The organism is Saccharopolyspora karakumensis, from assembly GCF_004349225.1.
GTDB lineage: Bacteria > Actinomycetota > Actinomycetes > Mycobacteriales > Pseudonocardiaceae > Saccharopolyspora > Saccharopolyspora endophytica.
The window spans coordinates 1-111,933 of sequence record NZ_SMLA01000014.1 but is presented as its reverse complement, the minus strand read 5'-3'; the positions used below and the strand labels follow the sequence as shown (position 1 = coordinate 111,933).

Here is a 111,933-nt window from a genome sequence, read left to right as displayed (position 1 = left end):
AGCATCGCGACCACCCCGGCCACGTGCTCCGGCGGTGCGAATCCGCTGCCGAGGGCGGGGGAGAGCTTGGTGAACAGGTCCCAGTCGGTGTCGGCGGGCAGCCCGTCCGCGGTGGTCTCGGTGATGCCGCTGCGAATCGCGCCGGGCACCAGCGAGACGGCGCGCAGGCCCTGCTTGGCGTACTCCAGGGCGATGCTGTGGGTGAACGACTGGATGCCGCCCTTGCTCGCGGCGTAGGCGGCCATGTACGGGTGGGCGAAGTTGGCCGAGGTCGAGCTGAAGTTGATCACCACCCCGCCTCCGGCCTCCAGCAGCGCGGGCAACGCGGCGCGGGTGACCAGGAAGGTGCCCGTGAGGTTGACCGCGAGGATCCGGTTCCACAGCTCCAGCGAGCACTCGTGCGTGTGCGCGCTGCGCAGCATTCCCGCCGCGTTGACCAGCACGTCCAACCCGCCCAGCTGCTCGGCCGCGGCCGGCACCGTCGCGTCGACGGCGTCCTCCTGGGAGATGTCCAGGGGCAGGGTGCCCAGTCGGTCGCAGGTGCCGGCGTCGGCCGCGCGCCGCGAGGTCTCCTTCAGTCCGGCCTCGTCGATGTCGGTGGTCAGCACCCTGGCCCCCTCGTCGAGCAGGCGCAGCACGCTGGCCTGCCCGATCCCCGACGCTCCACCTGTCACGAGCACGCGCTTGCCGTTGAGCCTGTCCATCGCGATCGCGTCCTTCCGCACCCTCGAACGCCCCGACCGGGCCTTCGTGAGGCTCAACGCACGACCGGGCCGGAAGTTGCTCATGAACCGAGGGTGAGCAGTCGATCGTCCGGTGTGGACGAATGTGACGAACGTCGGTCACAGCGGGTAGATCTCGGGCTGGACTCCACACGGAGCGTTAGTTAGGTTAGGCGCACTTAACTCACTGCGAGGTGTGGAAATGCGCTGGATGCGGACCCTGGGGCTGATCATGGCAGTCCTGCTGGGAATCGCCCTGGCCGGCTGCGGCGCGGCCGGTCCCGAGAACGACGCGCCTGCCGCCGGATCGGCGGACGGCCAGTTCCCGGTCACCATCGAGACCGCGTTCGGTGACGTCACCGTTCCGGAGCGTCCCCAGCGGGTCGTCGCGCTGGGCTGGGGCGACGCCGAAACCGCGCTGAGCCTCGGGGTGCAGCCCGTCGGCGCCGCCGACTGGCTGCCGGTGGGCGGCGACGGCGTCCCGCCGTGGATCCCCGCCGACAAGCGCTACGCCACGCCGCCGAAGATGCTCGGCACCATGGAGGTCGACATGGAGGCCGTCGCGGCGCTCCAGCCCGACCTGGTCCTCGACACCCGCGCCAGCGGCGACAAGGAGCGCTACAACCTGCTCAACCGGCTCGGCGTTCCGGTGGTGAGCATCCCGCCGGGCGGCGAGAGCTACCTGACCACCTGGGACCAGCAGCTGGACATGGTCGGCAAGGCGCTGGGCAAGTCCGCCGAAGCCGCGCAGCAGAAGGCCGACCTGGAGGCGAAGTTCCAGCAGGCCGCCGCCGCGCACCCGCAGTTCGCGGGCAAGACCGTGGCCGTCGGCGCGAAGATGGTCGGCTCCTACGGCGCCTACGTCAACGGCGGTTCGCGCCTGGAGTTCATGGAACGGCTGGGATTCCGCCAGTCGCCGGCCGTGCAGGCGATGGCCGGGGACAACTTCTTCGTCAGCGTCTCGCCCGAGCGCATGGACCTGTTCAACGCCGATCTGACCGTGATGTTCCCGATCGGCCTGTCCGCCGCGGAGGTCGACGAGGACCAGATGTTCCAGTCGCTGCAGTCGGTCCGCGAGCACCGCGCCGTCGTGCTGCACGACGACCAGGCCGTGCAGGCGTTCTCGGCGGGCACCGCCGCGGGCATGTCCTACGCGGTGGACGAGGTCGTGCCGTTGATCGCGGAGGCCCAGGCGGGCTGAGCCCGCGCCGACGCGCACCACTGATCAGGAGAACGATTCCGTGCCCTCGTGGGACCCGAGTGAGGCCGAGCAGGTCACCTCCGCAGCACAACTCCGCGAGGTCGTCGCACCGCCGCACCCGGAGATCGCCGAGAAGGTGGTCTCCGGGATCGACGGCGTCAGCCGCCGGTTCATCGAGCGGTCGCGGTTGTTCTTCGTGGCCACCGCGGGCGAGGACGCGAGGATCGACGTCTCGCCGCGCGGCCCGCAGCGTCGTGGTCTTCGACGACGGCAAGACGCTGGCCTACGCCGAACGGCCCGGCAACCGGCGCATGGACGGGTTGCACAACCTGCTGCGGAACCCGCAGGTGGGGATGCTGTTCCTGATCCCCGGCGCCAACCACGTGCTGCGGGTCAACGGCACCGCCACCATCGTGCGGTCTGCGCCGTTCATGGCCGACCTCGCGCTCAACGGAGTGCCCCCGGCGCTGGCGGTGGTGGTCGAGGTCGGGGAGCTGTTCGTGCACTGCGGCCGGGCGCTGCTCAAATCCGGTGTCTGGCGACCCGGCACCTGGCCGGACGACGAGCAGCCCGGCGTGATGGCGCTCTTCGAATCCCAGCAGGCGCTCAAGCTTCGGGCGTGACACCGCGAGCGGGAACCACCGGGACCGCCAGCAGGGCGAAGCACCCGGCCACGGCGAAGGCGATCGGGTAGCCGGCCACCGCGATGAGGGCTCCCATCACGGGCGGGACCGCGGTGGCCGTGAGCGACTGACCGGTGTTCTGCGCTCCCATGGCCCGCCCGCTCCAGTGCGGGCCCGCGATCTCGGCCACGGCGGTGAACGCCAGGCCGTTGTGGGCCACCGCGATGACCGAGGCGACGATCATGAAGGCCAGCGCCAGGGGAGTGCCGGAGAACGCCGCCAGCCCGCCCATCGCGATCGCCGAACCGAAGGCGAAGTAGCGGATCGGGCGCACCCGGCTGCCGATCCGGTCCGACCAGATCCCCGCCCCGACCCGGCTCAGGGCGCTGAGCAGCTGCGTCGTGCCGACCAGGGCGCTGGCGGCGGCGGTGGTCCAGTGCTGGGTCGCGATCAGCCAGACCAGCATGTAGGTCCAGACGGTCTGCTGCGGCACGGTGAGCGCGATCGAGACGCCGTGGATGCGCAGCAGCCTCCGGTCCCCGCGGTAGGGGTTCGCGCCGTGGCCGGAGCGCCGTGACTCGGCCATCGACGGCCGCGGCGGGTCCACGATCACCAACGCCACCAGCGCCGCCGCCAACGCGCACACCGCTGCCACGGTCAGCATGGTCACCGCGAGTCCGCTCGCCTCGACGAGGTTGGGCACCAGCACCGCGGTCAGGCCCACTCCGAGCGGTTGCGCGGTCTGCCGGATGCCCATCGCCATTCCCCGGCGCTGCGGCGGGAACCAGCCCGAGACGACCCGGCCGCTGGCCGAGTTCGAGCTGGCTCCTGCCGCGCCGCCCAAGAAGAGCAGCACCGCCAGCAGCACCAGCGAGTCGGCCAGCGCCGCCGCGACGGCGCTGATGGCGAGCATGCTCAACCCGATCAGCAGCGACACGCGCTCGCCGATGCGGTCGACGATCGCCCCCCAGATGATCAGCGTGCACATGGTTCCGGCCAGCGGTGCCGCCGCGATCAGGCCCGCTTGGGACAACGACAGCCCGCGCTCGAAGTGCAGGTTCGGGATCAGCGCGGGGGCGGCGTTGGTGAACACCGTCGCTGCCAGCTGCGCGAACATCGAGATCGCCAGCATCAGCCAGCGGTTCGGCGCGCGCGTGATCGGCGGAGCGGTCATGATCCGAACGGTAGACCATTAGCGAAGGCAACGATTCGGCGTCGAGGGGGTGCGCAGGGGCGCACCCCCTCCGGTCCGTCAGTCCACGGACATCTCGCCCAGCTCCGACCAGCCGGTCTGGTCGAGCTCGGCGTTGATGATGCGCGGGGTCTCCGCCAGGTAGGGCGGGAGCTGCGCGCGGGCGTCGTGGAAGTGCTGCGACGTGACGTGGGCCGAACCGGCCTCGCCGTCGCGGAACGCCTCCACCAGCACGTACTCGGTGTCGTCCTCCAGGCTGCGGGACCAGTCGAACCACAGGCACCCCGGCTCGGCGCGGGTGTCCTCGGTGAAGGACCGGGAGATCTCCGGCCAGCTGTCCGCGTGCTCCGGCTTGATCCGCCACTTCGCGGTGATGAAGATCATCGTCGTCGCCTCCGGGTCAGGGGGTGAGGATCGCGCGACCGCGGATGCGACCGGCGTCGAGGTCGTCGAGGGCGTCCTGGAAGCGCTCCAGCGGGTACTTGCTGGTGTGCAGGCGGACCTTGTCCTGGGCGGCCAGGACCATGAGCTCGCACAGGTCGTTGTACGAACCGACCAGGTTCCCGATGAAGTTGATCTCCGTGGAGATGATGTCGATCGTCGGCACGTCGATGTTCTCGCCGTAGCCGACCACGTGGTAGTCACCGGCGCGGCGCAGCATCCGCACCCCCTCGGAGGTCGCACCGCCCTCGCCCACGAAGTCGATGACCGCCTCCGCGCCGTGCCCGCCGGTGAGCTCCTGGACCTGCTCGACGTGCGTGCCGTCGGCCACCACGCCGTGATCGGCGCCGATGCCGGTCGCCAGCTCCACCGCGTCCGGGTTGCGGTCGAGCACCACCAGCTCGGCCGCCGAGATCGCCTTGAGCACCTGGATGCCGATGTGGCCGAGCCCGCCTGCGCCGATCACCACGCACTTGTCACCGGGGCGCAGCCTGCGGGCCGCCTTCGCCGCCGCGTGGTAGGCGGTCAGCCCGGCATCGGCCAGCGCCGCCACGTCCGAGGGCTCCAGCGAGTCGTCGATGCGCACCACGCTGCGCGCCGAGGTCTTGAGGTAGTCGGCGTAGCCGCCCGCGGTGTCGATGCCCGGGAACAGCGACTGCTCGCAGTGCACGTCGTCGCCGAACCGGCAGGCCCGGCACAACCCGCAGGTCGCCAGCGGGTGCACGATCACCTTGTCGCCTTCGGAGACGTTGGTGACCGCGCTGCCGACCGCGTGCACCCAGCCCGCGTTCTCGTGCCCGATCGTGTAAGGCAGGGCAACACCGGACTTCTCGGCCCACTGGCCTTCGAGGATGTGGATGTCGGTCCGGCACACGCCCGCACCGCCGATCTTGACCACCACGTCATGCGGCCCGGACGCCTCCGGCACCGGGACCTCGGTCAACCGCATCGGCTCGTGGTAGCCGACCACCTGAACTGCTCTCATCGTCCTCGTCCTTCCGACGTCATGGCCCGCGGCGCCTGGTCGGCCGCGGAGTCCGGGTAGCGGGTGCGCAGCAGCCCGCGGCAGAAGTGCGAGTTGCCCTCCACCGAGATGCGCGTCGCGCGGGCGAAGCGCAGCCGGAACGGCACCTGCTCCGGCGTGCACGGCCGGCCCTCGTCGTCGACCAGCACCAGCGCGGACGCGGAGTTGTCGAAACCCACGGCCGCGCGCCGGTTCAGCAGCGAGCGCGTCGCCGGCTCGTCCGCCAGGTCTGCGACGGTGATCGCGTGCAGGTCGGCTTCGGCGAGCTCCGGCCGGTCCTTGAGCAGCCTGGTCAGCACGCGCTCCATGGCCGCCGCGTGCGCCTTGCGGCGGAACGTCGCGCGCAACTCCTCCAGGTCCTGCTCGGCCTCGCCCGGGAACGTGTCGCGGTAGCCGGCGTCGGCCGCCAGCCCCGTGTTGATCAGCTCCGAGTCGTGGTGGTCGTCGAGCTCCACCAGCACCCCGGTCACGCCCGGGAGCGCGCGCAGCACGTCCTTGGCGTCGGAGGCCATCAGGTAGGCGAAGTTCGGTGCGCAGAACGACGTCGGCAACCGCAGGTGCGCCTCGACCTCACCGGAGTCGTCGACCCGCAGCGACCGCACGAACCCCAGGTCAGTGATCGGCTCGTCCAGTTCCGGGTCGATGACCTGGTCCAGCGCCTCCCACGCCGCCCTCTCCAGTCCGGCGGCCATCTCACACACCCGCCTTCTCGGCCACGTCCAGCCCCGCCGGGACTTCGATGCCGTACATGCGGGCGGCGTTGAGGCCCAGGATCTTGCGCTTCTGATCCGTGGTCAGCGGGGCGTACTCGGTCATGTCCACCGGGATCTGGAAGTCCACGAACCGCTCGATCAGCCACTTCGGCGTCCAGATCGCGTAGTCGCTGGAGAACTGGATGCGGTCCTCGTCCAGCCAGTACAGCAACTCGCCGATGATCTGCGCGAAGTAGCGCGGCCGGGAGTGGATGAACGGCATGGCCACGGCCAGGCCCGCGTGCACGTTGGGCTCCTGCGTGGCGATCCAGCAGAAGTCCTCCAGGCGCGGGAGCCCGCAGTGCTCCACCACGAAGTTCAGGTCGGTGAAGTCGGTGGCGACCTTGTCCACGTCGGCGACGTCGAAGGCGTCGCGGTCCAGCGGCCGGATCGTCGGGCCCTTGTGGATGTGGATGTTGCGGACGCCCAGCTCCTGGCAGGCCTCCAGGTACTTGTAGGTCCACGGGTCGTCGAGCTTGTAGCCGCGCGAATCGCCCTGCCACTCGGCGGTGTAGAGCTTCACGCCCTTGAGGTCGAAGCGCTCGGCGTCGCGGCGCAGCTGGTCCAGTCCCGCCTGCTCGAAGCGCGGGTCCCAGCAGTGGTTGTAGGTCAGCTTGTCCGGATGCTGCTGCGCCAGCGCGAAAGCCTCCTCCGTCTGCCCGAAACCGTTGCCGTAGAAGGCGCTCAGCAGCGCGGGCTGGAAGATCGCGTGGTCGACGTGGCCGTCGGTGAACAGGTCCCGCATGAGGCGCTCGCCGCCCTGGTAGAGGAAGTCCTCGTAGGGCCAGACCTCGGATTCGGGGCTGAGGTTGCGGTGGTAGTCGTAGAAGCAGTCGATGAACTGCTTGCCGTGGATGTTGCGCTGGTTGTCGGTACGCGCGTCCCAGAGCGCGACGTGTGCGTCAACGATGAAGTAGTTCTCGCCGTCCTTGCTGTACATCTGCATCCTCCGCTACGTGGCAGCCGTGGCACGTCGGGAGGGAACGGTAAGAGCGCCAGGAGCCCCCAGGGGGCGTCCGCGTGTCTCACTTTGAGACAGCGCGATCGGTGATGGAAGCCGCATCCTGCGCTTACCCTGATCGCACCGGCGCAACGACGCGTCCCTTGGAGGTTCGAGATGCACCTGCACCGGAGTGCGCCCGACCCCGCCGCCTGCCCGGCCACCGTCACACCCCGGCTGCGGGCGTCCTGGCGGCGCAGCGAGCGCTACGGGATCAGCGCGGAGGAGATGCGCCCGGTGTTCACCGGCTCGGTCGACACCGGCTCGCTGCTCTACGAGTGCGGCACCGCTGTGCTGCGCGGACTGCAGGCCACCCTGGCCAACGAACCGGTCAGCATGATGATCACCGACCCGGAGGGGCTGGTGCTCAGCCGGATCTGCGAGGACGGGACGATCAACCGCTCGCTGGACCGTGTGCACCTGGCGCCGGGCTTCTACTTCGCCGAGGAGAACGCGGGCACCAACGGGCTCGGCCTGGCGCTGGCCGACCGCGCCCCGTCCCTGGTGCGGGCCGAGGAGCACTTCTGCGCGGGACTGCGCGGCTACACCTGCGCAGCGGCCCCCGTGCTGGACCCGGTCAGCGGCGGCGTCGCGGGCAGCGTCAACCTCACGACCTGGTCGGACTCGGCCTCCGAACTGCTGCTCGCGCTCGCCCAGTCGGCCGCCGGCAACACCACGGCGCTGATGCTGGCCCGGGGTGCCGGGCGCAGCGCGCACCCCATGCCGCGCGGCGAGGTCTTCCGCGTCTACGCCGACCGGATGCGCGCGCCGGAGGCCTCGGTGCTCACGCCCGGGTGGCGCAACGTCTTCGCCGAGGCGCGCTCGGCCTTCCGCAACGGCCGCGCGGTCGCGGTGGTCGGCGAACCCGGAACCGGCAAGACCGCGCTGGCTTCGCTGGCCCGCCGGGAACTGCGCCGCGAACGGGTGCTCAGCGTGCGACCGCCCGCTCCCGACGACGTCGAGGCGTGGCTGGAGCTGTGGACGCCGGAGCTCGGCAAGGACAGCACCTGCGTGATCATCTCCGGCGTCGACCGGCTGCCCGCCTGGGTGATCAGCGAGCTCGCCGAGCGGTTGGGACAGGTGCGCGCCGTCGGCGGCATGCAGCCCTACGTGCTCACCGCCGAATCGGCCGAGGCCATGCCCGAGGAGCTGCGGCGACTGGTCGACACCGTCGTCGAGGTGCCCGCGCTGCGGTTCCGGCCCGACGACATCCAGCCCCTGGCCAGGCACTTCGCGCGTCAGCAGCGGCGGCGCGAGGTGGACTTCACGGCCTCGGCGGCCCGGACCCTCAACGCCTACGACTGGCCGGAGAACGTCCGCCAGCTGCGCCAGGTCGTCCGCGAGGCCGCCGGTCGTGCCGACCTGATCGACCTCAACCACCTGCCGCCGGAGGTCTTCACCGGCCCGGGAAGGCCGCTGACCAGGCTCGAAGCGGTGGAGCGCGACGAGATCATCCGCTGTCTCACCGAGCCGGGCACCACCGTCGGCGAGGCGGCCCGCGAGCTCGGCGTCAGCCGGGCCACGATCTACCGGAAGATGGCCCAGTACCGCATCACGGTCCCAGGCCGAGCGCCCCGAGCCTGAACCGAGGAACCCCGGGTGTCCGGCGGTCGAAGTCCGATTCCCCGGGTCGGTTCAGACGAGGATCGCCCTGCTCCCGGGGATGAGCCACTGGACAGCGGCCGTTCCGCCGAGCAGGCTCTGCGGCGGAGCCATCACGCCGTGGAAGGGGTTCGAGCAGCGATGCCTCGCGCAGTCCGGATCAATTCTCCGCAGGAGCTGCGCGTCATCGCAGCCGAACCCGACCCGCCCGGCCACGACGAAGCCCTCGTCGAGGTCGCCTGGTCCGGGATCTGCGGTTCCGACCTGGAGGTCTTCCACGGCACCCGGCCCTCGGACTTCGTCCGCTATCCCGTCATCCCGGGCCACGAGTGGTCGGGGACCGTCGTGCGGGCGGGAGCCGGTGTGGACCCCGCGCTGGTCGGCCGCAAGGTGGTGGGCGAGGGCTTCCGCAACTGCGGCCGGTGCACGGCCTGCCGCGAAGGCGACACGAGCCTGTGCTCGGCCGCCTACGACGAAACCGGCTTCACCCAGCCCGGTGCGTGGGCCGATCACCTCCGCCTCCCCGCCCGGCTGCTGCACCCGTTGCCCGACGAAGCCGACCTGCGCGCCGCCGCGCTGCTGGAACCCGCCGCGTGCATGGCCTCGGCGGTGCTCAAGGCCGGCGTGCGGGTGGGGGAGAGCGTCGCGGTCATCGGCGGCGGCACCCTCGGCATGCTCGCCACCCAGCTCTTCGCCGCGGCCGGTGCCGGAAGCCTCGTGGTGGTCGATCCGCGAGCCGACCGCCTCGACACCGCCAAGGCCTGCGGCGCAGCGGAATTCCGCACCCCTGACGAGATCGGCGACGGATTCGACGTGGTGCTGGAAGCGGCGGGCGCGTCCGGGACCGGGCGGCTCGCGGTGCGCTCCACCCGGCGCGGCGGGCGAACCGTGCTCACCGGCATCGCGCCGGAGGAGCGCGAACCGCTCACCCCGGCGGAGCTGGTCGGCGCCGCGGTCACCGTGCACACCGTGTTCGGGGCCTCCTCGCGCGCGTGGGCGCACGCGGTGCGCGCCTTCGCCGCCGGTCGGCTCGACCCGGCCCCGTTGATCACGCACGAGTTCGCGTTGGAGGATGCCGGGCGGGCGCTGGAGGCCCTCGCCGACCCGGCGGTGCCCACCGGGAAGGTCCTGCTGCACCCATGACCCGCCGTGGAGGTTCGCCGATGCTGGAGCAGATCACCCCTCCGCTGGCCGGGCACGGCGAGGGGCCGGTGTGGTTCGAACAGTGGCCGGGCCTGCGCTGGGTGGACATGCTGGTCGGTGACGTGCTGACCCTCGACACCTCCGGTGAGGTCCATCGCCGCCACGTCGGTTCGGTCGCGGCGGTGCTGCGTCCGAGGCAATCCGGCGGCGCGGTGCTGGCGCTGGAACGCGGGTTCGCCTTCGCCGACGACGCGTTGCAGGAGATCGAGCTGCTGCCGGAGCTGTGGAGCGGCCCCGGCGTCCGGATGAACGAGGGCGGCTGCGGGCCGGACGGGGCCTTCTACTGCGGCTCCATGGCCTACGACGAAACACCCGGCGCCGGAACCCTCTACCGCCTCGATCCGCGGGGCCGCGTCGAACCCGTCGTGCCGGAGGTCAGCATCTCCAACGGTCTCATGTGGACGGAGGACGGGTCGCGGGCCTACTACGCCGACACGCCCACCCAGCGGGTCGACGTGTTCGACTTCGAGGGCGGGGAACTCGTCAACAGGCGGCCGTTCGCCCGCATCGACCCGGCCGACGGGTCTCCGGACGGGCTCACCGTGGACGCCGAAGGCGGCGTCTGGGTCGCCCTGTGGGGCGGCGGCGCGGTCCGCCACTACACGTCCGACGGAGTGCTGGCCGAGGTCGTCGAGGTGCCCGCTCCGAAGGTCACCGCGTGCACCTTCGGCGGCGAGGACCTCGACCGCCTCTACATCACCACCTCGCAGGTCGACACCGATCTGGAGCGCCACCCCGGAGCCGGTGCGGTGTTCGCCACCGACCCCGGGGTGCGAGGCCTGCCGGCGCGCTCCTACGCGGGGTGACGTTCCGCTCGCGTCAGGCGTGGGGGTCGAAGGGGATGCCCTCGGGCTTGGCGCTCTCCAGGTTGCCGTTGAAGGCGCCGTCGGAGATCGCCAGGCTCGCGCTGCCGTAGTCGGCCGAGGTGAGCTTGTCCCGAAGACCGGTGTCCGGCCAGTTGTCCCAGCTCACCAGAGCCGGGTACTGCCAGGTTCCGTAGTGGTTCTCCGGCTGCTCGTCCGCACCGGCCGGCCGGAAGCAGTGCGTGCTCACGCCGTCCTTGTGGTAGACGACCTTGGCGTGGGTGCCGTCCCACTGGACCTCGTTGGCCGGGTAGGTCGAGTAGTCGCCGTGCGCGGAGGTCGAGACGTACTTGGCCTCGTCGTTCTCCACCCACACGATGACGTGCTCGAGGTCGTGGCGGTGCCCGCCGAGCCCGCTGCCGTCCACGGCCTGGTCCTTCTCGAAGTACAGGTCGTAGACGTAGGCGCACCAGCCGTTGTTGCACTTGGAGCGCGAGTAGGAGTTGGTGTTGTCCAGGTCCGACTGGTCGTGGCAGCTGCCGTTGATCGCGCCGGTGGTGTCCAGACCGGGAGCGATGGTGCCGTCGGACCCGATCGCCGGAGTCGGGTAGCAGCCGTCCCCGTCGTAGTCGAAGGCGGGCTGCCACTTCGCGTCGGCTTCCGCAGCGCTGGTGGGCAGCGCGGCGGGCGGGTCGGCGGCGGCGATCGCCGGCGGCAGCGCGAGGAGCAGGACCGCGGCTCCCGCGACGCCGGCCGCGAACTTCCCGGCCCGGCGGACGCGGGGCGTTCCGTCCACAGTGTTCATCAGGCGATCGTTCCTCTCGTTCTCGAATCCGAAAGTGATTCGATCATAAATCGATTTCGGTTCGGAACAGGAGAAGAAGAACTGAACAGAATAGGGCACGTCGGCTTCTCGCCTGCGGTTTTCCCATTTTCATCGGAGAAGATCGGTGAATTGCCGAAATTGCCCCCGGGCTATCTGGGAAGAGCGCGGGAAAATCCGCTGAGCGAATTCGGGTGACCCCTACAGGAGTGTTGGACCTCGCACTGCGTGTCTGCTGATGAGGTCCCGGTCCCGCGGGCTGATCGGGTGGGTGTCGTGCGCGTTCGTCCAGGTGAATGCGTCGTGCTCGGTGAGTCGCACGTGCTCTCCGGTCACGGTCACCGACCACGTGTGCTGCCGGACGCAGCGCCCGTGGCGATTGACGTAGTCGAAAGCGGCCAGATGGCGGGTGAACCCGGTGACGGCGAGTCCGGTCTCCTCGCGGACCTCGCGTTGCAGCGCGTCCAGCAGATCGGTGTCGTGAGGTTCGACCTTGCCGCCGGGCATCTCCCACACGCCACCGCGGGATTCGTGCCGCGGACGACGCAGCATCAGCGCCTTGCCGGCGCGGATGATGAGCGCGCGGACGGCGTGCTGGCGGATGCCGTCGGCGGCGTCGCGTGCGATGAGTTCGGCGAGTTGTGCACTGTTCATGAGTCGCGGCCCCCTCGATCCGTGCGGCTCACCACCAGTTTGACGCCACAAACCCGAAAACGCTCCCCGGTATCGGAAAAACGCCACGCGCGTTCGCGAGAGGCCCTCGGGTTCTGCGAGCAGGACGGCTAGCGGGAACCGCGCCGGGTCTTCCGCTCCCGCACCTCGTCGAGGTGCTCCCGCGCTTGCTGCACCGGGCAGCGCCGGGTGCAGCAAGCGCGAGGTGATGTCGCGCGGTGCGTTGAGCAGGGTCTGGACGCCCGCACGCTGCCTTACGTGGTCCGGCGGGTGCTGGTCGCAGGTCCAGCGTGAGGCGATCGGTGCGGCTGCGGGACACGCACGGGTAGAGGCGGCCCTCGGCCGCGCCGATCTCGTCGCGGTGCTCTGGTTCGCTGTCGAGGTAGCGCAGCTCGCAGCTGCCGCACACCCCCTCGCGACATCCGGAGGAGACCGGGAAGCCTGCGAAGCGCAGCGCGTTGAGCAGCGACTCGTCGGCCTCCACCGGCACGGTCCTGCCGGAGCGGGCGCAGACCGCCTCGAACGCGGTGTTCGGCGCGAAAGTCCTCGTGCGCGGCCGGAACCGCTCCACGTGCAGCCGATCGGCGGGGAACGCGGCCTCCGCCGCGGCGAGCATCGGTTCCGGGCGCAGCAGTACACCAGGGTCGTCGGGCCAAGGCTTGCTGCCAGCTCCGCCATGTCCGGTCGGCCGAACCGGACGCGGTCGCCGTGCTCGCCCCGCAGCTCGTCGGTGAACGGCATCGAACGACCGCAGTGGACCAGCGTCGCCGCGGCGCCCGAGGCCACGGCCGCGCGCATCATCGGCAGGATCGGTGTGATCCCGATGCCGCCGGCGATGAACAGGTACTCGGGTGCCGGGATCAGCGGGAAGGTGTTGCGCGGCAGGGAGAGGGCGAGTGTTCGGCCCAGCCGGAGGTGGTCGTGGACGTACTCCGAGCCGCCCCGGCTCAACCGCTCGCGGCGCACCGCGATCCGGTAGTCGTCGTCCTCGGGGTCGCCGCAGAGCGAGTACTGGCGGGTCAGCCGGTTCGGCAGCGTCACGTCGATGTGCCCTCCCGGTCCCCACGCCGCCAGCGGGACGCCTGCGCTGACCAGCGTCAGCGCTGCGACGCCGTCGGCGATGGGGGAGATGTCGTCGATGATGGCCTTCTGCACCGCCGTGCCTCGCAGTAGAGCCGCTGGTAGCCGCGTTCGAGGATCGAGTTGAGCGCCTCGGGTTCGACGTCGATGCCGAACTGGTCGGCGGGGATCTCGCCGGGCGAGGGGATCTCCTCGGCCAGCGCCTGGCTCGCCGGATCCCACAGGCGCGAGCGCAGCAGTGCCCGTCCGCAGTGCAGGAACGCCTCCTCGACCCGCACCACGATCGCCAGCGAGGGGGTGCGGCCCTCGGCCTGCATCCGCGCCAGCACCTCGGGGTCGTCGGTCGCGAACCCGGACCCGTTGACCCGCGCCGTTTCTCGCAGTCCCGGGATGAAGAACAGCAGCCCGACACCGGGGTTGGACGCGAGGTTGTGGAAGGAGTCGGCGATCTGGTTGCCCGGCCGAGCCGGGATCGCCAGCGTGTTCTCGTCGAGCACCCGCACGAATCCGGGGTGATCGCCGCGCGGTGTGCAGTCCACGTTGCCGTCGGCGTCGGCGGTGGCCATCGACAGGAACGGGGAGTGCGCGATGAACCGGCGCAGGTGCTTGTCGAGGCGGGAGATCTTCTTGACCTTCATCATGTCGTCCGGTTCGCCGAGCGACGCCCGGACCTCCTCGAACGGGACCTTCCTGGGTGCTGCACGGGTCATGTCGCCTCCTGGATCGCTGTGGTGAGGCCGAGAGTGGGGTGGCCGATGTGCGGCAGGTGGCCATCCACGACCGCGATTCGGCCAACCCGATGCTGGTGGTGATCGGGCAGCCGAAGGTCGACCCGGGTTCGGTCGGTGAACACCGACATCGGCGGAACATGCTGTGCTGGTCGGAATCGGGCACGATCGCCCTGCACGCGGGCGGCCGCGAATGGCTCGTGCCGCCGAACCGGGGGCTGTGGATCCCCGCGGGGATCCTGCACTCGGTCGAGGTCCGCCAACCCGGGGGCGTCCGCGTCGTGGTGTTCGTCGACGACCACGGTCCGAGCGACTGGCGCGAGCCGACCGGCGTCGCGATCACCCCGTTGGTCGCCGAGCTGATCGTGCACCTCGACGAGAACCGGCAGCGCGGAGACCTCCGCCACCACGCCGAGTCGCTGCTGCTGGGTGTCCTGGAAGCCGTCCCCAACACCGTCTTCGACGTCCCGATCCCCACCGACGACCGCATCCGCCGCATCGCCGACGCCCTCATCACCAACCCCGCCGACCCGCGCGACCTCGACGAATGGGCCTTCGCGGTCAAGGCGGGAGTGCGCACCATCAGCCGCCTGTTCACCGCCGAGACCGGCATGACCTCCGCCCGCTGGCGCACTCGGGTCCGCATGCGCGCCGCCGTCGGTCACCTCGCGGCCGGAGCCTCCGTCGGAGGAGCCGCCCGCGCCGTCGGCTACCGCAAACCCGCCGCCTTCGTCGAAACCTTCCACCGCCACACCGGCCAACACCCCGGCATCTACCGCAGCGGCTGAGACGCGATCGCCCCTGCGGCGGCGTACTGGAGGCCGTCGTCCTCTGCGTAGGGTTTCGGGTGGTCGTCTCCGGGGAGGGAAGCGCATGGCAGTCGGGCAGGAGTTCACGTGCGCGCGGGACGGCACCTCGCTGGCCTTCCAGGTCGCGGGTGCCGGACGCCCGCTGGTGCTGCTCGCGGGACAGGCCAACAACCACCGCTGGTGGGACGGTGTGCGTGAGGACTTCGAGCACGCCCACCGCACGATCACCATGGACTACCGGGGGACCGGCGCCAGCGGCACACCCGATGAGCCCTGCTCCACACGGGGTTTCGCGGAAGACGTCATCGCCGTGCTCGACGCCCTGGGTATCGACTCCGCTGACGTGTACGGCACCTCCATGGGTGGTCGCACCGCACAGTGGCTGGCCATCGACCACCCCGATCGCGTGCGGCGGCTGGTCCTCGGCTGCACCTCGCCGGGCGGCCCGCACGCGGTCGAACGCGATGCCGGAGTCCGCCGCGCCCTCGCGCAGGCCGACCGCGACGCCGCCGAACGAGCGCTGCTGGAACTGATGTACAGCCCGGAGTGGCTTGCCTCGCACGACGGTCCGCGCACCGTTCTCGGCGATCCGGACATGCCGGTGCACGCCCGCCGTCACCACCTCGCGGCCAGCAACGGCCACAACGCCTGGGACCGGCTGGACGAGATCGGCTCGCCCACCCTCGTCCTGCACGGCGCCGACGACCGGATGACTCCGGCGAGCAACGCCGAGCTCCTGGCCCAGCGCATCCCCGATGCCGAAGCGGACGTCCTGCCCGGACTGCGCCACGCCTACTTCCACGAGGACCGGCCGGTGGCGAGCAAGCTCGTCACGGACTTCCTCGGCGGCTGACGATCTGCTGCCCGGTGAGGATGCGCGGGCGTGCGCGACCCCCGCCCGCTAGGATGGTGGACAAAATTGTTATCAATCTCGGGGTAGGGGTAGTGACCACAGCGAAGCGGGACGACGTCGGCCAGGAGGCTCCGGTCGTGGACGCCATCCGCGAGGCCATCACGAGCGGAGACTTCGCCCCGAACCAGCGGCTGGTGGAGGCCGAGCTCTCCGAGCAGTTCAACGCCAGCCGCGCCGCTGTCCGCAACGCGCTCGTCCAGCTGACGACCGAGGGCCTCGTGGAGCGCATCCAGAACCGGGGTGCCCGGGTGCGCGCGGTGTCGTTGCAGGAAGCCATCGAGATCACCGAGGTCCGGATGGTCGTCGAAGGTCTGTGCGCGGCGCGTGCGGCAGAGCGCGCCACCGAGCAGGAGCACGGTGAGCTGCGCGAGATCGGCGAGTCGATGCAGCAGGCCGTCGCCGCCGGTGACGTGCTCGGCTACTCCGAGATCAACAAGCGCCTGCACGCCCTGATCCTGCGCATCAGCGGCCAGGTGACGGCGTGCGCGGTGCTCGGGCGGCTGCGCGGCCAGAACGTTCGGCACCAGTTCCGCCTGGCCATGCACCCGGGACGTCCCTCGGTGTCGCTGCCGCAGCACCTGGCGATCATCGAGGCCATCTGCGCCGGCGACGCCGACGCCGCTGAGTCGGCCATGCGCGCCCACCTGGGCAGCGTCATCGAAGCCCTGCCCGAGGTGGACAAGACCCAGTCGCGCTTCAACGCCCTGTGAGCACTAGCGGGCGGTGACCCGCTGCGCGAACTCCAGGGCACGGGTGAAGATCCGCTCGCCGTCGACCGGACCGCGCCACAGGTGCCCGGCTTCGGGCACCAGCTCGCACTCGACCGGCCGGCCCGCCGCACGCAGCGCGTCGGTGAGCGCTCGGCTCTGCTCCGCGGGAACGGCGTCGTCCGCGGTGCCGTGGGCGAGGTGGAACGGGGGAGCGGCGGCGTGCACCTGCGACGCCGGACTGGCCGCTCTCGCGAGATCGGGCACCTGCGAAGCCGCGGCTCCGAGGAGCTGCGCCTCGCGTGAGCCCGGGTCGTCCCGCGAAGGCATCGCGTTCAGGTCGCTCGGTCCGTACCAGTCGACCACACCCGCCACCGCGTCCGGCGCGTCCCGGGTGGCGGTGAGACCGAGCAGGGCGGCGAGGTGCCCGCCCGCCGACTCGCCCCACGCCACGATCCGTTCCGCGTCGACCCCCAGATCGGCGGCGCGGTCACGGATCCAGCGCGCAGCGGCTGTCACGTCGTCGAGCTGTGCCGGGAAGGCCGCCTCGGCGCTGAGCCGGTAATCGGCCGAGACGACGGCGAAACCCGCCGCGACGAGGCGTGCGAACGGGCTCGGTGACCAGTGCCGCCAGGTCGGGCAGAACGACGTCCGCGACCCCAACCGCCAGCCCCCGCCGTGCAGGAACAGCACCACCGGCGGTCGCCGCGCCGGCGGCATGTGGACGTCGGCCAGCAGCGGGCGGAAGCCGGCCGGAGTCGCGTAGGGCACCGCGCGCAGGAGTTTCCCCGGTGTCCCTTCGATCGGCGTCGCTGCGGGAAGCGGTTCGGTGCCGGTCATGGTCGTTGCTCGGTCGCCGATGGGGTGCGCCACCGGTGATCGGGCAGGAACCGGACGTCGTAGCGCTCGCCCACGGTGCCGAACGTGTGCGGTTCGGGAACCACCGGAGCGGTGGGCAATCCCGGTTCGTCCGTGGGCGCGCCCAGGTTCTCGAAGAACCTCTCGAAGGTCCCACCTGGTCCGGCCGCGACGCCGACGATGCGGCTGTGGTGGCGTTCGATCCGGTAGGCGTGCGGGCAGTTCTTCGGCACGAACCCGAAATCACCCGATGTCAGCAGCTTCTCGTGCTGCTCGCCGCCGGTCTCCTCGACGAAGAGCCGGACGGCGCCGTCGGTGATGAAGAAGACCTCGTAGGTGTCCGGGTGCGAGTGCGCGGGGATGATGTCTCCCTTCGGGCCTTCGCAGGTGAAGAAGTTGAAGGTGTTCTCGGTCTGCTCGCCGCCGGCGTAGATCGTGAACAGGTCCCCGAACAGGTGCGCGCGGTCGCCCTGCCCCTTCTCGATGAAGTAGGGCTTGCCCGGTTCAGGCGGGATCTGCGAGCGCGTGCGGTGCTGCGTCGCGAACTCGATCGTCATGATCCCCTCCACGTTTCGGATCGCCGACACCGTCAAGGTACCTGACGATCGGCGAGGTGTGAACGACCGGGGCGGCAGATCGTGCGATCGTGTCAGCCGACCGCTCCCGGAGGCTGAGGATCATGGACGACACCCCGCCGAACGTGCCGCAATTGCTGGCATCGGCCAAGCGCTGGTTCGACGACGCGCTGCACAACAGCATGCGGCACTCCGGCGAGCAGCCGGTCACGGTCGCGCAGGCGGCGGTGTTCGCCGGCCTCGACGCCGCGGGTACGTCGGTCGCCGAACTGGCCCGCCGGATCGGCACCACTCGTCAGTCGGTCCACCAGGCGGTGCACGGGCTGATCGGGATGGGTCTTCTCGAGCAGGTCCCCGATCCCACGTCGGCCCGCAACCGGCTGGTCCGCGTCACCGAGGAAGGCGCCCGGGTCCACCACAAGGCGCTGCGCACCATCGACGCCATCGAACGCGAACTCGCCACCCGCATCGGCCACGACGCCGTCACCGCGCTGCGCGCCGCGCTGGACCAGCCCTGGGGCACCCCGCCCCTCATCCGATGACCAAAAAGGAGGGGAATTCGACGTTGTAGTCATCCGCGCTGTTGACCAGCGTGGATGACATGCGAACCGTGCTGGCCGTCGTCTTCGACGGGGTGCTGAGCCTCGATCTCACCGGACCCGTCGAGGTCTTCGCCGGCGCCAACACGTGGTGGGCCGAGCGGGGCCCGGACAACGCCTACGAGATCAGGACCGCGAGCATCGGCGGAACCCCGGTGGGCACGTCCTCCGGGTTGGTGATCACACCGGACTCCGCCCTCGGCGACGGTCCCGCCGCCGACCTGCTGCTGGTTCCGGGCGGGGAGGGCGCCCGGGAACAGCCGGACGTCGTCGACTGGCTGCGCGGCAACGCCCGGCGAGCCGAACGGCTGGTCTCGGTGTGCAGCGGCGCGTTCCTGCGGGTCGACGCCACCACGACCTGGACGACCTCGGTGTGCACCGCCCCCAGTACGTGACCGCGGCGGGCGTGTCCGCGGGCATCGACATGGCCTTGCGGCTGGTGGCGCGCATCGCGGGCGATGCGGTCGCGCAGGGCGTGCAGCTGGGCACCGAGTACGACCCGCTGCCGCCGTTCGACGCCGGCTCGCCCGAGAAGGCTCCGTCACCCGTCGTGGAGTTCGTCGATACGCAACTGCGCCCCATGGTCGAGGGCCGGATCCCCGCCTGACGCGAACGGGCGACTCGACGGAGGTTCCGAGACCGTCGCGGTGTGGGCACCATGAGAACCACACCGCGCCGGGGCGGTCCTGCCGCTCTCCCGGCGCAGTTCCCGAGGAGGCTGCATGGCCGAGTTCCCCCCCATCACGCACGTGGCGATCACCGTGTCCGATCTCGAACGCAGCACCCGCTGGTACCGAGCCCTGTTCGGCTCAGAGCCCGTCCTGGACGAGGACGAGACCAGCGGCGGTTTCCACCACACCGTGTTCGCGCTCGCCGGCGGACAGCTGTTCGGTCTGCACACCCACCCCGGCGGAGCCAAGGGCGGGGCGTTCGACGAGCACCGCACCGGACTGGACCACGTGGCCTTCGCCTGTCGCGACCGGACCGAGTTGGAGAGCTGGTGCCACCGCCTCGATGACCTCGACATCCAGCACGGCGGCATCGTCGACGCCCACTACGGCTCCGGAGTGCAGTTCCGGGACCCCGACCACATCGCACTCGAGTTCTTCGCCCCACCGGCCTGAACCCCGCGCGAGCGCTCCGCGGTCCGACTAGTTGCTGAAGCGGCAAAGAACTTTGCTGATTCGTGCGGGGGTTGGGCATGGTGGTCGGTGGAGGTGGTCAGTGATGGAAAACAAGGGTCTGACCAGGTACGACGTGGTCGTCGTCGGGGGTGGTGCGGCCGGGCTGAACGCCGCGCTGATGCTGGGCAGGGCGCGTCGCAGCGTTCTGGTGATCGACGGCGAACAGCCCCGCAACGCCCCCGCCGCCCACATGCACGGGTTCCTCTCGCGCGATGGTGAGGCGCCCGCGGGCCTGCTCGCGGCCGGTCGTCGCGAGGTGGCCGGCTACGGGGGAGAGGTCCTTTTCGGAAAGGTGGTCGCGGCGCGCCGCGAGGGCTCGGGCTTCGTCGTCGAGACGGCCGACGGCCGGCGGGCGAGCGCGCGACGGCTGCTGCTGGCAACCGGGCTGCGCGACGAACTGCCCGACATTCCGGGGTTGGCGGAGAGGTGGGGCCGCGACGTGCTGCACTGCCCCTACTGCCACGGCTGGGAGTTCCGCGACGAGCCGATCGGCGTGCTGGCGACCAGTACGATGAGCGTGCACCAGACCCTGCTGTTCCGGCAGTGGAGCGAGCGAATCACCCTGCTGCTCAACGGGTCCGAGACGCCGTCCGGTGAGGACGCGGAGAAGCTCGCCGCTCGCGGCATCGACGTCGTCGCCGACCCGCTCGAGGAGTTGGAGGTCGTCGACGACGAGCTGACCGGGGCTCGCCTGGCGGGCGGGCGCGTCGTTCCGCTGCGGGCGCTGGCGGTGGCTCCGCGCATGGTCGCCCGGTCGGAACCGGCCGCCGATCTCGGGCTGCAACCCGAGGTGCACCCCAGCGGGGGTGCGTACATCCCGTCCGACGAGAACGGCCGGACGTCCGTGCCGGGCGTGTGGGTCGCGGGCAACACGACCGACCTGCGCGCCACCGTGATCGTCGCGGCGGCCGCTGGGGCGACCGTCGGCGGAATGATCAACATGGACCTGATCGGGGAGGAGACCGCCCGCGCCGTGGCGTCGGCGCGGGATCCGTTCACCGCGGCGGCGGAGAACCGGACCTGCGAGGTGGCGATGGGCGACAGCCGGCACGGAATGACGCACGACCAGGAGGAGCACGTGAGCGCAGCGGAGTGGGACGAGCGGTACGGCAGCCAGGAGCGGCTGTTCAGCGGAGCCGCCAACGACGCCCTCGTCGCCGAGGTCACCGGCATGCCGCCGGGGCAGGCGCTCGACGTCGGCTGCGGTGAAGGCGGCGACGCGATCTGGCTGGCCGAGCAGGGCTGGAAGGTGACCGCCACCGACATCTCGCGGGTGGCGGTCGAACGCGGTGCCGCGGTCGCTGCGGACCGCGCTGCCGAGGTCGCGGCCAACATCGCGTGGGTGCGCGCGGACCTCGCCGCCGAGCACCCACCGGCCCGTTCGTTCGACCTGGTCTCCGCGCAGTACTTCGCGCTGAAGAAGGAACGCGGCGAAGAGCCGGTGCGCGCCCTGCTGGCCGCTGTGGCCGAAGGCGGCACGCTGCTCCACGTCGGTCACGACCCCGCCGGGTTCCCGCCCGACGCCGAGTTCGACCCGGCCGAGTACGTGCTGCCCGCCGACGTCGCCAAGTTCCTCGACGAGGACTGGCAGGTGGAGGTCGACGAGACGCGTCCGCGCACCGGGCCCGGCAAGGAGGACCACCCGCACGACGTGGTGCTCAAGGCCCGTCGCGTGCGCTGAGTCAGGAGGCGCTGCGCAGGCTCACCCCGCCGCGCCAGACCTCGGCGACCTCGTGCACCGGGAGGTCCAGGGCATCGCACAGGCCCACCACGGTGCCGAACGCCGGGGTCGGCAGCCGGCCGGATTCGATCTTGCGCAGCGTCTCGGGGGAGATCCCCGCCGCGCGGGCGATCTCGACCGCGTCGCGTCCTGCGCGCGCGTCCCGCAGCATCGTGCCGACGCGCGCGCCGGACTCCACCTGATCAGGGGTGAGAGGAAGCCGTACCACGACTCGAAGGCTACGGTGGTATTTAAATACCTGCAAGTGCTAGGCTCGGTATTAAAATACCAATGCTGAGAGCCCTAGGAGTACGAGTGATCGAGTTGAAGACGCCGGCCGAGATCGACAAGATGCGCGTCACCGGCGGGTTCGTCGCCGAGATCCTCGCCGAGGTCGGGGACATGGCGAAGGTCGGCGTCAACTTGATGGACCTGGAGCACCACGCGCGCCGCCGGGTCGAGGAGCGCGGTGCCCAGTCCTGCTACTGGGACTACTCGCCGTCCTTCGGTGAAGGGCCGTTCCGCAACGTCATCTGCCTGTCGGTCAACGACGCCGTGCTGCACGGGCTCCCGCACGACTACGTGCTGCGCGACGGCGACGTGCTCACCGCGGACTTCGCGGTGAGCATCGACGGCTGGGTCGCCGACGCCGCCCGCACGGTCATCGTCGGCACCGACAAGGAGGAGGACCGCAGGCTGGTGCGCTCGACCGAGGAGGCGCTGCGCGCGGCGATCGACGTCGCCGAACCGGGCAACCGGCTCGGCGACGTCTCGGCCGCGATCGAGGCCGTCGCGACCGACTACGGCTACCCCGTCAACACCGAGTTCGGCGGGCACGGTCTCGGGCGCACCATGCACGAAGGGCCGCACGTGTCCAACCGCGGCAAGCCCGGCCGGGGCATGAAGCTGCAGCCAGGTCTGACCATCGCCATCGAGCCCTGGTTCGCGCGCACCACCGCCCGCATCGTCACCGACCCTGATGGCTGGACCCTGCGCTCGGCCGACGGCTCCAACACGGCCCACTCCGAGCACACCGTGGCGATCACCTCCGACGGCCCCCGGATCCTGACCCTTCCCTGACGCACTTGGCGATGACCGCCCGTGATGGCACTGGTGCCAAATGGGACGTTCGAGGCTTCCAGGCCCGTCGGGAATCACGGAAACGTCACCGCGAGTGGTGGTCTCGGGTGGTCTCTCGTGCGTGCGGAGAAGTCAACTACTCCGAACGGGTTGCGTGTGATCGCTCGTTGTTCGGGTAGCGTTCAAGATCGTGGCGGGCGCGATCGAATCGACCGGGGGCGGGTGGCCGTGCCTCGGACCGCGCCCGCGCGAAGTGACGGCCTGATGTACCGGCCGCATCCGTTCAGCTGGGTGCCCGCCGAGGGGCAGCGTCACGCCACCACCGACCCCAAGCCCCGCCACGGCTACCACGGCGTCACCGTGCGCACGCTGTGCTCCAAGAAGGTCACCGCCGACAACTCCGACATCGGCTGGCTGTGGCCCACCTGCCCGTCCTGCAACAGCGGAGCGCACGAGCTGGCCGGCGTCCCCGAGGCGGGCGACGGCGCGGACTGAGGACGCCGGCCCGGCGCGCGGCGGGCCGGCGCCGTCGCTCAGCTCAGGATGCGGTGGAAGAGCTCCAGCAGGGCCTCCCAGTGGCGCTCGGCCCCGGCCTCGTCGTAGGCGGCGGTGTCGGCCTGGGTGTAGCCGTGCGGCGCGCCCTCGTAGACCTCGGTGCGGAACCGGACACCGGCCTCGGTCAGCGCCTCGTCGAGCCGCTGGATCTGCTCCGGTGGCAGCGCGTGGTCCTGATCGGCGTGGCCGAAGTACAGCTCGGCGGTGATCTTCCCGGCGACCAGGTGCGGGCTGTTTTCGGCCTCGGTGGCCAGGTTGCCGCCGTGGAAACCACCCATCGCCGCCACGCGCTCGGGATAGGCCCCGGCCGTGCGGAGCGCCATCACAGCACCCATGCAGTAACCGGTGACCCCGACCGGCTCACCGGTGGTCAGCGGGCTGTCGGCCAGCCATTCCAGGTAGGCGCCGGCGTCGCGCGTGGCGAGCTCGGGCGTGAGCTGCTGCATGATCGGACCGATGGTCTGGAAGATCTCCGGCCGCGCACCCGGGTCGATGAACTCCGGCAGATCGAAGACCGGGGCCCGGCCCGCCCGGTAGAACAGGTTGGGCACCAGCACGGTGAACCCCTCGGCGGCCAGCCGGTCCGCCATGGCGCAGAGGTGCGGCCGCAGCCCGAAGGCATCCATGTAGAACAGCACCGCGGGATGCTTCCCGCCGCCCTCCGGATGTGTGAGGTACGCATCTGCCACGCCGTCCGGCGTGGTGATCTCCACCGAGGTTCCGCGTGCGGCAGTCATGGTGCTGTTCCTCCTCGCGGTTGACGCCGGACCGATCTAAACACTCGTTCACCAGCCGCGACGCACGGGGATCGGCAGCCGGGCGGAATGCCCGATCTGCCCGCGAGCGCCCGTGAACCGCCGATGGAGCCGTTCGTCCGGAACCCCCGCTGAGCGGCCTCCGTCCACACCGGACGAGGTGGCGCGACTGGAATTGTCGAACGCTCTCGGGCACTCTGTGCTGGTCGAACGTCCGAACATGGGAGTCCTGGGGCTTTGAGCGGCGATGAGCTCGTTTTAGAGCAGGAGCACCTGACCGAGTTGTACGCCCACGTGGACGCCCTGCGCGCGCAGGCGGCCGCCCGGGTCGACGCCGGTGGTGATCCCGACACCATCGCCGTCTGGAAGGCCGAGGTGTCGCGCCTGGACGGCATCGAGCACGGGCTGTGCTTCGGCCGGCTCGACATGAACGACGGGACCAGCGCCTACATCGGCAGGATCGGCGTGTTCCGCGATTCGGACGACGAGCAGCTGCTGGTCGACTGGCGAGCGCCGCTGGCCCGCGCCTTCTACACCGCCACGGCCGCCGATCCGCAGGGAGTCCGGCGCAGGCGCCGGATCACCACGCGTGGCCGTACCGTGGTGGCCGTCGACGACGAGCTGCTGGATTCCGACGGCACCGAGGAGCACCTGGTCGGCGAGGCCGCGCTGCTGGCGGCCGTGACCGCCGAGCGCACCGGCCGGATGCGCGAGATCGTCACGACCCTGCAGGCCGAGCAGGACGCCATCATCCGCTCGGCCGAGCGCGGCGTCCTGGTCGTGCAGGGCGGGCCGGGCACCGGCAAGACGGCGGTCGCGCTGCACCGCGTCGCCTACCTGCTCTACACGCACGAGCACCTGCGCAACAGGGGAGTGCTGGTGATCGGGCCGAGCCGGATCTTCCTCGACTACATCGGGCAGGTGCTGCCCGGTCTCGGCGAGAACCGGGTGATCGCCTCCACCATCGCCGAACTCGGCGGTGGCCTCGACGCCGACGCCGCTGATCCGGACGCCGAGCGCAAGGGATCGGCCCGGATGGCCGAGGAGATCGCCCACGCGATCCGCTCGCGGGTGCGGGTTCCCGACGAGCCGGTCGAGGTGACCTTCGAGGAGCAGGTGCTGTCGCTGGACCCGGCGACGTGCCGTCGGGCGGTGGGCAAGGCGCGCGAGGCCGCTCTGCCGCACAACCAGGCGCGATTGGTGTTCCAGAACGAGCTCGTCGGCTCGCTCGTGGACTCGCTCGTCCAGCGGATGGAATCGCTCGTGCTCAGCGAGGACGGTCGTGCCCTGGACGGAGGCAGCGCCGACGGGCGGCTGAGCGCGGCCGACCGCAACGCCCTCTCGGCCGCCGGCGTGATCGTCGATCCCGATGACGACACCCCTCGGGAGATGATCGACTCCGCGGACCGCGGGGCGCTGCGCGCTTCGCTGCTGGCCGACGACCGGGTGTTGGGCGCGCTCGACGAGCTGTGGCCGGAGCTGACGCCCGAGCACGTGCTGACCGACCTGATCGGTGCTGGTCGGCGCACCTCGGCCGACGTGCCGCTGCTCGACGAGGCCGCCGCGCTGCTCGGGCACGACGCGGGCACGGCCGTGTTCGGGCACGTCGTCGTCGATGAGGCGCAGGAGCTTTCGGAGATGCAGTGGCGGATGCTGATGCGCCGCTGCCCCTCCCGGTCGATGACCCTCGTCGGCGACCTCGCGCAGACGGGCAGCCCTTCCGGGGCCAGCTCGTGGGGTCGGATGCTGGCACCGCACGTGGCCGACCGGTGGCGACTGGCCGAGCTGACCGTGAACTACCGGACCCCGTCGGAGATCATGGCCGCGACCGAGGACCTGCTCGCCGGCACCGGTCTGCGGCCGCCGCGCTCGGTCCGGTCCTCCGGCGAGGTTCCGTGGCTGGAGCGGGTTTCCCGCGGGTCCCTGGCGGATCTGGTCGGCGAGGTCGTGGCCGAGCACGCGGAGGGTCAGCTCGCCGTGATCGCGCCGCCGGACCTGGTGGGCGAGCTCGCCTCGGTGGTGGGCGTGGGCCTGCCGCTCGACCTGACCGGCCCGGTCGTGGCGCTGGAGCCGAGCCAGGCCAAGGGGCTGGAGTTCGACTCGGTGCTCATCGTGGAGCCCGCCGCGATCCTCGGGGACGGCGGTTTCGGGCGGAGCGATCTCTACGTGTCGATGACGCGCGCGACCCGGAGGCTGGGCGTGGTCTGCGTGGACTCGGTTCCCGACCCGTTGGCGGGGATGACCTCCCGCGAGCCCGCGTCGGCGCCGCGCTGAGAAGCACGTCGCATCAGCCGCTTTCGGCTCGTCCTGGATCACCCCACCTAGTGTTCTGGGAGGTTGATGCGTCGGCAGTCCGCCCGTCCGTGATCGATGAACGCGATCAACGCGTCCACAACCTTGTCGGGCTGCTCGTCGGGGATGAAGTGCCCGGCATCTGGGATGACGACACCTGACACGTCGTCCGCCCAGGGGCTGATGGACGCGGCCATGTCGGGGATCGAGCCGTGGGAGCTGGAGATTCCCAGGGTCGGGACGGTCAAGTGCCCTCGTCCGAGAGCGTCGTGATTCCTGCGCGCCGATTCCGCGGCATCGCGGTAGTAGGCGAGAGACGCTCGGAGACCGCCCTCGGCCGCGATGGCGGCGGCGTAGTGGTCGATCTCGGCGCTGTCGAACGTGTTCGGGGACAGCGCCTTGGCCTTCAGGAACCAGTCGACGTAGTCGCGCTCGCGATCGGCGAGCAGCGTCTCGGGAAGATCGGACACCAGGTGGAAGGCGAAGTGCCAGGTCTTCCAGGCGCGGTCGGGATCCGTGGGGATGGCGTCCGGGAGGGTGATGCCGGGGATGCCGGCGTCGAGCAGAGCGACGCCGTGCAGGCGGTCTTCGTACTTCAGGGCTAGCGAGAAGGCGACCCAAGCCCCGATGTCGTGGGCGACGAGCCAGTGCTTCGGCACGTTGAGCGCAGTCAGCGCGGCTTGGACGCGCGAAGCGACGGTGTGCGTGTCGTAGCTGTCGTGGGGGCGGTCGGAGTGGCCTTGTCCTGGCAGGTCGAGCGCGATCACGCGGAATCGCTCGGCAAGGCCCGGCATCACCTTGCGCCACGCCCACCAGGTCTGCGGGAATCCGGCGAGCAGGACGACGGCAGGGCCCCTCGGCTGACCGCCTTCCACGGCGTGAAGTCGGATGCCGTCCGCGCCGACCCAGCGGTGGGTGAATCCCGCGAGATCGTGCAGCGGCAACCCGAAGATCGAGTTCTGGTCGCGAGAGCGGTTCGCGGTGGTCGCAGCGTCGGTCATGTCTCAAGCCTAACCCATCTTGAACCGATTGGTTCAAGATAGGATGGGCAGGGCACAACGGCCGGCTCACGAACGAGGTGCATGCGTGATGGCGGGGAAGAAGCAGTTCGACGTCGACACCGTGCTCGATGCGGCGATGGTCCAGTTCTGGCGAGCCGGGTACGCCGACACCTCCCTCGACGACCTCTCCAGGGCGACCGGGTTGAACCGCAGTTCCATCTACTCCTCGCTCGGCGACAAGGACTCGCTCTACCTGCGCTGCCTGGACCGCTACCTCACGCGCTACGGGGAGAGGTACGACCAGGCCCTGTCACGTGCGTCCGAGGACCCGCTGCGGGCGATGCGTGAGTTCTTCGAGGTCACGCTGCAGCGCATCGCCGACCCCGACCTGCCGGACGGATGCCTGGTCGTCCAGACCGCGATGGCGATACCGGTGCTAGGCGCTGACGTCGCCGCGCGCGCGAGCGAAGCTCTGGGCCTTCAGCGCGCGCGGCTGCGGACCGCATTGAGCGCCGGGAAGTTGGCCGACAGCGACGCCGACGACTTCGCCGTTCACATCGCGGCGGTCAACCAGTCGCTGGCCGTGATGAGCAGGGCCGGGGCGAGTCAGCAGCAGCTCCGCACGATCATCGACATCAGCATGAGCGCGCTCTCGCAGGCGTTGCACGCCCGGAGCTAGGGCCCGAGCTCCCAGTTCGTCGGCACTCCAGACCGAGCAAGTCCTGAGATGGCTCCGCCGCCTCAGGAACGGCCCCACGCCTTGTTCACCGAGTCGACGATGTGCTGGTACCCGGTGCAGCGGCAGATGTTGCCGCCCAGGAGTTCCCGGATGTCGGCGTCGGTGGGGTGGTCCTCCGGTTCGGCCGCGGCCAGCGTCGTGAGCAGGCCCGGGGTGCAGAAACCGCACTGCAGTCCGTGGCAGTCCTTGAACGCCTGCTGCATCGGGCTCAACCCGTTCTCCGGCGTGATCCCCTCGACGGTGGTGATCTCGCAGCCGTCGGCCTGCACCGCGAGGGTGATGCAGGACCGCGCGGGTTCACCGTCGATGAGCACGGTGCACGCACCGCAGATCCCGTGCTCGCAGCCGGCATGGGTGCCGGTGAGCGCCAGGTCGTCGCGCAGGAAGTCGACCAGCAATCGCCGGGCGGGCACCGGGCGGTGGATCTCGCGGCCGTTGACCGTCAGGGTGATGTCGCAGCTCGCGGTGGGTGTGTCAGGCATGGGTGATCTGCTCCAGAGCTCGCCGGGTGGCCGCGCGCAGGGCGGCGCGGCGGGTTTCGGGATCGGCGTGCACGTCTTCGGGCGGATCGACCGACTTCGCTGCGGCGTCGGTGGCGTCCTCGATCGACCCCGTCGAGAGCGGGCGGCCCAGCAGCGCCTGCTCGGCGGTGGGAAGGCGGCGGGCGGTGCCCGCGACTCCCAGCGCCGCGAGCCGAGCCCGGGCGACCTCGGGCCCGTCGAGCTCGACGACGGCTGCGAGACCGGCGAGGGCGAAATCTCCTGCGCGATGGGTGGTCTCGGCGAATCCGTGGCGGGTCTGCGGCCGGATGGGCCAGCGGGTTTCAGTGATGATCTCGGTCGGCCGCAGCGCCGTCTGGTACGGGGCCAGGAACAGGTCGGTCGCCGGGATCGTGCGGCGGCCGTCCGAGCCTGTGGCCACCACCTCGGCGTCGAGCGCGAGGGCGGCGGCGCAGAGCTCGGCCGCCGGGTCGGCGTGGGCCAGCGAGCCGCCGACGGTGCCGCGGGTGCGGATCTGGTGGTGGCCGACGTGGCGCAGGGCGTCCACCAGCAGCGGGCAGGTTCGTGCGACCAGCGAGGAGGTTTCAACCGCGCGCTGGCGCGTGGCCGGCCCGATCGCCAGCTGTTCGCCGTCGCGGTGCAGTTCGGCCAGGCCGGGCAGGCGGGTGATGTCGACCAGCGCGCTGGGCCGGGCCAGCCGGAAGTTCATCATCGGCAGCAGGCTCTGCCCACCGGCGAGGAGCTTGGCGTCCTCGTCGGCGGCCAGCAGCGCGATCGCGTCGGTGACGGTGCCCGGGCGGACGTAGTCGAACGGCGGCGGCTTCACGAGCGTGCCTCCTCGATCAAGCGGCGCACCACCGGTGGAGTCAGCGGGGTGGTGTCGATCCCGGTGACGCCCAGCGGTGCGAGCGCGTTCTCGATCGCCCCGGCGATCGCCGCGGGTGGGCCGATGATGCCGGCCTCTCCCGCTCCCTTGGCGCCGAACGGGGTCTCGGGAGCGGGACCGCCCCACTCCTCGACGAGCATCTCGGGAATCTCGCGGGCGCTGGGCAGCAGGTATTCCGCGAACGTGGTGGCCAGCGGCTGGCCGTCCTCGTAGGGGAGCTGTTCGTAGAGCGTTCCGCCGATGCCCTGCGCGACTCCGCCGTGGATCTGACCCGCGACGGTCAGCGGGTTGATGACGCGGCCGCAGTCGTGCACCACGGCGTAGCGCACCACCTCGACGACGCCGGTGCCGGCGTCGACGTGGACGACGGCGGTGTGAGTGGCGTTGGTGTAGCTGGCGGCGGCGTTCATCTTGCCGTCGGGGCGCGGCACGTGATCCAGGCCGGGCGGCTCGTAGACGGCGCGCGCCTCCAGTCCTGGCTCGACGCCGGGTGGGAGCTCGAACGTCCGGTTCAGGGCCGACTGCGCCACCTGGGTCCAGGAGACCGCGCTGCCGGGACTGCCCCTGACCTGGAAACGACCCTCGGTGAGTTCCAGGTCGTCCGGGGACGCCTCCAACAGGTGCGCGGCGATGTCGGTTCCCTTGCACCGCAACACCTCTGACGCGCGTTCGATCGCTCCGCCGGCCACGAGCGTACCGCGGCTCGCCCAGCTGCCCAGGCCGAACGGAGCCGTGTCGGTGTCGCCCATGACGACCCGGACCTGCTCGATCGGGATCGACAGCGACTCGGCGACGAGCGTGGCGACCATGGTGTGAGTGCCTTGGCCCATCGCCGAGATCCCGACGGCGACCGTGACGCCGCCGTCGGAGTCGAAGCGGATGTCGGCCGAGTCCTGGCTGCTCCAGGTTCCGGTGATGGAGAACGTGGTGGAGGCGACGCCCTCGACGTAGGTGGCGTAACCGACGCCCAAGTGCGTTCCGGGTTCGGCGGCGTCCCGTTCCTCGGCCAGCATCCGCTCGCCCAGCTCCACGGCGCGCTCGAACGCCTCGCGGTGGGTGCCGGACACCAGCCGGGCACCCGCGGCGGTCTCGTAGGGCAGGTCTTGCGGGGCGAGGATCATCCGCCGCCGCAACTCCAACGGGTCGATGTCCAGCTCGCGACCGATCTTGTCGACCAGCCGCTCGATCGCGAACGTCCCCTCCGGGGCGCCGAAACCCCGGTACCCGCCGGTCGGCGTCTTGTTGGTGACCACGCCCTGCACCGCGATGGCCTGGTGCGGGATCCGGTAGGGCCCGCACAGCGAACCGACCGCGACCAGGCTCGGTCCGTACCCGGCGGGGAAGATCTCGCCGGACCCGAGGTCGGTGCGCACCCGGCCGCGCAGCGCGGCGATCGTGCCGTCCTCGCGGACGGCCGCCGACAGGTCGATGCTGGTGTCGCGGGCGTGGGTGGCGGCGATCAGGTGCTCGTGCTGGTCCTCGATCCACCGGACCGGGCGGCGCAAGCGCATGGCCAGCCACGGGACGAGGTACTCCTCCGGGTAGATCTCGTTCTTCTGCCCGAACCCGCCACCGACGTCCGGCGTGATCACCCGGATGTCGCGCTCCCGCATGCCCAGGACGGTGGCGAGCATGGCGCGCACGACGTAGGCCGCCTGGGTCGAGGTCCACACCGTCAGCCGGTCGTCGCGGAATTCGGCCACCACACCGCGTCCTTCGAGCGGGACCGCCGAGTGGCGGTTCGTGGTGAACGTTCCGCTGACGGTGCGCAACCGCTCGAACGCGGCGTCCACCTCGGGGTCGTCGGGCTCGACCGACAGCAGCAGGTTGTCGCCCCAACCCGGGTACAGCATCTCGGCGTCGGGGGCGAGGGCGTCGTCGACGGTGTCCACGGTGGACAGCGGTTGCAGATCCGCGTCGACCAGTTCGGCGGCGTCCTCGGCGAGATAGCGGTCGTCGGCGACGACGACGGCCAGCGGACAGCCGACGTAGCGAACCCGATCGCGTGCGAGCGGGAAGTGCTGCACCGCCCGCACCCACGGCATCCGGTCCGGCACCGCGTCGAGATCCAGGTCCGCTCCGTCGAACACCGCGTGCACACCGGGCGAGGCGAGCGCGGCGGTCTTGTCGACGCCGCGCACCAGGGCGTGCGGGAGGTCGCTGCGCACGAAGGCGGCTTCCACCATGCCCGGCAGCACGACGTCGGCCACGTAGCGGCCTCGGCCGGTGAGCAGCCTGTCGTCCTCGACACGCGGTGCGCGCACGCCCAGCAGAGTGGGCCGCCCGCCTTGCATCACCTGCATCAGACCTCCCCAGTGGTCCGGCCGGACGGCTCAGGTGAGGGCCGTCACAGCGGTGGACTCACGGTAGCCTGCTGCAGCTGCGGGGACGTGCGCAATCCTCCGGATGGACGGCAGCCGGGGAGGTGCGTTCAGCTCAGGGTCTTGGCCAGTCTGCGCAGTCCCTCGGCGATGGTCTCGGGGGCGAAGGTGGTGAACGACAACCGCATCGTGGCGCGGTCGGGTTCGCCCACCTGGAACGCAGAGCCGGGAACGAACGCCACGTCGTGCCGAAGCGCCTCCTGCAGCACCTCGGCGGTGTCGACCTCGCCGGGAAGCCGCACCCACACGAACATCCCGCCCTCGGGCTCGGTGATCTCGGTGCCCGGCGGGGTGATCTCGCGCAGCCCGGTCAGCATCGCGTCCCGCCGCTCCCGGTAGGTCTCGCACAGCACGCGCACCCGCGCGTCGAGATCGGCGGTCGCGAGGTACTCGGCCGCCGCGGCCTGATCGATCGTGGAGGTGTGCAGGTCGGCGGCCTGCTTGAGGATCGTGAGCTGCTGCCGCAACTGCGCGGGCGCGCACAACCAGCCCACCCGCATGCCCGGCGAGACGATCTTGGAGAAGCTGCCCAGGTAGATCGACCGGTCCGGCACGCGCGCGGACAGCGGGCTCACCGGCCGGCCGCTGTAGCGGAGTTCGCCGTAGGGGTCGTCCTCGATCAGCCAGAAGTCGTGCCGCGCGGCGATGTCGGCGATCCGGTCGCGCCGCGCCTCGCCGATCGTGCGGCCGGTGGGGTTGGAGAACGTCGGGACCAGGTACAGCAGCGCCGGGCGTTCGTTGGCGGCGATGCGTTCCAGCGCCTCGGGGTCGATGCCCTCCGCGTCGGAGGGCACGGGCACGATCCGGGCCTGCGCGAGCTGGAAGCACTGCACGGCCGAGAGGTAGACGGGCTCCTCGACCAGCACCACGGCTCCGGGGTCCAGCAGCGCCGAGGCGACCAGGTTCAGGCCCTGCTGGGAACCGGTGGTGACCAGCAGGTCGTCGCCTCCGGTGGGCAGGCCCTGGCGGGTGAGGCGGTCGGCCACGATCTCCCGCAGCGCCGGGTCGCCTTCGGTGGGCGAGTACTGCAGCGTGCGGGTGGCGTCGGGATCGGCGAGGGCCCGCGCGAACGCGGCGCGCAGTCCGTCGGTGTCGAACAGCTCGGGCGCGGGAAGTCCGCCGGCGAAGGAGATCACACCGGGTCGGCGGGTCAGCGCGAGCAGGTCGCGCACAGGTGAGCTGGTGACCCCGTCCACACGGCTGGCACGGGCGAGAGAGGACATGAGTGCTCCTGGAACGACAGGCGATGGCGAGAAGCGGGGCGTCGGGCCGCAGTGTTGCCGCTGGCGCGCCTCACGGAACGGCTTCGCTGTTCGAGGAGCCGATCGGGATTCTAGGGCACCGGTTTCGGCCGGTCACCCGAATTTGGCGCGGCTCACTCGGCGATGAACCCGAATGGAATAGTTGCGTAACGAAACGATTCGATGTGATCCGGAACCGCCCCTGCGGTGCGACCATGCGGACAGGCGAGCGATTCTGGAGGACGTTGCAGTGCCATTACCCGTCGAGGTCGGGATCGGTGCCCGCGCCAGGATCGGCTACTCGTTCGGCTCGCTGGTCACAGGATCGTTCTCCACGGTGCCCGGTGTGCTCCTGCTTCCGTACCTGACCGACACCTTGGCCGTCCCCAGCGCGATCGCCGGTGCGATCGTGCTGCTGCCGAAGGTGTGGGACGTGGTGTTCAACCCGGTGGCCGGGAGGCTGTCGGACGCGAGCCTCGTGCGCCACGGCAGCCGACGACCGTTCCTGCTCTTCGGCGGTCTGGCCGTCGCGGTGCTGTTCGCGGGGATCTTCGCCCACCCCGGATTCGGTGACACCGCGCTGGACGCCGGTTACGTGATGGTGCTGTACCTGTTGTGCGCCACCGCGTTCGGGCTGTTCCAGGTGCCCTTCAACGCGCTGCCCGCCGAGCTCACCGATTCCTACGGCGAGCGCACCCGGCTCACCAGCTGGCGGATGGGGTTCCTGGCGGTGGCGGTGCTCCTGGCCGGAGGTGGTGCGCCCGGCATCGCCAACGGCATCGGGGGAGTGGCCGGCCACCGGGTGATGGGCGTGGTGATCGGGCTGGTCATCCTGCTCGGGGCGGTGCTGATGGTCCTGGGCGTCCGCGACGCTCCCGTCGGGCGGCGGCGCCCGGCCGCGCAGGGGTGGCGCGACCTGGTGAGCACGATGCGGCGGTGGCGTTCGTTCAGGCGCCTGGTGCTGGCCTATTCGGTGCAGGCTCTCGGACTCGGAACGCTGCTGGCCGGGGTCAGCTACGCGTCCCGTTACGTGTTCGGCGATCCGGCGGTGCAGACCTGGCTGTTCGTCGGGTTCGTCCTCCCGGCCCTGGTGACGATGCCGCTGTGGCCGAGGATCGGTGAGCGCCAGGGCAAGCTGTGGGGATTCCGCGCCGCCTGCATCACCTTCGGCGCGGCCTGCGCCGGGTTGTGCGCGGCGCTGGTGCTGCCTGTGGGCGTGTCGTTCGTGCTCGTCGCGCTCGCAGGGATCGGCTACGCGGGCATCCAGGTGTTCCCGCTGGCGATCATGCCGGACCTGATCACCGCCGAGGAGGAGCGAACCGGCGAGACCCGGGCAGGTGTGGCGGCCGGGGTGTGGACCGGCGCGGAGACCTTGGGCATGGCCCTCGGTCCGGGGCTCTTCGGTCTGGTGCTCGGAATCGGCGGTTACGTGTCCGGTGTGGACGGATCGGTCCCGCAACCGGACAGCGCGGTGACCGCGATCGTGCTCGGCTTCTCGCTGCTGCCGGGTGCGCTGGTGCTGCTGGGATTGCCGCTGCTGCGGCGCGACGTGCTGGAGGGTCGATGAGGTCCGCCGAAGAAGTCCTCGCCGAGCTGCCCCACTTCCGGCGCCTGGGCAGGCAGCAGGAGTTCCTCGGCCTGCTCTACCGCCCGTCCTGACGCTTGAAATGCGCGCGGCGGAGGTGCTCGACGATCAGGTCGTAGGTCTCGCGCGCCTGGTCGTCACCGCCTCCCAGCTGGTCGTAGCCGTGATCGACACCGGGGATGTCGCGATGTTCGAGCAGCACTCCGGCACGACGCAACGCCTCGGCGTAGCGCAGCCCCTCGGCGTTGAGCAGGTCGAGCTCGGTGGTGATCAGCAGTGCCGGTGCCGTCCCCGCCAGCTCCGCGCCGTTGTCGCCGTACGCGGGCGAGGCCAGCGGGTCGACGCCGAGCGCCTTGTCGGGTAGGTAGGAGTTGTGGAACACCGCGGACATCCACGGTTTCAGGAACGGTGGCTCGGTCCGGTTGCGGGCGCTGAGCTTCTCCTGCGTCGAGGTCACCAGGTCCAGCGACGGGTAGTGCAGCACCTGCAGGGCCAGGTGCGGGCCGCCGGCGTCGCGCGCCTGCCGGGCCACGGCCGTGGCCAGCGATCCACCCGCGCTCGCCCCGCCGATGCTGAGCCGCTCCGGGTCGACGCCGAGTTCCGCGGCGTGCTCGGCCGCCCAGCGCGTCACCTCGAAGCACGCCTTCGGCGGGATCGGGAACGGGTGCTGCGGCGCGACCGGGTAGTCGACGTTGAGCACCGCGACCTCGGCGCGGGCCGCGAGGTAGCGGCACAGCGGATCGTCCTGCTCGGGATAGCGGATGATGAACCCACCGCCGTGCAGGTTGATGTGCAGCGGTGGGACCTCGCCCCTCGGCGGCAGGTACAGCGTCGCGGGAACCACCCCGCAGGCGGTGGGAACCTCGATCCGGCGGGTCGCGCACGCGATGTCGGGGAACCGACGCCGGCGGTCGAGGCGCGGGGTCAGCGACGTGACGCCCTGGATCAACGCGGCGGCGACGCGCGTGACGAGGGGATGGCTGAGCACGGGCATGGCGATCACGGTAGTCACCAATCCTCCGCGCGGGGAGTGGTCACGACCGCCTCGCCGGATTCGCGGTGTTGTTGTCGGTTCCGCGATCATCTGAGTAACGTCGGGTCGGGGGGACCGATGTCCAGGGGGACGCGCACGTGAACATCGACGACGCCGGCCTGACGCTCGCCGACCCGACCGCCTACGCCGACGACCGGCGGCTGCACGCCGCGTTGAGCGCGCTGCGGCGCGAAGATCCGGTGCACCGGGTCGATCCGCTGCCCGCGTTCAACCCGTTCTGGGCCGTGACCCGTCATGCCGACGTGCTCGAGGTCGAGCGGCAGCACGAGACGTTCATCAACGAGCCGCGACCGATCCTGGTGAGCGCGGCGCAGGATCGCTACACCGCCGAGCACGGCCGGATGCTGCGCACCCTGGTCCACATCGACGATCCCGAGCACAAGGCGTTGCGGTCGGTCGTGGCCGACTGGTTCCGGCCCCGAGCGCTGCGGAAGATCGAGGTGGACGTCCGGCGCCTGGCCAAGCGCTCCGTGGACACGATGGCCGAGCTGGGCGGCGAGTGCGACTTCGCGCAGGAGATCGCCGTCGACTACCCGCTCTACGTGATCCTCTCGCTGCTCGGCCTGCCGGAGTCGGACTTCCCCCGGATCCTGCAGCTGACCCAGGAGCTGTTCGGCAGCGACGACGCCGAGCTCCGGCGCGGCCGGTCCCCGGAAGAGCTGCTGCAGGTCCTGCTGGACTTCTTCGAGTACTTCAACCAGATCACCGCCGACCGGCGCGCCAACCCGACCGACGACCTGGCCTCGACGATCGCCAACGCGCGCATCGACGGAGAGCACCTCTCCGATGCCGACGCGGCTTCGCAGTACGTCATCATCGCCACGGCGGGACACGACACCACCAGCTCCACGATCGCCGGGGGCCTGCAAGCCCTGGTGGCCCATCCGGGCGAGCTGGAGCGGTTGCGGCGGGACCCGGGGCTGATCCCGTCCGCGGTCGAGGAGATGATCCGCTGGGTCACGCCGGTGAAGGAGTTCATGCGCACCGCGACGACCGACTACGAGCTGGGTGGCAAGCGCATCGAGGCGGGTGAGTCGCTGCTGCTGTGCTACCCGTCGGCCAACCGGGACGAGGCGGTGTTCGACGACCCGTTCCGGTTCGACGTCGGTCGTGATCCGAACCGCCACCTGTCGTTCGGCTTCGGCGCTCACGTCTGCCTCGGCGCGACCCTGGCCCGGATGGAAGCGCGGGCCTTCTTCGCCGAACTGGTGCCCCGCCTGCGGTGGGTGGAGCCGGAGGGGGAACCGGAGTGGAGCGACACGACGTTCGTCGGCGGGCTCAAGCACCTGCCGCTGCGCTACCGCATCACGTGAGTCCGCGCAGGGTGGCGGGTGTGACGGGCGTGGCCGGATACTGTCGTCGGGACGCGTGGTGGCGGACCCCGAAGCGTGCTGCCCGAGGTGATCACCCGGAGTAGCGAGATGGTGTGAAGTCTTGGCACAGCAGGGTTTTTGATCTGAATGCGGTCCCTGGAACTGCCGTAGCTTTCGGGTCCATGACCCCGAAGACAACGCTGTCCGTAGTCGCAGCCGCCCTGTTGATCGGTGCCGGGACGAGCACCGCAGCGGTGTCCATGTCGGCGGCCCCGGCGCCTCCGGCGCAGGACGAGGTCGTCGCGCTGGTCAACGAGGTCCGGGCCGAGGCGGGATGCCCCGCGCTCACCGTGGACGGCCGGCTGACCAAGGCCGCCACCGAGCACAGCGCCGACATGGCCCGCCGCGGCTACTTCAGCCACACCACGCCCGAAGGCGTCACCTTCAGCGAGCGGGTGCGGGCCGCCGGCTACCCCTCGCCCGGTGCCGAGAACATCGCCCGCGGCCACACCAGCGCGGACCAGGTCGTCGACGGCTGGCTGAAATCCCGCGGCCACCGCAAGAACATCATGAACTGCTCGCTGCGCACCGTCGGCGTCGGCGTCGAGTACGACGGCAACTACTGGACCCAGGACTTCGGCCGCTGAGAGCTGTTCCAGGACGCGCGGCCCCGCCGCATTCTTCAACAGCCCTAGCGGCGTGTCAGCTCGGCTCTTCCGGTGGCAGGACGATGTCGAAGGTGGTTCGGGTCCATGTCCGCCCGCCGAGATCCCGGCCGCCGGGCACCTCGGCGGTGGGCGGCTGGTGCTCGAAGCGCTTGATCAGGGAGTTCTTGACCCCGAAGACCGCGTCGTGATCCAGCAGGTCGTCGCCCTCGACGAAGATGTGGGTCACCAGCGTGCGCAGTCCCGGCGAGCTGACCATGAAGTGGAGGTGCGCGGCCCGCAGCGGCGACCGCCCGGTGGCCTCCAGCATCCTCCCCACCGGGCCGTCGTGCGGGATCGGGTACGGCGTCGGAGTGAGCGCCCAGAACCCGTACCAGCCGTTGTCGTCGGTGAACAGGTGCGCGCGAGCGGCGGTGCGGTCGTCGGAGTACTGCACGTCGTAGAAGCCGTCGTCGTCGGCCTCCCACACCTCGATCCGGGCGCCCGGCAGCGGATTTCCGCCCGTGTCGGTGACGGTGCCCTCGACCCAGCACGGTTCGCCGGACGCGCCACCGGAGACGTCACCGCCCAGCTCCGCGCGCGGTGCGCCCTCGACGAAGAACGGGCCGAAAACCGTTGCCTCGGTCGCGTTCCCGCGCGCGGCGTTGTTCACCGCGATCGTCTGCATGGACGCGCCGAGCACGTCGGAGAGCAGGACGAACTCCTGCCGGCGATCGTCGGTGATGTGCCCGGCGTCGGTGAGGAACGCGATCGCGGCCTCCCACTCGCGTTGCGTCAACCGCACGTCGCGGATGAACGAGTGCAGGTGCGTGACCAGCGATCGCAGCACCACGCGCAGCCGCTCGTCCGCGGTGCCGTCGAAGCTGGCCAGCACCTTGGCGACCAGTTCTTCCTCGGCTCGGCGCTGCTTGTCGGCGTCGGTGGTCCCCACGTCGCTCATGTGCCCTCCGGTGCGGTTCCGGCCCACGCGGCGGTGAGCAGGCTGCGGACGTCCCCGGCGGTGGCCGGCCGGGGGTTGGACGCGGGGATCGCCGCGACGGACAGCTCCGCTGCCTCGTCGAGGTCGGACTCCCGCAGGCCGATGTCGCGCAACGCCTTCGGCGCACCGAGGCGGTCGCGCAGCGCCGCCAGCGCACCCACGGCGTCGGTGCCGCCGAGGGCGCGGGCGATGCGGTCGGCGGCCTCGGGGGCGGCGACCGCGTTGAAGGCCAGCACGTGCGGCAGCACGATCGCGTGGGTTTGGGCGTGCGGCAGGTCGTAGGTGCCGCCGAGCACGTGGCAGATCTTGTGGTGCATCCCGGAACCGGCCGAGGCGAACGCGACCGCCGACAGGTAGGCGCCGTGGAGCGCCGACTCGCGGCCCGCGAGGTCGTGCGGATCGGCGACGACCTTCGGCAGCCCGGCGGCCAGCGTGCGCATGCCCTCGGTGGCCAGAGCCGCGTTGATCGGGTCGGCGCGCGGCGCCCACAGCGAGTCCACGCAGTGCGCGAGCCCGTTGAGGCCCGAGGCCACCGACAGCTCGACCGGCAGCGAGAAGGTGAGTGCGGCGTCGTAGACGACGGTTCCCGGCAGCACCCGGTCGTCGACGCCGGTGGTCTTGCGGGCGGCTTCGGTCAAGCCCCAGACGTTGGTGGCCTCCGAGCCGGCGTAGGTGGTGGGCACCGCGACGATCGGCAATCCGCTGGTCAGCGCGACGGCCTTGGCCAGACCGGTCGTGGATCCACCGCCCACGCACACCAGCAGGTCCACGCCGTGCTCCTGCGCCGCCGCGCGCGCCTTGTCAGCCTTGGCGACCGGCACGTGCGGTGCGACGTCGTCGTAGTGCAGGGCGACGTCGATCCCGGTGGTGATGCGCCGCGCGAGCTCGGACTCGCGTCCTTCGGCGATCACCATCACCGCTGTCGATCCTCGTCGCCGGACCTCCTCGGCCAGGTTCGCCGCCGCCTTGCCCGCGCCGAACAGGACCCGCTGTCCCAACGTCGTGTGGTCGAATTCCACGCTCACGCCGCACCTCCGGAGTTGAGGATCCCAGCCAGCACCTCGGTCAACACCGCCGCAGGATCGTCGACCAGCCGGTGGGAGCGCCAGCACACGTGCTTGTCGGGGCGCACCAGCACCGCCCCATCCCCGTGGACCTCGCGGATGGCCGCCCAGTCGAAGTACAGATCGGTCACCTCGCGTCCGGGCCCGATCACGACCGCGGCCAGCGGAACGCCCAGCCGCTCGGCGGCGTCCTCCGCCGCTGCCGCCCACGGCTGCCCGGAGATGCCGGTGAACAAGGTGAACCGGCCGTAGCGGGCCAGGTCGTGGGTGGACAGGGTGGTGGTGGCGTCACCGACCCACACGTGCGGGAACCGCGCGCCCGGCACCGTGCTGGGCTGGTAGTACAGCTCCGGGTCGCGCTCGGGTTCCGGGCGCGGCGAACCGTCGGAGACCACGGCCGTGGAGGTGTAGAACTGGCCCATCTCGACGCCGTGGGCGTTGAACTCGTAGTTCTTCAGCTCCATCGCGTGCCGCAGCGCTTCGCGCCGCTGGGCGCCTTCGGGCGAGTCCGCGGCGCGCTCGGCGATCTTGGCGCGCATCTGCTCCTCGGTGTCGCCGTCGGTGATGCCCAGCGCCTCGAAGAGCCGCCCGAACTCGCGGCCGCTCCGGTTGGCGCGCCGCACGATCTGCTCGGCCACCGGTGCCCGCTCGACCGAGTAGGTGTCCAGCAGTTTCGGTCCCGCCCAGCCGTGCAGCACGGCCGCGATCTTCCAGGCGAGGTTGTAGGAGTCCTGGATCGAGGTGTTGGAGCCGAGCCCGTTCGACGGCGGGTGCTTGTGGATCGCGTCGCCCGCGCAGAACACCCGGCCGAACTGCAGGTGGGTGGCCCACTGCTCGTTGTTGCCCCACAACGAGTAACCGGTGATCTCCACGTCCAGGTCCGCCACTCCGAGCAGGTTGCGGACGATCTTCCGGGCAGCGTCGTCGTCGAGCTCCGGCGGCTCCTGGCTGATGTCGTAGCCCCACACGATCAGCCACTCGTCCCAGGGCCGCACCATGCGCACCAGGCCGGTGCCGATGCCGCCGATGTTCGAGCCGGGCTGGATCACCCAGTACAGGACCGACGGGCGGTGGGCGACGAGCTCGCTGATGTCGGCTTTGAAGGTGATGTTCATCGACCCGGCGATGTCCATCCGGCCCTCGTGCGGCAGCCCGATGTCGGCGGCGACCTGGGATCGCGCTCCGTCGGCGCCGATGAGGTACCGGGCGCGGATGTCGTACTCGTGGCCGGTGAGCCGGTCGCGGACCCGCGCGGTGACGCCGTCGGCGTCCTGGGTGTGCGAGAGGTACTCGGTGGAGAACCTGGTGTGCGAACCGCGCACGGTGGCGTTGCGGACCAGGATCGGTTCGAGGTAGGTCTGCGGGATGTCGCAGTTCAGCGACGGCGACGCCAGCTCGTAGTCCGCGTGCCGCGCCGGGTGGGTGCCCCAGGTGCGGATGCGCCCGATCTCGTCACCGGCGATCGAGGTGCAGAACACCGTGTCGCCCATCTGGTGGTGCGGGGTGGCCTCGGCCAGCACCTGCTCCTCGATGCCGAGGTCGCGGAAGATCTCCATGGTGCGCTGGTTGGTGATGTGCGCGCGGGGGGTGTTGGCGGTCCAGCGGTACTTGGTGACCACGATGTTGGCCACCCCGAGGGTGGACAGGAACAGCGCGGCCGAAGCCCCGGCCGGGCCGGAGCCGATGATCAGCACTTCGGTCTCCACCGCGCCCGCGGTGGGCACCTCGGTGTCGGCCACACCGTCGTTGAACTCCATCGTCTCGGTCCTCCTGCGACGCGCTCGTTGCCCGGGAGGTTCGCACGAGTCCAGCGCCCGGCCGCCCGGACGGCGCGAACGGGCAACGCCCCGTCGCGAATGGGCAACAGCGTCGAGACCCGTCGCAGGACCACCCGCAACCGCTGCGGGCAGATCTCAGGCCGTGGGATCTGCTGCGGCGCGGCGGGTGTGGGCCGGGGTGACGTCGAATCGCCGCTTGAACGTCCGGGTGAAGTGGGAGGGGGAGACGAAACCGCAGTCCTTGGCGATCTCGGCGATCGAGCGGTGAGCGGACCGAGGGGACCGGAGCAGTTCGCGGGCCACTTCGAGGCGCCGGTCGAGGATGTGGCGCGCGACGCTGAGATCGGCGCGGTTGAACACCCGGCACAGCTGGCGCTCGCTGATGCCGATGCGGGCGGCGATCCGCGCCGCCGAGAGGTTCGGATCCCGCAGGTGCACCTCGATGATCGCCCGCGCGATGTCGAGGTGACGGGTGGTGCCACCGGTGAGCAGCGCCGCGAGCAGGCCGAGGGCCTGCTGCTCGGTGCGGCGGGCGTCGGTGGGTCCGTCGATCGATGCCCGCATCACGCGGGTCAGCGCGCGCAGCGCGTCGGCGGTGGCGCCGTCGGCGAGGTCGAAGAACTCAGGCCGCTCGGGAAGGGACCCGGTGAGCCCGTGCAGTGCGTCGTGCGGGACCTTCAGCACGAATTCCTCGAGGCCGTGGGAGAAACCGCGCGCGAACGGTGTGTCGGCGTCGCAGAGGACCGCGTGGCCGGGGCGCAGCACGCGGGTGCCGCTGGTGCTGTAGAAGAACGCCTCGCCGGCCATGGCGATGTAGAGGACGGCGGATCCGGTGGGCCGATCGCTGATCTCGCGCGCGCCGCGCTCGACGAGGTGCGGGCTGCCGCTCACGCGCGCGAAGTGCAGGCTCGGCAGCTGCAGGTTCAGCTCGGTGGCCGCCAGCGGAGCGTCGTCGATGGTCTTGCACGACAGCCCCACCAGCGCGCGGGCGTTGTGCTGCTCCCACAACGCCACGCGTTCGGAGGGCGGCAGCCCTGTCGTGGAGAACGCGCGAGCCCTACCGGCCGCAGTGACCTGACCCATGGCCACGGCACTGTAGCAGCAGAACCGGACAAGTCGATCAGAGTTCGTGGGGCGTGGGGCGGTTTCCGGTGATCACCCCGACGATCACGTACCGGTCGGTTCCGCCGTGCGGTGGACGGTGCTTGGCCAGCCAGACGGATTCGTCGACGCGCGGTGCGCCGTGCGGGTGCGGGGTCAGGTCCAGCACCAGCAGCTGCCCGAAGGGCACGTTCGTGCCACCGTAGGCGGCGGCTTGCGGCACGTGCTGGGCCTCGATGTGGCCGCGCGAGGAGTCGCGGAGCTCGCGCTTGACCTCGGTGACGTAGCGCAGCGACCCGAACGTGGTGGTCACGTCCGCACGTCCCATCGCCAGGTCGGTGGCCTCCACCGCCACCAGGCCGCTGAGCTGCCCGGTCGCCAGCCATTGGTGGTAGTCGCGCTGCAGGTCCGACTCGCGCGGGCGCCGCTCGCCCTTGTGCAGCGGGCGCCGGTAGTCGGTCTCCCCGCGGCCCCAGGTCGTCGACGTCAGGTCCGCGCGGCTGAACAGGAACCGCAGCGTCTGCTCCAGCAGCATCCCGAACGTGGCCCGGACCCGGCCGGTGAACTCCGGGGACTCGGCGAGCCGACCCAGCAGCGTCTCCAGCAGCGGGTCGAGGACGGGGTGCGCGGTGCGGGAGCGCGCGATCTCGCTGCTGTGCACCACTCCGTCCAGCATCCGCAGGTCCTCGTCGCACAGGCCCGCGGTCAGCCCGGCCGCGTGGCGCTCTCCGAGCACGCGCACGAGCGCGGGTGCCAACCGGTGGGCGCGGGAGGTCGCGGCATGGCCGTCCTCGTCCTCATCCACGTCCGGCGGGGTCCGGGCGGCCTGCGGCAGGTCCGGGCGGCGATCGGCCCCGGTGCTCTCGATGCGGTCCAGCAGCAGCTGCGCCGTGCGCGGCGGCAGCGGCGGGTTCTCGGTGGCCGACGCCTCCACGACGGTGCGGCGCAGCGCAGCGAGCCGGCTCTGGCTGCGCACGATCGCGTTCTCGATGGTCGGCTCGATCACCACCGCCAAGCCGGGTGCGGTCCGAGCCCCGGGAAGCGGTTGCAGCGACCGGACCTGGGCGTAGGCGTCGAGCACAGCGCCGAGGGCCTCCCAGACGTCCATCCAGATCGTCTCGGCCAGTCGCGCCGCCGCCGCGCGCAGCAGCAGCACGAGCCGCCGCCAGGCGGGCTCGGCGGCGTGCCGGGGTCGCAGCCACGGCGGTTGGTGGGTACCGCGCAACCAGGCGGAGCGCTGGTCCAGCGCGGTGGTGAGCCGGTCCGCGGCGTCGGCGAGCCTGTCCTGGTCCTGGGCGGCGAACGCCAGGATCGCGTCGCAGGCCGCGGCGTAGGCGCGGGCGTCGTGGCGCGCCTGCTCGGCGGCGTCGACCGTGGCGAACCGCGACCGGGCCGCGGTCAACGAGTCGAGGACCGCGGGCATCTCGGTCGCGGTCAACGCCGTGCGCAGGTCGTCGCAGGCGAGCTCGAACGCCGCGTCGATCGCGGCCGCCTCGTCGTGGCGCAGCCGGTCCAGCGCTTCGCGCAGCGGTGTGGTGATCGCGGGTTCGCCGACCCACCGGTCCATGGCCGCACCCAGCAGCCGGGGCAGCGTCTCGGTGAACTCCTCCGGAGCCGTCGGTGCGAACCCGGTGAGCCTGCCCAGCACCGTGAACGGCGAGACGGCGTCGGCGATCGCCAACCGGACGGCCCCTTCCAGCCGGCTCGCGGCGATCAGCGGATCGCGCTCGATGACCGGGCCCAGATCGTGCAGCAGCGCGTCGTGCAGCCGAACACCGTGCGCCTGCACCACATCCGGCCCGGCCAGCAGTTCGTCGATGGTCGAGGCCAGCGCCAGCAAGCTGCGCTGCGCCGGGAGACCGTCGATGAACTCCGCGAGCGTGCCGCGCCATCCGGGAGCACCGCGGCCCGCGGCGGCCGCCAAAGCCCTGGCCAGGACCGGAGCCTGCGGTCCGGCCGCCACCGCGCCCGGTGGTCGCCGCGGGGTCACCGGCGCCGATCCGGCGCCGGGGTGCCGGTGGGGTTGTCGCCGCTGCGCGGACGCGGCGGCTCGGTGAGCTCCGCGACCAGTTCGGCCAAGGCGACCTCGGCACCGCGCAACCTCGCCAGCGCCGTGGTCTCGGCCGCCTCGCTGGAGGCCAGCCGCAGCCGCGCGGCGATCTCCGGTTCCGCGACCTCCGACGCCGTGGCCGACAGGTCGCTGGTGCACACCGCGCACCGGTGGTTCTCGCGCTCCTCGCGACGCCGCTGCTCGGAGATCGGGTTGTCGCAGCGGGGGCACGAATGCGGCTCCAAGCCGTGGAAGAGCACCCGCGCGACGTCCCGCTCCGTGCTGTCGTTGAGCGAGCGCTCGTCGGCCTGCCTGCGGTGGCGGGCCGACCGGTGCAGCTGGTCGAGCCGCTCCCACTTGCGCTCGGCCTCGGTGATCCGGCGCCGCAGGTCCGGGGTCGGCGAGTTGCCGCCGGAGGCGAGCAGGCGGGCCACGGCTCGAGCGGGCAACCCGGTGATCGTCGAGAGTCGTTCGTGCATCGGCGAAGGTCGGGTGCTCATCATCAAAACCCCCTACGCGGCTTGCCGTTCCGCGCGAAGCCGGGCGAGCCGGTCGCGGACCCGCTCGGCGATGGTGGCGATGGGTGTGCCGCGCCGCGTGCTCGCGTACTCGGCCTGCAGGTACTGGCGGTTGCGGAGCTCGTTGCCGCCGCGCCCGTCGGCGAGGTCGAGCACCAGCGTGACGCGGTCGACGTAGTAGCGGAAGGCCGGTGCTCGGGCGATGATCGTGCGGGCGACTCGCCTGCCCCGTTCCAGCAGGTAGTAGTCGTGCCGCCTGGTGTGCCCGACCCGGCCGCGCCGGCGCCGCACGATCAGGCCGGCGCTGCGCAGCACCGCCAGCGCGTCGTCGAGCGGTTCGTAGGCGCCGAAGTGGTGGCGCAGCATCGGATACCGGCGCACTTCGGGTTCTTCGGAATCGAGGATCCGGCCCGCCATTTCGAGCAGGCGGACGTTCGCGGTTCGCTCGTACTCGTTGAGCAGTTCGTCGGCGAGGAAATCAGGGCTGCGAAGCCAGAAATCGAGCTTCTGCAACCTCGTCTGCCCGGTCACCACGCCGACCGCCTCGGCCAGCGCCGGGTCCGGGACCGGGAAGGAAAGCGGTTCGGCGGCACCGTCGATCAGCAGCAGCAACCGCACCGCGTCCTGCTCCCGGCTCGTCACGGGCGAGTCAAACGTCTCGTCTGGCTGGTCACCCTCAACGTTGCGCACGTTCAACGAGCGTGCGGTCCGGTGGAATGGTTGAGCTGTACTGCGAGCCAATGGGAAGTGTCGTTTTCGGAACCAATCGGTGCTCCGGATTTGTGACGTGCGAAGACGCAACCCGAATGGATCAATCCCCAGGCTTCTCGCCATCCGATCGGCGCAACGTCGCAACGTTGTGAGCACGACCTGTGCGTGCACGCTATCGGGACCCGATGACCGGCGCAAGCGGTTCTGCACACCGCGAAATGCGGTGGGTGCGCCGGGTGAGGGTGCGACGGGAGCTGATCGTGCGCGGCACCCTGGTGCAGAACGCCTCGATGCGGCGCATCCCGGTTCTCAGGTTCCGTTGGCAGCGCTGCACTTCCCACCGTCGGAGCGTGAAAATCGTGGTGGCCGGGCTCGACGAGCTCCCGCCGGGCTCGCGCGAGGCCGCTCGCTCGACGTCTTCCGGGTCGGGGCCCGAGGCGACCCTTGAGGAGCTCACCCGATTCCTCAGTTGACGCAGGGGATTCCCGCTGCGCTGATCGGTGCCTGCGCCGGTTCCTGCTGCCGCGCGGTCCCGTCCAGCGTCATCGCGCCGCCGGGGGAGAAGCGCGGAGCGGCGGGCCCGCCGTAGTCCGACCCGATGATCACCTGGACGCGGCCGGCGGACAGCGACGAACTGGGCTCCGTCGGCATCCCGCCCAGCAGCGAGGCCACCTCCTGCGCGGCCGCTTCCGCGCCCGAGCCGTAGCGGATCACCGACGAGTTGCGCTTGCTGGTGTTGCCGACCGTGCCGACGTCGAGACCTTGGGTGTTGAGCTGGTCCTGGACCTTCGAGGCCAGACCCGAGGTGCGGGTCCCGTTGAGCACGTCCACCCGCGCCGACGCGGGTGCCTGGGACGCCGAGGGCGGCGGAGGTTCCGCGGTCGGCGAGCCCGGGGCGCCCGGTGGCGAGGTCGCGGAGCGGACGGCGGCCTTGACCGCGCGCGGGTTGATCTTGAGCGCCTCGCCGTCGGGCGTGTTGTAGGCGGCGTCCTCGATCGGGATCGTGTCGAACTTGATGGCACCGCCGGCCAGGCCGCGCAGCCGCTCGGCGAACGACAGCACGTCGGAGTCGTCACCCAGGTCGAGCACGACCGAGTCCTGCACCGAGTTGATCAGGTCCCGAAGCTTGTTCGGGTTGGCCAGCACGCCGCCGGACAGGGCGGTCTGGGTGAGTCCGGCGAGGAACGCCTGCTGCCGCACCACCCGGTCGAGGTCTCCGCGCGGGAGGCCGTGCCGCTGCCGCACGAACGCCAGGGCGTCCGGGCCCGCGATGGTCTGCTGACCGGCTTGGAAGTCCGCACCGGAGTAGGAATCGCGGGTGGCCGAGTTCAGGCACACCGGAACGCCGCCGACCGACTCGGTGATCTTGGCGAAGCCCAGCAGGTTGACCTCGGCGTAATGGTCGATGGAGGAGCCGGTGAGGTTCTCCACGGTGCGCAGCAGCAGCTTGCGGCCGGCCTCGTTCCCGGCGCGGTCCAGCGCCGCCGGATCGGTCACGCCGCGCTTCTGCTGACTCGCGATCTCGGCTTCCTTGCCGCGTCCGTACGCCGAGTTGATCTTGTGGTTGCCCTGGCCGGGAATCGACACGTAGGAGTCGCGGGGGAAGGAGAAGCCGACGGCGCTGGTCCCGTCGTTGGGGATGTGCAGCATGATGACCGTGTCGGTCAGCGACGCGTCGTTCGAACCGGCGTGCAGCTCTCGCAGCACCTCGGCGGGCAGCGGGTTGCCGTGGGCGTCGGTGCGGCTGTCCATGCCCACCAGCAGGATGTCGATGGCACCGTCCGCGCCGCCGCCGTCGGCGACATCGCTGGTGGCCAGGCCGTTGAGCAGGTGCCGGTAGTTGCTCCAGCCGTAGCCGGTGACCAGCAGGATCACCAGCGACATGATGGTGGCGACGGCCCGAGGGCCGATCGGCTTGCGGCGCCGACGCGGCGGGAGCGGTCTGGCCGGCTGCCGCCCCCTGGGGCGCCGGGGCGGGACCGGATTCCTGTCGTGTGGCCTTGGCAAGGTTCCTCCGTCGGGTGCGCCCCTCTCGGCGCTCGAGCGACAACTCCAGGATTACATCCTGAAACCGCCGACCGGGCCTGTTGTGATCACTCGATGGCGGCCGATTTCACCACGTAAAGTGATGTTTCCTGGTCAGTCCTCGGGGTGTCCGACGCCCGGGACGTTGGGCAGATCGCTCTGCCTGACCCGGTAGACCTGCAGCGAGGTGTCGTAGTACTTCGTGGTCTCGCCCGCCCAGTCCATGCCGATGCGCTGAGCCGTGGCGATCGCGCGCGTGTTGTCCGGCCGGGCCAGCGCGAAGATCTCGTCGATGTCGAAGGTGAACGCCCAGTGCAGCAGGGCGATCGCGGCTTCGGTGGCGTAGCCGTGCCCCCACTCGTCGGGGCGCAGCTGCCAGGTCAGTTCGAGGTCGTGGTCGTAGGGCGGCAGCATGCGCAGCACCAGTCCGCCCATGACCTGGGAGTCCTCGCGGCGGTGCATCGCGAACCGGCCCGTCGGCGGCACGAGGTTGGGCTGCGATTCGATCCAGGAGTGCACCACGGCCCGCATCGCGGCCAGGTCGGCGACGTTGGAGATCACCGGAGTCAGCCATTCGGTGACCTCGGGGCGGCCGTAGAGGTCCAGCGCGGCCTGCACGTCGGCGTCGTCGTCGGTCCAGTCCCGGACCACGAGCCGCTCGGTGGTCAGCGGAAGTTGCATCGTCCGCCCTCGCCTTCCGCGCACCGGCGGAACCCGCCGGATCGGGTGATGTGGGGGAGCCACCTCGAATTCTATCCGCCCAGCGCACACCCCATGCACCCGTTATTGACACCTATCACTTCAGTGCCGACCGAAACCAATCCCCAGGGGCAGCAACGAGAACCCGGCCCCGACGCCCAGCGACCGGATTCCAGTGGAGATCAGGACCCGGAGTTCCACTGAAATCGGGATCCCGAATTCCACTGAAATCCGGTCGTCCGGTGGGTGGGTGGGTCAGTGCGGTGTGAGCTTCGGGAGGCGGCCGGTGGCGTCGAACTGCCAGGGGAGCGGCTCGCCGAGGGCGGCCATGTCCGGGTGTTCGGCGACCTCCCGGGCGTAGGCCTCGGAGACCTCGACGCGCGGCATCGACATGGTGTTGCGGATGCGCACCACCTTCGCGGGACGTTCCTGCGGGCCTCGCGTGAGGTGCAGGGCGGCCACGATCGCGTCCCGGTCGTTGGCCAGCGCCATCGGGATCCGCGCGCCGTCCGGAACGCCCGACGTCAGCGAGTTGGTGTAGAAGGAGCCGAACTCGATCTGGTCCACGCACCCCTGCGTGGTCAGGTCCGCCAGTCCCAGCCCGCACGCGTTGCCGTTGGTGTGCTCGGTCAGACCGAGCACCACGACCCGCTTGATCGGCGTCGCGTGGAACTTGTCGGCGTTGACCGGCGCGCGCCCGGTGATGTTGGGATCCATGCCCGCACCGCTGATGTCCTTGCCGATCTCGTCGACCACGAGCACGTCGATGTCGGACATCAGCAGCTTCGGCATCAGCGATTTCGCCTCAGCCAGCAGCTCCGCTTCGCGCTCCAGCATCCGGTCGGTCGCCACCAGCTCCAGCCGGGCGATGTTCTCGTAGGCGTTCTCCACGACCGCGACGCCGAACTCGAACGGCACCACGCCCAGGGCCGCCGAGGCCGCCTCCGGGATCAAGGTGTCGAACTTCTCGAAGCCGTGCCGGTGCAGCGTCGCCGCGCCCCGGTGCTTGCCGAGGCCGATCGCGATCATCTTCGCCAGACCGCTCTCGTGGGTGCCCCGGAAGTCCGTGTGCGGCTTGACCCTGCCCAGCACCACGACGCTGTCGGCCTGCGCCGCTTCGGCGTCGAAGTGCACCGGCGTGCCGTCGGCGAGCCTGGTGATCACGACCGTTTCCATCGACGAGATCACCGGTGCCCCGACGGTCTCCTCGGTGACCCCGTACTCGGCGAGCACCTGCCGCTGCCCGTCGGCGGTGCCGCCGCCGTGACTGCCCATCGCCGGAACCACGAAGGGCTTGGCCCCGTGCTCGGCGAGCGCCCCGACCAGGGCGATCACGATGCGGTCGAGCTGCGCGATGCCCCGGCTGCCCACCGTCACCGCGATGCGCTTGCCGCTGACCGGGTGCGCGCGGTCGTGCTCGGCCACCTGCGCGCGGATGGTGCCTTCGAGGTCGTCGATCGACTCGGCGGCGTAGCGCTGCTGAATGGGGAGCATCCTGGGCAGCTCGACATCGGCACCTGCCAACCGGACCTTCTCTACGTTGAACATCTCTGCGAGTCCTTCTCAGCGCTGCGACCGGGGGTTCTCCCACCTTGGCAGCTCGAACGACCGGGATCACCCCCGTGCTCGGAGGTGTCGGGCGCGGTGATCACCGAGGCGTGTTCGGCGGCCTCTATCGTGGGGGGATGATGCGTCCGGGACTGGTGCGGTGGGTGGCCTACCAGTACGGCGGCAGGTTGCCCGAGCAGTACCGCGATTGGGGTCCTGCACGACGCGACCTGCCGGACGTGGGTGCTGCGGGTGCTGATCCGGGGGTTGTTGCAGATCGCGCCGATCGGGGCGGTGCTGGTCCTGGCGCTCGGCCTGCTGGGCGGGGCGTGGCCGATCGCCGCCGGATCCTTGTTGCTGGGGTTGCTGGTGGTGGCGCGGATCGTGCTGACCAGTTCGATCGACAGCGTGGACAGCAGGCTCACCGGGTACGGCTTCCCGCCGGGGCACGGGTCGGCGGTGCGCAGGCAGTGCGATAGCGAGGCCGCCGAGCGGTACCGGGCGGTGTGGCGGCAGGACCCGCCTGAGAGCTGAGCCACCCGACGGCCGTCTGATTCACCAGCGGCTTTAGTATCACCAGGTGTCCGTTGAGCTCACTCCCGCCGCGATCTTCCGGGCCGGCACCCGCCTGCGACAGGTGGTCCGGCGCACGCCGCTGGAATCCAGCAGCCGCCTCAGCGCGGAGCTCGGCGTACCGGTCCGCCTCAAGCGCGAGGACCTGCAGGTGTGCCGGTCCTACAAGGTGCGCGGTGCGTTCAACCTGATCTCCGGGCTCAACGCCGAGGAGCGCGAGCGCGGCGTGGTGTGCGCCAGCGCGGGCAACCACGCTCAGGGCTTGGCGTTCGCCTGCCGCGAGCTGCAGATCAAGGGCCGCGTGTACCTGCCGTCGAACACCCCGCGGCAGAAGCGCAAGCGGATCGCCACCATCGGTGGCGAGTGGATCGAGCCGGTGATCGTCGGATCGTCGTTCGACGAGGCCAGCGCCGCGTCCAAGGCCGACGCCGAGCGCACCGGCGCGGTGTACGTGCACCCCTTCGACGATCCGCGGACCATCGCCGGTCAGGGCACGGTGGGCCTGGAGATCGCCGAGCAGCACGACGGCCCCATCGACACCGTGATCGTCCCGGTGGGCGGGGGCGGACTGCTGGCCGGGATCGTGCTGTGGCTCAAGGAGCACTTCCCGGAGATCCGCGTCGTCGGTGCCGAGCCCGCCGGTGCGGCGAGCATGCGGGCCGCCTTCGACGAGGGCGCGCCGGTCAAGCTTCCCGCGGTGGACACGTTCGTCGACGGCGCTGCCGTCGGCCGGGTCGGCGACCTCGGCTACGAGGTGGCGCGCGAGCTGGTCGACGAGCTGGTGGCCGTGCCCGAGGGCGCGGTCTGCACGGAGATGATCGAGCTGTACCAGACCGAGGGCATCATCGCCGAGCCCGCGGGTGCGCTGGCCAGTGCCGCTTCGCGGATGCTGGAGCGGGCGCCGCGCGGTCCGGTGGTGTGCGTGGTCTCCGGTGGCAACAACGATCTGAGCCGCTACGGCGAGATCGTCGAGCGCTCGCTGCTGCACGAGGGGCTGCGGCACTACTTCCTGGTGACCTTCTCGCAGGAGCCGGGGGCGCTGCGGCACTTCCTCGACGACGTGCTCGTCGAGGGCCAGGACATCGTCGCTTTCGAGTACGTCAAGAAGAACAACCGGGAGACCGGTCCGGCGTTGGTGGGCATCGAGCTCGACAACGCCGACGACCTCGACGACCTGCTGACGCGGATGAAGGAATCGCCGCTGCAGATCGAGCAGGTCTCGCCGGGTTCGCCGCTGTTCTCGTTCCTGGTCTAGGTCAGCCGGCGGACGCAGGTTCGCGCGAGGACGTCGTCGGCGGTGGCTTCCCAGAGGGTCACCTGCGCGCGGGTGCCGTGGTAGTCGAGCTGGGCGATGGCGTTGCCGAAGTAGGGCCCGTCGGTCCGGCGCCAGTGCAGCGGCAGCGGTGCGACCCCGGCGCGTTGCGACATCGTCCGCAGCAGGTGGGTCGCGGTGTGCGACCAGGCGGCGTGCAGCGGCCTGCGCAGCGGTTTCGGGGCCTGGTTGTGCAGCGGTGAGCACGTCAGCTGGGTGATGCGGGAGTTCAGCGCGCGCGGGTAGTCGGCCTCGGCGAAGTAGCTGTGGTGGACGTCGCCGGAGAGCACGCTGATCGTCGTGGGTGCGTCGGCGTGCGCGGCGCGGTCGCCGATGAGTTCGGCGAGGCGGTCGAAGGACGCGCGGAACGAGGCCCAGTGCTCGAGATCGCCTGCCTGGCGGACCTTCTCGGCGAGCCGGGCGTGCCTGCCGGTGCAGGCGCGTTCGTTCCAGGACTGCAGGTGGTGCACGGCGGGCGGCAGCAGCCACGGCAGGGATGAGGCCAGCACGAGGTGCCTGCGGTCGGCGGCGGCGATGTCGCGCAGCCAGGCGAAGTCGCCGTCGGAGAGCATGGCGCGTTCGCCGGTCTCCAGGATCCGGCCGCAGCGGGTGTCGAGCACGACCAGTCGCACGTCCCCGAGGTCGCGGTAGTAGCTCCATCGCATCCCCTTCTCTCCCTGGTCCTCGCGGTCGGCGCCGGCGGCCATCTCGCGCAGCACCGGCAGCGCGTCGCCGTGGCGGCCGACCTCGCGGACCTCGCCGAAGACGGGGTCTGCGGCGAGGTCGTCGGGGTCGAGGTTGCCGATGTGCTGGTAGATCCAGTAGGCGATGAGCCCGCCGAGGAGGCGTTCGCGCCACCAGGGTTGGGCGGAGACCGTGGTTCGCCAGATCCGCGAGGTGTTCCAGTCGTCGCGCACGTCGTGATCGTCGAAGATCATCATGCTCGGCAGCGTCGAGAGCAGCCAGCGCACCGGAGGGTCCTGCCAGGCGTGCCGGTAGAGGCGGGTGTACTCCTCGAAGTTCGCGACCTCGCCGACGGGCGGTCGGCGCTGGTGGCGCAGCTTGGCCAGTTCGCGGCGCACGGGCGGGGTGGGCTGGTCGGCGTAGACCTGGTCGCCGAGCAGCATGATCACGTCCGGCCGCTCGTCCTCCGGGGTTGCGGCGATGCGGGCGGCGGTGGCGGTCAGCGCGTCGGGTCCGAGGCGGTCGCGGCCTGCGGCGGGCCGGTCGAAGTGGCAGGAGCCGAACAGCGCGGTGAGCCGGTCGGTCGCGGTGACCGGGCGGATCACGCCGGGGGAGGTGTCCGGTGGGGGCCAGACCAGGTGGCCGTCGAGTCGCACCTGGTAGGGCGTCGGGCCGGTGACGTGGGTGGTGAGCAGCGCGTAGTGGTGGCCGCCGATCTGGAAGGTGCGCTCGGCGGCGTCGAGCACCTCGACGGTGCAGGGCCCGTCGGTCTCCACCCAGACGGTGGCCCGGTTCTGGTCGACGTAGCGCAGCAGGGGGCCCAGCACCAACTCGGTCACCGGTCCTGGATACACCACGTGGGAGGACGGGGAAACTCGGCGGCGCGCGGTGTCCACTGTGGTCTGGACGTGAGCGGGCGGGCCCGGTGGCGAGGGGTCGGGCCCGCCCGCTCGTCCTCGCGGTGGTGCTTACTTGATGGCGCCGACGTTGACGTCGATGCAGGCGTAGAAGGCGTTGGCGGTGTCGGCGACGTTCCACACCGCGAGCACCTTCTGCGGCCCGCTGAAGCCGGACAGGTCGACGTTGTGCGACAGCTGCTGCGGCGGCTGCTGGCCACCCTGGTCGAACGAGCCGACGAGCTTGTCGCCGACGTAGTACTCCCAGGTGGTGGTGGCGTGCGCGGCGGTCAGCTTCCAGTTGAACGTGGCCTGGGTGCCGATCGGGGTGGCGGTCCAACCCTTGGAGTCGTCGTCGAGCTCGGCGAAGCTCTCGTTGCCGCCGCTGCAGCTCTTGAGGCCCTTCGGGCCCTCGACGCTCTGCGGCTCGTAGGTGATGGAACCGCACTGCACGGTGCCGGCGGCGCACTGGGCCTGGCGGCTCGGCGGTGCGTCGACGTAGCCGTGGGCGCTCGCGGTCCCGGCGGGGATCGCGATCAGGAACGGTGCGACGGCGGCACCGACCATGGCTGCGGAGATCTTGCGATTGGGCATTGTCAGCTCCTTCGGGGGAAGTCGCGACCAGGGTGAATCGATTCCGAACAGCGGAACCCATCGGCGGCGAACCGTTGTTCAGAATGCCTGTCGCGGAAGGGGAATCGCCAAATCAGTTAGTGGTCTGGACCATAATTCGGGCCTGCGGGCCGGTCAAGGACGACTCGGCTACGCATCCGGGTCGGAGTCGCCATGCGAACGGGCTGACCTGCGAGGATGGAGAGGATCGTCGATTGATCCGGATTTTCCCAATCCGATTGCCGTTTTTCCCGATGCCTGGATGTGTGCAGCGGAATTCGGCAGTATGACGCAGCGCAATGCGCTGATCGGCGAGGTGGCGAGAAATGATCAACGACGCGCGAAGATCATTCTTCCATTCCCCGAAATCGCACCGCATCCCGAGATTGGGAAGTCCGTTGACGATGGGCGGGTTTGGGTCGGTGCATGATCAATTCCCGATTCGTCCGGTCGGTTCGGGCCAAAACCGCCCCCGTCGGGAGTTCCGGGTGCAGGGGAGAGGTTCAGCGGGTGCGCTTGATGAGGGCGTTGGCGGCCGCGTAGCCGGAGCCGCCGCCCATGCCGGGGCCCGGGTGGGTGGAGGCCCCGATGTGCCAGAGGCCGGGAATGGGCGTGGCGTGGTTGCCCGCTGCGGGCAGCGGTCGCCACAGGTAGTTCTGGTCGAGCTCGGTGCTGCCTCCGTAGGGGTCGCCCTCGGCGGCGCTGGGGTTGTGCGCCGTGAGCTCCGGCGGGCTGATGATGTCGACCGCGCACACCAGGTCGTGCAGGCCGGGAGCGTGGGCGTTGAGCCGGTCGAGCACCCGGCGCGCGTATCCCTCGGCCAGCTCGCGGGTCCAGCCCCGGTTGGTGTCGAGCTCCCCGGCGGAGTCGCCGAGCGGGTGGAACGGCAGTTCCTGCAGCTGCAGCCACAGCGATGCCGCGCCCCGGGGCACGCGGGTCTCGTCGAGCAGGTACTGGCTGCCCACCACGACGGTGGGCCGGCGCGGCAGGAGGCCCGCTTCGGCTTCGGCGCAGGCGATGCCGGTGCTCGACGAGCCATCGGTGAGGTGCACGATCGGGAACGCCGACAGCCGCTCGTCGCGCCACTTCAGCGGGGCCGACAGCGCGACGTGGATCTGCATCGCCGCTCGCCCGTACCGGAACTTCTCGGCCTGGCGCACCAGCTGCGGCTTGACGGCGCTGGGCGGCAGCAGCCGGCCGTAGAGCGCGGAGGGCGCGACCGAGGCCATCACGCCGCGCCGTGCGCGCAGCACCCGGCCTCCCGCGACGACGCCGATCGCGCGGCCGTCCTCGACGAGGACGCGCTCGACCTCGGTGTCCGTCTGGACCTGCACGCCCAGCGAGTCCAGCAACTTGGAGAAGGCGGTCACGAAGTTGCCCGCGCCGCCCTCCACGACGGGCAGGCCCGCGCCGTGCAGCCCGGCGGCGAGCAGCCCGGTCATCAGCCCGCCGGAGGCGTGGTCCGGTCCCAGTCCGGCGTGCAGCAGCCAGGGCGTGAAGAGGTGGTCGACCTCGTGGCCTCGGAACTCGCGCCGGTACAGGGCGCGGCCGCTGGTGGCGAGTTGCCGCAGCCAGCCCTCGGCGCCGCGCACGCCACCGGTGTTGATCAACTTGGCGCCCTGCCACAGCATCGACCACGACCGCAGCTCGCCGCCGAGCATCCGGTTGATGGCGGCGATGTTGGCGCCGATCCGGTCCAGCATGGAGAGGTAGGCGTCGCGGTCGGCGTCGTGCTCGAAGGCGGCGATGGTCGTGGCCGGGTCGCGGTGGCTCCTCGTCACCCGGCCGTCGTCGGCGACGCTGGCCGCGGCCCAGGAGTCGGTGTTGCGGTAGACCAGCCCGTGCTCGTGCAGCTGCGGGCCGAGGGAGGCGTAGGCCGGGCCCGCCAGGAACAGCGGGTGCCACGAGGAGTAGGTGTCGTGGACGTAGCCGGGGACGGTGCGCTGCTCGGATGCGATGAAGCCGCCGAGCCGGTCGTTGCGCTCCAGCAGTAGCACGGACCGGCCCGCCCGGGCCAGTTCGGCCGCGGCGACCAGGCCGTTGATGCCGCCTCCGACGACGATCACATCGATTTCGGCGCTCATCAAGCCGACCTTCCCGGGGCTCGCAAGCCCATGATCACCACATCAAGCGGAAAGATCTTCGCATTTGAACCTATACCGATCAAGGCTTGGCGGTCGGAAGGGTTTTCGGGAACCCGGGTCGGTGCCACCGTCCGCACAGCACTGCCGAGCCCAGCGACAGCACCGCGGCGAGCGCCAGCGCGACCGGTGCGCCCCAGGTCGCCAGCGCCACCCAGCCGAGTCCGATGCCGACCACACCGCTGACCCCCTTCGCGCTGTAGACCAGCCCGTGCACCTCGATGCTGCGGTGCTGGCCGAAGCACTCCCGGGCCAGCGCGGCGAACAGCGGGTAGAAAGCTCCGCCACCGGCTCCGGCGACCGTCGCCCCGGCCACCAGCCACCCGGCGGAGGCCTGCTCGATGCCGATGAGCAGCAGCACCTGGCCCGCGGCCTGCACGGTCACCACCCAGCGCAGCGTGCGGCGGCGGCCGAGGCGTGCGGCGATCGCCATCGCCAGCGTCCGGCCCGCGCCGTTGGTGGCCACGAACAGCGCGATCGCCGCGACCGGGGACAGCGGTGCGGCCAGCAGCGCCAGGAAGGCCGCGTCGAACAGCGAGACGGCGGCTGCGCAGAACAGGCTCGCCGCCATCACCGCGAGCGCCGGGGTGCGCAGCGCCTCGGCGGCCGAGAACTCCCGCGCGGCGGGCGGGTTCGCCCGCGCCCAGCGGTGGTGGTCGACGTGCGCAGGCCACCAGTGCCGCGGCGGATCGGCGATGAGCAGCCCGCACGCGGTCACGGCCACGAGCAGCGCGGGGGCGAAGGCGGTCAGCCCGGCCTCGACGTGCCGGGGCGCGAGGGTGAGGGCGATGACGAAGGGGGTGGCGCCGTAGGCGAACGCGCCGGTGACGATGCCGACCCTGGCCGCGGAGTTCTCCGGGAACCACTTCTCGGTGGTGGAGGTGCAGGCGGCGTAGACCAGGCCGGCCCCGATCCCGCCGAGCACGGCGTACCCGGCGGCCACGCCCTGGCCGAGGCTGAGAACGCCTGCGGCGCACAGGATGCCGCCGGTGATGAGCATCGCTCGCGGTCCGGCCCGGTCGTGCTGGCGCAGGTGGGCGCTGGGCAGTCCGGCGCCGGCCTGCAGCACCGCCCAGGCGGCCAGCGTCCAGCACAGACCCGCGAGGTCGTGCCCGGCGGCCAGCAATCCGGGGATGGCCGCGCCGAAGGCGTACTGCATGGTTCCGACCAGCAGCATCGGCAGCCAGCAGGCCCACAGCATCGCCGCGCGGGGCAGGCCGGTGAGCTCGCGCGGTCGCTCGCCGACCCGGTAGCGGCGGCCGTGGTGGTCGCGCGCCTCCAGCTTCGGCGTGTGCAGTCCGATCATCGCCCACTTCTCGGGCACCGGTGTCACCGTCCGCTCGGCTCGGGTGTTGCTGCTCACAAGGACTTCGCCAACCCGACATGGCAACGGCATACTGTATGCAAGATAATCGGGAGGAGGTGAGCACAATGCGGATCATCGGGAGCATCCTGCGCCGTCTGGAACGCATGCCGCGCGGGTTCGCGGCGGACGGGCGCATGCTGGGACTGGCCACGTCCGCCGCGATCGAATCGGCTCGTCAGGACGACCGGCGCGGTGGCGCGCGGCCCGAGCCGAAGCACGTCGACGAGGGGCCGCTCGTCGACGCGCGCGGCTGATCGTCGGTGGTGGTGACCGGTGCGCTCATCTCCCGGCACCACCCCGGACCAGCCGTTCCTGCACCCACACGAAACCGATCGCGAACCCCACGCTGATCAGCGCCTGGTAGATCAGGAACGAAACCGGTTGCGGCGGCAGCGAGAAGCTGTCGCCCACCGCGAGCCTGGTGCCCACCTCCTGCACCAGCCGCGCCAGCGGGAACGCGATCAGCCAGTACAGCGCGACGGGTGCGAACGCGCCGCCGCGCAGCACCCCGCGCAGCCGCAGCGCGCTGCACCCGGCGCCGAAGGCCGCCAGCGGCACCGCCAGCATCAGCCCGGCCGTGACCGCCCACGCCGGCGGTGCGCCGGCGACCAGCGCGAACAACGCGGTGAACAGCCCGGCGACGGCGCCGATGACCAGACCCGGGGCGGTGATCCTCGTCGTCTCGGTCATGTCAGCTCACGACCACTCCGAAGCGCACCAGGCTGTAGAACAGCATGCCGAGGTAGAACACCGCGCCCGCGCCGATGATCAGGTTGCTCCACCACTTCGGGCGGATCGGCTTGGGCAGCATCCTGTTGTTCACCAGCAGCAGCACCACGCAGTAGGCGCCCATCGCGAAGGTGGACAGGAACGCGAGGATGTCCAGGATCGCGCTCGGACCGTCGGCCGGGCCGAACAGCAGGATCAGGATCCCGAAGATGATCACGCCCCACAGGAACGCGGCGTAGAGGTGCGACATCCGGAAGCGCTTGGCCCCCGGCACGAAGTTGTAGGTCATGTCGGCCTGGCCCCGGGAGAACGAGTCGAACAGCCCGAGCGTCGCGTTGAGCCCGATCAGGGCGATGAACCCGAGGAAGACCGTGCCCAGCATCGGAGAACCCGCCGAGGAGAAGGCGTCCGCCATCGCCGACAGCGCTGCTTCCCGCTCACCGCTCTCGATCAGCGACTTCACGTCGGGGTTCTCCCGCGAGGCCGACTGCGCCAGCACCGTGAACGAGATCGTCACCAGCATCGTCACGCCCCAGAACAGCAGCAGCGCGTCGAAGGTGACCCAGCGCCGCCAGCCCTTCCACTTGGCCATCTCGGCCGGGTCGTCGGTGTCGAACATGAACCCGCGCGAGGGCATGACCTCCTCCTCGCCCGCGTGCCTGAGGCCGCGGATGCGGGGGATGTGCGAACCCATGCCGGCGCCGGAATCGCGCAGGTGCAGCGTGTACCACATCTGCTGCATGCCCGACGGGCCAGCGAAGGCGATCGCGCCGACCACGACCGGGAACCATTCCGGTGACATGGCCGCGTCCGGGAAGTACCCGAAGTGGAACATGCCGGCGATCGTGCTGGTCAGGTCGTCCAGGTTGCCCACCAGCGAGGCGATGACGGCCGTTCCCACCACCAGCAGGCCGATGAGGATCGACAGCACGTTCTCCAGCAGGCTGTAGATCACCTTGGCCATGGTGAAGATGACCCCGACCAGAAGCAGCCCGACGCATCCCGAGATGTACCAGGGGATCCCGGTGATCTGCTCCAGGGCCGCGGCCCCGGCGGAGAGGTGACCGGGCCAGATGTAGACGGCCATCGCGGTGATGAAGAAGAACCACATGAGCGGTTTGGCCACGCGCGCCGCACCGGAGAAGATGCTCTCCCCGGTGGCCATCGCGTAGCGGGCCATCTCCAGCATGACCACGGCCTGCAGCGTGACACCGATGAGGAACAGCCACCGGATCTCCGGGCCGAAGATCAGCACCAGCCGGGGCCACATGTAGGACTCGCCCATGCCCACACCGAGCGCGACGAGGAACACGGTGGGGCCGAGCAGGTGGATGGACGGCGGCGCGTCGGGAAGCTTGCGGATGGGCATGGGCTCCAGCCCACCCGCGCTCCAGACCCGGCCGCCGGATTCTAATACCGGTTCTTGATCGTCTCTCCCAGGCGCCTTGTCAGCGTCCACATCGGACCTCCTTGTCCATTGTTTGCTGTGGAGCTTTGCTCGGCGGTGCAGGCGGCGGAACCGGGTGCTCGGGTGAGGCGAGGAGAAGGCGGCTCCGCCGCGTGCCTGACAGGCGGCCGATCAGCCGAGCAGTCCGGCGGAGCGGGCCCACCGGTACTTCGCGCCCAGCACCGCCACCGGCTTCTCGGTGGTGTAGGGGAAGGCGACGATGCCGTGGTCGAACAGGTAGTCCGCCGCCTTCTCCACCTCGGTGTCGCCCGCCAGCGACACCACGATCGGCTTGTCGATCCCTTCCGCGCGTGCCTCCTCGGCCACGCGGGAAGCCAGTTCGGCGAACACCATCGGAGGGGTGACGATGGTGTGCCAGTACCCCAGGATCAGCGAGTGGATCCGCGGATCCCGCAACCCGAGCCGGATGGTGGCCTCGTAGGTGCTCGGCGGCTCACCACCGGTGATGTCGACCGGGTTGCCCGCCGCCCCGAACGGCGGGATGTAGCGCCGGAACTCCGCGTCGAGGTCCGGCGGGATGTCCATCAGGTCGAGGCCGTTGGCCACGCAGGCGTCCGACAGCAGCACCCCGGAACCGCCGGCGCCGGTGATGATGACGACGTTCTCGCCCTGGGGCGTGGGCAGCACCGGAAGCCCCCGCGCGTACTCCAGCATCTCGTTGAGCCCGGGAGCCCGCACCACGCCCGAGTGGCGCAGGATGTCGTCGTAGACCTTGTCGTTGCCGGCCAGCGCCCCGGTGTGCGAGCTGGCCGCTCGCGCGCCCATGTCGGTGCGACCCGCCTTGAGCACCACCACCGGCTTCTTCTTCGTGATGCTCTTGGCGGCCCGCACGAACGCCCGCCCGTCCTTGAGGTCTTCCAGGTGCATGGCCACGACGTTGGTGTTGTCGTCGTGCTCGAAGAACGTCAGCAGGTCGTCCTCGTCCACGTCGGACTTGTTGCCCAGCCCGACGATCGCCGACACACCCATCTTCGTGGTGCGCGAGAAGCCCAGGATGGCCATGCCGATGCCGCCGCTCTGCGAGGTCAGCGCCACCCCGCCGCGCACGTCGTAGGGGGTGCAGAACGTCGCGCACAGGTTCTGCGGGGTGTAGTAGTAGCCGTAGATGTTGGGTCCCAGCAGCCGGATGCCGTGCTTGCGGGCGACCGCCACGACCTCCTCCTGCAGCTCGTGGTTGCCGGTCTCGGCGAAGCCGGAGGGGATCAGCACCGCCGCCGCGACGCCCTTCGCGCCGCACTCCTCCAGCGCGGAGGCCACGAACTTCGCCGGCACCGTGAACACCGCGACGTCCACCTCGCCCGGCACCTCGGTGATGCTCTTGTGCGCCTTGCGGCCCATGATCTCGTCGGCCTTGGGGTTGACCGGGTGGATCTCGCCCGCGTACCCGCCGTTGATCAGGTTCTTCATCACCGAGTTGCCGATCTTGCCCTCCTCGTTGGAGGCCCCGATGACCGCGATGCTGCTCGGCGTCATCAGCCGCCGCATCGACTCCAGGATCTCCTCCTGGGAGCGCTGCGGCGCCACCGCGGGTTCCCCGGTCTGCAGCACGATCCGCACATCGGCCGCCGTGGCGCCCGAGGGCGTCGCGAAGACCGGGTTGAGGTCCAGCTCGGCGATCTCCGGGAAGTCGTTGACCAGCTCGGAGACCCGGCGCAGCACCTCCGAGAGCGCGTCGGCGTCAACCGGTTCCGCGCCGCGCGCTCCCCGCAGCACCTCGGCCGCGGCGATGTCGTCGAGCATCGCCCTGGCCTCCCCGGCGCTCAGCGGAGCCAGCCGGAACGTGACGTCCTTGAGCACCTCCACCAGCACCCCGCCGAGCCCGAAGGCCACGACCTTGCCGAAGGTGGGGTCGGTGGTGGCCCCGACGATCACCTCCTGGCCGCTGACCATCTGCTGCACCTGCACCCCGGCGATCGCGGGGTTCTCGACGTGGGCGTGGGCGTTGGCCAGGATCTGCCCGTAGCCGGCCCGCACGTCGTCCTCGCCGCTGACGTCGACGAGCACGCAGCCGGCATCGGTCTTGTGCAGGATGTCCGGGGAGACGATCTTCAACGCCACCGGGCCGCCGAACTCGGCCGCCAGCGCGACCGCCTCGTCGGGGCTGGTGGCCAGGCCCTCACCGGCGGTGGGGATGCCGTAGGCGTCGCACAGCTGCTTGGCTTCGGGCGCGGTCAGCGCCGCCCGGCCCTCGGACCGCACCGCGTCGAGCACCTCCCGCACGCGGGCACCGTCGTATGCCACTTCAGATCACTCCGTTCGCCTTGAGCTCGGCCAGTTCGGACTCGTCGATGCCCAGCCGGTCCCGGAAGACCTCGGCGGTGTGCTCGCCGAGAAGGGGCGAGCGCCGGACGTCGACGGGGGAGTCGGAGAGCTTGATCGGGCAGCCGACCGTCTTGAACTCGCCGCGCTCGGGGTGATCGACGCTGACGATCATGTCGTTGTCGGCCAGCGAGGCGTCCTCGATGATCTCCTTGGTCGACAGGATCGGACCGCACGGCACGTTGTGCTCGTTGAGCGCCGCCAGCACGCTCCACTTGTCGTGACCGAGCGTCCACTCCTCGATCATGCTGAACATCTTGTCCAGCCTGGACAGACGTGCTTCCGGCGTGGACCAGTCGGGATCGTCGATCAGCTCGGGCCTGCCGATCAGCTTCGCGATCGGTGCCCATCCCTGCGGCTGCACGATGACGTAGATGTAGTCGTTGTCGCCGCCCGGCTTGCAGCGCACCGCCCAACCCGGCTGACCACCGCCGGAGGCGTTGCCCGAACGCGGGACCTCGTCGCCGAAGTCGGCGTTGGGGTACTCGCGCAGCGGCCCGTGCGCCAATCGCTGCTGGTCGCGCAGCTTCACCCGGCACAGGTTCAGCACCGCGTGCTGCATCGCCACCGACACGCGCTGGCCGGCTCCGGTGCGCTCGCGCTGCAGCAGCGCGGCGAGGATCCCGGCCACCGTGTGGATCCCGGTCCCGGAGTCGCCGATCTGCGCGCCGGTGGCCATCGGCGGGCCGTCCTCGAAACCGGTGGTGGACATCGAACCGCCCATCGCCTGGGCGACCACCTCGTAGGCCTTGAAGTGCGTGTAGGGCCCGTCGCCGAACCCCTTGATGGAGGCGTAGATCAGCTTCGGGTTGATCTCGCGCAGCTTCTCCCAGGTGAAGCCCATGCGGTCCACGGTCCCGGGGCCGAAGTTCTCCACCAGCACGTCGGATTCGGCGACGAGCCTGGTGAAGATCTCCTTGCCCGCATCGGACTTCATGTTCAGCGTGATGCTGCGCTTGTTGCAGTTGAGCATCGTGAAGTAGAGGCTGTCGGCGTCGGCGACGTCGCGCAGCTGCTTGCGGGTGATGTCGCCGGTGGGTGCCTCCAGCTTGACCACGTCGGCCCCGAGCCAGGCCAGGATCTGCGTCGCGGACGGTCCGGACTGGACGTGCGTCATGTCCAGGACGCGCACGCCTTCCAATGCACTCATGACTGGCACCTCTTTGCTCCTGAAGCGGCGTAGCCGCTCGGTCGACTCTCGCTACTGGCACCTCGACGCGGAAAAGGGCTGCGGGAACGGTGGTCTCACTTGTACATGGTCTGGTTCATCGTCCCCGGGGCGTAGACCTCGGGATCGACCCAGACGTTGATCAGCGACGGCTTGCCGGACTCGCGCGCGCGTTGCAGCGCGGGGGCGATGTCGGCGGGGTCGTGGACCTCTTCGCCGTAACCGCCGAGCATCTGCGCGAACTTGCTGTAGGGGATGTCGCCGAGGGTGTTGCCGACCCGGCCGCGGTCCTCGCCGTACTTGGCGATCTGGCCGTAGCGGATCTGGTTCATCGAGGAGTTGTTGCCGACGATGCCCACGAAAGGCAGGTCGAAGCGCACCATCGTCTCGAAGTCCCAGCCGGTGAGGCTGAACGCGCCGTCCCCGAACAGGCACACCACTTCCTTGTCGGGGCAGGCCTTCTTGGCGGCCATGGCGAACGGCACACCGACGCCGAGGGTGCCCAGCGGCCCGGGGTCCATCCAGTGGCCGGGGGCCTTGGGCTGGATGACCTGGCCGGAGAAGGTGACGATGTCGCCGCCGTCGCCGATGTAGATGGAGTCCTCGGTGAGGAACTCGTTGATCTCGTGCACCAGCCGGTACGGGTCGATGGGCGAGGAGTCGGAGTGCTGGCGCGGGAGGCGCTTGGTCAGCGCGGCGCTCTCGACCTCGCGCAGTTCCTGCACCCACGCCTTGCGCCCGCTGGCGCCGTTGTCGGTGCGTCCGGACGCGGCCTGCGACAGCGCGGTGAGCACGGCGTCGGCGTCGCCGACGATGCCCAGGTCGACGTCGCGGTTGCGGCCGACCGTGCGGTAGTCCAGGTCGATCTGCACGACCGTCGCCTCGGGGGAGAGGCGCTTGCCGTAGCCCATCCGGAAGTCGAACGGGGTGCCGAGGATGATGATCAGGTCGGAGTTCTGGAACGCGTAGCGGCGCGCGAGCTGGAAGTGCAGCGGGTCCCCGGGCGGGAGCGTGCCGCGGCCGGCGCCGTTGCAGAACGCGGGGACGTTGAGCTCGCGGACGAGCTTGACGGCCGATTCGGTGGCCCTGCAGGTCCAGGTCTGGCTTCCCAGCAGGATGCAGGGCTTCTCGGCCTTGACCAGCAGGTCGGCCAGCTTCTGCACCGCGTCGGGATCACCCGCCGAGCGGGTGGTGGCCCGGTAGCCGCCGGCCTGCGGGATGCGGGCCTTGTCGACCGGGACCTTGGCGTCGAGCACGTCGCGCGGGATCTCCAGGAACGACGGGCCGGGGGAGCCGTGGAAGCACTCGCGGAAGGCCATCGACACCATGTCGGCGGCCCGTTCGGTGTGCGGCACGGTGGCGGCGAACTTGGTGATCGGGTTCATCATGTCCACGTGCGGAAGGTCCTGCAGCGAGCCCATCTTGTGCTGTGACAGCGCGCCTTGGCCGCCGATGAGCAGCATCGGGCTCTCCGCGCGGAAGGCGTTGGCCACACCGGTGACCGCGTCGGTGGTGCCGGGTCCCGCGGTGACCACCGCGCAGCCGGGCTTGCCGGTGATGCGGGAGTAGCCGTCGGCGGCGTGGGCGGCGACCTGCTCGTGGCGCACGTCGATGACGTCGATGCCTTCGTCGACGCAGCCGTCGTAGATGTCGATGATGTGGCCACCGCAGAGGGTGAAGATCGTGTCCACGCCTTCGGCTTTGAGGGCCTTGGCGACGAGGTGACCGCCGGAGATCTGATCGGGTTCGCCTGCGTTGTCGGGTGCCGTCTGGGCCATCAGCGCTCATCCCCTTGTGTGAACACGCGTCTGCGGTCGTCTCCATACTGCATACCGTATGAGGTTCGTATCAGGGATACCGCAGCGAAGCGCGGGTGTCCATAGGTCGCCGCGGGATTCATCACCGGCCGAACCTCGTCCACAGTGGACGTTTAGGACGCGGAACAGCTGGTCAGCGGACCGGTTTCGGTGCTCGCCGGGAGCCGGAGCGAGCGAGAATCTTGCCGGGCGATTCACATACTGTATACTGAATGCACCGACACCTGCGCCTGGCCGCAAGACCAGAGCGGAGATCGATTGTGAGAGTCGCTGTTGTCGGCGCCGGTGCCATCGGCGCGTACGTGGGTGCCTGCCTGCATCGGGCGGGAGCGGACGTGAGCCTGCTGGCTCGTGGGGACAACCTGGCCGCGCTGCGCGCCGACGGCGTGCGGGTGCTCAGCCCTCGCGGGGACTTCCAGGTCGCGCCCCACACCACCGACGATCCGGACGAGATCGGCGCGGTCGACCACGTCGTCCTCGGCCTGAAGGCCTATTCCTACGCCACCTGCGGACCACTGGTCCACCCCCTGCTCAAGGAGGACACCACGATCATCGCCGCGCAGAACGGAATCCCGTGGTGGTACTTCCACGGGCTGCGCGGCCCCTTCGAAGACCACCGCATCGACACCGTCGACCCCGGCGGCGCCGTCAGCCGGGTCCTGCCACCACGCCGCGCCATCGGCTGCGTGGTCTACGCCGCCACCGAACTCGACGCCCCCGGAGTGGTGCGGCACCGGGAGGGGACCCGCTTCTCCATCGGCGAACCCGACGGCAGCTATTCCCGGCGCTGCCGCGAGTTCAGCGACGCCATGATCGCCGGTGGGCTGAAGTGCCCGGTCGAGGACGACATCCGCCGCGACATCTGGATCAAGCTGATGGGCAACGTCGCCTTCAACCCGATCAGCGCGCTCACCGGAGCCACCCTCGCCGGGATGTGCCGCCACTCGGGCGTGCGGGCGCTCGTGGCCGCGATGATGCGCGAATCGCTGGAGATCGCCGCCGCGCTCGGCTGCTCTCCCGACATCGCCATCGAGCGGCGACTGGCCGGAGCCGAACGCACCGGTGACCACAAGACCTCGACCCTGCAGGACCTGGAGAGGGGAAAACCCCTGGAACTGGAGGCGATGCTCACCGCGGTCGTCGAACTGGCCGATCTGGTGGGTGCCGAAGCCCCCACGTTGCGCACCGTCAACGCACTCGGCGACCTGCTCGGCCGGCGGCTCGCGCCTGGCGAACCCGCGACGGCCGGGAGCATCCCACGGGAGTGAGCATGTCCGACCGCAGCAGCACCCGGGCCCGCCGCGCACTCGTCGCGGCGGGCCCGGCCAGGGGCCCGCGATGACGGCCCGCAACCACCGCGACGTCCTCGAGCGCGTCCTGCGCAGGACCATCGAGCCGCGCGCCCGCGACACCGACGGTGCGGGACGGTTCCCGCGCGAGAACGTCGACGCGCTCGGCCAGGCCGGTCTGCTCGGGCTGACCCTGCCCGCGCGGCACGGCGGCTTCGGCCGCGGCCTCGGCGAAGCCGTCGAGGTCACCGACCGGGTCGCCCGGGTCTGCGGCTCCACCGCAGCGGTGCTGGCCGCCCACTACGCGGCCACGGCCGTGCTGGCCCGCCACGCCGATTCCGAACTCCTGCGCGCGAGCGCCGCCGGGCACCACCTCAGCACCCTGGCATTGGCCGAGACCGGGAACCCCGGACTGGTCCCGGCGGGCCGGGCCGACTCGCGCGGGGGAGTGGTCGCCCTGTCGGCCCGCAAGAACCGGGTCGTCTCGGCCGGCGAGGCCGACAGCTACGTCTGGACCGGCCCGCCCGCCGGGCGGCGCGGCGCCCTGTCGCTGTGGCTGATCCCGGCGGAAGCGCCCGGCCTGTGCGTTCCCGCATCGGCCGACGCGGTGGGGCTGCGCGGGAGCGCCACCGCGACCATCACCGCGGACCCGGTCCTCGTTCCCTCCTCCGCCGCGCTCGGCGGCGACGAGGCGGCGCAGGAGCTGCTGGAGGTGATCCTGCCCTGGATGTGCGCCCTGCAGGCCGCGCTCGCGCTGGGCTTGATGCAGGCGGTGCTCGCTCGCGGCGTCGAATGCGTGACCGGCCCGCAGCCGTCCTGGGCCCGATGGCAGGACCCGCCGGCCGAGCAGCCCGAGGTCAGGGCCGATCTCGCCCGGATGCGGACGAAGGTGGACACCGCCGAGCTGGTGCTCGCCGACGCCGTCCAGCACGACTGGCACCCCGACGGTCTGCAACGACTGCTGCAGGCTCGCGCGCTCAGCGGCGAGAACGCCGTCCAGGTCGCCGAGCTCGGCATCAAGGTGTGCGGGCAGCACGCGTTCCGCCAGGACTTCGGCGTGGAACGCCGCTTCCGGGACGCCCACACCGCGGCCCACGGGCAGTTCGCGGTGGACCAGGCCTGGGACCGCCTCGGCAGAATCGCCTGCGGGAACGCGCTTTTGGCCTAGGAAGAGGTGGAGAAATGGAAAGAACGGCCGCTCCCCACAAGCGGCCGCTCTCGGTCCCCTTCCCTGAACGGTGACGCCGGCGCCGGCGCGATGAATCCCCCATCACTCATCGAACCGGCGCCCGGCCACCCGAGCGACCGCCGATCCAACACCGGACGCTCATGTGCCCCAGGCAGGCAACACGAATGGTGCACGATTCAGCTTTCTCGGTGCTTTCACAACGAAGAACCCAGAGCGTGTGGAGTTGATCTAGTCCTCGGCGCTGTGATCGAGGTAGCTCTTGCGGGTGTGTTCGGTGTGCTCGCGCATGAGACGGGAGGCGGTGTCGCCGTCCTTCTTGGCGATGGCGTCGATGAGCGCGGAGTGCTCGTCCCAGGCCTGCTTGCCGCGGCTCTTGGCAACGGGAGTGTGGTACCAGCGGACTCGGCGGTTGATCTGCGCGGCGAGTTCGTTGAGGACCTTGTTGCCGGACATCTCGGTGATCTTGGCGTGCAGCTCGGCGTTGGCGGCCACGACCGCTTCGACGTCGTCGGCCTTGAGCGCGGAGAGTCCCGACTTGTAGATCTGCTTGAGCGCGGCGACGCCGTCCTTGGTGGAGTTCAGCGCTGCCAGCCGGGCGGATTCGGCCTCCAGCAGGGTGCGCACGCCGAGGAGCTGATCGGCCTCTTCGGGGGTGGGGCTGTGGACGAAGGCGCCGTAGCCCGGGCGCAGATCGACCCACTCGTCCTTCTGCAGCCACTGGAGCGCTTCGCGCACGGGCTGGCGGGAGACGCCGAGCGCCTCGGCCAGTTCCTTCTCGACCAGGTGCTGACCGGGTTTGAGCTCGCCGGTGATGATCAGTTCGAGGATGGCCTCGTAGACCGTCTCGCGCAGCGGGACCGGGCGCGCCACCTGGCGGGTGGCGATGCCCTCGGACAGCTTCGAGGTCAGCGACATGCGGTCAGCTCCGGTTGCTCGTACCGACGGTGGCCACGGGCTCAGCCCGTGGTTTTAGCATACAGTATTCCGGACGGTGAGCGCGGAGCCGCGAGCGGCGGAACCGATTCGTCCAGTGTGGACCAGCCGCTGGGCCGAACGGATGGATAACCGGTGTGGTCCTGGACACCATCCTCCGGTCGGACTAGAACCACCGGTGCCAGGCCCCAGAGCCGAGGTCCGCGGGGAACGATTCGCTCCCCACTGCCGGAGGCGCCGATGAGCGTGCCCGCGTTGCTCCCGTTCGCAGCGGTCGCCGTGCTGCTCGCAGCAGTGGCCACCGACCTGCTCGCCTGCGCCCGAGGCCGCGCCCCCACGCGGCACGACCTGCTCGTGGCCGGGGCGGGAATCGCCGCCGCGCTGCTCGTCGCGACCGGCCTGAGCATCGGTGCACCGCCGCTGGCCGGGGAGTTCCTGGCGGCCTGGGGTTCGGCGTTCGCGGTCACCGTGGACCTGGTCGTCGTTCTCGTGGTGCTGACCCACCAGGTCCCGGACGCGCGGCGGCTGGTGGTGCTCGCCATCGGCGCCTCGGCTCTGACCCGGATCGTGCTGGCCGCCACCGGAGTCGCCGGGGTCGGGTGGACCTCGGCTCTGTTCGGACTGCTGGTGCTCGTCGCCGCCTGGTGGTTGTTCCGGAGCGGCGAAACCGGCCTGCCGCACGCCGGGGCGCTGAGCCTCGGCGCGGTTCCGGCGGCGGTGGCGCTCGGCGCCTTCGCGGTCTCGGCGACCGGCGGCGGCCCGGTGGTGGTGCTGTGCGCGAACCTGATCGCCCTGCTCGGCGCCGTCCGGCTGGTGCGGCTGACCGCCCGGCTGTGCGCGCGGGCGTCCGACGCGTCCGTCGGGTTCTCGGCGCTGCTGGTGTTCCTCGGCGTCAAATCCCTGGTCTCGGGGCTGTCCGGGCACGGTCCCGCGCACGACGCCGGGGTGACGGTGCTGTCGCTGGGGATGGCACTGCTGGTGGCGGCCCTGATGGTGATCACCGCGGTGCGCGCCGAGCGTTGACGGATCGTCGTTCGCGAGCCGAAGATGAGCCCTTCGCTGATCAGCCGGGCGGGAGGCGCGTTGAGCACCGGGACGCAGCACACGACAGGTTTCTTCCACGGCCGCACCATCGACGAGCTCGGCGAGCAGCTGCGCCGCGACGAGTTGCGCGCCGTCGACCTCGCCACGGCCTCGCTGGCCGCGGTCGACGCGCTCGACGGCGAGCTGAACGCCGTGGTCACCCTCGACCGCGACGGCGCGCTGCGCGCGGCGGAGAAGGCCGACGCCGAGCTGGCCGACGGTCTCGACCGGGGCCCGCTGCACGGCGTCCCGGTGGCGGTCAAGGACATCATCGACGTGGCGGGGTTGCGCACCACCATGGGCTCGGCGCACTTCGCCGACCACGTGTCCACATCGGACGCCGAGTGCGTGCGCCGGTTGCGGGAGGCCGGTGCGGTGATCATCGGCAAGACCACCACGCACGAGTTCGCCTTCGGCCCCACCGGGGACCGCGCCCACAACGGACCCTCGCGCAACCCGCACGACCCCGGGCGGATGACCGGCGGGTCCAGCGGCGGCAGCGGCGCGGCGGTCGCGGCCGGGATGGTGCCGCTGGCGCTGGGCACCGACACCGGCGGCTCGGTGCGCATCCCGGCGTCGCTGTGCGGGGTCGCCGGTTTCAAACCCGTCCACAGCGCGATTCCCGCCGACGGCGTGTTCCCGCTGTCGCAGACCCTCGACCACGTCGGCGTGCTCGCCGGCACCGCCGCCGACTGCCGGCTGGCCTACCGGGTGCTGGCCGGACTGCGGCCGATGCCCAGCCGCGAGCACGGCTCCGAGGTGTCGCTCGGCTGGATCCCGCCGGACCTGCTGCACCCCACCGACCCCCGCGTCACCGGCGTCGCGCGCACGGCGCTGGACGTCGACGGGATCGACGTGCGCGAGGTCCGCCCGAACGGGCTGGAGGGGATGCTGCGCGCCTTCGGCGCGATCCAGTTCAGCGAGGCCCACGCCGTGCACGCCGAGCGCATCGCCGACGCGCCGCAGCTGTTCACCGACGACGTCCTGGCGATCCTGCGGCTGGCCGGTGAGACCGCGGGCTGGCAGTACGTGCGAGCGCTCGGCGAGCGCGACGACTGGCGCGCCGAGGTCGCCGCGCTGCTCGACGAGGTCGAGCTGCTGGCCATGCCCACCACCTGCGTCACCGCGCCCGAGATCGACCAGCGCGAGATCGAGGTCAACGGCACCCGAACCCCGGTGCGCGGTCCGCTGATCGGCCTCACCCGTCCCTGGAACCTCGCCGGAGCCCCGGCGATCTCGGTGCCCGCCGGGACGGTGGACGGGCTCCCGGTCGGCCTGCAGCTGGTCGGCCGACCGGGACAGGAGGACCGGCTGTTCGCCGTGGCCGCCCGCCTCAGCCGTTGATCGCCTCGGCGATGGCCTTGCCGAGGTCCTCGGTCGTGGCGGTGCCGCCCAGGTCCGGGGTGCGCGGGGCGGCGGGGTCGCCGAGCACCTGCTCGATCGCCGCCATCACGTCCGCGCCCGCCTCGGTCAGGCCAAGGTGGTCGAGCATCATGCCGACCGACCAGATCTGGCCGATCGGGTTGGCGATGCCCTTGCCCGCGATGTCCGGCGCCGAGCCGTGCACCGGCTCGAACGTCGACGGGTAGCGGCCTTCCGGGTTGATGTTGCCCGACGGGGCGACGCCGATCGTGCCCGTCACTCCCGGACCGAGGTCGGAGAGGATGTCGCCGAAGAGGTTGCTGGCCACCACCACGTCGAAGCGCTCCGGGGTCATGACGAACCGCGCGCACAGGATGTCGATGTGGTCCTGGTCCACGCGGACCTCCGGGTACTCCTGGGCGATCTCGGCGAACCGCTCGTCCCAGAACGGCATCGAGTAGTAGATCCCGTTGGACTTCGTCGCCGAGGTCACGTGCGGTGTGCCGAGCCTGCGGGCCAGGTCGAACGCGTAGCGCATGATCCGGTCGGTGCCGAAGCGGGTGAACGAGGCGGTCTGCAGCACCGTCTCGCGGTCCGTCCCCTCGTTCTGGCGGCCGCCGAGCTTGGAGTACTCGCCCTCGGTGTTCTCCCGGACCACCCAGAAGTCGATGTCGCCGGGCTGCTTGTCGCGCACCGGTGCCGTCACCCCGGGCAGCAGGCGCACCGGGCGCAGGTTGACGTACTGGTCGAACACCCGGCGGATCGGGATCAGCAGACCCCACAGCGAGATGTGGTCCGGAACGCCCGGGTAGCCGACCGCGCCCAGCAGGATCGAGTGGTGGTCGCGCAGCCGGTCGAGGCCGTCCTCGGGCATCATCCGCCCGGTCGTGCGGTAGGTCTCGCAGCTCCAGTCGAAGTGGCGGCGGTCGAACCGCACGCCGTGCTTCGCGCCGATCACGTCCAGCACGCGCAGCGCTTCGGGCATGACCTCGTTGCCGATGCCGTCGCCGGGCAACACCGCGATCTCGTACTGCTGCATGGGCACATCCCGTCGCAAGCTCGAGCGGACACGTTCAGGTTCATCTAACGCGCGGGGACATCGGCGGGGAAGGGGCGCGCAACGGTGGCGGACGAGCGCGTCACCGGTTACCAAGGACGGGTGACCGACGACGGCGCGGTCTCGGCCCTGCGCGAGATCGCCTTCTGGCTGGAACGGCAGAACGCGCCCACCTACCGGGTCCGGGCGTTCCGCCGGGCCGCAGCGGTCGTGTCCGAGACCTCCGACCTGGAACGGCGGGTCGGGTCCGGCGGGCTCACCGACCTGGAGGGCATCGGCCGCACCACGGCCGCGGTGATCACCCAGGCCCACCGCGGTGAAACACCCGACTACCTGGCGAAGCTGCGCGACGAGGCGGAGGTCCCCGAGCACGGCGCGAGCCTGCGCGCCGCGCTGCGCGGGGACTGCCACACCCACTCCGACTGGTCCGACGGCGGGAGCCCGATCGCCGAGATGGCCACCACCGCGCGAGAGCTGGGGCACGAGTGGATGGCGTTGACCGACCACTCACCTCGGCTCACGGTCGCGCGCGGCCTGTCGGCCGACCGGCTGCGCGAGCAGCTCGACGTGGTCGATGAGCTCAACAGCAGGCTGGCGCCGTTCCGGATCCTCACCGGCATCGAAGTCGACATCCTCGGCGACGGCGGCCTCGACCAGGACGAAGACCTGCTCGTCGAGCTCGACGTCGTGGTGGCCAGCGTGCACTCGGACCTGCGGATGGCCTCGGGGCCGATGACCCGCCGCATGGTCGCCGCCGCGCGCAACCCGCACGTCGACGTGCTCGGGCACTGCACGGGCCGGCTCATCGGCGACCGCAAGCGGCCCCAGTCGACCTTCGACGCGCGGGAGGTGTTCACCGCCTGCCGCGACCACGAGGTCGCCGTGGAGATCAACTCCCGGCCCGACCGGCTCGACCCGCCCCGCGAGCTGCTGGAACTCGCCCGCGACCTCGGCTGCCGGTTCAGCATCGACTCCGACGCCCACGCTCCCGGCCAACTCGACTGGCTGGTGCACGGCTGCGCTCGCGCCGAGGAGTGCGGCATCGGTCCTGACCGCGTCATCAACACCCGCCCGGCGGCCGACATCGCCACCTGAAAGTCCCACTTGCGGTGTTCTCGGCCGGGCTGTCACCGTACGCGTGAGCCGCCGTTGCGACGAAGCAGCAGGTCCAGGCCCGGTTTTCGGGGCAACGGCACGTCGAGAGCGAGGCGCTCATGCCGGCCACCGAACCCGCCACCCCCACCCGGCCAGGTCCCAGCGGGCCGCAGAACCTCGAACGCTTCCGCGCGGACGTCGCGCGCATCATCGACGACTACCCGCACCAGCCGGTGTTCCCGCTGTACGTGGAGCTGCGGGACCTGCGCGACCGGGCGATGAAGGTGCTCGAACGGCGGGTGCCCGCCGACCACGCCCGCGACTGGTTCCACACCACCGGACTGGTGTGCGCGGCGATGGCCAACGCCGCCTTCGACCTCGGGCACCCGGTGGCGGCCGAAGCCCAGGCGCGCACCGCGTTCCAGTGCGCGGAGCAGGCCGGAAGCGATGCGCTGCGCTGCTGGGTCCGGGGCACCCAGAGCCTGGTGGCCTACTGGGACGACCGCTGCCGCGACTCCGTCGAGCTCGCCCAGGACGGGCTGCGCCACCAGCCCGAATCCGGCACGGCCATGGTGCGGCTGGCGGCCGTGGAAGCCCGGGCGCAGGCGCGACTGGGCGACGCCCACGCCGCCGAACGCGCCCTGACCCGTGCGGAGGAAGCCCGTGAGCGAGTCGTGGAGGTCGACGACCCGGCCGGGTTGATGGAGTTCCCGGTCGCCAAGCAGTACGGCTACGCGTCCACGACCGCTCTGTGGCTCGGTGGCCAAGTGGGGCTCGCCCGCGCTGAGCGGGACGCGATCACCGCCATCGCCGGGTACGCGCAGGAACCCGCCGAGCGGCAGCGCATCGGCGAGCTGTGCCTGGCGCGGCTGGACCTGGCCGCCGCTCGGTTGCGCGGCGGGGAGCTCGACGGAGCCGCCGAGCAGGTCGACCTGGTGCTGGCGGCGGCCGCCGCGCGACGCACCGAGGCGGTGCTGCGGCGTCTGCTCCGGCTCGGCAAGGCCCTGGAACGCACCCCGCTGCAGGCGGCCCCGGCCGCGGTGGCGCTGCGCGAGAAGATCGGCTCGTTCTGCGCGGCGCGCGGCGTGTCGCCACTGGTCGGGCAACCTCGTTGAAGCTTGAACTGCTGTTAGGCTCTGGACCGTGAGTGACACGCGCTGGTTGAGCGACCACGAGCAGCGCGCCTGGCGGAAGCTGGCCGCCCTGATGGCGGTGGTGCCGGCCGCTCTGGACGCGCAGCTGCAGCGCGATGCCGGACTGACGATGTTCGGCTACTGGGTGCTGGCGATGCTGTCGGAGGCACCCGGGCACCAGCTGCGGATGAGCCACCTCGCGCAGCAGTCCAACGCCTCGGCCTCGCGCGTCTCGCACGTGGTGTCCCGCCTGGAGAAGCAGGACTACGTCTCCCGCCGCAAGGCCGAGGACGACGCGCGCGGCAGCATCGCCGAGCTCACCGACGCCGGGATGGCCAAGGTCGTCGCCTCCGCCCCCGGCCACGTCGAGCAGGTCCGCTCGCTGATCATGGACGGTCTCGACGAGGACCAGGTCCGGCTCCTCGACGAGCTTTGCACGGCCCTGCTCGCCCAGGTCGACCCGGGCGGAACCCTCTCGGTGGCCCCGCCCGGTTGACTCGTTCTCAGGCCGCTTCGTCGGAGTCGGACTGCGAGGCGAACTGCGTGCGGTACAGCTCCGCGTAGTGGCCGCCCCGGGCGAGCAGCTCCTCGTGGGTGCCCTCCTCGGCGATCGTGCCGCCGTCGATCACCAGGATCCGGTCGGCCTCCCGGATGGTCGCCAGGCGGTGGGCGATGACCAGCGCCGTGCGACCCGACAGCGCGGTGGCCAGCGCCCGCTGCACGGCCGCCTCCGACTCGGAGTCCAGGTGCGCGGTGGCCTCGTCGAGAACCACGATCGGCGGTGCCTTGAGCAGCAGCCGCGCGATCGCCAGCCGCTGCTTCTCACCGCCGGAGAGCCGGTGCCCGCGATCGCCGACCACCGTGTCCAGCCCGTCGGGCAGGGTCTCGATCAGCTCGCCCAGCTGCGCGGTCCGCAGCGCCTCGACGAGCTCGTCCTCGGTGGCCTCCGGGCGGGCGAAGGCGAGGTTCTCCCGGATCGTGTCGTGGAACAGGTGCGCGTCCTGGGTGACCACCCCGACGTGCTCGTACAGCGATGCCAGCGACGCCTCCCGCACGTCGATCCCGCCGATGCGCACCGCCCCCGCGTTGACGTCGTAGAGCCGACCGGCGAGGTTGGTGATGGTCGTCTTGCCCGCACCGGAGTGACCGACCAGCGCGATCGTCTGACCCGGTTCGGCGCGGAAGCTGATGTCGTGCAGCACCGGGTGGGCGGGGGAGTTGTCGGCCCGCGCGACCGACTCCAGCGACGCCAGCGACACCTCGCTGGAGGCCGGGTAGCGGAACGAGACCTGGTCGAACTCGACGTCGGAGGCCCCGGCGGGCAGTTCCCGGGCGTCGGGCTCCTCGGTGATCATCGGCTTGAGGTCGAGGACCTCGAAGACCCGGTCGAAGCTCACCAGCGCCGTCATGATGTCCACGTGCACGTTCGACAGCGCCGTCAGCGGCCCGTAGAGGCGGTTGAGCAGCGTCGCCAGCGCCACCAGCGTGCCCAGCTGGAACGCCCCGGCCAGCACCAGGCCGCCGCCCAGGCCGTAGACCACGGCGGTGGCCAGCGCCGCCAGCAGCGTCAGCGCCACCATGAACACCCGGCTGTACATCGCCGAGATGATGCCCATGTCGCGGACCTTCTCGGCGCGGCGGGCGAAGCGGTCGGACTCCTCGTCCGCGCGGCCGTAGAGCTTGGCCAGCATCGCCCCGGCCACCCCGAAGCGCTCGGTCATCAGCGAGCTCATCTCGGCGTCGAGCTGCATCTGCTCGCGGGTGATGCGCTGGAGCTTGCGGCCCACCCAGCGCACCGGCAGCAGGAACAGCGGCAGCATGACCAGCGAGACCACCGTGATCTGCCAGGAGAGCGTGAACATGGTGGCCAGCACGAGCACCAGGCTCAGCACGTTGGACACCACCGACGACAACGTCGAGGTCAGCGCCCGCTGCGCGCCGATGACGTCGTTGTTGAGCCTGCTGACCAGCGCCCCGGTCTGGGCGCGCACGAAGAACGCCACCGGCATCCGCTGCACGTGGTCGAAGACCTCCCGGCGCAGGTCGTAGATCAGGCCCTCGCCCAGGCGCGCGGAGTACCAGCGCTGGGCGAGGCTCATCGCCGCCTCCAGCACGGCGACCCCGGCCACCGCCAGCGCCAGCCACACCACCAGCGAGAAGTTCCGGGGCACGATGCCGTCGTCGATGATGGCCTTGAACAGCAGCGGGTTGACCACCCCGAGCACGGCGGCCAGCGCGACCAGCACCAGGAACGGCACGATGTCGCGCCCGTAGGGCCGGGCGTAGCCGGCGATGCGGCGCAGCAGGCCGGCGGACAGGCGTTGCCGGGTGACGGACTTGTCGCTCGCGAACGAGCGCATCGTCGACCAGTTGGCGTTCACTTGGTGGTCCTTCGTGATGTGGTGGTGTTCAGCGGTTCGGGTGACTACATCCTCGGACTTCGTGCTAGGTGGAAGTCAATGCGCCTCCCGGATGTTCCCCGCGCACCGCCATGCGGACTGTTGGCCACCACAACAATTCGGCCACATCCCACGTCCGATCGATGCGCCCGGAGAGGTTGATCTTGAACGATGGGCGTGCACTGCGCGGAGTGCCGCCCTGGACACCTTCCGGAGTGCGGCGAGCTCGGCGAACCGGTCTGGCTGGTGAAGGAGAACGACCACGTGGTGAAGGGCGCGGCCAGGGACGGTCGAATCGTCGCGGAACTCGACGGGACGCGACTTCCGCTGCGCGTCGCGGACCGGTTCTTCCTCGCCGCGCACAGCGGGGAGAGCCGCATCTCCCCGCGGATCGACGGGGGTCTGCTGGCGCTGGGCTGCGCGGGCGGTCTGCTGGCGGAGCTGATCGTCGAAGAGGAGATCGCTCTGACGCCTGACGTGCGGCCCAGCGGCAACGGGCGCTGCCCGGACTTCCTGGCCTGGACGGTGCTGCGCGAGATCCGCCGCGAGTCCGGGCACGACCTGCGCACCTGGCTGGAGTACCTGGCGCAGACCGCGGTGGAGAAGGTGCGCTGCAGGCTGGTCCTGGTCGACGTCCTGCGCGAGGTCCCGGTGTCCGGCGGGCTGCGCGGCGGTTCGGCGGCGGCGTGGCGCATCGCCGACGAGCACCGCGGGAACACCACCGCCGACCTCGAAGAGCTGTTCACCGGAACCGAAACCGCCACAGGCAACGGCCTGATCACCGTGCCCGAACGGCTCGCCGAGATCACCTTCGCCCTCCTGGTGCGCGAGACCGGGGCGCTGCGGCACCTGCGGTTGTCCAAACAGGCTCAGCGGCAGGGCGATTTCCGCATGGACTCCTGGGAATCGCTGCTGCCCGGCACGTTGCGCAGCCTGGTGCACGAGATCGCCGTCGCACGCGGGAGGCCCGCCATCACCCCACGCCGCTGAGAAGATCCGAGGAGCGCGGCACTTGCCTCCTTCGAACGTCTCGGCGGCGCTGGCCGTTCCAAGCTGGGCGTGCTGTCGATCGTGTTCTTCACGGTGGCCGCCTGCGCCCCCGCGACCATCGTCGGCGGCGTCTCGGTCACCGGGTTCGCCGCGGCCGGAACTCCCGGGGTGCCGCTGGGCCACCTGGCGATGGCACTGGTCGTGGGGGTGTTCGCCATCGGCTACGTGACCACGTCCCGGCACGTCGACAACGCAGGCGCCTTCTGTTCGCCCTCGGCCGGGAGGGGATCGGCGCGGCGTGGTGGGCGCGGACGAGCACCCGCACCGCCGCGCCGGTCGCCGGATCGCTGATCGCGACCGGTGCGGCGACCGGCGCGGTGCTGGCCACCGGGATGCTGGGGCTGGACCCGGCCGTGCACCTGTTCTTCTGGGGTACCACGACCGGTGCGCTGGGCGTGCTGCCTCGCCGTGGTCGGCTACTTCCGCCGCGTCGGCGGGCACGGCTACGGCGCGTGGCCCACCGGGGTCGCGCCCACCGCGGCATCGGTGCTGCGGGCGGTCGTGCTGGTGCTGGCGGTCTCCGCGTACGGCACCACGCTCGGCGTCGGTCCGGGACACGCGCTGGGGGGCTGGGCGCTTCCGTCGGGCCTGGCGGTGGTCTTCGCGCTCGGCCTGGTCTGGGGAGCGGTGCTCAAGCACGCCAGACCGCAGGTCTACGCGCGCGTCGGACTCGGCGCGCGGGCGACCGTGGTGCGGATCGGCCCGGAGGAGCTGGTCGGTCGGTGACCGACGGTCGCGGCAGGGCACCCGGCTCCGTGCCCTGCCGTGGCGACGAGGCGTCAGGTTTCGGCACCCGTGTAGCGGAACTCCCAGGTTCCATCACCGTTCTTGCCCGCGCGCTCGTAGATCAGCCGCGGTGGCACGGCCTCCGGATTGCGAGCGCGAGCGGGAAGGGTGATGCGCGGGATCGGTTTGCCCGATGAATCGGCCGAAACGGTCAGCTCCTGACCGTCCTGCGGCCCACCGCGGAGCCGGACCCGGATGTCTGGCACGGCGACCCCTTTCCTTCTCCCAAAGACGCGAGGACAACGACATCGGCTAGGACCCGCGCACCCGCGGCCCGGTTCCCGCAGTCACTTGATCGTGTGGGCGAGGAGATCATCCCGTCACCAGATCCAGGAGCTCACACCGGTACATCCTGGTAGAAACGATGGGTGAACGTAGCACGAACGGTGCGATTGACCTTCACCGCCGGTGCGGTCGAATCCGACACCCACGTCAACCTCTCGGCGGTGCGCACCGACGGTGAGCACCTCTGGATCGCGGGCGACGAGACCGCCACGGTCGAACGGCTCACCTGCGACGACCCCGGCAAGCCCACCGAGTACCGGGAGCACGTGAGCTTCCCGCTCGCCGACGTCGTCGACCTGCCCGGCGAGGCCGACGAGGAGGTCGACGTCGAGGGGATCTCCCGCAACGGGCCGTTCCTGTGGGTGGTGGGGTCGCACAGCGCCAAGCGGCGCAAGATCAAGTCGCACCACTCCGACGCCAAGGCCGCCAAGCGCCTCGCCTCCGTCAGCGCCGAACCGAGCCGCCGGGTGCTCGCCCGCATCGCCCTGTCCGACGACGTGCCCGCCGAACGCACCCCGGAGGGCGCGCGCAGCGCCGGCCTCGGCAGGGGAGGGCTGTACGCGCTGCTGGCCGACGACGACCACCTGGCGCCGTTCCTGGACATCCCGGGCAAGGACAACGGGCTCGACGTCGAAGGCATCGCGGTGCACGGCGCACCCGGCGAGGAGCGCGTCTACCTCGGACTGCGCGGGCCGGTGCTGCGCGGCTGGGCCGTGGTGCTGCTGCTGGAACCGCGCGAGGAGGACGGGGAGCTGGAGCTGCGCAAGCTCAACGGCCACCGCTACGCCAAGATCTTCCTCGACCTCGACGGCCTGGGCATCCGCGACATGTGCGTGCACGGCGACGACCTGCTGCTGCTCGCCGGGCCCTCGATGGACCTCGACGGCCCGGTCCGCGTCTACCGCTGGCCGGGTGCGGCCACCCTCGCCGCGGCGGACGTCGTCCACCGCGGCGAACTGCACCGCGAGCTCGACCTGCCGCACGGCGAAGGCGACGACCACGCAGAGGGGATCGCGCTGCTGCCCTCCGGTGAGCTCCTCGTCGTCTACGACAGCCCGGCACCGCACCGCCTGGAGGAGGCCGGCGCGGTGCTGGCCGACGTCGTCCCGCTCTGACCCGGTCAGGCGTCCGGGTGGACCAGGACGTGGAGCGTCCTGGGGCCGTGCACGCCCTCGACGCGGTTGAGCTCGATGTCGCTGGTGGCCGAGGGCCCGCTGATGAACGTCGTCGGGCGGACCGGGTCCAGGCGCGACAGCGCGGCGGGCACGTCATCGCTGACCTGGGATTCGGCGACCACGCAGATGTGCAGGTCCGGGACCAGGGTGGCCGCGCGGCGGCCCTGTCCCGGACCGTGGTCCAGCACGATCGTGCCGGTCGAGGCGATGCCCACCGCGGCTGTGGTGATCACCGCGTCGACCTGCTCCAACGCCGCGGTGTCGGCCGCCGGGTCGACGAGCTCGAACTCCTCTCCCAGCGCGTCCGACCACGCTTGTGGTGCCCCGTCCGGGATGAGCAGCCGACGCGCTCCCGCCGCGCGCGCGGTCGCGGCGATCGCCGGTGCGACGGCGTCGGCGGCCACCCGGTCCACAGTGGCCTGGTAATCGGCCACCGCTTCGCAGAACGACCCCACCAGATCCGCCAGCGGACGGGTCGTGCGGTAGTCGCGGGGAACGGCCGACAGGGGAGTGCGCTCGGCGTCGCGCAGCGCCCGGCGAACCCGGCCCAGCACGGCCTCGCGGGCCGAATTCGAACTCATGCCTTGCCTCCTCGGGTTCGCTCCCACCAGGACCGGAACGACTCCTGCGCGGGCGCGGGCGCGTCCCGCGCGTCGGTCCACCGCGACAGCGGCGCGGGCAACCGGCCGATCGTGCCGCGGCGTCCGATCACCTTCCGGCTCCACGACGCCAGCTTCTGCGCCACCGCCAGCCGCTTCGCATCGCCCAGCACCCACGAGGCCACGCCCATCAGCGCGTCCATCGGTTTGTCGCGGACACCCGAGTGCTCCTCCACGACGCGAGTCCGCAGGTGCACCAGCAGGTCCGGGATGTCGATGGCCACCGGGCACACGTCGTAGCACGCCCCGCACAGCGAGGACGCGTACGGCAGGGACTTGTCCACTTCGGACGCGGTGCCGCGCAGCTGCGGCGTCAGCACCGCGCCGATCGGCCCCGGGTACACCGAACCGTAGGCGTGGCCGCCGGTGCGCTCGTAGACCGGGCACACGTTCAGGCAGGCCGAGCAGCGGATGCAGCGCAGGGCTTGCCTGCCGACCTCGTCGGCCAGCGCGTTGGTGCGCCCGTTGTCCAGCAGCACCACGTGGAACTCCTGCGGCCCGTCACCGGCGGCCACGCCGGTCCAGGTCGAGGTGTAGGGGTTCATCCGCTCGCCGGTGCTCGACCGCGGCAGCAGCTGCAGGAAGACCTCCAGGTCCTGCCAGCTCGGCACGATCTTCTCGATGCCCACCACGCTGATGAGCGTCTCCGGCAGCGTCAGGCACATCCGCCCGTTGCCCTCGGACTCCACGACCACCAGGGTCCCGGTGTCGGCGACCGCGAAGTTGGCCCCCGAGATCGCGACCTTGGCGCGCAGGAACTTCTCCCGCAGGTGTCGGCGCGCCGCGTCGGCCAGCCGTGCGGGTTCGTCGGTCAGGTCCTCCGGGGCCGGGGTGCCGACCTTGCCCATCTCGCTGCGGAAGATCTCCCGGATCTCGGCGCGGTTGCGGTGGATCGCCGGCACCAGGATGTGGCTGGGGGTGTCGTGTCCCAACTGGACGATCAATTCCGCCAGGTCCGTCTCCCACGCGTCGATCCCGGCCTCGGCCAGCGCTTCGTTGAGCTCGATCTCCTGGGTGGCCATCGACTTGACCTTGACGACCTCGCGCTCGCCGGTGGCCTGCACCAGCTCGGTGACGATCCGGTTGGCCTCCTCGGCGTCGCGGGCCCAGTGCACCGTGCCGCCCGCCTCGGTCACCGCGGTCTCGAACCGCTCCAGGTAGGTGTCCAGGTTGGACAGCGCCTGAGCCTTGATCGCCGCCCCGGATTCGCGCAGCTGCGCCCAGTCGTCCAGCTCGTCGACGACATCGGCGCGCTTGCGGCGGATCGTGGTGGTGGCGTTGGCCAGGTTGTGCCGCAGCTGCGAATCCGCGAGCTCGCGCTTGGCCGCGTCCGGGAACGAGGGCATGCCCAGGTGAGTCGCGCTCACAGCTGGTCTCCTTCCGTCGAAGCCAGGATCTCGGCCAGGTGCAGCACCCGGACTCCGGAGCGCTGGCGGGACAGCAGTCCGCCGATGTGCATCAGGCATGAGGAATCGCCCGCGCACAGCACCTCCGCGCCGGTCTCGCGCACGTGGCGGGCCTTGTCCGATCCCATCGCCACCGACACGTCGGGGTTCTTCAGCGCGAACGTGCCGCCGAAGCCGCAGCACTGGTCGGACGCGGGCAGCTCCACCAGGTCCAGCGAGCGCACCGCGCGCAGCAGCCGCACCGGTCGTTCCCCGACCCGCAGCAGCCGCGTCGAGTGGCAGGTGGGGTGGTAGGTGACGCGGTGCGGGAAGTAGGCGCCGACGTCGGTCACGCCCAGCACGTCGACCAGGAACTCCGAGAGCTCGTGCACCTTCGGCGCGGTGTGCTCGACGGCGCGGGTCAGCGCGCGGTCACCGTCGGCGACCAGCGCGTGCTGGTGGCGAACCGAGGCCACGCACGAACCCGACGGCGCCACGATCGCGTCGTAGCCGGCGAAGGCGTCGACGAAGGTCCGCACCGAGGACTTCGCCTGCTTCCGGTACCCGGTGTTGGTGTGCATCTGACCGCAGCATGTCTGGGCGGCGGGGAAGTCCACCTCGCAGCCGAGCCGCTCCAGGACCTGCAGGGTCGCCTTCGGGGCTGACGGGAATAGCGTGTCGCCGAGACAGGTCGCGAACAGTGCCACCCTCATGCGCGCATCACCGGGTTCCTCTCCGTCCTGGGCTCACGAGCATCCTCGCGCACCGCGCGCCACCACACCGGACTTGCTGACCATTGTATGGTCCGACCATAGCGGAGACGTACCCTAGGCACCGGTGAGGGCGCGTGTAAAGGGGACCCGAGTGACCGGCTTCGAATCCGACGCGGAAGCGGGCGACGCCGAATGGCGGCCCGTCGCGCGCACCCGCACCTACGAGCTGGTCATCGACCGGGTCCAGGAGCAGATCGTCTCCGGTTCGCTGAAGGTCGGTGACCGGCTGCCCGCCGAACGCGACCTGGCCAAGATGCTCGGCGTCAGCCGAGCCGCGGTCCGGGAGGCCTTCCGCGCGCTGGAATCCCAGGGCGTGCTGCGCATGAACGTCGGCACCGGGCCCGATTCGGGAACCACCGTGGCCGCCCTGCCCAGCGAGGCGCTGACCCGGTTGCTGCGACTGCACGTGGCGTTGGCGAACTTCCCGGTCGCCGACGTGGTGCGGGCCAGGATCATGCTCGAACGCGAGAGCGCCCGGCACGCCGCCACCCGAGCCCGGCCCGACGACCTGCGCAGGCTCGGTGAACTCCTCGACGAGATGGACTCACCCGACTGCGACCGCGCCCGCTTCAACGACCTCGACACCGAGTTCCACGTCGGCATCGCCGAAGCCGGCGGGAACCGGCTCGTCGCGGACATGACCATCGCCATCCGGGAGTCGATGCGGCGACCGCTGCTGGCGGCGTTCGACGACCTCGGGGACGACTGGTACGCGATCGCCGAGGAACTGCGCCACGACCACCGCGCGATTCACCATGCGCTGCGGGACGCCGACGCCGACGCCGCCGAGAAGCTCACCGAATCCCACATCCGCGCCTTCTACCGGCACGGCTGGGCCCAGGAGCTGTCCTAGGTGCCGTGAGGAGTGCGGCGGAACCGCGGGTGCGGGATTCGGCTTGCGCTGCCGCAGGTGCTGCTACCGGCACCGCTGAGCACAGCAACCGCGAAACCGTCCCGGTTCAGCGGACCACCGCGCGCGACTGCGGGGAGACGGCGAGATCGGCGGCGATGCGGCGGGTGGTGTCCAGCAGGGGCGGCAGCAGGTCCTCGTGCGCGGCCTCGAGCGTGGTCCGGCTGGCGTGCGAGGAGATGTTGGCGGCGGCGACGACCCGGCCGTAGCGGTCGCGGATCGGAGCCGCGATCGAGCGCAGGCCGGCCTCCAGCTCCTGGTCGACCAGTGCCCACCCCTGCTCCCGGATGCGCGCCAGCTCCTCGATCAGCTCGGCGCGGGTGGTGATGGTGTGCGGGCCCAGCGGCGCGAGGTCGATCTGGTCGAGGTGCGCGTGCAGCTTGTCCTCGGGCAGATCGGCCAGCATCACCCTGCCCATCGAGGTCGCGTAGGCGGGGAAGCGGGTGCCGATGTTGATCGAGACCGCCATGATCCGCGAGGTGGGAACGCGCGCGACGTAGACGACGTCGGTGCCGTCGAGCACCGACACCGACGCCGATTCGTGCACCTCGGAGACCAGCTGCTCCAGGTGGGGCTGGGCGATCTCCGGCAGCGACACGCTCGACAGGTAGGAGAAGCCCAGCTCCAGCACCCGCGGGGTCAGCGCGAACACCCGGCCGTCGGTCCACACGTAGCCCAGGTGCACGAGGGTGTGCAGGAACCGGCGGGCCGCCGCGCGCGAGAGATCGGTCGCGCGGGCGACCTCCGACAGCGTCATCTCCGGGTTGGCCTCGTTGAACGCGCGGATCACCAGCAGCCCGCGCGCCAGCGACTGCACGTACCCGGTGCCGGTGTCGGACTCGGACTCCATCGGTGATCCCCTCGTCGGCGCAGCTCCAGGTGAAGTTACTCCGCTTGCTCCTCGGCCAGGATCGTATTGGCGATGCCGAAGGCGGTGTTCGCGCGGGGCACGCCCGCGTAGATCGCCACGTGCATCAGCACCTCCTTGATCCGCTCCGGTTCCAGGCCGTTGCGGCGGGCCGCGCGCACGTGCATCGCGAACTCGTCCTCGCAGCCGGTCGCGGCCAGGATCGCCAGCGTCAGCATGCTGCGCGTCGGCCGGTCGACGCCGTCGCCGGTCCACACCTCGCCCCACGCGTAGCGGGTGATGAAGTCCTGGAAGTCCTCGGTGAACTCGGTCTTGCGCGCGTTGGCGCGGTCGACGTGCGCGTCGCCGAGAACGGCGCGCCGCACCTGCATCCCCGCGTCGTGCCGGGCTTCGTCGCTCATGCGGCTCCTCCGAAGTGCTCCAGCAGCAGCCGGTTGACGGCCTCGGGCTGCTCGGCGTTGGCCAGGTGCGCGGCCGGCGACAGCACTTCCACGCGCGCGCCCGCGACACCGGCGGCGATGCGCTCGGCGTGCGACGGGGGAGTGGCGGGGTCTTCCGCACCGGCGATCACCAGGGTCGGAGCGGTGATGCCGGACAGGCCGTCGAGGATGTCCATGCCCGCGATCGCCTCGCAGCACCCCGCGTACCCCTCGGCGTCGGCCCGGGTGATCATGTCGCCGAACTTCGCCCGGACGTCGGGGCGCTCGGCAGCGGCAGGGGTGAACCAGCGCGGCAGGGAGGGCTCGACCATCGCGGACATGCCGTTGGCGCGCACGGTCGCGGCGCGGTCGAGCCACGCGGTGCCGCCCAGGTCGGCCGAGGTGCAGATCAGCGCCAGCCGGTCGATGCGCTCGGGCGCGTGCTCGGCCAGCCACATCCCGGTCATGCCGCCCAGCGACACCCCGGCGAAGTGCGCCTCGGAGATGTTCAGCCGATCCATCAGTTCCAGCACGTCACCGCCCAGCTGCGCCAGCGTGTAGGGCCCGGGCTTGCCCTCGGTGCCGCCGTGCCCGCGCTGGTCGTAGCGCAGCACGCGGAACCTGCCGGTCAGCGCCGGGACCTGCTCGTCCCACAGGCGCATGTCGGTGCCCAGCGAGTTGGACAGCACCACGACCGGCGCCCCCTCGGGCCCGGTCAGTTCGTGGTTGACGTTCAACGCTTCTCCAATCCGGTGTGTGCGGCCAGTGCCCGGTCGATGAAATCCGATGCGGCGCCCAGGTAGTCGCTCGCCGACGTGGCCGCGATGACGTCCTGTTCGGACAGCACCTCGCGAACCCTCGGCTCGGCGAGCAGTTCGGCCCGCAGAGTGCTGCCGCGGTCGACGGTGCGGCGGCACAGTTCGGCGACCAGTTCCTGGGCTTCGGTGCGGCCGAGCGCGCCGGACAGCCGGGCCGCGGCGTTCTCGGCGAGCACCAGGCCGCGGGTCAGTTCGAGGTTGGCGGCCATGCGCTCGGGGTGGACGCGCAGGCCCGACAGGAGTTCTCGGGTTCGGCGGGCGGCGCCGGCGGTCAGCCGCAGCAGCTCGGTCAGCGGCTCCCACTCGGACTGCCACGCCCCGGCCGCGCGCTCGTAGGCCTGCGGCATCGCCGACAGCAGCGTCGCCACCAGACCCGGAACCCGGTGGGTCGCGGCGGTGATCAGCACCGACGTGGCCGGGTTCTGCTTGTGCGGCATGGCCGAGGAACCACCCGGCTTGCCCTCGGTGAGCTCACCGACCTCGGTCTGGGCGTGCAGCTCCACGTCCAGGGCGATCTTGCCCAGCACCCCCGACACCGCGCCCAGGGCACCGGCGAGCTCGGCGATGCGGGTGCGGTCGGTGTGCCAGGGCAGCACCGGTTCGGCCAGGCCGAGCCGCTCGGAGAGCCCCGTCAGCACCGCGGTGCCGTCGGTTCCCAGCGAGGCGAGAGTGCCCGCCGCGCCGCCGAACTGGACAGCCAGCGGGACCCGCTCCAACCCGGCGATCGTCTCGTCCAGGGCGGTCAGCCAGCCCGCGCAGCGCAGCCCGAACGTCGTCGGCAGCGCCTGCTGCAACAGCGACCGGGCGACGAGCACCGTGTCCCGGTGCTCGTCGGCCAACCGCGCGCACTCCCGGGCCGCTGACCGGAGGTCGTCGAGGACCAGGCCCAACACGTCGCGGGTCACCAGCATCGCCGCCGTGTCGATGACGTCCTGGCTGGTCGCGCCCTTGTGCACGTGCGGCCGCGACTCCGGGCCCACCAGGGCGGTGAGGTCCTTGACCAGCGCGATCACCGGGGTCGCCGAGGACACCGCGCGCTCACCGATGGCGGCGGGGTCGAACTCCTCGGCGCGGCAGTGCGCGGCGATGTCCGCCGCGGCCCCGGCGGATACGATCCCGGCGTCGGCCTGGGCGGCGGCCAGCGCCGACTCGAAGTCCAGCATCGCCTGCAACCACGCGTCGTCGCCGGTGCGCGCCGTCGCCTCCGGGGTGCTGAACATCGAACCGAACAAGCCGGCCTCCCTCGATCCCGTGTGGACTCGCGGCACCATCAGACCGCGAAGAACACCGTTTCGCCATCGCCCTGCAGGCGGATGTCGAACCGCACGCCGTCGGCCTCGGCGACCCCGATCAGCGTGTCCCGGCGCTGCGCCGGCACAGCCGAGAGCACCGGGTCGGTGTCGTTGGCCGCCTCGTCCGGGAAGTACACGCGGGTCACCACGCGGTTGAGCATGCCGCGCGCCAGCACTGTGACGTCGATGTGCGGCGCCTCGGTCTGCCCGGCCGGCGTCGGCAGCGGGCCCGGCTTGACCGTGCGGAACCAGAAGCGGCCCTCCGGGTCGGTGCCGCACCGGCCGAACCCCTGCCAGCCGGAGGGCTCCGGGCGCGGATCGTCGGGGTGGTCGAAGCGGCCCTGCTCGTCGGCCTGCCAGATCTCGATCACGCCGTCCGGGACCGGGTCGCCGTTGCCGTCGCGGAGAACACCGCGCAGCACGAACGCGCCCTCGCGATCGGCCGGGACGAGTTCGGGGCCGTCGTCCCAGAGCATGCCCTGCGGCAGCGCGAAGAACGGGCCGACCGTCTGCGACGGGGTGGTGGCGGGAGCGCCCATCAGTCGTCGTCCTCCTCTTCCTCGTCCTCGAACACCGTGGCCTGGGGACCGCGCAGCACGATGTCCCACTTGTAGCTCAACGCCCACTCGGGCTCGGTCGAGTCCAGGTCGAACCGGGAGATCATCCGCTCCCGCGCCTTCTCGTCGCGCACCGAGTTGAAGATCGGGTCCTGCGAGAACAGCGGGTCTCCCGGGAAGTACATCTGGGTGATCAGCCGCTGTGTGAACGCCTGCCCGAACAGCGAGAAGTGGATGTGCGCGGGCCGCCACGCGTTGTCGTGGTTGCGCCACGGGTAGGCGCCCGGCTTGATCGTGACGAACCGGTAGTTGCCCTCGGCGTCGGTCATGCAGCGGCCGGTGCCGGAGAAGTTCGGGTCCAGCGGCGCCGGGTGCCGGTCGCCCTGGTGCAGGTAGCGCCCCGCCGCGTTCGCCTGCCAGATCTCCACCAGCGTGTTCGGAACCGGCTTGCCGGAGGAGTCCAGCACCTTGCCGGAGACGATGATCCGCTCGCCCAGCGGTTCCCCGTCGTGCTGGGTGGTCAGGTCGTCGTCGTGGGCGCCGCACCGGTCCTGGCCGAGCAGCGGGCCGGTGACCTCGGTGAGGTACTGCGGCAGGTACTGCAGCGGCTGCTTGGGGTGCCGCAGCGTCGAGGACCGGTATTCGGGCGAATCCAGCGGCGCGTGCGAGGCATCGTCGGACGCGTACTCCGGCAGGATGAGACCGGATCCCGACCGAGTCTCATGAACAGTCATGGGAAAGCTCCTTGGACTTCACTGCGTTGTGGTCCTGTTGCGGTGGCGGTGCGGGTGGGGGAACCTCCGACGCCACCTGGCTCCGGGAGCCGCGACTCGTGCGTGCCCGTGCACTTCGCCGCGGCTGTCCTCCCGGGGCGAGGTCGGAGAACCCGCGGCGGTGCGAGTTGCTCAGGTGGCGCGAGGGGAAGCACCTCCGGTGCCCGCCTCGGGGTTAGACCGTAGCTTTGAGAGCGCGGAGGACTTCCAGCTCGTTTTCACTGGGCGGATCCTGGGTCCCGAGGTCGTCGGCGACCTTGAGGTCCCAGCCGGCGGCGGCCTTGGCCTGCTCGACGGTGGAGCCGGGGCTGAGCTCGGTCAGGGTGAGCTCGCAGGTCTCCGGGTCGGGGCGCAGGACGCCGAGGTCGGTGATCACCTTGACCGGGCCGCGTCCGCGCAGGCCCAGCGCCTCGCGGTCGCCCTTGCCGGTGCCGTAGCCGAGCGAGGTCACGAAGTCCACGCGGTCGACGAAGCTGCGCGGGCTCATCCGCATCACGATCAGCACCTCGCGGCACGACGCCGCGATCTCGGGGGCACCGCCCGCGCCGGGCAGGCGCACCTTGGGGTTGCGGTAGTCGCCGCCGATGACGGTGGTGTTGATGTTGCCGAAGCGGTCGACCTGCGCCCCGCCGAGGAAGCCGATGTCGATGCGGCCCGGCTGCAACCAGTAGTTGAAGACCTCCGGGACGCTGATCACCGAATCCGCCGTGTCGGCGAGCACCCCGTCGCCGATGGACAGCGGCAGCCGGTCCGGCTTGGTGCCCAGGGTTCCCGACTCGTAGATCAGCACGAGGTTCGGCGCGTGCGTGCGGCGCGCCAGGTTCGCGGCAGTGCTGGGCAAGCCGATGCCCACGAAGCACTTCGCCCCGTCGTCCAGCGACCGGGCGGCACCCACGGTCATCATCTCGTCGGAGGTGAACTCCAGGCTCATCGCGCGCTCCTCTCCGCACCGCGGACCTCGGTCGTCAGCCACTGCTCGAAGCGCTCGCGGTCCCGGCCGATCGGGTCCCATTCCTGGTAGTACTCGTTGTCGCGCTCGTAGTAGCCCTGCGCGTAGGAGGGGTGAGCGCCGCGCGGCACCTCGGCGACGGCGGTGACCACCCACTGCGGCAGCACGACGGCGCCGGGAACCGGGGTGAGCTCCTCGACGACCTCCTCGACGGTCACCAGCGACCGCTTCGAGGCCAGGACGGTCTCCTTCTGCACGCCGGTGATGCCCCACATCTGCACGTTGCCCGCCTTGTCGGCGCGCTGCGCGTGGATGATGCCCACGTCCGGGTTCACCGCGGGCACGGCCGTGAGGCGCTCGCCGGTGAACGGGCACTCGATGGGCTTGATGGTGTCGGTCTGGCCGGGCAGATCGGTCCCGGTGTAGCCGCGCAGCACGGCGAAGGGCAGCCCGGAGGCGCCGGCGGCGTAGCGGTTGGCCATGCCGGCGTGGCTGTGCTCCTCGATCTCCAGCGGTACCGGCCAGGAGTTCTGGATGGCGTCGCGGAAGCGGTGCAGCGACCCGACGCCGGGGTTGCCGCCCCAGGAGAAGACCAGCTTGCGCGCGCAGCCCGCGCCGATCATCTGGTCGTAGACGATGTCCGGCGTCATCCGGATCAGCGTCAGGTCCTTGCGGTGTTGCCGGATGATCTCGTGACCGGCGGCGACCGGGATGAGATGCGTGAAGCCCTCCAGCGCCACCGTGTCACCGTCGTGGACCAGCTCCGCGACGGCCTCGCGAAGGCTCAGGATGCGTGCCACCCCGACCACCTCTCGTTGTGCGCATAGTGAACAAGTGTGCTGTGTGCGAACAATAGAGGACCCACTGCGGCCAGGTCAAGGGCGGTTTCGCCTGGTTGAAGGGTGTGGGGGGCGGGTCAGAGCTCGCTGGTGGCCGGGAGTCCGTCGGCGGGCAGGCCGAGGATCTCGACGGCGGCTTCAGCGGCGGCCGTGGCCTGCAGGTACCCGGTCTCGCCCCAGGCCAGCAGGTCGCCGGCCTTGCTCGGGTGCACCAGCAGTCGCCGGTAGGTGCGCCCGCTGTCGGGGTCCGGCGCGGGTGGGTAGGCGCACGAGATCAGCGCGGCCATCCGGACCTGCGCGTAGGGGGAGATGCCGTCGTTGACGCACTGGTAGCCGAGGTAGTGCGGCTCGTCGATGTCGACGGTGACCTCTTCCATGGCTTCGCGGCGCAGGATGTCGACGTAGGCGATCTCGCCCGGCTCGGGGCGTCCGCCGGGCAGCGTGTGCTTGGTGCCGTCGAGGCGGATCAGCAGCCTGCCGTCGGGCACGAAGAGGAACCCGTACACCTGCCGCACCGCCAGACCCGCCGGAACGGGGTCGGTGTGCCAGGAGAACTTGGGCATTGGTGCGGGTCCCTTCGGCGAGGTGCGGAGAAAAGATCACTTTACCCGAGAGGGCGGTGTGAGCACCTGCGTTCGAAAGGGTGTTTCCGCTGCGCACAGATCTCAAATCGGACATTCGGGATGGATCAAGTTCTGTGATCTGGTTCACAGGGCTGGTTCGGGTTGCTACACCTGATCGGCCGAATCCGCTCCAGCCAGGAGGCATCGTGGCCATCCAGGATCGAGAGGTACCGGAGGCAGGGGCCGTGGCCCGCGAACTGCCCAGCAGATTCCTTCCCGCGGCCAAGTACCGAGACCTGCCCGAACCCCGCACGTTCCGCCAGATCTTCGGGGCCAGCATCATCCTCACCGCCACCGCGATCGGTTCCGGCGAGTTCGTGCTGTGGCCCTACATCACCAGCCAGGTCGGGCTCGTTCTGATGTGGACGGCCGTGCTCGGCTTCTTCATGCAGTACATCCTCAACATGGAGATCGAGCGGTACACGCTGGCCACCGGCGAAACCGCGGTCACCGGATTCACCCGGATCTGGCCGCCGCTGGGCGTGCTGATCACCGTCATCGCGATCATCCCCAACCTGTGGCCGGGCTGGGCGACCGGGGCGGCCACCATCGTCACCTACGTGGCCGGGGCGGGATCTCCGGTGCCCATCGCGATCGTGGCGATGGTGGCCATCGGCGCCGCCCTGACCCTGTCCAAAGTGGTCTACAAGACCGTGGAACGCGTCGAGATGGTGCTGGTCGGCGGAATCGCGGTGTTCCTCGTTGTCGCCCTGTTCGTCGGAACCGGGCTGTCGGACTGGGCCGCGTTCGGCGCGAGCTTCGCCCACGTCGGTCAGCTGCCGCCGATGGAGGAGGTCGGCGGGATCGCGGCCCTGCTGGGCGCGATCGCCTTCGCCGGGGCCGGTGGCGGCAACAACCTGGTCCAGAGCAACTGGGCGCGCGACAAGCAGATGGGCATGGGGCAGTACATGCCGCGCGTGACCTCGCCGTTCACCGGCGAGGAGGCCGCCGCCGCGGGGACCGGGCACATGTTCCTCGACAGCGACGAGAACCGGCGCCGCTGGAAGGGCTGGTGGAAGGTCGCCAACGTCGAGCAGTTCGGCACCTTCTTCCTGCTCGGCTGCGGAACGCTGGTGATCATGTCGGTGCTGGCCTACGCCACGGTGTTCGGCGTGCCGCTGCCGGAGGACGACTTCGACTTCATCCGCGCGCAGGGCGAGATCTTCGGTCAGCGCTTCGGAGGGTGGTTCCAGACCGCCTTCTGGATGGCCGGTGCGATCGCGCTGTTCTCCACCCAGCTGGGCATCATGGACTGGGTCAGCCGGTTGACCGCCGACACCGTCAAGGTCACCTTCTTCCGCGACAGCACGAAGGTCACCGAGAGTCGCATCTACTTCGCGGTGATCTGGGTGATGATCTTCGCCGGTTCGGCGATCCTGCTGTCGGGCACCGAGGAACCGCTGGCGCTGATCCTCATCTCCTCGTCGGCGGGCGGCGTGGTGATGTTCCTCTACTCGATGCTGCTGATCTTCACCAACCGCCGGTTCCTCCCGCGCTCGATCCGGCTGGGCGGCTGGCGGATGGTCATGATGTGCGTGGCCGTGGTGTTCTACGGCTACTTCTCCATCGCCCTGCTCGTCGACCAGTTCTAGACGGGGCTGAGCACGACCCAGACCTGACCGGCGTCCACCGTGAGCGGTGCGCCGGTTGGGTCGGTGTAGGTGGTGGGAGCTTCGGGGGAGGGCCGGTTCCAGGTGCCCTCGAAGCTCTTGCCGTCGCGCAGCATCAGCATCGAACCGCTGCCGATGCTCTCGGCCACCGGAGACGGGTTTCCCGCGGCGTCGCGCACCGCCGATTCGTGGGTGCGGACCTTCTGGACGATCACGGTCGAGACGCCGAGCCGGCCGCTGTTGACCGCCGCGTAGGGCTCGCCGTCCATCGAGACCATCCACCGCCGCGACGGTTGGTTGTAGAAGAAACCGATGGTGGCGGCGGGGTAGCGGACCTCGTAGCGCTCGGTGGGTGCGCCGCCGCTGGGGACCTCGCCGATCACCGGCCTGCTCCCGCCGGGCCACGGTTGCGCCGGTGGCAGCCTGGTCGTGTCGACGAACAGGTTGTGCGGCGAGGGGCGGGCGTCGTCGCGGGAGTAGGCGTCGGGCGCGTTGGCGTCGGAGGCGTCGGTCAGCGGTGCGGCCGCGATGATCGGCAGCACCTCAGGCGCCGCGCCCGAGTAGGCCAGCGTCGGCCTGCCGTACTGCGGGAGGAGCTCGGCGTCGGTCTCGCGGGCGCTGCGCACCGGGCCGACGGTCTTGGGCTTGTGGCTGGCGAAGATGCCGAGGATCCGGCTCAGCCCGCCCTCGACGGGTTCGACGTAGACGACGTCCGCCGCGTCGATGCCCACCGGTGGGCGCCCCTCGGACGAGTTGTCGATCTTGACCGCCACCACCGGCGGTCCATCAGGAGGTGCTGCGCCGCCCTGCTGGCCGGCGGTCGTGCCGCCGCCCTGCGGTGGGGGTGGAGCCGGAGTCGGCTGGCAACCCGTCAGAGCGAGGGTCGCGAGCGTGATCAGCGCGGCGAAGAACGTGCATAAGCGGGTGCGCATGGTGCTGGCGGACTCCTTCCCCCGCTGTCCGAGACTACGGATCTGGAAAGAATTCGCATTTCGATCGAGTTCGTGAACCCGGGGGAGGTGCGAGGCGAAGTAAGTTAGCATCGCTAATGGTTGCCGTGGGCAACCGTTCTCCCGCGTCGTGAAGAAGGAGGTTCTTTGACCGAGGCACAGCCGCCCTCGACGGTCCGCAGGCTGGTCAGCACCCTGTGGTTCCCCGCGTTCTTCATCTGCGGGTTCATGCTCTGCTACCTGCTGCCGATGCACGCCCCGAAACCCCACGACATGGCCGTCGTGGTCGTCGGCGACCAGGCCGCGCACCAGCTCGCCGCGACCTTCCAGGCGCGCATGCCCGGCGGCTTCGACATCACCCCGGTCCCCGACGAGGCCGGTGCGCGCGAGGCCATCACCCAGCGCGATGCCGTCGCCGGGTACGACCCCGGCACCGGTGAACTGCTCTACGCCAAGGCCAACGGCTCGGCGCTGGTGATGATCCTGCAGCAGATCTTCACCCCGGTCGCCGCGGCCACCGGACACCACCTGGTGCTCACCGACCTCGCGCCCTCAGCTCCGGGCGACGTGATGGGCACCGGCCTGCTCTACTGCCTGCTGGCGATGAACATCCCGCCTTACGTCACCGTGATGATGCTGCTGCGCGCCGAACTGCGCACCCGCCAGAAGCTCGCCGCGTTGGTCGGGGTCGGCGCGTTCGCCTCGATCGTCTGCTACACCGCCGCGCTGGCCATGGGCGTGATCTACCACCGGCCGTCGCTGCTGCTGGTCGGTTTCCTGCTGACCCAAGCCGTCGGCTGGACGTCGTTCGGGCTCGTGCCGTTCGTCAAGCAGTTCCTGCCCGGCGTGGCGATGGGGCTGTTCGTGCTGCTGAGCATGCCGTCCTCGGGCGGAGCGATCTCGAAGGAACTGGTGCCGCCGTTCTTCCAGGCGCTGCACGGGATTCTGCCGCTCGGGCAGGCGGTCGACGCGATGCGCGGCATCCTCTACTTCGACGGCGTCGGCGCTGCGCGGGGCATCCTCGGGCTGTGCTGCTGGTTCGCCTTCGGCATCGCACTGGTCGCCGGCCACCGGTGGTGGGTGCGGCGCAAGGCCGACCCGGAGGCGGTGACGGCAGCGGGCACCTACGAGCACGAGGACGACGACGGCGTGGTGCTGGACCCGGCGTTCGAGGCGCCGAAACCCCGCAGGAACCGCGTCCTTTCCGGGGCCGTGCGCGACGGCGCGGGAACCCCGGTTCCCGGCGCCGTCCTGACCATCACCGACCAGTCCGGCCTGCAGCTGGCCCGCCTGGTCGCCTCGCCCGCAGGCGAGTACGAGGTCCACGACCTGCCGGAGGGTTTCGTGACGGTCGTGGTCTCGGCCCCGGCCAGGCGACCCGCCGTGGACCGGGTCAGGATCCGCTCGGGGCGGGTCGAGTGCCACGACTTCGAGCTGCCGTCCGAGCACGCCCCGGCGGCGCGGAAGTAGCCGAGACCGCCGTCCGGGCGCGGGGGCTGATCCGCACCCGGACGGCGGGAGGTGACAATGAGGCCATGAGCAACACGCGGGTCGCGGTCGTGACGGGTGCCGGTTCGGGACTGGGGCGGGTGATCGCCCGAGCGCTGCTGGCCGAGGGGTACGGGGTGGCGCTGGCCGGGCGCCGCGCCGAGCCGTTGACCGAGGCGGCCGGAGATGCGGCGGGCGCGGCGATCATGCCCACCGACGTCACCGATCCCGACTCGGTGGCGGCGCTGTTCGACGGCGTCCGCGAGCGGTGGGGGCGGCTGGACCTGCTGGTCAACAACGCAGGCACGTTCGGTCCCGCGGGTGACGTCGGGGAGCTCTCGGCCGCCGACTTCACCGCTGTGGTGCAGGCGAACCTGACCGGCTCGTTCCTGTGCGCCCACCACGCGTTCCGCATCATGAAGGACCAGGACCCGCGCGGCGGCCGCATCATCAACAACGGTTCGATCTCCGCGCACGCGCCCCGCCCGCGCAGCGTCGCCTACACGACGACCAAGCACGCCATCACCGGGCTGACCAAGTCGATCTCGCTGGACGGCCGCGCGCACGACATCGCCTGCGGGCAGATCGACATCGGCAACGCCGCTACCGACATGACCTCCGGCATCGCCACCGGCGCCGCCCAGGCCGACGGATCGGTGCGCCCGGAACCCACCTTCGACCCGCAGCACGTCGCCGACGCCGTGCTCTACATGGCCGGCCTGCCGCTGAACGCCAACGTCCAGTTCATGACCATCACCGCCACCACCATGCCCTTCATCGGCCGCGGCTAGGGAACGTGGTTCAGCGGAGGGTGATTCGGATGTCGTCGGATCGGGCGGGGAGGACGTGGCCGATCACCGGGGAGCCGGGGACCTCGCCGACCACGAGGAGACCGCCTGAGGTTTGGGCATCGGCGAGCAGGAAGAGGTCTTCGGCGCTGGTGCCCCCCGGATCCAGGTGGGGCCGCACCCAGTCGAGGTTGCGGCGGGTGCCTCCGCTGACGTACCCGTCGCGCACGGCTTCTCGGGCGCCCTCCAGGTAGGGCACCGCCGCGACGTCGAGCTCGGCCGCGGTGCCCGAGGCGCGCATCGTCTTGAACAGGTGCCCGAGGAGGCCGAAACCGGTGACGTCCGTGGCGCAGACCGCGCCGGAGCGCAGCGCCGCCTTCGAGGCGTCCCGGTTGAGCTCGGTCATCGTCGCCACGGCGTGGGCGAACCGCTCGCCGGTCTGCTTGTGCCGGGTGTTGAGGACTCCGATGCCCAGCGGTTTGGTCAGCGTCAGCGGCAGACCCGGCCGGGCCGCGTCGTTGCGCAGCAACCGGTCGGGGTCCACCAGACCGGTCACCGCCAGCCCGTACTTGGGTTCCGGATCGTCGACGCTGTGCCCGCCGCCCAGGTGACACCCGGCGGCGGCTGCGATCTCCGAGCCGCCGCGGAGCACCTCACCGGCCAGTTCGAAGGGCAGCACGTCCCGGGGCCAGCCGAGCAGGTTCACCCCGAGCAGCGGTGTCGCGCCCATCGCGTACACATCGGACAGCGCGTTGGCCGCCGCGATCCGCCCCCAGTCGAACGCGTCGTCGACCACGGGAGTGAAGAAGTCCGTGGTCACCACGATCCCCGCGCCCTCGTCGGTGCAGACCACGGCGGCGTCGTCACCGGTGCCCAAGCCGACCAGCAGCTTCGCGTTCGGCTCGGCGACCTCGGGCATCAGGCCGCCGACGACCTCCTCCAGCTCGCCCGGCGGGATCTTGCAAGCGCATCCGCCGCCGTGCGCGTACTGCGTGAGCCGGTACCCGCCCATCGACATCCCTCGCGGTCGGGGAACAAGTTGGCGGAGACGGACGGGAATCGAACCCGCCGCGCCGAGTTGCTCGGCGCCATCGGCTTTGAAGGCCGTGGGGGCCACCAGACCCCGAACGTCTCCGGCGCCCACTGTAGGAGGTAACGGCGATCAGCACAGATCAGTCGGTCACCGAATCCGGCAGGCCGAACTTGGCGAAGTCCACGTCGAAGAAGCACACCACGTGCTCGACCCGCGTCTCGCCGAGTTCGAGCACGTGCAGTTGAAAGGGGCGGAAGACGTCGTCATCGCCGCGGATGTAGACCCCGAAGGCCAGCTGCCCGTTGGCGCGGGTGTGGCGCAACCGCAGCCCGTCCGGCCCGGCCGGGCACTGCCTGGCGTTGAGCTGCGCGATCCGCTCGCCGCCGCGCACCCACAGCCGGAAGGGAGGCATCTCCCAAACGGCCTCCGCGGTGAACAGGTCCACGATCGTCGACACGTCCTTGGCCTCGAACGCGGCCACGTAGCGCTCCAGCAGCCGCTCCTGCTCGGCGGTCAGCGGTTGCGGCCGATCGTCCTCGGACGGGGAGACCTCGGCGATCTGGGCGCGGGCGCGCTGCAGCACGCTGTTGACCGCAGCGGTGGAGATCTCCAGGGAGTCGGCGACCTCCGCGGCCCGCCACTTGAGGACGTCGCGCAGGATCAGCACCGCCCGCTGCCGCGCGGGCAGGTGCTGGAGGGCGGCGATGAACGCCAGCCGGGTGCTCTCCCGGATCCCCACGATCGAGGCCGGGTCGGTGGCGGTGTCGGCGATCATCCCGTCCGGGATCGGCTGCAGCCACGGCACCTCGCCGGACTCGACGACCTTCTCGTGCGGCACGTCGTCGGCCGGAGCGCCCAGACCGCTGGGCAGCGGACGCCGCTTGCGGCTCTCCAGCGCGGTCAGGCAGGTCGTCGTGGCGATCTTGTACAGCCACGTGCGCACCGAACTGCGGCCTTCGAAGCGGTCGTAGGACCGCCACGCCTTGAGGTAGGTCTCCTGCACGAGATCCTCCGCGTCCTGCAGTGATCCCAGCATCCGGTAGCAGTGCGCGATCAGTTCCCGGCGGTAGGAGTCCGCCTGCGCGACGAAGTCGTCGGTTGGTGCGGTCGAGGTGACTGGCATGGCGCTGTCCTTCGGTGTGAGGTGGCCCGACCCGATGCCGAAGACGCTAGCGCGCTAGGCCGACAAAGGGGTCAACAACGACCTTCGCGCCAATAGCCCATGAACGCCACCGCCTGCTTGGGCACCCCGTGCTCGTCGATCAGCGATCGGCGCAACCGCTTGATCACGCCCGCCTCACCCGCCAGGAACCCGTAGATCGAGCCAGTCGCTCCTTCCGGCACCTCCCAGAGCACCCCGGTGTCGACGTCGACGTCGACGTCGTCGAGCTCGGACGGCCGCGGGGAGACGCCGCGGACCGGGCGCAGCTCGCGCAGCGCTTCGGCCACGCCCTCGATGAGGAGCTTGCCGCGCGGCGCTCCGGCGCGCGGGTACCAGCGGACGTCCACCCCGGCGGGGCGTGCCCACTCCTGCTCGTCGCCGCTGTCGGGGACTTCGACGCAGACCACGCCGCGCGCATCGGAGGGCAGCGACTCCACGATCGCCGCGAGCGCGGGCACGGCGGTCTCGTCGCCGGCCAGCACCAGGCGGTCGGCGGAGGCCGGGGGAGACCACTCGCAGCCCCACGTCCGGCCCGAGCCGGGCCGGTCCGGCGCGAACAGGCCGATGACCTGGCCGGGCCGCGCGGCGGCGGCGAAGGTGGAGGCGGGGCCGGCGTGACCGTCGTCGAGTCCGTGCAGCACGAAGTCGACGTCGACCTCCCGGTCGTGCGGCCGGTAGTCGCGCACGGTGTAGGTCCGCAGGTCGGGCCGGACGTCGTCGGGCAGGTCCAGCCAGCGCGGGTACCAGTCGTCGCCCTCGGGGAAGTCGTCGAGCGCGCGGCCCGGTTTGGGCAGCACGATCTTGATGCGCTGGTCGTGACCGCCGAACCCGAACCCGGACAGGCAGGAGCCGCCGAAGGTGATCCGCGCGAAGCTGGGGCCGAGCCGCCGCACCCGGGTCACCTCGACCGGGAACAGGCGGTATTCCGGCTTCGCGCTGGCGATGCGTCCGGTTCGTGCGACTGTCATCCGAAACCTCCCGATCGTGGTGCTAGGTTAGCCTAGCCTTAGAATCATGGGAGGTCGACCTTGCGTCACACGATCCGGGCCGCCGCGCTGACCGCGGTCTCGCTCGCCGCCATCGGCACGCTGTCCGCGTGCGGATCATCGCAGCCCGAACAGGCCGACAACGGCTGGTCCTACACCGATGACCGCGGCATCACGGTGACCCGTCCCGAGCGCCCGCAGCAGATCGTCGCCCAGGTCTCGGCCGGCGCCGCGCTGCAGGACTTCGGCGTCACGATCGCCGGAACGTTCGGTCCGCTGGTGCGCGACGACGGTTCGGTCGAACCCGAAGCCGGCAGCCTCGACCCCAAGGCCGTCACCGACGTCACCGGCGCCGGGTACGGCGAGGTCAACCTGGAACGGCTCGCCTCGCTGCACCCGGACCTGCTGGTCAGCGGCAAGTACGCCGAGTACCCGGGCCTGTGGCACCTGGTCGAGGACCAGGAGCAGAAGGTCAAGCAGATCGTGCCGACCGCGGGCGTGCAGCAGTCCGGCATCGCACTGCCCGCCGCGATCGGCAAGTACAAGGAGCTCGCCCGCGCGCTGGGCGCGGACGTGGAGTCACCGAAGGTCAAGGCCGACGAGGAGGCGTTCAACGCCTCCGCGTCCCGGCTGCGCGACATCGGCGCGCGGATGAAGGCCGAGGGCAAGTCGATCCTGGCGATCGGCGGGACGAAGGAGGAGTTCTTCGTCGTCGTGCCCGCCCGCAACCCCGACCTGGACTACTACGTCAAGGAACTCGGCCTGCCGATCACCACGCCCGCCAACCCCGACCAGGCCGGCGGCGGCTACTTCGAGCGGCTGTCCTGGGAGAAGGCCAACGCCTACCCCGGTGACATCATGCTCTGGGACGCGCGGTCGGCGTCGATGACGCCCGAGCAGATGAAGCAGAACCCGGTCTTCGCCGCCACGCCCGCGGCGAGCGCGGACCGGTTCGTCGAGTGGGACGCGGTCGCGCCGATGAGCCACGCGAGCTACGCGAAGATCATGAACGAGCTCGCCGACCAGCTCCAGTCCCGGCTCGCCGCTTGATCTCGTCCTCGGGTGCTCGTGGCCGGGGGCGAGCACTCGGCGGTGGTCCGAACCGTCCGTGATCGATGTCCGGACGGTTCGGGCACCACCGCCGCGCTTCAGGGCTTTTCGCGTTCGGGAGCGGGGCCGGTGTCAGTCGCCGAGCCCGCGGACGTCGGCGAGGAGTTCCAGCGAACGCAGCCAGGCGGCGCGGTCGACGGCCGAGGAGACGACCATGAGCTCGTCGGCCTGGGCCTGCTTGGCGAACCTGCTGAGGTAGTCGTCCACCTCGGCCGGGGTGCCGACCGCGCTGTAGCGGGTCATCCCCTCGATCTGGCGTCCGGCGGGGGAGGCCAGCAGGGCGTCGATCTCCTCGGTGCTGAGGTTGCGGCCCTGGGCCAGCATCCGGCCCGCGCGGTAGCGCTTCGCCTCGAGGAACTGCTGCTGGGCGTACTCGGTGGTGTCCGCCGCGATCACGTTGACCCCGGCGATGACGTGGGGCTCCGACAGCTGCGCCGAGGGCTGGAACTCGCGCCGGTAGTGCGAGGTCGCCGCCTCCAGCGCGTCCGGGGCGAAGTGCGAGGCGAAGGCGTAGGGGAGACCCAGCAGGGCGGCCAGCTGCGCGCCGAACATCGACGAACCCAGCACGTACAGCGGGACCTCCGTGCCGTAGCCGGGGGTGGCGTTGACCCCGGCGATGCGGGTCTCGCCGGCCAGGTAGCCCTGCAGCTCGAGCACGTCCTGCGGGAACGCGTCGGCCGAGGTGGGATCGCGGCGCAGGGCCCGCATCGTGCGCTGGTCGCTTCCCGGAGCGCGACCCAGACCGAGGTCGATCCGGCCAGGGAAGAGGGTTTCGAGCGTGCCGAACTGCTCGGCGATGGTCAGCGGCGAGTGGTTGGGCAGCATGATTCCGCCCGCGCCCAGCCGGATGGTGCTGGTCTGGGAGGCGACGTGGCCGATCAGCACGCTCGTCGCCGAGGAGGCGATGGTCGGCATGTTGTGGTGCTCGGCGTACCAGATGCGGTGATATCCCCACCGCTCGGCGCGTTGGGCCATGTCGACGCTGGCGGTGAAGCTGTCCGCGGCGGTCTCCCCCTCGCCGATGTGCGCCAGATCGAGAACGGAGAGAGCCACAGTCACGACAGGATCAGCCTTTCCACACGCGCCACGGTCCGGGACCCGTCGTCCCGGCCACCCTGGTGCCAACGCGTCCCCGACTACCGATATTTCCCGGGGCCCGTGTGATCTGGTCCCCGATGCGCGGTGTGGCCGGACGGGCGCGGTGCGTCAGGCCTTCGGACCGGGACCGGTGCTGGCGCGCAGGACGAGATCGGTGGCCAGTTCGACGCGGTTGGTCTCGAAGCGCCCGGTTTCGGCGTGCCGCAGCACCATCCGCGCGGCCTCGGCCGCCATCGTCGCGACCGGCTGGTCGACCGTGGTCAGGGCGGGCGAGATCCACTGCGCCATCGGCAGGTTGTCGAAGCCGATGACGCTGATGTCGACGGCGATGCGCAGCCCGCGCTGCTCGACGGCCCGGTAGGCGCCCAGCGCCTGCTGGTCGTTGGCGGCGAAGATCGCCGTCGGCGGCTCGGCCAGGTCCAGCAGCTCGGCCGCGGCGTCCTGGCCCCGGTCGTGGGTGAAGTCGCCGTCGGCGATCAGCTCGTCGGCGACCGGGATGCCCGCCGCCATCAGCGCGGAGCGGTAGCCGTCGAGCCGCGCGACCGAGCACTGCAACTGCGGTGGGCCGCCGATGAAACCGATCCGCTCGTGGCCCTGCTCGATGAGGTGCTCGACGGCAGAGCGGGCACCGCTCCAGTTCGTCGCGCCCACCGACGCCACCCGGGGATCGGGCTGGCCGAGCGAGTCGATGATGATCACCGGGACGCCGAGGCCGTGCAGCTGCTCCGCATGACGCGGGCCGAGCTCGGTCACGGCGAGGATGATGCCGTCCGAGCGCCGCGAGGTGAGGTTGTCCAGCCACGCGCGTTCGGTCTTGCGGCCGTCGTGCACCGCCGAGACCACCATGCCCACCCCGGCGTCGTGGGTGACGCTCTCGACGCCCCGCACTATCTCCAGCACCCACTCGTTGTCGAGGGTGTGGAAGACGAGGTCGATCAGCCCCGCGCGACCGCTGCCGTGGTTGGCCCGCCGCGAGTAGTTGTGGCGGGTGATGAGCTTCTCGACCCGCTCCCGGGTGTGGGCGGCGACCTCCGGACGTCCGTTGAGGACCTTCGAGACCGTCGGGACCGAGACACCGGCCTCCCGCGCGATGTCGCTGATCGTCACGCGGCTCTTCTTCGCCTCAGCCACCCTGCCTCCTCGCTCGACCGACGTCACCGTACCTGAAAGTTTCGGAGCAACAGCCCGCGCCCGATCACCTCACGACGTCACCGTCACCGGGGTGTTCAGGACGCGGTCGGCTCCGACCTCCCGCACCTCGCCGACCAGCCGGAACTCGCCGGACAGCGGCGCGTGCGCGCTGTCGCCGCCCACGTGGACCTCGATCAGACCGGGGTCGACGATGCGCTTGCCGCGCGCGCCGGTGTAGGCGGTCCGGTCGGCGTGCAGGTGGAACGACACCGTGCGGGACTCGCCCGCCGGAACCGAAACCCGCTTGAAACCCGTCAGCTGGCGGACCGGCCGGGTCACCTGCGCGACGGGGTCGCGCAGGTAGAGCTGCACGACCTCGTCGCCGTCGCGGTCGCCGGTGTTGGTGACCGAGCACGAGATGTCCACCGAGCCGTCGGTGGCGACCTCCCCGGCGCTGATCGCCAGGTCCGAGTAGGCGAAGGTCGTGTAGGACAGACCGTGGCCGAACGGGAACAGCGCCGTCGGGTCCAGCGAGCTGACCTCGCTCGCGGCGCCCAGGGGAGCGGTCAGGTAGGTGCCCGGGTTGCCGCCCGGGGTGGCCGGGATCGACACCGGCAACCGGCCCGACGGGTTGACCTCACCGGTCAGCACGTCGGCGAGCGCCGCGGCACCGGCCTCGCCCGGGAAGAACACCTGCACCACGGCCGCCGCCCGGTCGGCGAACCTGCCCAGCGCGTACGGGCGACCGCTGGAAACCACCAGCACCACGGGTGTTCCGGTTTCCAGCAGCTGCTCCACCAGCGCTTCCTGGTCGCCGGGCAGCCGCAGGTCGGCGGCGTCGCAGCCCTCGCCGGAGGTGCCGCGGCCGAACAGACCCGCCCGGTCGCCCACCACGGCCACGCACAGGTCCGCGTCGGCCGCGGCGGCGCGCGCCGCGTCGAGATCGGCGCCGCCCTCGGGCAGATCGCAGCCCTCGACGTGGTCGACGTGCGTGGCGATGCGGGCGATCTCGTCGCGGAAGGTCGGCAGGTCGATGCCGTGGGGCCAGTCCGGGTAGGACACGCCGATGTGCGCCGGGAACGAGTAGCAGCCCAGCAGCGCGAACGGGTCGTCGGCCAGCGGGCCCACCAGCGCGACCCTGCCCGGTTCGCGCACCGGCAGGGTGCCGTCGTTGGCCACCAGCACCACCGACTCCTCGGCCAGCCGCCGGGCCAGGTCCCGGTTGCGGGCGGAGTCGAACTCGCGCGGCTGGGCGACCTCCGGCGACCAGTCCGGGTCCAGCAGGCCGAGTTCGACCTTCTGGTCGAGCACCCGGGTCAGCGCCCGGTCCACCAGCGCCTCGTCGACCTCGCCCGAGCGCACGAGGTGCGCCAGCGGCTCGACGTAGCAGCGGGCGTTGGGCAGTTCGACGTCCACCCCGGCGCGCAGCGCGGCCGCGCCCGCCGTTCCGGGACCGTCGGCGACGCCGTGCAGCTTGTGCAGGAACGACACGCCGAAGTAGTCGGCGACGACGGTTCCGGTGAAACCCAGTTCGTCGCGCAGCAGATCGGTCAGCAGCGCCTCGTCGGCGGCCGAGGGCATGCCGTCGACGTCGGTGTAGGAGTGCATGACCGAGCGGGCGCCGCCCAGCCGCAGCGCCATCTCGAACGGCGGCAGGACGACGTCGGCGAACTCGCGCGGACCCATGCTCACCGGCGCCAGGTTGCGTCCGGCGCGGGAGGCGGAGTAGCCCGCGAAGTGCTTGAGCGTGGCCACGATTCCGCTGGACTCCAGGCCGGCGACGTAGGCGGCGCCGACCACGCCGATCAGGTGCGGGTCCTCGCCGATGGTCTCCTCGACCCGTCCCCAGCGCAGGTCCCGCACCACGTCGAGAACCGGGGCCAGCCCTTGGTGCACGCCCACCGAGCGCATGTCGGCGCCGATGCTCGCGGCCATCTCGCCGACGAGGTCGGGGTCGAAGGAGGCGCCCCAGGACAGCGGGACCGGGTAGGCGGTGGCGCCCCAGGCGGTGAACCCGGCCAGGCACTCCTCGTGCGCAACGGCGGGGATGCCGAACCGGCTGGACCCGGTGATCTCGCGCTGCAGGCGGGTCAGCGCGGCGGCGCCGTCGGCGGGTTCGATGGGTGCGCTGCCGAAGACGCGGGTGAGCTGCCCGAGCCCGTTCTTGATCATCTCGTCCCAGGGCGGGGTGTCGTCGGCGAAGTCCTCCTGGTGCGGCGCGACGCGCTCCTCGGCTCCGGAGACGTAGATCCACATCCCGACGAGCTGGTTGAGCTTCTCCTCCAGCGTCATGCGGGCCACCAGGTCGGCGACCCGCTCCTCGACCGGTAGTGCGGGATCGCGGTAGGGCTGGCGGTCCTCGGTCGAGCGCGACTGCGGCATGTGCGGCGACTCCCGTCGTGGTGGGGCGGTCGTCCCGCGACGCTGTCGAAACAGTTTCGGTCCGTGTCGCGGTCAACCAGGGGTGCAACGTTCGACAGATTGCCACACGGTGCACCGAAAGTCCTGCATTGGGACCGGAAAATCACGGATGGAGCACGGCTTGAAAGTTTTGGAAACTCAATCTTGTCGAACGCTTCGACGCTGCGGTACGGTCTCGCCGACCGGCAGCCGGGTGTGACCGCGTGCACACCGGCCGCCGGGACTCCGGAAGGTCCGCAACGGTGCGACGGGAGTTGACGATGCGTGGACTGCGACGTCTGTGCGCGATGGGTGCGGCGCTGGCGTTCGCGCTGACCTCCACCGGCTGCGCCGTGCTGCTGCCGCCGAGCGAAGGCAGCGCCGACGTGGTCACCACCTGGGCGATCAGCGGCGGTGGTGAGGAAGAGCTGATGCCCGCTGAGGGCGAGAAGTTCCAGCAGCGAACCGGTCGCCGCATGCAGACCCAGTTCTTCCAGAACGACCCGTACAAGAACAAGCTCTGGGTCTCGATGGGTTCCGGCACGCCGCCGGACACCTTCTTCGGCTGGGGCGGGGGAGCGCTGCAGGCGTTCATCGACGCCGGCAAGGTCGCCGACCTCGGCCCCGCGATGCGCGAACACCCCGAGTGGCGGCAGAACTTCCTGCCCAGCGTGATGAGCCCCGTCGACATCAACGGCGGGACCTACGGCATCCCCGTCGGCGGGATCCAGCCCGTCCTGCTGTACTTCAACAAGGACGTCTTCGCCCGGGTCGGCCTGCAACCGCCGCGCACCTGGGGCGAGCTGCTCGACCAGATCCCCAAGCTCCAGCAGGCGGGCGTCCTGCCGATCGCGCTGGGCGGCGCGGACTCCTGGACCTACCTGATGTGGGAGGAGGCCATCGTCGACCGCGTCGCGGGACCGGAGGCCTTCCGGGACGTGGTCGAGGGCAAACCCGGAGCGTGGCTCAACCCCGACATCATCAAGGCGAACGCGATGCTGCAGGACCTCGTGCGCAGAGGGGCTTTCGGCAACGCCTTCGCCTCCACCAGCGCCGAGCTCGGCCAGCAACGCACGCTGGTCGCCAGCGAACGCGCGGCGATGATGGTCCACCTCGGTTCCGGCTACTCCGACCTGCTCGGCGACGACGAGAAGTGGGTGCGCGAAGGACATCTCGGCTGGGCGCCGTTCCCCGCCGTCGAAGGCGGCAAGGGCGATCCGGCCAACCTCGTCGGCAACCCCACCACCTTCATGTCCGCGACCGCGGGCCCCGACCAGCGGGAAGCGGTGGAGTTCCTGCGCCAGGAGCTCTCCAGCGACGCCTTCACCGAGGGGCGTCTGAAGCGCGGCGACGTCCCGCCGGTGACCGGCATCGAGGACCAGCTGCGCGCCTCCGAGGACGCCGACTTCATGACCTTCGTCTACGACCTGGCCAAGAAGGCACCGCACTTCCAGCAGTCCTGGGACCAGGCGCTGCCGCCCGGTCCCGCCCAGAACGTGCTGATCAACCTGCAGAAGCTGTTCCTCGACCAGATCAGCCCGGAAGAGTTCTCCCAGCTGATGGAGGAGTCCTCGCGATGACCGCCACCGAGGCGCTGCGCCCCACGGCGCCGGCCACCACCGAACGACGGGGCCGCTCCGCGCGGCACTGGACCGAACCCTCCACCTGGTTCGCCGCACCCGCGCTGGTGTTCTTCGCGGCGTTCGTCGTCGCGCCCATCGTCGTGGTGATCGTGCTGTCCATGATGGACTGGAACGGCATCTCCGCGCCCGAGCTCAACGCCGCGGAGAACTGGGGCAAGCTCGCCTCCGACTCCGGAATGTGGCACTCGGTGTGGGTGTCGCTGCAGGTGATGATCCTGTGCTGGGTCGTGCAAACGCCCATCAGCCTCCTGCTCGGCGTCTACGTCGCCGGGCAACAGCGGCACCGGGCGGTGCTCGCCGCGCTGTTCTTCCTGCCGCTGGTGCTCTCGTCCACCGGCATCGGCATCCTGTGGCGCAACCTCGTCGACCCGGAGTTCGGCGTGCTGCCCGCGCTCGGCCTGCCCGGGTTGAACCTGCTCGGTGACGCGAACCTGGCGCTGTTCACGCTCATCTTCGTGGTGTCCTGGCAGTTCATCCCGTTCCACACGCTGATCTACCAGGCCGGCGTGCGGCAGATCCCCGCGCAGCTCTACGAAGCCGCCGAACTCGACGGCGCCGGACCGGTGCAGCGGTTCTTCCTGATCACGCTGCCGCAGCTGCGCAACACCATCGTCACCTCCAGCACCCTGATGCTGGTGGGTTCGCTGACCTACTTCGACCTGTTCTACGTGCTCAGCGAAGGCGGACCGGGCGATGCCACCCGGATCCTGCCGGTGAACATGTACGTCACCGGTTTCCAGCAGTACCAGCTCGGATACGCCAGCGCGATCGCGCTGCTGCTGGTGGCGCTCGGCACCGCCCTGTCGCTGGGACTGACCAAGTACTCCGGCTTCGCCCGGATGCGCAGCGACCAGGAGGGCGCGTGATGCTGCGAATCGGAGGTCTGCTGCCCCACGCCGCGGCCCTGCTGTGGGCGCTGGTGGTGGCCGTGCCGCTGTACTACGTGGTGGTCACCAGCCTGCGGGCGCAGGAGGACACCACCGGCGCCAACCCGCTGTCGCTGCCCGGTTCTCCGACGTTGGAGAACTACGGGCTGGTGTTCTCCGACGGCTTCTTGAAGTTCCTGTTCAACAGCCTGCTCACCACCGGGCTGACCGTGGTGGTGGTGCTGCTCGTCGCGCTGCCCGCCGCCTACGTGGTGGTGCGCGGCAAGCGGCGTCGGCACCAGTGGCTGTTCCGGATGTTCCTGGCAGGACTGGCGATCCCGCTGCAGGCCACGATCATCCCGGTGTACGTGATGATCGTGGAGGCCGGGCTCTACGACAGCCTGCTGGCGATCGTCCTGCCCGCCATCGCCTTCGCGATGCCGCTGTCGGTGCTCATCCTCAGCAACTTCCTGCGCGACATCCCCGAGGAGCTCTACGAGTCGATGTGCCTGGACGGCGCGGGGCAGATGCGGGTGCTGGTGAACCTCGTCCTGCCGCTGTCGCGACCGGCGCTGCTGGCGGTGGGCATCTACCAGGCGCTGCAGGTGTGGAACGGGTTGCTGTTCCCGCTGATCCTCACCCAGCGCGAGGAGACCGCGATGCTGCCGGTGATGCTGTGGCAGTTCCAGGGCCAGTACACCGTCAACGTTCCCGCCATCATGGCCGGTGTGGTGCTCTCGGCGATCCCGGTGCTGGTGCTCTACATCCTCGGCCGACGGTTCATGATCGCCGGACTCACCGCGGGCGCGGGCAAGTGAGAACCGTGCCGGTCGGCGGCCAGGGGCAGGCCGCCGACCGGCACCGTCAGCGCGCGCGGGACGCGGAGCGTTCCAGGTAGCGCAGCACTGCCGTGACCCGGCGGTCGGCGCGGTCGTCCGGCGGCAGGTCGAGCTCGGCGAAGATGCTGCGGATGTGCTTGTGCACGGTTCCGGTGTCGGTGTAGCCCGCTGGGGCCGGCCGTCGGCGCAGGCGGCCGGCCCCGCCCACGCGGGAGCGCGCGGTCCTCGATCCCCCGAGAGACCGAGGACCGCCCGCGGCCCGTCAGGACTTCAGCTCGACCACCTCGACGCCGAACGGCGCCAGCGTCACCTCCGACAACGGGTCACCGGACAGGCTCCGCAGCGCACCAGCGGTGCGCGGAGCCACAGTCGCACCCTCGGCGTGCTGGCTGACCAGCCACGCGAACCGGCGTCCGTCCTCGTGCACCAGGACGTCGGCGAACACCTTCGGATCGTCCACCACGACCTCGCGGGCCACCCCGGCGACGTCGGCGAGCGCCGCGTAGAGCCGGTGGCTGTGGTCCGGGTTCACCCGCGTGGTGCGAGCGGCGAACAGCTCGACCGGGTACGTGCACAGCACCGCCAGACCCTCGCCGGTCGCGCGACGCAGCAGCGCCGGGTTGCCGTGCGCATCGGTGGCGACCACCTCGGCCCCGTCCGGGACGACGGGCAGGAACGAGCGGCTGTGCTCGTTGCCCGACACCCGGAACCGCAGCGCGGCGCCCGCCTCGATGCCGCCGAAGTCCTCGACGAAGGTGAACACCACCTCCTCGTCGGCGACCTCGTCGACGACGCCGTAGGTGATCTGCTTGCGCACGCCGAAGGTCTCGTCGAAGTAGGGGATCCACGGCTGCCGGTGATGTCCCACCTCACCGGCGGTGTAGGACAGGTACAGCACCGCACCCTCGGCGACCCGCTCGCGCAGCCGCTGCCACGTCGGGCCCTGGATCTGCTTCACGCACGGCAGCAGGTAGAGGTCGCAGTCGGCGTCGACGCCGTCGCGCTCGCGCGTGAACCCCACCGGCAGGTCCGCTTCCCGGGCCGCCACGTAGGCCTGGTGCAGCGTGTCGAAGATCAGCGGCCGGTCGTCGTCCTGGGTGAACGGGTACCCGCGCTCCAGGTACTCGGTCACCAGCAGGCTCGCTCGCGCGTCGCTGCGCTCGCAGCGGGCGAAGTCCACCTGGTCCAGCACCTCGGCGAACGCGGCCAGCTCGCGCAGCGGCGGCTTCGGAGCACCCGTGCGATCGGTGATGCCGAAGTGCATCTCGAACGGGTGGTGCGAGTACGGGCCCTGACCGATCAGGTCGTCGTAGTCGGTGTTGTTCCACGCCACCCAGCCCGTCGATCCGCCCAGCAGCGAGTTGTGCAGCGTCTGGCGGTAGTAGTGGCCTGCGTTCTCCGGCGACACCTGGTCGCTGGACAGGCCGAACTCCTCCAGCACGACCGGCTTGTCCGCCACCGCCGACAGCTCGCAGACGAACGCCGCGATCAGGTGCTGGCGGACCGGGTCGCTGTCGATCCGGTACACGTGCGGCCCCACGAAGTCCACCATCGCGCCGGTCTCGCGCACCGAGAACCCGTTGTCCACTCCGGTGACCTCGATGCCCCACGCGCCGTCGCCCAGCGACACCGGCTGGGTGCCGCCACCGGCGCGCACCGCCTGCACCATCAGCTGCGCCCACGCGCTGACCTGCTCGGTCGGCGCCGTCGGTTCGTGCCGCAACCGGCCGTAGATGGGCATCTCGTTGCTGAGCAGCCAGCCCGCCACCGCCGGGTGCCCGGCGAAGCGCTCGGTCATGCGCTGGACGAACCACGCCTGCCGGGACACCAGCCACACGTCGGCGTAGAGGTCCCGGCCGCCGCGCCACCCCGGGTCCCAGTTGTCGCCGGACATGTGGCCGACGAGGAACGTGGGGATCGAGGTCATGCCGGTCTCGGTGTGGGCGTCCAGGAAGTCCTGGTAGTGCGCGACCTTCTGCTCGTCCACGGCGTCCGGCGTGGGCATGAAGTCGGGCCAGTAGAAGAACGACCTGGTCTGCCGCAAGCCGTGGTCGTGGAGCACCCGGAGCTCGTCGCGCACGACCTCGGGGGAGTAGTTCCGCCACATCAGAGGACCACCGGTGCGCGACCAGAAGTTGGCGCCCAGCCACACCTGGGGCTGCCCGGCCACCGTCACCTTGGCGCTGTTGCGTCGCATGAAGACCCTTCCCCTGCTTACCTTTTCTGTGGTTGCCCTGCTTGGCGGTGCGGGTGGCGGAACCTGAGCGGCTCCGTGGACTCCGGGCGCCACTCCTGATGCATGCCAATACACGGCGTCGCGGCGTCCTCGCCACGAAGCCGCTGAAGAACCCGCGGCGGTGCGAGCTGAGTCCACACCTGGAACGTTCACCGGCCGCAGGCGAATGCAGCTCGGGTCACTTGACGGCGCCGGCGGTCAGGCCTTGGGCGAGGTAGCGCTGCAGCGCCAGGAATCCGATGACGACCGGGATGCTGACCACCAGGGAGGCGGCCATCACCTCGTTCCAGTACACCGACGTCTCCGTGGAGTACTCGCGCAGCCCGACCGCCAGCGTCCGCGAGTCCGAGTCGGTCATGATCGAGGCGAACAGCGTTTCGCCCCACGCCGTCATGAACGCGTAGATGCCCACCGCGGCGATGCCCGGCCGCGCGGCGGGAAGCACCACTCGCCACAGCGCGCCGATCGGGCCGGCACCGTCGATCAGCGCGGCCTCGTCGAGATCGCGCGGGATCGTGTCGAAGTAGCCGACCATCATCCAGATCGCGAACGGCAGCGAGAACGTCAGGTAGGTGACGATCAACCCGAGCTGGCTGCCGTAGAGCTCGATGCCGGTGTAGCGGCCGATCGTCGCGTAGATCAGGTACAGCGGCAGCAGGAACAGGATGCCCGGGAACATCTGCGTCGCCAGCACCACGATCCGGAAACCGTTCCGGCCGCGGAACTTGTAGCGGCTGACCGCGTAGGCCGCCAGGATCGCGAGCGTCAGCGACACCAGGGCCGCGCCCAGCGCCACGACGGCGCTGTTGATGAAGTAGTCCGCGAGATCGATCGTCGACCACATGTCGACGAACGGCTGGAAGGTGAGGTGGTCCGGGATCCACTGGAACCGGTCCCGCACATCACCCAGCGGCTTCAGCGCCGAGGTCACCATCACGTACAGCGGCACCAGCGTGAACAGCGTCAGCAGCGTCAGGCCCACGACCCGCAGGACGCGGAACCACCTCGGCTCAGGCATCCTTCATCCTCCGCGATGTGAAGGCCAGGTACCCGGCCGTGACGACCAGCAGGAACAGCAGCAGCAACGTCGACATCGCCGAGCCGAGGCCGAAGTTCCAGGTGATGAACGAGTTGTTGTAGATGTGGATCGACAGCAGGTTCGCCGCGTTGGGCACGGACTTGTCGAACAGGATGTAGGGGACGTTGAAGTCGTTGAACGTCCACAGGAACAGCACCAGCACCAGGACCTGGTTCACCGGCCGCAGCATCGGCAGCGTGATCGAGCGGAACTGCTGCCACAGCCCGGCACCGTCCACAGTGGCCGACTCGTAGACGTCGTGCGGGATGGACTGCATGCCCGCCATCACCACCAGGAACGCGAACGGCCACAGCCGCCACGTCGCCGTGGCCACCGTGGCCAGGAACGCGTTGTCGCCCAGCAGCCAGAACGTCTGGCCGTCGGTGAGTCCCAGCCCGCCCAGCGTCGCGTTGACCATGCCGTCGTCCTGGTCCAGCAGGAACTTCCAGATCATCGCCGCGGTGTAGACCGGCAGCGCGTAGGGGACCAGGAACAGGGTGCGCAGCACGGCACGTCCGCGGAAGGAGCGTTGCAGCAACGTCGCCGCGAACACCCCCAGAAGCCAGGACAGTCCCACGGTCAGGATCGAGAAGCCGGCGGTCACCGCGAACGAGCGCAGCAGCGTGACGCCGACGGCGCTGTTGAAGTCCAGCGCGAAGCCGAAGTTGGACAGGCCCGCGAACGGCGCGTTGAGCCAGTCCCGCAGGTAGAACTGGGTCAGCTCCAGCACGCTCATGTACAGCCCGCCGAGCATCGGCAGCAGGTGCACCAGCAGCTCGAAGCACAGCGCGGGTGCCACCAGCAGGTACGGCAGCAGCCGGCGGCTCGGCGACCACCTGCGCCTCGGTGGGGGCATGAAGTCGGGCCAGTAGAAGAACGACCTGGTCTGCCGCAAGCCGTGGTCGTGGAGCACCCGGAGCTCGTCGCGCACGACCTCGGGGGAGTAGTTCCGCCACATCAGAGGACCACCGGGGCGCG

Annotated in this window: 112 protein-coding genes and 1 tRNA gene (1 of these 113 only partly in view); 45 read left to right on the top strand and 68 right to left on the bottom strand. The window is 70.8% G+C overall.

The features are described from left to right. Positions 1-704, bottom strand: partial view of an SDR family NAD(P)-dependent oxidoreductase gene (locus E1202_RS12720; RefSeq protein WP_132683201.1) — the 5' portion only. It extends 67 nt beyond the left edge of the window; the window shows 704 of its 771 coding nt (coding positions 1-704); the start codon lies at positions 702-704; its stop codon lies beyond the left edge, outside the window. A 220-nt stretch (positions 705-924) separates the two neighbouring features. On the opposite strand from E1202_RS12720, the gene E1202_RS12715 reads away from it, so the two are divergent. Further along, on the top strand, positions 925-1,923 hold the full coding sequence (locus E1202_RS12715) for an iron-siderophore ABC transporter substrate-binding protein (RefSeq protein ID WP_132683181.1): 999 nt from the start codon (positions 925-927) through the stop codon (positions 1,921-1,923). A gap of 24 nt (positions 1,924-1,947) precedes the next feature. Here E1202_RS12715 and E1202_RS32160 read toward each other — a convergent pair whose 3' ends face one another. After that, the gene (locus E1202_RS32160) at positions 1,948-2,127 is read right to left on the bottom strand and encodes a hypothetical protein (RefSeq protein WP_235878178.1); all 180 of its coding nucleotides are present in this window, start codon (positions 2,125-2,127) and stop codon (positions 1,948-1,950) included. Between the two features lie 50 nt (positions 2,128-2,177). On the opposite strand from E1202_RS32160, the gene E1202_RS32155 reads away from it, so the two are divergent. Continuing rightward, on the top strand, positions 2,178-2,546 hold the full coding sequence (locus E1202_RS32155) for a pyridoxamine 5'-phosphate oxidase family protein (protein ID WP_235878176.1): 369 nt from the start codon (positions 2,178-2,180) through the stop codon (positions 2,544-2,546). Here E1202_RS32155 and E1202_RS12705 read toward each other — a convergent pair. From E1202_RS12705 to E1202_RS12685, 5 genes are all read right to left on the bottom strand, one after another. Continuing rightward, positions 2,530-3,720, bottom strand: a complete 1,191-nt coding sequence (locus tag E1202_RS12705; RefSeq protein WP_132683180.1) for an MFS transporter — start codon at positions 3,718-3,720, stop codon at positions 2,530-2,532. The two genes, E1202_RS32155 and E1202_RS12705, sit on opposite strands and share 17 nt — an antisense overlap. A gap of 78 nt (positions 3,721-3,798) precedes the next feature. Next, positions 3,799-4,122, bottom strand: a complete 324-nt coding sequence (locus E1202_RS12700) for a putative quinol monooxygenase (RefSeq protein WP_132683179.1) — start codon at positions 4,120-4,122, stop codon at positions 3,799-3,801. Positions 4,123-4,138: 16 nt separating this feature from the next. Then, on the bottom strand, positions 4,139-5,164 hold the full coding sequence (locus E1202_RS12695) for an NAD(P)-dependent alcohol dehydrogenase (RefSeq protein WP_132683177.1): 1,026 nt from the start codon (positions 5,162-5,164) through the stop codon (positions 4,139-4,141). Continuing rightward, positions 5,161-5,895: a metal-sulfur cluster assembly factor gene (locus tag E1202_RS12690; protein ID WP_132683176.1), complete on the bottom strand. Its 735-nt coding sequence runs from the start codon at positions 5,893-5,895 to the stop codon at positions 5,161-5,163. Before E1202_RS12690 ends, E1202_RS12695 begins: the two co-directional genes overlap by 4 nt. Before the next feature lies 1 nt (position 5,896). Continuing rightward, positions 5,897-6,895 carry an amidohydrolase family protein gene (locus E1202_RS12685; protein ID WP_132683175.1) on the bottom strand — a complete coding sequence of 333 codons (999 nt, stop codon included), beginning with the start codon at positions 6,893-6,895 and terminating at the stop codon, positions 5,897-5,899. Between the two features lie 177 nt (positions 6,896-7,072). On the opposite strand from E1202_RS12685, the gene E1202_RS12680 reads away from it, so the two are divergent. From E1202_RS12680 to E1202_RS12670, 3 genes are all read left to right on the top strand, one after another. Further along, positions 7,073-8,539, top strand: a complete 1,467-nt coding sequence (locus E1202_RS12680; protein WP_132683173.1) for an AAA-type ATPase lid domain-containing protein — start codon at positions 7,073-7,075, stop codon at positions 8,537-8,539. 159 nt (positions 8,540-8,698) lie between these two features. Next, positions 8,699-9,700, top strand: coding sequence for a zinc-dependent alcohol dehydrogenase (locus tag E1202_RS12675; RefSeq protein ID WP_132683172.1), 1,002 nt, complete (start codon positions 8,699-8,701; stop codon positions 9,698-9,700). Between the two features lie 20 nt (positions 9,701-9,720). Beyond that, on the top strand, positions 9,721-10,566 hold the full coding sequence (locus E1202_RS12670; protein WP_132683170.1) for an SMP-30/gluconolactonase/LRE family protein: 846 nt from the start codon (positions 9,721-9,723) through the stop codon (positions 10,564-10,566). Positions 10,567-10,579: 13 nt separating this feature from the next. On the opposite strand, the gene E1202_RS12665 is transcribed toward E1202_RS12670, so the two are convergent. The 3 genes from E1202_RS12665 to E1202_RS32825 all read right to left on the bottom strand — a co-directional run bounded on the left by E1202_RS12665 (position 10,580) and on the right by E1202_RS32825 (position 12,674). Continuing rightward, positions 10,580-11,368: an NPP1 family protein gene (locus tag E1202_RS12665; RefSeq protein WP_132683169.1), complete on the bottom strand. Its 789-nt coding sequence runs from the start codon at positions 11,366-11,368 to the stop codon at positions 10,580-10,582. 219 nt (positions 11,369-11,587) lie between these two features. Next, a complete protein-coding gene (locus E1202_RS12660; RefSeq protein WP_132683167.1) occupies positions 11,588-12,040 on the bottom strand; it encodes an NUDIX domain-containing protein in 453 nt (150 codons plus the stop codon). Positions 12,041-12,068: 28 nt separating this feature from the next. After that, complete coding sequence (locus tag E1202_RS32825; protein ID WP_328590979.1) at positions 12,069-12,674, bottom strand: 2Fe-2S iron-sulfur cluster-binding protein; 606 nt, start codon at positions 12,672-12,674, stop codon at positions 12,069-12,071. Between the two features lie 114 nt (positions 12,675-12,788). Between E1202_RS32825 and E1202_RS32820 the strand changes: the two genes are divergently transcribed. Continuing rightward, a complete protein-coding gene (locus E1202_RS32820) occupies positions 12,789-13,037 on the top strand; it encodes a hypothetical protein (protein ID WP_328590978.1) in 249 nt (82 codons plus the stop codon). 118 nt (positions 13,038-13,155) lie between these two features. On the opposite strand, the gene E1202_RS12650 is transcribed toward E1202_RS32820, so the two are convergent. Then, positions 13,156-13,848 carry an MSMEG_1061 family FMN-dependent PPOX-type flavoprotein gene (locus E1202_RS12650; protein WP_132683166.1) on the bottom strand — a complete coding sequence of 231 codons (693 nt, stop codon included), beginning with the start codon at positions 13,846-13,848 and terminating at the stop codon, positions 13,156-13,158. A gap of 38 nt (positions 13,849-13,886) precedes the next feature. On the opposite strand from E1202_RS12650, the gene E1202_RS12645 reads away from it, so the two are divergent. From E1202_RS12645 to E1202_RS12635, 3 genes are all read left to right on the top strand, one after another. Then, positions 13,887-14,654 (top strand): AraC family transcriptional regulator, encoded by a 768-nt coding sequence (locus E1202_RS12645; protein WP_132683164.1) that lies wholly within the window; start codon positions 13,887-13,889, stop codon positions 14,652-14,654. Between the two features lie 85 nt (positions 14,655-14,739). Beyond that, on the top strand, positions 14,740-15,528 hold the full coding sequence (locus E1202_RS12640) for an alpha/beta fold hydrolase (RefSeq protein WP_132683163.1): 789 nt from the start codon (positions 14,740-14,742) through the stop codon (positions 15,526-15,528). Positions 15,529-15,620: 92 nt separating this feature from the next. Beyond that, the gene (locus E1202_RS12635; RefSeq protein WP_235878174.1) at positions 15,621-16,298 is read left to right on the top strand and encodes a GntR family transcriptional regulator; all 678 of its coding nucleotides are present in this window, start codon (positions 15,621-15,623) and stop codon (positions 16,296-16,298) included. A 3-nt stretch (positions 16,299-16,301) separates the two neighbouring features. Here E1202_RS12635 and E1202_RS12630 read toward each other — a convergent pair whose 3' ends face one another. Together E1202_RS12630 and E1202_RS12625 are read right to left on the bottom strand one after the other, a co-directional pair. Continuing rightward, a complete protein-coding gene (locus E1202_RS12630) occupies positions 16,302-17,135 on the bottom strand; it encodes an alpha/beta hydrolase (RefSeq protein WP_132683159.1) in 834 nt (277 codons plus the stop codon). Then, a complete protein-coding gene (locus E1202_RS12625) occupies positions 17,132-17,710 on the bottom strand; it encodes a quercetin 2,3-dioxygenase (protein WP_132683158.1) in 579 nt (192 codons plus the stop codon). Before E1202_RS12625 ends, E1202_RS12630 begins: the two co-directional genes overlap by 4 nt. A 122-nt stretch (positions 17,711-17,832) precedes the next feature. Here E1202_RS12625 and E1202_RS12620 point away from each other — a divergent pair, with 122 nt between their 5' ends. The 5 genes from E1202_RS12620 (at position 17,833) to E1202_RS32815 (ending at position 21,192) form a co-directional block, all read left to right on the top strand. Beyond that, a complete protein-coding gene (locus tag E1202_RS12620; RefSeq protein ID WP_132683156.1) occupies positions 17,833-18,270 on the top strand; it encodes a MarR family winged helix-turn-helix transcriptional regulator in 438 nt (145 codons plus the stop codon). Positions 18,271-18,329: 59 nt separating this feature from the next. Further along, complete coding sequence (locus E1202_RS12615) at positions 18,330-18,722, top strand: DJ-1/PfpI family protein (RefSeq protein ID WP_132683155.1); 393 nt, start codon at positions 18,330-18,332, stop codon at positions 18,720-18,722. Beyond that, entirely contained in the window at positions 18,701-18,934 is a 234-nt protein-coding gene (locus E1202_RS12610; protein WP_235878171.1) for a type 1 glutamine amidotransferase family protein, read from the top strand. The genes E1202_RS12615 and E1202_RS12610 overlap by 22 nt, the downstream gene beginning before the upstream one ends. A gap of 115 nt (positions 18,935-19,049) precedes the next feature. Beyond that, entirely contained in the window at positions 19,050-19,451 is a 402-nt protein-coding gene (locus E1202_RS12605; protein ID WP_132683153.1) for a VOC family protein, read from the top strand. 103 nt (positions 19,452-19,554) lie between these two features. Then, entirely contained in the window at positions 19,555-21,192 is a 1,638-nt protein-coding gene (locus E1202_RS32815; RefSeq protein WP_132683152.1) for a bifunctional NAD(P)/FAD-dependent oxidoreductase/class I SAM-dependent methyltransferase, read from the top strand. 1 nt (position 21,193) lies between these two features. Here E1202_RS32815 and E1202_RS12595 read toward each other — a convergent pair whose 3' ends face one another. Then, positions 21,194-21,460 carry a helix-turn-helix domain-containing protein gene (locus tag E1202_RS12595; RefSeq protein WP_132683150.1) on the bottom strand — a complete coding sequence of 89 codons (267 nt, stop codon included), beginning with the start codon at positions 21,458-21,460 and terminating at the stop codon, positions 21,194-21,196. Between the two features lie 86 nt (positions 21,461-21,546). On the opposite strand from E1202_RS12595, the gene map reads away from it, so the two are divergent. Both map and E1202_RS12585 read left to right on the top strand, forming a co-directional pair. Continuing rightward, positions 21,547-22,311, top strand: coding sequence for a type I methionyl aminopeptidase (gene map / locus E1202_RS12590; protein ID WP_132683149.1), 765 nt, complete (start codon positions 21,547-21,549; stop codon positions 22,309-22,311). Positions 22,312-22,575: 264 nt separating this feature from the next. Then, the gene (locus E1202_RS12585) at positions 22,576-22,806 is read left to right on the top strand and encodes a zinc finger protein (RefSeq protein WP_132683147.1); all 231 of its coding nucleotides are present in this window, start codon (positions 22,576-22,578) and stop codon (positions 22,804-22,806) included. A 38-nt stretch (positions 22,807-22,844) separates the two neighbouring features. Here the strand turns inward: E1202_RS12585 and E1202_RS12580 are convergent, their stop codons facing one another. Next, positions 22,845-23,603, bottom strand: coding sequence for a dienelactone hydrolase family protein (locus tag E1202_RS12580; protein WP_132683146.1), 759 nt, complete (start codon positions 23,601-23,603; stop codon positions 22,845-22,847). Between the two features lie 255 nt (positions 23,604-23,858). On the opposite strand from E1202_RS12580, the gene E1202_RS12575 reads away from it, so the two are divergent. Then, entirely contained in the window at positions 23,859-25,895 is a 2,037-nt protein-coding gene (locus E1202_RS12575) for a HelD family protein (RefSeq protein ID WP_132683144.1), read from the top strand. A 47-nt stretch (positions 25,896-25,942) separates the two neighbouring features. Here the strand turns inward: E1202_RS12575 and E1202_RS12570 are convergent, their stop codons facing one another. Next, entirely contained in the window at positions 25,943-26,914 is a 972-nt protein-coding gene (locus tag E1202_RS12570; protein WP_132683143.1) for an alpha/beta fold hydrolase, read from the bottom strand. Between the two features lie 88 nt (positions 26,915-27,002). Between E1202_RS12570 and E1202_RS12565 the strand changes: the two genes are divergently transcribed. Further along, positions 27,003-27,593 (top strand): TetR/AcrR family transcriptional regulator, encoded by a 591-nt coding sequence (locus tag E1202_RS12565; protein ID WP_207918599.1) that lies wholly within the window; start codon positions 27,003-27,005, stop codon positions 27,591-27,593. A gap of 62 nt (positions 27,594-27,655) precedes the next feature. Here E1202_RS12565 and E1202_RS12560 read toward each other — a convergent pair whose 3' ends face one another. From E1202_RS12560 to E1202_RS12540, 4 genes are all read right to left on the bottom strand, one after another. After that, on the bottom strand, positions 27,656-28,135 hold the full coding sequence (locus tag E1202_RS12560) for a (2Fe-2S)-binding protein (protein WP_132683139.1): 480 nt from the start codon (positions 28,133-28,135) through the stop codon (positions 27,656-27,658). Continuing rightward, positions 28,128-28,979, bottom strand: coding sequence for an FAD binding domain-containing protein (locus E1202_RS31435; protein ID WP_165943844.1), 852 nt, complete (start codon positions 28,977-28,979; stop codon positions 28,128-28,130). The genes E1202_RS12560 and E1202_RS31435 overlap by 8 nt, the downstream gene beginning before the upstream one ends. Beyond that, on the bottom strand, positions 28,976-31,342 hold the full coding sequence (locus E1202_RS12545; protein WP_132683136.1) for a xanthine dehydrogenase family protein molybdopterin-binding subunit: 2,367 nt from the start codon (positions 31,340-31,342) through the stop codon (positions 28,976-28,978). The genes E1202_RS31435 and E1202_RS12545 overlap by 4 nt, the downstream gene beginning before the upstream one ends. A gap of 128 nt (positions 31,343-31,470) precedes the next feature. After that, positions 31,471-32,643: an aminotransferase-like domain-containing protein gene (locus tag E1202_RS12540; RefSeq protein WP_132683134.1), complete on the bottom strand. Its 1,173-nt coding sequence runs from the start codon at positions 32,641-32,643 to the stop codon at positions 31,471-31,473. Positions 32,644-32,911: 268 nt separating this feature from the next. On the opposite strand from E1202_RS12540, the gene E1202_RS12535 reads away from it, so the two are divergent. After that, the gene (locus E1202_RS12535) at positions 32,912-34,228 is read left to right on the top strand and encodes an MFS transporter (RefSeq protein WP_132683133.1); all 1,317 of its coding nucleotides are present in this window, start codon (positions 32,912-32,914) and stop codon (positions 34,226-34,228) included. 76 nt (positions 34,229-34,304) lie between these two features. Here E1202_RS12535 and E1202_RS12530 read toward each other — a convergent pair whose 3' ends face one another. Beyond that, the gene (locus E1202_RS12530) at positions 34,305-35,258 is read right to left on the bottom strand and encodes an alpha/beta hydrolase (protein WP_207918598.1); all 954 of its coding nucleotides are present in this window, start codon (positions 35,256-35,258) and stop codon (positions 34,305-34,307) included. 119 nt (positions 35,259-35,377) lie between these two features. Between E1202_RS12530 and E1202_RS12525 the strand changes: the two genes are divergently transcribed. Both E1202_RS12525 and E1202_RS12520 read left to right on the top strand, forming a co-directional pair. Then, a complete protein-coding gene (locus E1202_RS12525) occupies positions 35,378-36,613 on the top strand; it encodes a cytochrome P450 (protein ID WP_132683131.1) in 1,236 nt (411 codons plus the stop codon). A gap of 182 nt (positions 36,614-36,795) precedes the next feature. Then, the gene (locus E1202_RS12520; protein WP_132683129.1) at positions 36,796-37,260 is read left to right on the top strand and encodes a CAP domain-containing protein; all 465 of its coding nucleotides are present in this window, start codon (positions 36,796-36,798) and stop codon (positions 37,258-37,260) included. A gap of 55 nt (positions 37,261-37,315) precedes the next feature. Here the strand turns inward: E1202_RS12520 and E1202_RS12515 are convergent, their stop codons facing one another. From E1202_RS12515 to E1202_RS12485, 7 genes are all read right to left on the bottom strand, one after another. After that, positions 37,316-38,218, bottom strand: coding sequence for a dioxygenase family protein (locus E1202_RS12515; RefSeq protein ID WP_132683128.1), 903 nt, complete (start codon positions 38,216-38,218; stop codon positions 37,316-37,318). Continuing rightward, positions 38,215-39,282 (bottom strand): maleylacetate reductase, encoded by a 1,068-nt coding sequence (locus E1202_RS12510; RefSeq protein ID WP_132683126.1) that lies wholly within the window; start codon positions 39,280-39,282, stop codon positions 38,215-38,217. Before E1202_RS12510 ends, E1202_RS12515 begins: the two co-directional genes overlap by 4 nt. Further along, a complete protein-coding gene (locus tag E1202_RS12505; RefSeq protein WP_132683125.1) occupies positions 39,279-41,078 on the bottom strand; it encodes an FAD-dependent oxidoreductase in 1,800 nt (599 codons plus the stop codon). The genes E1202_RS12510 and E1202_RS12505 overlap by 4 nt, the downstream gene beginning before the upstream one ends. Before the next feature lie 156 nt (positions 41,079-41,234). Continuing rightward, positions 41,235-42,182 (bottom strand): helix-turn-helix domain-containing protein, encoded by a 948-nt coding sequence (locus E1202_RS12500; protein WP_132683123.1) that lies wholly within the window; start codon positions 42,180-42,182, stop codon positions 41,235-41,237. Between the two features lie 37 nt (positions 42,183-42,219). Next, a complete protein-coding gene (locus tag E1202_RS31430) occupies positions 42,220-44,190 on the bottom strand; it encodes a hypothetical protein (protein WP_165943843.1) in 1,971 nt (656 codons plus the stop codon). Then, on the bottom strand, positions 44,187-44,750 hold the full coding sequence (locus tag E1202_RS12490) for a hypothetical protein (protein WP_132683122.1): 564 nt from the start codon (positions 44,748-44,750) through the stop codon (positions 44,187-44,189). Before E1202_RS12490 ends, E1202_RS31430 begins: the two co-directional genes overlap by 4 nt. A gap of 12 nt (positions 44,751-44,762) precedes the next feature. After that, positions 44,763-45,410: a hypothetical protein gene (locus tag E1202_RS12485; RefSeq protein ID WP_132683121.1), complete on the bottom strand. Its 648-nt coding sequence runs from the start codon at positions 45,408-45,410 to the stop codon at positions 44,763-44,765. Positions 45,411-45,664: 254 nt separating this feature from the next. On the opposite strand from E1202_RS12485, the gene E1202_RS12480 reads away from it, so the two are divergent. Further along, positions 45,665-45,952 (top strand): hypothetical protein, encoded by a 288-nt coding sequence (locus E1202_RS12480; protein WP_165943842.1) that lies wholly within the window; start codon positions 45,665-45,667, stop codon positions 45,950-45,952. Here E1202_RS12480 and E1202_RS12475 read toward each other — a convergent pair. From E1202_RS12475 to E1202_RS12465, 3 genes are all read right to left on the bottom strand, one after another. Continuing rightward, the gene (locus E1202_RS12475; RefSeq protein WP_132683117.1) at positions 45,945-47,363 is read right to left on the bottom strand and encodes an LCP family protein; all 1,419 of its coding nucleotides are present in this window, start codon (positions 47,361-47,363) and stop codon (positions 45,945-45,947) included. The genes E1202_RS12480 and E1202_RS12475 overlap by 8 nt on opposite strands. A gap of 255 nt (positions 47,364-47,618) precedes the next feature. After that, the gene (locus E1202_RS12470) at positions 47,619-48,185 is read right to left on the bottom strand and encodes a GNAT family N-acetyltransferase (RefSeq protein ID WP_132683115.1); all 567 of its coding nucleotides are present in this window, start codon (positions 48,183-48,185) and stop codon (positions 47,619-47,621) included. A gap of 273 nt (positions 48,186-48,458) precedes the next feature. After that, positions 48,459-49,751, bottom strand: coding sequence for a nickel pincer cofactor-dependent isomerase, group 22 (locus tag E1202_RS12465; protein ID WP_132683114.1), 1,293 nt, complete (start codon positions 49,749-49,751; stop codon positions 48,459-48,461). A 252-nt stretch (positions 49,752-50,003) separates the two neighbouring features. On the opposite strand from E1202_RS12465, the gene E1202_RS12460 reads away from it, so the two are divergent. Further along, positions 50,004-50,285, top strand: coding sequence for a hypothetical protein (locus E1202_RS12460; protein ID WP_235878170.1), 282 nt, complete (start codon positions 50,004-50,006; stop codon positions 50,283-50,285). A 46-nt stretch (positions 50,286-50,331) separates the two neighbouring features. Then, positions 50,332-51,579, top strand: coding sequence for a threonine ammonia-lyase IlvA (ilvA, locus tag E1202_RS12455; protein WP_132683112.1), 1,248 nt, complete (start codon positions 50,332-50,334; stop codon positions 51,577-51,579). Here the strand turns inward: ilvA and E1202_RS12450 are convergent. Then, positions 51,576-53,159, bottom strand: coding sequence for an alkaline phosphatase D family protein (locus tag E1202_RS12450; protein ID WP_235878168.1), 1,584 nt, complete (start codon positions 53,157-53,159; stop codon positions 51,576-51,578). The genes ilvA and E1202_RS12450 overlap by 4 nt on opposite strands. 129 nt (positions 53,160-53,288) lie before the next feature. Beyond that, on the bottom strand, positions 53,289-53,810 hold the full coding sequence (locus E1202_RS12445) for a lytic polysaccharide monooxygenase auxiliary activity family 9 protein (RefSeq protein WP_132683110.1): 522 nt from the start codon (positions 53,808-53,810) through the stop codon (positions 53,289-53,291). On the opposite strand from E1202_RS12445, the gene E1202_RS12440 reads away from it, so the two are divergent. Then, on the top strand, positions 53,803-54,258 hold the full coding sequence (locus E1202_RS12440) for a hypothetical protein (RefSeq protein ID WP_132683108.1): 456 nt from the start codon (positions 53,803-53,805) through the stop codon (positions 54,256-54,258). The two genes, E1202_RS12445 and E1202_RS12440, sit on opposite strands and share 8 nt — an antisense overlap. Before the next feature lie 73 nt (positions 54,259-54,331). On the opposite strand, the gene E1202_RS12435 is transcribed toward E1202_RS12440, so the two are convergent. Together E1202_RS12435 and E1202_RS12430 are read right to left on the bottom strand one after the other, a co-directional pair. Further along, positions 54,332-55,912: a phytoene desaturase family protein gene (locus E1202_RS12435; RefSeq protein WP_132683107.1), complete on the bottom strand. Its 1,581-nt coding sequence runs from the start codon at positions 55,910-55,912 to the stop codon at positions 54,332-54,334. 79 nt (positions 55,913-55,991) lie between these two features. Further along, complete coding sequence (locus E1202_RS12430) at positions 55,992-57,332, bottom strand: MFS transporter (RefSeq protein ID WP_165943841.1); 1,341 nt, start codon at positions 57,330-57,332, stop codon at positions 55,992-55,994. Between the two features lie 68 nt (positions 57,333-57,400). Between E1202_RS12430 and E1202_RS12425 the strand changes: the two genes are divergently transcribed. After that, on the top strand, positions 57,401-57,589 hold the full coding sequence (locus E1202_RS12425; protein ID WP_132683103.1) for a hypothetical protein: 189 nt from the start codon (positions 57,401-57,403) through the stop codon (positions 57,587-57,589). 25 nt (positions 57,590-57,614) lie between these two features. On the opposite strand, the gene E1202_RS31425 is transcribed toward E1202_RS12425, so the two are convergent. The 5 genes from E1202_RS31425 to E1202_RS12400 form a co-directional block, all read right to left on the bottom strand. Next, complete coding sequence (locus tag E1202_RS31425) at positions 57,615-58,025, bottom strand: hypothetical protein (RefSeq protein ID WP_165943840.1); 411 nt, start codon at positions 58,023-58,025, stop codon at positions 57,615-57,617. 1 nt (position 58,026) lies between these two features. Next, the gene (locus E1202_RS12415; RefSeq protein ID WP_132683101.1) at positions 58,027-59,433 is read right to left on the bottom strand and encodes an Nramp family divalent metal transporter; all 1,407 of its coding nucleotides are present in this window, start codon (positions 59,431-59,433) and stop codon (positions 58,027-58,029) included. A 210-nt stretch (positions 59,434-59,643) separates the two neighbouring features. Further along, on the bottom strand, positions 59,644-61,773 hold the full coding sequence (locus E1202_RS12410; RefSeq protein WP_132683100.1) for an acetate--CoA ligase family protein: 2,130 nt from the start codon (positions 61,771-61,773) through the stop codon (positions 59,644-59,646). A 1-nt stretch (position 61,774) separates the two neighbouring features. Then, positions 61,775-63,001 (bottom strand): formyl-CoA transferase, encoded by a 1,227-nt coding sequence (gene frc / locus E1202_RS12405; RefSeq protein WP_132683098.1) that lies wholly within the window; start codon positions 62,999-63,001, stop codon positions 61,775-61,777. A 95-nt stretch (positions 63,002-63,096) separates the two neighbouring features. Then, entirely contained in the window at positions 63,097-64,797 is a 1,701-nt protein-coding gene (locus tag E1202_RS12400; RefSeq protein WP_132683096.1) for a thiamine pyrophosphate-binding protein, read from the bottom strand. A gap of 299 nt (positions 64,798-65,096) precedes the next feature. On the opposite strand from E1202_RS12400, the gene E1202_RS12395 reads away from it, so the two are divergent. Together E1202_RS12395 and E1202_RS12390 are read left to right on the top strand one after the other, a co-directional pair. Next, positions 65,097-66,104, top strand: a complete 1,008-nt coding sequence (locus E1202_RS12395) for a 2-dehydropantoate 2-reductase (protein WP_132683095.1) — start codon at positions 65,097-65,099, stop codon at positions 66,102-66,104. Between the two features lie 70 nt (positions 66,105-66,174). Then, on the top strand, positions 66,175-67,293 hold the full coding sequence (locus tag E1202_RS12390; protein ID WP_132683093.1) for an acyl-CoA dehydrogenase family protein: 1,119 nt from the start codon (positions 66,175-66,177) through the stop codon (positions 67,291-67,293). A gap of 249 nt (positions 67,294-67,542) precedes the next feature. Here the strand turns inward: E1202_RS12390 and E1202_RS12385 are convergent, their stop codons facing one another. After that, the gene (locus tag E1202_RS12385) at positions 67,543-68,229 is read right to left on the bottom strand and encodes a GntR family transcriptional regulator (protein ID WP_132683091.1); all 687 of its coding nucleotides are present in this window, start codon (positions 68,227-68,229) and stop codon (positions 67,543-67,545) included. Between the two features lie 258 nt (positions 68,230-68,487). On the opposite strand from E1202_RS12385, the gene E1202_RS12380 reads away from it, so the two are divergent. Further along, positions 68,488-69,270 carry a hypothetical protein gene (locus tag E1202_RS12380; RefSeq protein ID WP_132683090.1) on the top strand — a complete coding sequence of 261 codons (783 nt, stop codon included), beginning with the start codon at positions 68,488-68,490 and terminating at the stop codon, positions 69,268-69,270. A gap of 24 nt (positions 69,271-69,294) precedes the next feature. Then, positions 69,295-70,674 carry an amidase gene (locus E1202_RS12375; RefSeq protein WP_132683088.1) on the top strand — a complete coding sequence of 460 codons (1,380 nt, stop codon included), beginning with the start codon at positions 69,295-69,297 and terminating at the stop codon, positions 70,672-70,674. On the opposite strand, the gene E1202_RS12370 is transcribed toward E1202_RS12375, so the two are convergent. Continuing rightward, positions 70,664-71,731: a tartrate dehydrogenase gene (locus E1202_RS12370; protein ID WP_132683086.1), complete on the bottom strand. Its 1,068-nt coding sequence runs from the start codon at positions 71,729-71,731 to the stop codon at positions 70,664-70,666. The two genes, E1202_RS12375 and E1202_RS12370, sit on opposite strands and share 11 nt — an antisense overlap. A gap of 84 nt (positions 71,732-71,815) precedes the next feature. Between E1202_RS12370 and E1202_RS12365 the strand changes: the two genes are divergently transcribed. The 3 genes from E1202_RS12365 to E1202_RS12355 all read left to right on the top strand — a co-directional run bounded on the left by E1202_RS12365 (position 71,816) and on the right by E1202_RS12355 (position 74,473). After that, a complete protein-coding gene (locus tag E1202_RS12365) occupies positions 71,816-72,844 on the top strand; it encodes a PHP domain-containing protein (protein WP_408006298.1) in 1,029 nt (342 codons plus the stop codon). Positions 72,845-72,963: 119 nt separating this feature from the next. Next, entirely contained in the window at positions 72,964-73,959 is a 996-nt protein-coding gene (locus tag E1202_RS12360; RefSeq protein WP_132683084.1) for a hypothetical protein, read from the top strand. Positions 73,960-73,987: 28 nt separating this feature from the next. After that, complete coding sequence (locus E1202_RS12355) at positions 73,988-74,473, top strand: MarR family winged helix-turn-helix transcriptional regulator (RefSeq protein WP_207918597.1); 486 nt, start codon at positions 73,988-73,990, stop codon at positions 74,471-74,473. Positions 74,474-74,480: 7 nt separating this feature from the next. Here E1202_RS12355 and E1202_RS12350 read toward each other — a convergent pair whose 3' ends face one another. After that, complete coding sequence (locus E1202_RS12350; protein ID WP_132683192.1) at positions 74,481-76,337, bottom strand: ABC transporter ATP-binding protein; 1,857 nt, start codon at positions 76,335-76,337, stop codon at positions 74,481-74,483. Positions 76,338-76,547: 210 nt separating this feature from the next. Between E1202_RS12350 and E1202_RS12345 the strand changes: the two genes are divergently transcribed. The 3 genes from E1202_RS12345 to E1202_RS32145 all read left to right on the top strand — a co-directional run bounded on the left by E1202_RS12345 (position 76,548) and on the right by E1202_RS32145 (position 78,152). Further along, entirely contained in the window at positions 76,548-77,366 is an 819-nt protein-coding gene (locus E1202_RS12345) for a GPP34 family phosphoprotein (RefSeq protein ID WP_132683083.1), read from the top strand. A gap of 69 nt (positions 77,367-77,435) precedes the next feature. Continuing rightward, positions 77,436-77,717, top strand: a complete 282-nt coding sequence (locus E1202_RS32150) for a hypothetical protein (protein WP_235878166.1) — start codon at positions 77,436-77,438, stop codon at positions 77,715-77,717. A 93-nt stretch (positions 77,718-77,810) separates the two neighbouring features. Next, positions 77,811-78,152: a hypothetical protein gene (locus E1202_RS32145; RefSeq protein ID WP_235878164.1), complete on the top strand. Its 342-nt coding sequence runs from the start codon at positions 77,811-77,813 to the stop codon at positions 78,150-78,152. Positions 78,153-78,205: 53 nt separating this feature from the next. On the opposite strand, the gene E1202_RS12335 is transcribed toward E1202_RS32145, so the two are convergent. Continuing rightward, positions 78,206-78,418, bottom strand: a complete 213-nt coding sequence (locus E1202_RS12335) for a hypothetical protein (RefSeq protein WP_132673410.1) — start codon at positions 78,416-78,418, stop codon at positions 78,206-78,208. 162 nt (positions 78,419-78,580) lie between these two features. Between E1202_RS12335 and E1202_RS12330 the strand changes: the two genes are divergently transcribed. Further along, on the top strand, positions 78,581-79,612 hold the full coding sequence (locus tag E1202_RS12330) for a DUF3616 domain-containing protein (RefSeq protein WP_132683081.1): 1,032 nt from the start codon (positions 78,581-78,583) through the stop codon (positions 79,610-79,612). Positions 79,613-79,617: 5 nt separating this feature from the next. Here the strand turns inward: E1202_RS12330 and E1202_RS12325 are convergent, their stop codons facing one another. The 3 genes from E1202_RS12325 to E1202_RS12315 are packed head-to-tail and all read right to left on the bottom strand — an operon-like array spanning position 79,618 to position 82,429. Continuing rightward, positions 79,618-80,253: a LutC/YkgG family protein gene (locus E1202_RS12325; RefSeq protein WP_132683079.1), complete on the bottom strand. Its 636-nt coding sequence runs from the start codon at positions 80,251-80,253 to the stop codon at positions 79,618-79,620. Beyond that, positions 80,250-81,677, bottom strand: a complete 1,428-nt coding sequence (locus E1202_RS12320) for a LutB/LldF family L-lactate oxidation iron-sulfur protein (RefSeq protein WP_132683191.1) — start codon at positions 81,675-81,677, stop codon at positions 80,250-80,252. Before E1202_RS12320 ends, E1202_RS12325 begins: the two co-directional genes overlap by 4 nt. 17 nt (positions 81,678-81,694) lie before the next feature. Continuing rightward, positions 81,695-82,429, bottom strand: a complete 735-nt coding sequence (locus E1202_RS12315) for a (Fe-S)-binding protein (protein ID WP_132683078.1) — start codon at positions 82,427-82,429, stop codon at positions 81,695-81,697. A gap of 151 nt (positions 82,430-82,580) precedes the next feature. Between E1202_RS12315 and E1202_RS12310 the strand changes: the two genes are divergently transcribed. After that, complete coding sequence (locus E1202_RS12310; RefSeq protein WP_132683076.1) at positions 82,581-83,342, top strand: FadR/GntR family transcriptional regulator; 762 nt, start codon at positions 82,581-82,583, stop codon at positions 83,340-83,342. Positions 83,343-83,448: 106 nt separating this feature from the next. On the opposite strand, the gene E1202_RS12305 is transcribed toward E1202_RS12310, so the two are convergent. From E1202_RS12305 to E1202_RS12265, 9 genes are all read right to left on the bottom strand, one after another. Next, on the bottom strand, positions 83,449-84,249 hold the full coding sequence (locus E1202_RS12305) for an IclR family transcriptional regulator (protein ID WP_132683075.1): 801 nt from the start codon (positions 84,247-84,249) through the stop codon (positions 83,449-83,451). A gap of 35 nt (positions 84,250-84,284) precedes the next feature. Beyond that, positions 84,285-84,668 carry a 4-carboxymuconolactone decarboxylase gene (gene pcaC, locus E1202_RS12300; protein WP_132683073.1) on the bottom strand — a complete coding sequence of 128 codons (384 nt, stop codon included), beginning with the start codon at positions 84,666-84,668 and terminating at the stop codon, positions 84,285-84,287. Then, positions 84,665-85,423, bottom strand: coding sequence for a 3-oxoadipate enol-lactonase (pcaD, locus tag E1202_RS12295; RefSeq protein WP_132683071.1), 759 nt, complete (start codon positions 85,421-85,423; stop codon positions 84,665-84,667). Before pcaD ends, pcaC begins: the two co-directional genes overlap by 4 nt. Continuing rightward, the gene (pcaB, locus tag E1202_RS12290; RefSeq protein WP_132683070.1) at positions 85,420-86,736 is read right to left on the bottom strand and encodes a 3-carboxy-cis,cis-muconate cycloisomerase; all 1,317 of its coding nucleotides are present in this window, start codon (positions 86,734-86,736) and stop codon (positions 85,420-85,422) included. Before pcaB ends, pcaD begins: the two co-directional genes overlap by 4 nt. Before the next feature lie 38 nt (positions 86,737-86,774). Further along, positions 86,775-87,335 (bottom strand): protocatechuate 3,4-dioxygenase subunit alpha, encoded by a 561-nt coding sequence (gene pcaG, locus E1202_RS12285; protein ID WP_132683068.1) that lies wholly within the window; start codon positions 87,333-87,335, stop codon positions 86,775-86,777. Next, a complete protein-coding gene (gene pcaH / locus E1202_RS12280; protein ID WP_132683066.1) occupies positions 87,335-88,087 on the bottom strand; it encodes a protocatechuate 3,4-dioxygenase subunit beta in 753 nt (250 codons plus the stop codon). The genes pcaG and pcaH overlap by 1 nt, the downstream gene beginning before the upstream one ends. Before the next feature lie 214 nt (positions 88,088-88,301). Next, positions 88,302-89,057: a CoA-transferase subunit beta gene (locus E1202_RS12275; protein ID WP_132683065.1), complete on the bottom strand. Its 756-nt coding sequence runs from the start codon at positions 89,055-89,057 to the stop codon at positions 88,302-88,304. Beyond that, positions 89,054-89,875 carry a CoA transferase subunit A gene (locus E1202_RS12270; RefSeq protein WP_132683063.1) on the bottom strand — a complete coding sequence of 274 codons (822 nt, stop codon included), beginning with the start codon at positions 89,873-89,875 and terminating at the stop codon, positions 89,054-89,056. Before E1202_RS12270 ends, E1202_RS12275 begins: the two co-directional genes overlap by 4 nt. 116 nt (positions 89,876-89,991) lie before the next feature. Then, complete coding sequence (locus E1202_RS12265) at positions 89,992-90,477, bottom strand: NUDIX domain-containing protein (protein WP_132683062.1); 486 nt, start codon at positions 90,475-90,477, stop codon at positions 89,992-89,994. A 206-nt stretch (positions 90,478-90,683) separates the two neighbouring features. On the opposite strand from E1202_RS12265, the gene E1202_RS12260 reads away from it, so the two are divergent. Then, positions 90,684-92,129, top strand: a complete 1,446-nt coding sequence (locus tag E1202_RS12260) for an Nramp family divalent metal transporter (protein ID WP_235878162.1) — start codon at positions 90,684-90,686, stop codon at positions 92,127-92,129. On the opposite strand, the gene E1202_RS12255 is transcribed toward E1202_RS12260, so the two are convergent. Then, complete coding sequence (locus E1202_RS12255) at positions 92,126-93,079, bottom strand: DUF3048 domain-containing protein (RefSeq protein WP_132683060.1); 954 nt, start codon at positions 93,077-93,079, stop codon at positions 92,126-92,128. The two genes, E1202_RS12260 and E1202_RS12255, sit on opposite strands and share 4 nt — an antisense overlap. Positions 93,080-93,244: 165 nt before the next feature. Between E1202_RS12255 and E1202_RS12250 the strand changes: the two genes are divergently transcribed. Together E1202_RS12250 and E1202_RS12245 are read left to right on the top strand one after the other, a co-directional pair. Beyond that, on the top strand, positions 93,245-94,567 hold the full coding sequence (locus E1202_RS12250; RefSeq protein WP_235878160.1) for a carboxypeptidase regulatory-like domain-containing protein: 1,323 nt from the start codon (positions 93,245-93,247) through the stop codon (positions 94,565-94,567). 65 nt (positions 94,568-94,632) lie between these two features. Then, complete coding sequence (locus E1202_RS12245) at positions 94,633-95,376, top strand: SDR family oxidoreductase (protein ID WP_132683058.1); 744 nt, start codon at positions 94,633-94,635, stop codon at positions 95,374-95,376. A 10-nt stretch (positions 95,377-95,386) separates the two neighbouring features. Here the strand turns inward: E1202_RS12245 and selD are convergent, their stop codons facing one another. The 4 genes from selD to E1202_RS12225 form a co-directional block, all read right to left on the bottom strand. Continuing rightward, positions 95,387-96,385 carry a selenide, water dikinase SelD gene (gene selD / locus E1202_RS12240; protein ID WP_207918596.1) on the bottom strand — a complete coding sequence of 333 codons (999 nt, stop codon included), beginning with the start codon at positions 96,383-96,385 and terminating at the stop codon, positions 95,387-95,389. A 28-nt stretch (positions 96,386-96,413) separates the two neighbouring features. Beyond that, positions 96,414-96,508: transfer RNA gene (locus E1202_RS12235), tRNA-Sec, on the bottom strand. Positions 96,509-96,545: 37 nt separating this feature from the next. Continuing rightward, on the bottom strand, positions 96,546-97,529 hold the full coding sequence (locus tag E1202_RS12230) for a sigma-70 family RNA polymerase sigma factor (RefSeq protein WP_132683055.1): 984 nt from the start codon (positions 97,527-97,529) through the stop codon (positions 96,546-96,548). 71 nt (positions 97,530-97,600) lie between these two features. After that, positions 97,601-98,536: a siderophore-interacting protein gene (locus tag E1202_RS12225; protein ID WP_132683053.1), complete on the bottom strand. Its 936-nt coding sequence runs from the start codon at positions 98,534-98,536 to the stop codon at positions 97,601-97,603. Between the two features lie 60 nt (positions 98,537-98,596). Here E1202_RS12225 and E1202_RS12220 point away from each other — a divergent pair, with 60 nt between their 5' ends. Continuing rightward, a complete protein-coding gene (locus E1202_RS12220; RefSeq protein WP_132683051.1) occupies positions 98,597-99,604 on the top strand; it encodes an ABC transporter substrate-binding protein in 1,008 nt (335 codons plus the stop codon). 132 nt (positions 99,605-99,736) lie between these two features. On the opposite strand, the gene E1202_RS12215 is transcribed toward E1202_RS12220, so the two are convergent. The 3 genes from E1202_RS12215 to E1202_RS12205 form a co-directional block, all read right to left on the bottom strand. Beyond that, positions 99,737-100,723, bottom strand: coding sequence for an LLM class flavin-dependent oxidoreductase (locus E1202_RS12215; RefSeq protein ID WP_132683050.1), 987 nt, complete (start codon positions 100,721-100,723; stop codon positions 99,737-99,739). A 147-nt stretch (positions 100,724-100,870) separates the two neighbouring features. Beyond that, positions 100,871-101,893: a LacI family DNA-binding transcriptional regulator gene (locus tag E1202_RS12210; protein ID WP_132683048.1), complete on the bottom strand. Its 1,023-nt coding sequence runs from the start codon at positions 101,891-101,893 to the stop codon at positions 100,871-100,873. A gap of 69 nt (positions 101,894-101,962) precedes the next feature. Then, entirely contained in the window at positions 101,963-104,275 is a 2,313-nt protein-coding gene (locus E1202_RS12205) for a beta-xylosidase/alpha-l-arabinosidase (RefSeq protein ID WP_132683046.1), read from the bottom strand. A 299-nt stretch (positions 104,276-104,574) separates the two neighbouring features. On the opposite strand from E1202_RS12205, the gene E1202_RS12200 reads away from it, so the two are divergent. The 3 genes from E1202_RS12200 to E1202_RS12190 are packed head-to-tail and all read left to right on the top strand — an operon-like array spanning position 104,575 to position 107,620. Continuing rightward, complete coding sequence (locus E1202_RS12200; protein ID WP_132683045.1) at positions 104,575-105,873, top strand: ABC transporter substrate-binding protein; 1,299 nt, start codon at positions 104,575-104,577, stop codon at positions 105,871-105,873. Next, the gene (locus tag E1202_RS12195; RefSeq protein ID WP_132683043.1) at positions 105,870-106,802 is read left to right on the top strand and encodes a carbohydrate ABC transporter permease; all 933 of its coding nucleotides are present in this window, start codon (positions 105,870-105,872) and stop codon (positions 106,800-106,802) included. Before E1202_RS12200 ends, E1202_RS12195 begins: the two co-directional genes overlap by 4 nt. Next, a complete protein-coding gene (locus E1202_RS12190; RefSeq protein WP_132683042.1) occupies positions 106,802-107,620 on the top strand; it encodes a carbohydrate ABC transporter permease in 819 nt (272 codons plus the stop codon). The genes E1202_RS12195 and E1202_RS12190 overlap by 1 nt, the downstream gene beginning before the upstream one ends. A gap of 46 nt (positions 107,621-107,666) precedes the next feature. On the opposite strand, the gene E1202_RS12185 is transcribed toward E1202_RS12190, so the two are convergent. The 4 genes from E1202_RS12185 to E1202_RS12170 all read right to left on the bottom strand — a co-directional run bounded on the left by E1202_RS12185 (position 107,667) and on the right by E1202_RS12170 (position 111,811). Beyond that, the gene (locus E1202_RS12185; protein WP_207918607.1) at positions 107,667-107,849 is read right to left on the bottom strand and encodes a hypothetical protein; all 183 of its coding nucleotides are present in this window, start codon (positions 107,847-107,849) and stop codon (positions 107,667-107,669) included. Between the two features lie 54 nt (positions 107,850-107,903). Next, positions 107,904-109,838: a cellulase family glycosylhydrolase gene (locus E1202_RS12180; RefSeq protein WP_132683040.1), complete on the bottom strand. Its 1,935-nt coding sequence runs from the start codon at positions 109,836-109,838 to the stop codon at positions 107,904-107,906. A gap of 217 nt (positions 109,839-110,055) precedes the next feature. After that, a complete protein-coding gene (locus E1202_RS12175) occupies positions 110,056-110,895 on the bottom strand; it encodes a carbohydrate ABC transporter permease (protein WP_132683038.1) in 840 nt (279 codons plus the stop codon). Then, entirely contained in the window at positions 110,888-111,811 is a 924-nt protein-coding gene (locus E1202_RS12170; protein ID WP_132683187.1) for a carbohydrate ABC transporter permease, read from the bottom strand. Before E1202_RS12170 ends, E1202_RS12175 begins: the two co-directional genes overlap by 8 nt. Between the last annotated feature and the right edge of the window lie 122 nt (positions 111,812-111,933).

Coding starts and splice junctions, on each gene's coding strand:
- E1202_RS12715 (WP_132683181.1), top strand. CDS start 925: ATGCGCTGGATGCGGACCCTGGGGCTGATCATGGCAGTCCTGCTGGGA.
- E1202_RS12705 (WP_132683180.1), bottom strand. CDS start 3,720: ATGACCGCTCCGCCGATCACGCGCGCGCCGAACCGCTGGCTGATGCTG.
- E1202_RS12700 (WP_132683179.1), bottom strand. CDS start 4,122: ATGATCTTCATCACCGCGAAGTGGCGGATCAAGCCGGAGCACGCGGAC.
- E1202_RS12695 (WP_132683177.1), bottom strand. CDS start 5,164: ATGAGAGCAGTTCAGGTGGTCGGCTACCACGAGCCGATGCGGTTGACC.
- E1202_RS12690 (WP_132683176.1), bottom strand. CDS start 5,895: ATGGCCGCCGGACTGGAGAGGGCGGCGTGGGAGGCGCTGGACCAGGTC.
- E1202_RS12685 (WP_132683175.1), bottom strand. CDS start 6,895: ATGTACAGCAAGGACGGCGAGAACTACTTCATCGTTGACGCACACGTC.
- E1202_RS12680 (WP_132683173.1), top strand. CDS start 7,073: ATGCACCTGCACCGGAGTGCGCCCGACCCCGCCGCCTGCCCGGCCACC.
- E1202_RS12675 (WP_132683172.1), top strand. CDS start 8,699: ATGCCTCGCGCAGTCCGGATCAATTCTCCGCAGGAGCTGCGCGTCATC.
- E1202_RS12670 (WP_132683170.1), top strand. CDS start 9,721: ATGCTGGAGCAGATCACCCCTCCGCTGGCCGGGCACGGCGAGGGGCCG.
- E1202_RS12665 (WP_132683169.1), bottom strand. CDS start 11,368: ATGAACACTGTGGACGGAACGCCCCGCGTCCGCCGGGCCGGGAAGTTC.
- E1202_RS12660 (WP_132683167.1), bottom strand. CDS start 12,040: ATGAACAGTGCACAACTCGCCGAACTCATCGCACGCGACGCCGCCGAC.
- E1202_RS32825 (WP_328590979.1), bottom strand. CDS start 12,674: ATGCTCGCCGCGGCGGAGGCCGCGTTCCCCGCCGATCGGCTGCACGTG.
- E1202_RS12650 (WP_132683166.1), bottom strand. CDS start 13,848: ATGACCCGTGCAGCACCCAGGAAGGTCCCGTTCGAGGAGGTCCGGGCG.
- E1202_RS12640 (WP_132683163.1), top strand. CDS start 14,740: ATGGCAGTCGGGCAGGAGTTCACGTGCGCGCGGGACGGCACCTCGCTG.
- E1202_RS12630 (WP_132683159.1), bottom strand. CDS start 17,135: ATGACCGGCACCGAACCGCTTCCCGCAGCGACGCCGATCGAAGGGACA.
- E1202_RS12625 (WP_132683158.1), bottom strand. CDS start 17,710: ATGACGATCGAGTTCGCGACGCAGCACCGCACGCGCTCGCAGATCCCG.
- E1202_RS12620 (WP_132683156.1), top strand. CDS start 17,833: ATGGACGACACCCCGCCGAACGTGCCGCAATTGCTGGCATCGGCCAAG.
- E1202_RS12615 (WP_132683155.1), top strand. CDS start 18,330: ATGCGAACCGTGCTGGCCGTCGTCTTCGACGGGGTGCTGAGCCTCGAT.
- E1202_RS12605 (WP_132683153.1), top strand. CDS start 19,050: ATGGCCGAGTTCCCCCCCATCACGCACGTGGCGATCACCGTGTCCGAT.
- E1202_RS32815 (WP_132683152.1), top strand. CDS start 19,555: ATGGAAAACAAGGGTCTGACCAGGTACGACGTGGTCGTCGTCGGGGGT.
- E1202_RS12585 (WP_132683147.1), top strand. CDS start 22,576: ATGTACCGGCCGCATCCGTTCAGCTGGGTGCCCGCCGAGGGGCAGCGT.
- E1202_RS12580 (WP_132683146.1), bottom strand. CDS start 23,603: ATGACTGCCGCACGCGGAACCTCGGTGGAGATCACCACGCCGGACGGC.
- E1202_RS12570 (WP_132683143.1), bottom strand. CDS start 26,914: ATGACCGACGCTGCGACCACCGCGAACCGCTCTCGCGACCAGAACTCG.
- E1202_RS12565 (WP_207918599.1), top strand. CDS start 27,003: ATGGCGGGGAAGAAGCAGTTCGACGTCGACACCGTGCTCGATGCGGCG.
- E1202_RS12560 (WP_132683139.1), bottom strand. CDS start 28,135: ATGCCTGACACACCCACCGCGAGCTGCGACATCACCCTGACGGTCAAC.
- E1202_RS12545 (WP_132683136.1), bottom strand. CDS start 31,342: ATGCAGGTGATGCAAGGCGGGCGGCCCACTCTGCTGGGCGTGCGCGCA.
- E1202_RS12540 (WP_132683134.1), bottom strand. CDS start 32,643: ATGTCCTCTCTCGCCCGTGCCAGCCGTGTGGACGGGGTCACCAGCTCA.
- E1202_RS12520 (WP_132683129.1), top strand. CDS start 36,796: ATGACCCCGAAGACAACGCTGTCCGTAGTCGCAGCCGCCCTGTTGATC.
- E1202_RS12515 (WP_132683128.1), bottom strand. CDS start 38,218: ATGAGCGACGTGGGGACCACCGACGCCGACAAGCAGCGCCGAGCCGAG.
- E1202_RS12505 (WP_132683125.1), bottom strand. CDS start 41,078: ATGGAGTTCAACGACGGTGTGGCCGACACCGAGGTGCCCACCGCGGGC.
- E1202_RS12500 (WP_132683123.1), bottom strand. CDS start 42,182: ATGGGTCAGGTCACTGCGGCCGGTAGGGCTCGCGCGTTCTCCACGACA.
- E1202_RS12490 (WP_132683122.1), bottom strand. CDS start 44,750: ATGAGCACCCGACCTTCGCCGATGCACGAACGACTCTCGACGATCACC.
- E1202_RS12480 (WP_165943842.1), top strand. CDS start 45,665: ATGACCGGCGCAAGCGGTTCTGCACACCGCGAAATGCGGTGGGTGCGC.
- E1202_RS12475 (WP_132683117.1), bottom strand. CDS start 47,363: ATGTCGCTGGTGATCCTGCTGGTCACCGGCTACGGCTGGAGCAACTAC.
- E1202_RS12470 (WP_132683115.1), bottom strand. CDS start 48,185: ATGCAACTTCCGCTGACCACCGAGCGGCTCGTGGTCCGGGACTGGACC.
- E1202_RS12465 (WP_132683114.1), bottom strand. CDS start 49,751: ATGTTCAACGTAGAGAAGGTCCGGTTGGCAGGTGCCGATGTCGAGCTG.
- E1202_RS12445 (WP_132683110.1), bottom strand. CDS start 53,810: ATGCCCAATCGCAAGATCTCCGCAGCCATGGTCGGTGCCGCCGTCGCA.
- E1202_RS12435 (WP_132683107.1), bottom strand. CDS start 55,912: ATGAGCGCCGAAATCGATGTGATCGTCGTCGGAGGCGGCATCAACGGC.
- E1202_RS12425 (WP_132683103.1), top strand. CDS start 57,401: ATGCGGATCATCGGGAGCATCCTGCGCCGTCTGGAACGCATGCCGCGC.
- E1202_RS31425 (WP_165943840.1), bottom strand. CDS start 58,025: ATGACCGAGACGACGAGGATCACCGCCCCGGGTCTGGTCATCGGCGCC.
- E1202_RS12415 (WP_132683101.1), bottom strand. CDS start 59,433: ATGCCCATCCGCAAGCTTCCCGACGCGCCGCCGTCCATCCACCTGCTC.
- frc (WP_132683098.1), bottom strand. CDS start 63,001: ATGAGTGCATTGGAAGGCGTGCGCGTCCTGGACATGACGCACGTCCAG.
- E1202_RS12400 (WP_132683096.1), bottom strand. CDS start 64,797: ATGGCCCAGACGGCACCCGACAACGCAGGCGAACCCGATCAGATCTCC.
- E1202_RS12390 (WP_132683093.1), top strand. CDS start 66,175: ATGACGGCCCGCAACCACCGCGACGTCCTCGAGCGCGTCCTGCGCAGG.
- E1202_RS12385 (WP_132683091.1), bottom strand. CDS start 68,229: ATGTCGCTGACCTCGAAGCTGTCCGAGGGCATCGCCACCCGCCAGGTG.
- E1202_RS12380 (WP_132683090.1), top strand. CDS start 68,488: ATGAGCGTGCCCGCGTTGCTCCCGTTCGCAGCGGTCGCCGTGCTGCTC.
- E1202_RS12375 (WP_132683088.1), top strand. CDS start 69,295: ATGAGCCCTTCGCTGATCAGCCGGGCGGGAGGCGCGTTGAGCACCGGG.
- E1202_RS12370 (WP_132683086.1), bottom strand. CDS start 71,731: ATGCAGCAGTACGAGATCGCGGTGTTGCCCGGCGACGGCATCGGCAAC.
- E1202_RS12360 (WP_132683084.1), top strand. CDS start 72,964: ATGCCGGCCACCGAACCCGCCACCCCCACCCGGCCAGGTCCCAGCGGG.
- E1202_RS12350 (WP_132683192.1), bottom strand. CDS start 76,337: ATGCGCTCGTTCGCGAGCGACAAGTCCGTCACCCGGCAACGCCTGTCC.
- E1202_RS12345 (WP_132683083.1), top strand. CDS start 76,548: ATGGGCGTGCACTGCGCGGAGTGCCGCCCTGGACACCTTCCGGAGTGC.
- E1202_RS12325 (WP_132683079.1), bottom strand. CDS start 80,253: ATGAGTTCGAATTCGGCCCGCGAGGCCGTGCTGGGCCGGGTTCGCCGG.
- E1202_RS12320 (WP_132683191.1), bottom strand. CDS start 81,677: ATGCCCTCGTTCCCGGACGCGGCCAAGCGCGAGCTCGCGGATTCGCAG.
- E1202_RS12315 (WP_132683078.1), bottom strand. CDS start 82,429: ATGAGGGTGGCACTGTTCGCGACCTGTCTCGGCGACACGCTATTCCCG.
- E1202_RS12305 (WP_132683075.1), bottom strand. CDS start 84,249: ATGGAGTCCGAGTCCGACACCGGCACCGGGTACGTGCAGTCGCTGGCG.
- pcaC (WP_132683073.1), bottom strand. CDS start 84,668: ATGAGCGACGAAGCCCGGCACGACGCGGGGATGCAGGTGCGGCGCGCC.
- pcaG (WP_132683068.1), bottom strand. CDS start 87,335: ATGGGCGCTCCCGCCACCACCCCGTCGCAGACGGTCGGCCCGTTCTTC.
- pcaH (WP_132683066.1), bottom strand. CDS start 88,087: ATGACTGTTCATGAGACTCGGTCGGGATCCGGTCTCATCCTGCCGGAG.
- E1202_RS12275 (WP_132683065.1), bottom strand. CDS start 89,057: ATGAGCCTGGAGTTCACCTCCGACGAGATGATGACCGTGGGTGCCGCC.
- E1202_RS12265 (WP_132683062.1), bottom strand. CDS start 90,477: ATGCCCAAGTTCTCCTGGCACACCGACCCCGTTCCGGCGGGTCTGGCG.
- E1202_RS12255 (WP_132683060.1), bottom strand. CDS start 93,079: ATGCGCACCCGCTTATGCACGTTCTTCGCCGCGCTGATCACGCTCGCG.
- E1202_RS12245 (WP_132683058.1), top strand. CDS start 94,633: ATGAGCAACACGCGGGTCGCGGTCGTGACGGGTGCCGGTTCGGGACTG.
- selD (WP_207918596.1), bottom strand. CDS start 96,385: ATGGGCGGGTACCGGCTCACGCAGTACGCGCACGGCGGCGGATGCGCT.
- E1202_RS12230 (WP_132683055.1), bottom strand. CDS start 97,529: ATGCCAGTCACCTCGACCGCACCAACCGACGACTTCGTCGCGCAGGCG.
- E1202_RS12225 (WP_132683053.1), bottom strand. CDS start 98,536: ATGACAGTCGCACGAACCGGACGCATCGCCAGCGCGAAGCCGGAATAC.
- E1202_RS12205 (WP_132683046.1), bottom strand. CDS start 104,275: ATGCCGCAGTCGCGCTCGACCGAGGACCGCCAGCCCTACCGCGATCCC.
- E1202_RS12200 (WP_132683045.1), top strand. CDS start 104,575: ATGCGTGGACTGCGACGTCTGTGCGCGATGGGTGCGGCGCTGGCGTTC.
- E1202_RS12195 (WP_132683043.1), top strand. CDS start 105,870: ATGACCGCCACCGAGGCGCTGCGCCCCACGGCGCCGGCCACCACCGAA.
- E1202_RS12190 (WP_132683042.1), top strand. CDS start 106,802: ATGCTGCGAATCGGAGGTCTGCTGCCCCACGCCGCGGCCCTGCTGTGG.
- E1202_RS12180 (WP_132683040.1), bottom strand. CDS start 109,838: ATGCGACGCAACAGCGCCAAGGTGACGGTGGCCGGGCAGCCCCAGGTG.
- E1202_RS12175 (WP_132683038.1), bottom strand. CDS start 110,895: ATGCCTGAGCCGAGGTGGTTCCGCGTCCTGCGGGTCGTGGGCCTGACG.
- E1202_RS12170 (WP_132683187.1), bottom strand. CDS start 111,811: ATGCCCCCACCGAGGCGCAGGTGGTCGCCGAGCCGCCGGCTGCTGCCG.